At 67.4% G+C, this 111,290-nt stretch carries 115 protein-coding genes and 1 pseudogene; 64 read left to right on the top strand and 52 right to left on the bottom strand.

The genetic code is table 11. From position 1 onward, the window contains the following. Window positions 1–117 precede the first annotated feature (117 nt). From AC1DGE_RS00580 to AC1DGE_RS00540, 9 genes are read left to right on the top strand one after another with little or no spacing between them, the layout of a single operon-like run. Window positions 118–1,020 carry an FAD binding domain-containing protein gene (locus AC1DGE_RS00580; protein ID WP_441418657.1) on the top strand — a complete coding sequence of 301 codons (903 nt, stop codon included), beginning with the start codon at window positions 118–120 and terminating at the stop codon, window positions 1,018–1,020. A gap of 5 nt (window positions 1,021–1,025) precedes the next feature. After that, the gene (locus tag AC1DGE_RS00575; RefSeq protein WP_441418656.1) at window positions 1,026–1,589 is read left to right on the top strand and encodes a (2Fe-2S)-binding protein; all 564 of its coding nucleotides are present in this window, start codon (window positions 1,026–1,028) and stop codon (window positions 1,587–1,589) included. Continuing rightward, the gene (locus AC1DGE_RS00570; protein ID WP_476892603.1) at window positions 1,586–3,979 is read left to right on the top strand and encodes an aerobic carbon-monoxide dehydrogenase large subunit; all 2,394 of its coding nucleotides are present in this window, start codon (window positions 1,586–1,588) and stop codon (window positions 3,977–3,979) included. Before AC1DGE_RS00575 ends, AC1DGE_RS00570 begins: the two co-directional genes overlap by 4 nt. 1 nt (window position 3,980) lies before the next feature. Continuing rightward, window positions 3,981–4,919, top strand: a complete 939-nt coding sequence (locus AC1DGE_RS00565) for an XdhC family protein (protein ID WP_441418654.1) — start codon at window positions 3,981–3,983, stop codon at window positions 4,917–4,919. After that, on the top strand, window positions 4,903–5,532 hold the full coding sequence (locus AC1DGE_RS00560; protein ID WP_441418653.1) for a nucleotidyltransferase family protein: 630 nt from the start codon (window positions 4,903–4,905) through the stop codon (window positions 5,530–5,532). Before AC1DGE_RS00565 ends, AC1DGE_RS00560 begins: the two co-directional genes overlap by 17 nt. After that, window positions 5,529–6,452, top strand: coding sequence for an AAA family ATPase (locus tag AC1DGE_RS00555; RefSeq protein WP_441418652.1), 924 nt, complete (start codon window positions 5,529–5,531; stop codon window positions 6,450–6,452). Before AC1DGE_RS00560 ends, AC1DGE_RS00555 begins: the two co-directional genes overlap by 4 nt. Next, complete coding sequence (locus AC1DGE_RS00550) at window positions 6,445–7,767, top strand: vWA domain-containing protein (RefSeq protein ID WP_476916690.1); 1,323 nt, start codon at window positions 6,445–6,447, stop codon at window positions 7,765–7,767. Before AC1DGE_RS00555 ends, AC1DGE_RS00550 begins: the two co-directional genes overlap by 8 nt. Next, window positions 7,767–8,486 (top strand): SRPBCC family protein, encoded by a 720-nt coding sequence (locus AC1DGE_RS00545; RefSeq protein WP_476916689.1) that lies wholly within the window; start codon window positions 7,767–7,769, stop codon window positions 8,484–8,486. Before AC1DGE_RS00550 ends, AC1DGE_RS00545 begins: the two co-directional genes overlap by 1 nt. Window positions 8,487–8,496: 10 nt before the next feature. After that, a complete protein-coding gene (locus AC1DGE_RS00540) occupies window positions 8,497–9,642 on the top strand; it encodes an XdhC family protein (RefSeq protein ID WP_476892607.1) in 1,146 nt (381 codons plus the stop codon). 46 nt (window positions 9,643–9,688) lie between these two features. Here AC1DGE_RS00540 and AC1DGE_RS00535 read toward each other — a convergent pair whose 3' ends face one another. Continuing rightward, entirely contained in the window at window positions 9,689–10,234 is a 546-nt protein-coding gene (locus tag AC1DGE_RS00535) for an NAD(P)H-dependent oxidoreductase (RefSeq protein WP_476892608.1), read from the bottom strand. Next, window positions 10,231–11,100 carry an SDR family NAD(P)-dependent oxidoreductase gene (locus tag AC1DGE_RS00530; RefSeq protein WP_476892609.1) on the bottom strand — a complete coding sequence of 290 codons (870 nt, stop codon included), beginning with the start codon at window positions 11,098–11,100 and terminating at the stop codon, window positions 10,231–10,233. Before AC1DGE_RS00530 ends, AC1DGE_RS00535 begins: the two co-directional genes overlap by 4 nt. A 182-nt stretch (window positions 11,101–11,282) precedes the next feature. Here AC1DGE_RS00530 and AC1DGE_RS00525 point away from each other — a divergent pair, with 182 nt between their 5' ends. The 4 genes from AC1DGE_RS00525 (at window position 11,283) to AC1DGE_RS00510 (ending at window position 14,509) form a co-directional block, all read left to right on the top strand. Further along, entirely contained in the window at window positions 11,283–11,903 is a 621-nt protein-coding gene (locus AC1DGE_RS00525; protein ID WP_441418646.1) for an L-threonylcarbamoyladenylate synthase, read from the top strand. A 114-nt stretch (window positions 11,904–12,017) separates the two neighbouring features. Beyond that, window positions 12,018–12,644 carry a hypothetical protein gene (locus AC1DGE_RS00520; RefSeq protein WP_476916688.1) on the top strand — a complete coding sequence of 209 codons (627 nt, stop codon included), beginning with the start codon at window positions 12,018–12,020 and terminating at the stop codon, window positions 12,642–12,644. A 125-nt stretch (window positions 12,645–12,769) separates the two neighbouring features. Then, window positions 12,770–13,201, top strand: coding sequence for a LexA family protein (locus tag AC1DGE_RS00515; protein WP_441418644.1), 432 nt, complete (start codon window positions 12,770–12,772; stop codon window positions 13,199–13,201). An 18-nt stretch (window positions 13,202–13,219) separates the two neighbouring features. After that, window positions 13,220–14,509: a Y-family DNA polymerase gene (locus AC1DGE_RS00510; RefSeq protein WP_476916687.1), complete on the top strand. Its 1,290-nt coding sequence runs from the start codon at window positions 13,220–13,222 to the stop codon at window positions 14,507–14,509. Between the two features lie 106 nt (window positions 14,510–14,615). On the opposite strand, the gene AC1DGE_RS00505 is transcribed toward AC1DGE_RS00510, so the two are convergent. Further along, a complete protein-coding gene (locus AC1DGE_RS00505; protein ID WP_441418642.1) occupies window positions 14,616–15,473 on the bottom strand; it encodes an AfsR/SARP family transcriptional regulator in 858 nt (285 codons plus the stop codon). Window positions 15,474–15,968: 495 nt separating this feature from the next. Between AC1DGE_RS00505 and AC1DGE_RS00500 the strand changes: the two genes are divergently transcribed. The 4 genes from AC1DGE_RS00500 to AC1DGE_RS00485 are packed head-to-tail and all read left to right on the top strand — an operon-like array spanning window position 15,969 to window position 18,700. Further along, entirely contained in the window at window positions 15,969–16,394 is a 426-nt protein-coding gene (locus tag AC1DGE_RS00500) for a cupredoxin domain-containing protein (RefSeq protein ID WP_441418641.1), read from the top strand. Beyond that, window positions 16,391–16,867, top strand: coding sequence for a hypothetical protein (locus AC1DGE_RS00495; RefSeq protein WP_441418640.1), 477 nt, complete (start codon window positions 16,391–16,393; stop codon window positions 16,865–16,867). The genes AC1DGE_RS00500 and AC1DGE_RS00495 overlap by 4 nt, the downstream gene beginning before the upstream one ends. Window positions 16,868–16,901: 34 nt before the next feature. Continuing rightward, window positions 16,902–17,651, top strand: a complete 750-nt coding sequence (locus AC1DGE_RS00490; RefSeq protein ID WP_476909423.1) for a CDP-alcohol phosphatidyltransferase family protein — start codon at window positions 16,902–16,904, stop codon at window positions 17,649–17,651. A gap of 23 nt (window positions 17,652–17,674) precedes the next feature. Then, window positions 17,675–18,700, top strand: coding sequence for an isopenicillin N synthase family dioxygenase (locus AC1DGE_RS00485; protein WP_441418638.1), 1,026 nt, complete (start codon window positions 17,675–17,677; stop codon window positions 18,698–18,700). 12 nt (window positions 18,701–18,712) lie between these two features. On the opposite strand, the gene ligD is transcribed toward AC1DGE_RS00485, so the two are convergent. Genes ligD through AC1DGE_RS00470 form a run of 3 tightly spaced genes read right to left on the bottom strand, consistent with a single transcriptional unit; the run spans window position 18,713 to window position 23,614 of the window. After that, window positions 18,713–19,735, bottom strand: a complete 1,023-nt coding sequence (gene ligD / locus AC1DGE_RS00480; protein WP_441418637.1) for a non-homologous end-joining DNA ligase — start codon at window positions 19,733–19,735, stop codon at window positions 18,713–18,715. A 46-nt stretch (window positions 19,736–19,781) separates the two neighbouring features. Next, window positions 19,782–22,331 (bottom strand): cation-translocating P-type ATPase, encoded by a 2,550-nt coding sequence (locus tag AC1DGE_RS00475; RefSeq protein ID WP_476916686.1) that lies wholly within the window; start codon window positions 22,329–22,331, stop codon window positions 19,782–19,784. Continuing rightward, window positions 22,331–23,614, bottom strand: coding sequence for a class I SAM-dependent methyltransferase (locus tag AC1DGE_RS00470; RefSeq protein WP_476916685.1), 1,284 nt, complete (start codon window positions 23,612–23,614; stop codon window positions 22,331–22,333). The genes AC1DGE_RS00475 and AC1DGE_RS00470 overlap by 1 nt, the downstream gene beginning before the upstream one ends. Window positions 23,615–23,768: 154 nt before the next feature. On the opposite strand from AC1DGE_RS00470, the gene AC1DGE_RS00465 reads away from it, so the two are divergent. The 5 genes from AC1DGE_RS00465 to AC1DGE_RS00445 all read left to right on the top strand — a co-directional run bounded on the left by AC1DGE_RS00465 (window position 23,769) and on the right by AC1DGE_RS00445 (window position 26,283). Beyond that, window positions 23,769–24,119 carry a hypothetical protein gene (locus tag AC1DGE_RS00465; protein ID WP_441418634.1) on the top strand — a complete coding sequence of 117 codons (351 nt, stop codon included), beginning with the start codon at window positions 23,769–23,771 and terminating at the stop codon, window positions 24,117–24,119. Then, the gene (locus AC1DGE_RS00460; RefSeq protein ID WP_476892617.1) at window positions 24,106–24,798 is read left to right on the top strand and encodes an alpha/beta hydrolase family protein; all 693 of its coding nucleotides are present in this window, start codon (window positions 24,106–24,108) and stop codon (window positions 24,796–24,798) included. Before AC1DGE_RS00465 ends, AC1DGE_RS00460 begins: the two co-directional genes overlap by 14 nt. Window positions 24,799–24,809: 11 nt before the next feature. Continuing rightward, the gene (locus AC1DGE_RS00455) at window positions 24,810–25,730 is read left to right on the top strand and encodes an amidohydrolase family protein (protein WP_476916684.1); all 921 of its coding nucleotides are present in this window, start codon (window positions 24,810–24,812) and stop codon (window positions 25,728–25,730) included. A 65-nt stretch (window positions 25,731–25,795) separates the two neighbouring features. Then, window positions 25,796–26,017 carry a hypothetical protein gene (locus AC1DGE_RS00450; RefSeq protein ID WP_441418631.1) on the top strand — a complete coding sequence of 74 codons (222 nt, stop codon included), beginning with the start codon at window positions 25,796–25,798 and terminating at the stop codon, window positions 26,015–26,017. Window positions 26,018–26,058: 41 nt separating this feature from the next. Continuing rightward, complete coding sequence (locus AC1DGE_RS00445; protein WP_441418630.1) at window positions 26,059–26,283, top strand: VOC family protein; 225 nt, start codon at window positions 26,059–26,061, stop codon at window positions 26,281–26,283. Window positions 26,284–26,310: 27 nt separating this feature from the next. On the opposite strand, the gene AC1DGE_RS00440 is transcribed toward AC1DGE_RS00445, so the two are convergent. Next, window positions 26,311–28,995: an ATP-dependent RNA helicase gene (locus tag AC1DGE_RS00440; protein WP_476916683.1), complete on the bottom strand. Its 2,685-nt coding sequence runs from the start codon at window positions 28,993–28,995 to the stop codon at window positions 26,311–26,313. Window positions 28,996–29,149: 154 nt separating this feature from the next. Between AC1DGE_RS00440 and AC1DGE_RS00435 the strand changes: the two genes are divergently transcribed. The 6 genes from AC1DGE_RS00435 to AC1DGE_RS00410 all read left to right on the top strand — a co-directional run bounded on the left by AC1DGE_RS00435 (window position 29,150) and on the right by AC1DGE_RS00410 (window position 33,957). Further along, on the top strand, window positions 29,150–29,416 hold the full coding sequence (locus AC1DGE_RS00435; protein ID WP_441418628.1) for a hypothetical protein: 267 nt from the start codon (window positions 29,150–29,152) through the stop codon (window positions 29,414–29,416). Between the two features lie 329 nt (window positions 29,417–29,745). Next, window positions 29,746–30,789 (top strand): NAD(P)-dependent alcohol dehydrogenase, encoded by a 1,044-nt coding sequence (locus tag AC1DGE_RS00430; RefSeq protein ID WP_175322614.1) that lies wholly within the window; start codon window positions 29,746–29,748, stop codon window positions 30,787–30,789. Between the two features lie 230 nt (window positions 30,790–31,019). Beyond that, the gene (locus AC1DGE_RS00425) at window positions 31,020–32,192 is read left to right on the top strand and encodes a class I SAM-dependent methyltransferase (RefSeq protein ID WP_476916682.1); all 1,173 of its coding nucleotides are present in this window, start codon (window positions 31,020–31,022) and stop codon (window positions 32,190–32,192) included. A 27-nt stretch (window positions 32,193–32,219) separates the two neighbouring features. Continuing rightward, the gene (locus AC1DGE_RS00420; protein ID WP_441418626.1) at window positions 32,220–32,723 is read left to right on the top strand and encodes a GNAT family N-acetyltransferase; all 504 of its coding nucleotides are present in this window, start codon (window positions 32,220–32,222) and stop codon (window positions 32,721–32,723) included. A 53-nt stretch (window positions 32,724–32,776) separates the two neighbouring features. After that, a complete protein-coding gene (locus tag AC1DGE_RS00415) occupies window positions 32,777–33,712 on the top strand; it encodes a prenyltransferase/squalene oxidase repeat-containing protein (protein WP_476916681.1) in 936 nt (311 codons plus the stop codon). 68 nt (window positions 33,713–33,780) lie between these two features. Continuing rightward, window positions 33,781–33,957 (top strand): DUF7340 domain-containing protein, encoded by a 177-nt coding sequence (locus tag AC1DGE_RS00410; protein ID WP_476916680.1) that lies wholly within the window; start codon window positions 33,781–33,783, stop codon window positions 33,955–33,957. A gap of 18 nt (window positions 33,958–33,975) precedes the next feature. On the opposite strand, the gene AC1DGE_RS00405 is transcribed toward AC1DGE_RS00410, so the two are convergent. Then, window positions 33,976–34,347, bottom strand: a complete 372-nt coding sequence (locus AC1DGE_RS00405) for a winged helix-turn-helix transcriptional regulator (RefSeq protein WP_476909431.1) — start codon at window positions 34,345–34,347, stop codon at window positions 33,976–33,978. Window positions 34,348–34,448: 101 nt separating this feature from the next. On the opposite strand from AC1DGE_RS00405, the gene AC1DGE_RS00400 reads away from it, so the two are divergent. The 3 genes from AC1DGE_RS00400 (at window position 34,449) to ggt (ending at window position 37,852) form a co-directional block, all read left to right on the top strand. After that, window positions 34,449–35,312 carry an SDR family oxidoreductase gene (locus AC1DGE_RS00400; protein ID WP_476909432.1) on the top strand — a complete coding sequence of 288 codons (864 nt, stop codon included), beginning with the start codon at window positions 34,449–34,451 and terminating at the stop codon, window positions 35,310–35,312. Window positions 35,313–35,442: 130 nt separating this feature from the next. Next, window positions 35,443–35,916, top strand: coding sequence for an NUDIX hydrolase (locus AC1DGE_RS00395; protein WP_476909433.1), 474 nt, complete (start codon window positions 35,443–35,445; stop codon window positions 35,914–35,916). Window positions 35,917–36,025: 109 nt separating this feature from the next. After that, a complete protein-coding gene (gene ggt / locus AC1DGE_RS00390; RefSeq protein ID WP_441418620.1) occupies window positions 36,026–37,852 on the top strand; it encodes a gamma-glutamyltransferase in 1,827 nt (608 codons plus the stop codon). Here the strand turns inward: ggt and AC1DGE_RS00385 are convergent. The 12 genes from AC1DGE_RS00385 to AC1DGE_RS00330 form a co-directional block, all read right to left on the bottom strand. Then, entirely contained in the window at window positions 37,836–38,345 is a 510-nt protein-coding gene (locus AC1DGE_RS00385) for a mycothiol transferase (protein ID WP_476916679.1), read from the bottom strand. The two genes, ggt and AC1DGE_RS00385, sit on opposite strands and share 17 nt — an antisense overlap. A gap of 120 nt (window positions 38,346–38,465) precedes the next feature. Continuing rightward, complete coding sequence (locus tag AC1DGE_RS00380; protein ID WP_476916678.1) at window positions 38,466–39,986, bottom strand: aldehyde dehydrogenase family protein; 1,521 nt, start codon at window positions 39,984–39,986, stop codon at window positions 38,466–38,468. After that, a complete protein-coding gene (locus AC1DGE_RS00375) occupies window positions 39,983–40,741 on the bottom strand; it encodes an HD domain-containing protein (RefSeq protein ID WP_476916677.1) in 759 nt (252 codons plus the stop codon). Before AC1DGE_RS00375 ends, AC1DGE_RS00380 begins: the two co-directional genes overlap by 4 nt. 33 nt (window positions 40,742–40,774) lie before the next feature. Then, a complete protein-coding gene (locus AC1DGE_RS00370; RefSeq protein WP_441418748.1) occupies window positions 40,775–42,037 on the bottom strand; it encodes an NAD(P)/FAD-dependent oxidoreductase in 1,263 nt (420 codons plus the stop codon). Window positions 42,038–42,129: 92 nt separating this feature from the next. Continuing rightward, on the bottom strand, window positions 42,130–42,450 hold the full coding sequence (locus tag AC1DGE_RS00365; protein ID WP_476916676.1) for a 2Fe-2S iron-sulfur cluster-binding protein: 321 nt from the start codon (window positions 42,448–42,450) through the stop codon (window positions 42,130–42,132). A 46-nt stretch (window positions 42,451–42,496) separates the two neighbouring features. Further along, window positions 42,497–43,270 carry an SDR family NAD(P)-dependent oxidoreductase gene (locus AC1DGE_RS00360; RefSeq protein WP_476916675.1) on the bottom strand — a complete coding sequence of 258 codons (774 nt, stop codon included), beginning with the start codon at window positions 43,268–43,270 and terminating at the stop codon, window positions 42,497–42,499. A gap of 7 nt (window positions 43,271–43,277) precedes the next feature. Continuing rightward, a complete protein-coding gene (locus AC1DGE_RS00355; RefSeq protein WP_476916674.1) occupies window positions 43,278–45,146 on the bottom strand; it encodes a PEP-utilizing enzyme in 1,869 nt (622 codons plus the stop codon). Between the two features lie 70 nt (window positions 45,147–45,216). Then, entirely contained in the window at window positions 45,217–46,296 is a 1,080-nt protein-coding gene (locus tag AC1DGE_RS00350) for a PEP/pyruvate-binding domain-containing protein (RefSeq protein ID WP_441418613.1), read from the bottom strand. A gap of 5 nt (window positions 46,297–46,301) precedes the next feature. Continuing rightward, complete coding sequence (locus tag AC1DGE_RS00345) at window positions 46,302–47,579, bottom strand: cytochrome P450 (RefSeq protein WP_476916673.1); 1,278 nt, start codon at window positions 47,577–47,579, stop codon at window positions 46,302–46,304. Window positions 47,580–47,908: 329 nt separating this feature from the next. Then, window positions 47,909–48,703 carry an IclR family transcriptional regulator gene (locus AC1DGE_RS00340; RefSeq protein WP_441418611.1) on the bottom strand — a complete coding sequence of 265 codons (795 nt, stop codon included), beginning with the start codon at window positions 48,701–48,703 and terminating at the stop codon, window positions 47,909–47,911. Between the two features lie 216 nt (window positions 48,704–48,919). Further along, the gene (locus tag AC1DGE_RS00335) at window positions 48,920–50,176 is read right to left on the bottom strand and encodes an FAD-dependent oxidoreductase (protein ID WP_476916672.1); all 1,257 of its coding nucleotides are present in this window, start codon (window positions 50,174–50,176) and stop codon (window positions 48,920–48,922) included. Further along, window positions 50,169–51,503: an MFS transporter gene (locus AC1DGE_RS00330; protein ID WP_476916671.1), complete on the bottom strand. Its 1,335-nt coding sequence runs from the start codon at window positions 51,501–51,503 to the stop codon at window positions 50,169–50,171. Before AC1DGE_RS00330 ends, AC1DGE_RS00335 begins: the two co-directional genes overlap by 8 nt. A gap of 48 nt (window positions 51,504–51,551) precedes the next feature. Here AC1DGE_RS00330 and AC1DGE_RS00325 point away from each other — a divergent pair, with 48 nt between their 5' ends. The 9 genes from AC1DGE_RS00325 (at window position 51,552) to arsA (ending at window position 62,351) form a co-directional block, all read left to right on the top strand. Continuing rightward, window positions 51,552–52,373, top strand: coding sequence for an IclR family transcriptional regulator (locus tag AC1DGE_RS00325; protein ID WP_476916670.1), 822 nt, complete (start codon window positions 51,552–51,554; stop codon window positions 52,371–52,373). Window positions 52,374–52,501: 128 nt separating this feature from the next. Continuing rightward, entirely contained in the window at window positions 52,502–53,647 is a 1,146-nt protein-coding gene (locus tag AC1DGE_RS00320; RefSeq protein WP_476916669.1) for a cupin domain-containing protein, read from the top strand. Further along, window positions 53,644–54,477 (top strand): fumarylacetoacetate hydrolase family protein, encoded by an 834-nt coding sequence (locus AC1DGE_RS00315; RefSeq protein ID WP_476916668.1) that lies wholly within the window; start codon window positions 53,644–53,646, stop codon window positions 54,475–54,477. Before AC1DGE_RS00320 ends, AC1DGE_RS00315 begins: the two co-directional genes overlap by 4 nt. Continuing rightward, entirely contained in the window at window positions 54,477–55,226 is a 750-nt protein-coding gene (locus AC1DGE_RS00310; RefSeq protein ID WP_476916667.1) for a maleylpyruvate isomerase family mycothiol-dependent enzyme, read from the top strand. The genes AC1DGE_RS00315 and AC1DGE_RS00310 overlap by 1 nt, the downstream gene beginning before the upstream one ends. Window positions 55,227–55,480: 254 nt before the next feature. Continuing rightward, window positions 55,481–56,185, top strand: a complete 705-nt coding sequence (locus AC1DGE_RS00305) for a TetR/AcrR family transcriptional regulator (protein WP_441418610.1) — start codon at window positions 55,481–55,483, stop codon at window positions 56,183–56,185. Between the two features lie 130 nt (window positions 56,186–56,315). Next, window positions 56,316–57,572: an acyl-CoA dehydrogenase family protein gene (locus AC1DGE_RS00300; RefSeq protein WP_476916666.1), complete on the top strand. Its 1,257-nt coding sequence runs from the start codon at window positions 56,316–56,318 to the stop codon at window positions 57,570–57,572. Between the two features lie 29 nt (window positions 57,573–57,601). After that, window positions 57,602–58,798, top strand: coding sequence for an acetyl-CoA C-acetyltransferase (locus tag AC1DGE_RS00295; RefSeq protein ID WP_476909443.1), 1,197 nt, complete (start codon window positions 57,602–57,604; stop codon window positions 58,796–58,798). 23 nt (window positions 58,799–58,821) lie between these two features. After that, complete coding sequence (locus AC1DGE_RS00290) at window positions 58,822–60,384, top strand: long-chain-fatty-acid--CoA ligase (protein WP_476916665.1); 1,563 nt, start codon at window positions 58,822–58,824, stop codon at window positions 60,382–60,384. Window positions 60,385–60,587: 203 nt separating this feature from the next. Next, window positions 60,588–62,351 carry an arsenical pump-driving ATPase gene (gene arsA, locus AC1DGE_RS00285; RefSeq protein ID WP_476916664.1) on the top strand — a complete coding sequence of 588 codons (1,764 nt, stop codon included), beginning with the start codon at window positions 60,588–60,590 and terminating at the stop codon, window positions 62,349–62,351. Between the two features lie 34 nt (window positions 62,352–62,385). Here arsA and AC1DGE_RS00280 read toward each other — a convergent pair whose 3' ends face one another. From AC1DGE_RS00280 to AC1DGE_RS00270, 3 genes are all read right to left on the bottom strand, one after another. Further along, on the bottom strand, window positions 62,386–62,619 hold the full coding sequence (locus AC1DGE_RS00280) for a hypothetical protein (protein WP_441418605.1): 234 nt from the start codon (window positions 62,617–62,619) through the stop codon (window positions 62,386–62,388). 76 nt (window positions 62,620–62,695) lie between these two features. Next, a complete protein-coding gene (locus AC1DGE_RS00275) occupies window positions 62,696–63,220 on the bottom strand; it encodes an N-acetyltransferase family protein (protein ID WP_476916663.1) in 525 nt (174 codons plus the stop codon). After that, on the bottom strand, window positions 63,217–63,567 hold the full coding sequence (locus tag AC1DGE_RS00270; RefSeq protein ID WP_175322642.1) for an ArsR/SmtB family transcription factor: 351 nt from the start codon (window positions 63,565–63,567) through the stop codon (window positions 63,217–63,219). Before AC1DGE_RS00270 ends, AC1DGE_RS00275 begins: the two co-directional genes overlap by 4 nt. A gap of 167 nt (window positions 63,568–63,734) precedes the next feature. On the opposite strand from AC1DGE_RS00270, the gene arsB reads away from it, so the two are divergent. The 7 genes from arsB (at window position 63,735) to AC1DGE_RS00235 (ending at window position 70,404) form a co-directional block, all read left to right on the top strand. Beyond that, window positions 63,735–64,826, top strand: a complete 1,092-nt coding sequence (gene arsB, locus AC1DGE_RS00265) for an ACR3 family arsenite efflux transporter (protein ID WP_476916881.1) — start codon at window positions 63,735–63,737, stop codon at window positions 64,824–64,826. Between the two features lie 24 nt (window positions 64,827–64,850). Then, complete coding sequence (locus tag AC1DGE_RS00260; protein ID WP_441418603.1) at window positions 64,851–65,273, top strand: arsenate reductase ArsC; 423 nt, start codon at window positions 64,851–64,853, stop codon at window positions 65,271–65,273. 27 nt (window positions 65,274–65,300) lie between these two features. Continuing rightward, window positions 65,301–66,683: an FAD-dependent oxidoreductase gene (locus tag AC1DGE_RS00255; RefSeq protein WP_476916662.1), complete on the top strand. Its 1,383-nt coding sequence runs from the start codon at window positions 65,301–65,303 to the stop codon at window positions 66,681–66,683. 21 nt (window positions 66,684–66,704) lie between these two features. Beyond that, window positions 66,705–67,922: an MFS transporter gene (locus tag AC1DGE_RS00250; protein WP_476916661.1), complete on the top strand. Its 1,218-nt coding sequence runs from the start codon at window positions 66,705–66,707 to the stop codon at window positions 67,920–67,922. 129 nt (window positions 67,923–68,051) lie between these two features. Continuing rightward, window positions 68,052–68,594, top strand: a complete 543-nt coding sequence (locus tag AC1DGE_RS00245) for a DinB family protein (protein WP_476916660.1) — start codon at window positions 68,052–68,054, stop codon at window positions 68,592–68,594. 77 nt (window positions 68,595–68,671) lie between these two features. Then, window positions 68,672–69,097, top strand: a complete 426-nt coding sequence (gene arfB, locus AC1DGE_RS00240; RefSeq protein ID WP_476892626.1) for an alternative ribosome rescue aminoacyl-tRNA hydrolase ArfB — start codon at window positions 68,672–68,674, stop codon at window positions 69,095–69,097. 197 nt (window positions 69,098–69,294) lie between these two features. After that, complete coding sequence (locus tag AC1DGE_RS00235) at window positions 69,295–70,404, top strand: cytochrome P450 (protein WP_476916659.1); 1,110 nt, start codon at window positions 69,295–69,297, stop codon at window positions 70,402–70,404. Window positions 70,405–70,436: 32 nt separating this feature from the next. On the opposite strand, the gene AC1DGE_RS00230 is transcribed toward AC1DGE_RS00235, so the two are convergent. Further along, the gene (locus tag AC1DGE_RS00230) at window positions 70,437–70,643 is read right to left on the bottom strand and encodes a hypothetical protein (RefSeq protein ID WP_441418597.1); all 207 of its coding nucleotides are present in this window, start codon (window positions 70,641–70,643) and stop codon (window positions 70,437–70,439) included. A gap of 179 nt (window positions 70,644–70,822) precedes the next feature. On the opposite strand from AC1DGE_RS00230, the gene AC1DGE_RS00225 reads away from it, so the two are divergent. Beyond that, the gene (locus AC1DGE_RS00225; RefSeq protein ID WP_476892628.1) at window positions 70,823–71,224 is read left to right on the top strand and encodes a nuclear transport factor 2 family protein; all 402 of its coding nucleotides are present in this window, start codon (window positions 70,823–70,825) and stop codon (window positions 71,222–71,224) included. Between the two features lie 7 nt (window positions 71,225–71,231). Here the strand turns inward: AC1DGE_RS00225 and AC1DGE_RS00220 are convergent, their stop codons facing one another. Beyond that, window positions 71,232–72,035 (bottom strand): chitosanase, encoded by an 804-nt coding sequence (locus tag AC1DGE_RS00220; RefSeq protein ID WP_476892629.1) that lies wholly within the window; start codon window positions 72,033–72,035, stop codon window positions 71,232–71,234. Between the two features lie 215 nt (window positions 72,036–72,250). Here AC1DGE_RS00220 and AC1DGE_RS00215 point away from each other — a divergent pair, with 215 nt between their 5' ends. Further along, window positions 72,251–73,036, top strand: coding sequence for an isocitrate lyase/PEP mutase family protein (locus AC1DGE_RS00215; RefSeq protein ID WP_476892630.1), 786 nt, complete (start codon window positions 72,251–72,253; stop codon window positions 73,034–73,036). A gap of 29 nt (window positions 73,037–73,065) precedes the next feature. Here the strand turns inward: AC1DGE_RS00215 and AC1DGE_RS00210 are convergent, their stop codons facing one another. The 3 genes from AC1DGE_RS00210 to AC1DGE_RS00200 form a co-directional block, all read right to left on the bottom strand. Further along, window positions 73,066–73,968 (bottom strand): NAD(P)-dependent oxidoreductase, encoded by a 903-nt coding sequence (locus AC1DGE_RS00210; protein ID WP_476916658.1) that lies wholly within the window; start codon window positions 73,966–73,968, stop codon window positions 73,066–73,068. A 33-nt stretch (window positions 73,969–74,001) separates the two neighbouring features. Continuing rightward, window positions 74,002–74,253 (bottom strand): hypothetical protein, encoded by a 252-nt coding sequence (locus AC1DGE_RS00205; RefSeq protein ID WP_476892632.1) that lies wholly within the window; start codon window positions 74,251–74,253, stop codon window positions 74,002–74,004. 155 nt (window positions 74,254–74,408) lie between these two features. Beyond that, window positions 74,409–75,329 (bottom strand): LysR family transcriptional regulator, encoded by a 921-nt coding sequence (locus AC1DGE_RS00200; protein ID WP_476892633.1) that lies wholly within the window; start codon window positions 75,327–75,329, stop codon window positions 74,409–74,411. Window positions 75,330–75,449: 120 nt separating this feature from the next. Here AC1DGE_RS00200 and AC1DGE_RS00195 point away from each other — a divergent pair, with 120 nt between their 5' ends. Further along, entirely contained in the window at window positions 75,450–75,992 is a 543-nt protein-coding gene (locus tag AC1DGE_RS00195) for a PadR family transcriptional regulator (protein ID WP_476892634.1), read from the top strand. Between the two features lie 5 nt (window positions 75,993–75,997). Continuing rightward, window positions 75,998–77,719, top strand: a complete 1,722-nt coding sequence (locus AC1DGE_RS00190) for an ABC1 kinase family protein (protein ID WP_476916657.1) — start codon at window positions 75,998–76,000, stop codon at window positions 77,717–77,719. Window positions 77,720–77,830: 111 nt separating this feature from the next. Here AC1DGE_RS00190 and AC1DGE_RS00185 read toward each other — a convergent pair whose 3' ends face one another. Next, window positions 77,831–78,334: a hypothetical protein gene (locus tag AC1DGE_RS00185; protein ID WP_476916656.1), complete on the bottom strand. Its 504-nt coding sequence runs from the start codon at window positions 78,332–78,334 to the stop codon at window positions 77,831–77,833. Between the two features lie 464 nt (window positions 78,335–78,798). Between AC1DGE_RS00185 and AC1DGE_RS00180 the strand changes: the two genes are divergently transcribed. The 3 genes from AC1DGE_RS00180 to AC1DGE_RS00170 all read left to right on the top strand — a co-directional run bounded on the left by AC1DGE_RS00180 (window position 78,799) and on the right by AC1DGE_RS00170 (window position 80,790). Beyond that, entirely contained in the window at window positions 78,799–79,410 is a 612-nt protein-coding gene (locus tag AC1DGE_RS00180) for a GAF and ANTAR domain-containing protein (protein ID WP_476916655.1), read from the top strand. Between the two features lie 27 nt (window positions 79,411–79,437). Next, window positions 79,438–80,151 carry a GAF and ANTAR domain-containing protein gene (locus AC1DGE_RS00175; RefSeq protein ID WP_441418586.1) on the top strand — a complete coding sequence of 238 codons (714 nt, stop codon included), beginning with the start codon at window positions 79,438–79,440 and terminating at the stop codon, window positions 80,149–80,151. Window positions 80,152–80,262: 111 nt separating this feature from the next. Further along, complete coding sequence (locus AC1DGE_RS00170) at window positions 80,263–80,790, top strand: DUF427 domain-containing protein (RefSeq protein ID WP_441418585.1); 528 nt, start codon at window positions 80,263–80,265, stop codon at window positions 80,788–80,790. 87 nt (window positions 80,791–80,877) lie between these two features. Here AC1DGE_RS00170 and AC1DGE_RS00165 read toward each other — a convergent pair whose 3' ends face one another. From AC1DGE_RS00165 to AC1DGE_RS00125, 9 genes are all read right to left on the bottom strand, one after another. After that, on the bottom strand, window positions 80,878–81,537 hold the full coding sequence (locus AC1DGE_RS00165; protein WP_441418584.1) for a dihydrofolate reductase family protein: 660 nt from the start codon (window positions 81,535–81,537) through the stop codon (window positions 80,878–80,880). A gap of 58 nt (window positions 81,538–81,595) precedes the next feature. After that, a complete protein-coding gene (locus tag AC1DGE_RS00160; protein WP_476892639.1) occupies window positions 81,596–82,345 on the bottom strand; it encodes a lytic transglycosylase domain-containing protein in 750 nt (249 codons plus the stop codon). Between the two features lie 38 nt (window positions 82,346–82,383). Beyond that, complete coding sequence (locus tag AC1DGE_RS00155) at window positions 82,384–83,151, bottom strand: DUF2182 domain-containing protein (RefSeq protein WP_476916654.1); 768 nt, start codon at window positions 83,149–83,151, stop codon at window positions 82,384–82,386. Beyond that, the gene (locus AC1DGE_RS00150; RefSeq protein ID WP_476916653.1) at window positions 83,151–83,756 is read right to left on the bottom strand and encodes a DUF1326 domain-containing protein; all 606 of its coding nucleotides are present in this window, start codon (window positions 83,754–83,756) and stop codon (window positions 83,151–83,153) included. Before AC1DGE_RS00150 ends, AC1DGE_RS00155 begins: the two co-directional genes overlap by 1 nt. 164 nt (window positions 83,757–83,920) lie before the next feature. Further along, a complete protein-coding gene (locus AC1DGE_RS00145; RefSeq protein WP_476916652.1) occupies window positions 83,921–84,361 on the bottom strand; it encodes an SRPBCC family protein in 441 nt (146 codons plus the stop codon). 135 nt (window positions 84,362–84,496) lie between these two features. Further along, on the bottom strand, window positions 84,497–84,799 hold the full coding sequence (locus AC1DGE_RS00140) for a DUF4193 domain-containing protein (RefSeq protein WP_441418579.1): 303 nt from the start codon (window positions 84,797–84,799) through the stop codon (window positions 84,497–84,499). A 178-nt stretch (window positions 84,800–84,977) separates the two neighbouring features. Beyond that, entirely contained in the window at window positions 84,978–85,235 is a 258-nt protein-coding gene (locus AC1DGE_RS00135) for a hypothetical protein (RefSeq protein WP_476916651.1), read from the bottom strand. A 98-nt stretch (window positions 85,236–85,333) separates the two neighbouring features. After that, the gene (locus AC1DGE_RS00130; protein WP_476916650.1) at window positions 85,334–85,984 is read right to left on the bottom strand and encodes a PAS and ANTAR domain-containing protein; all 651 of its coding nucleotides are present in this window, start codon (window positions 85,982–85,984) and stop codon (window positions 85,334–85,336) included. 1,009 nt (window positions 85,985–86,993) lie between these two features. Further along, window positions 86,994–87,284: an ANTAR domain-containing protein gene (locus AC1DGE_RS00125; protein WP_476916649.1), complete on the bottom strand. Its 291-nt coding sequence runs from the start codon at window positions 87,282–87,284 to the stop codon at window positions 86,994–86,996. 653 nt (window positions 87,285–87,937) lie between these two features. On the opposite strand from AC1DGE_RS00125, the gene AC1DGE_RS00120 reads away from it, so the two are divergent. The 5 genes from AC1DGE_RS00120 to AC1DGE_RS00100 all read left to right on the top strand — a co-directional run bounded on the left by AC1DGE_RS00120 (window position 87,938) and on the right by AC1DGE_RS00100 (window position 94,365). Next, entirely contained in the window at window positions 87,938–90,457 is a 2,520-nt protein-coding gene (locus AC1DGE_RS00120) for a molybdopterin oxidoreductase family protein (RefSeq protein WP_476916648.1), read from the top strand. Further along, window positions 90,454–90,915 (top strand): hypothetical protein, encoded by a 462-nt coding sequence (locus AC1DGE_RS00115; RefSeq protein ID WP_441418760.1) that lies wholly within the window; start codon window positions 90,454–90,456, stop codon window positions 90,913–90,915. Before AC1DGE_RS00120 ends, AC1DGE_RS00115 begins: the two co-directional genes overlap by 4 nt. 558 nt (window positions 90,916–91,473) lie before the next feature. Beyond that, window positions 91,474–91,935, top strand: coding sequence for a helix-turn-helix domain-containing protein (locus tag AC1DGE_RS00110; RefSeq protein WP_476916647.1), 462 nt, complete (start codon window positions 91,474–91,476; stop codon window positions 91,933–91,935). After that, window positions 91,910–93,019, top strand: coding sequence for a hypothetical protein (locus tag AC1DGE_RS00105; protein WP_476916646.1), 1,110 nt, complete (start codon window positions 91,910–91,912; stop codon window positions 93,017–93,019). Before AC1DGE_RS00110 ends, AC1DGE_RS00105 begins: the two co-directional genes overlap by 26 nt. A gap of 299 nt (window positions 93,020–93,318) precedes the next feature. After that, window positions 93,319–94,365 (top strand): helix-turn-helix domain-containing protein, encoded by a 1,047-nt coding sequence (locus AC1DGE_RS00100; protein ID WP_476916645.1) that lies wholly within the window; start codon window positions 93,319–93,321, stop codon window positions 94,363–94,365. 164 nt (window positions 94,366–94,529) lie between these two features. Here AC1DGE_RS00100 and AC1DGE_RS00095 read toward each other — a convergent pair whose 3' ends face one another. The 3 genes from AC1DGE_RS00095 to AC1DGE_RS00085 all read right to left on the bottom strand — a co-directional run bounded on the left by AC1DGE_RS00095 (window position 94,530) and on the right by AC1DGE_RS00085 (window position 97,116). Next, window positions 94,530–95,018 carry a hypothetical protein gene (locus tag AC1DGE_RS00095; protein ID WP_476916644.1) on the bottom strand — a complete coding sequence of 163 codons (489 nt, stop codon included), beginning with the start codon at window positions 95,016–95,018 and terminating at the stop codon, window positions 94,530–94,532. Between the two features lie 390 nt (window positions 95,019–95,408). Next, a complete protein-coding gene (locus AC1DGE_RS00090; protein ID WP_476916643.1) occupies window positions 95,409–96,806 on the bottom strand; it encodes a sensor domain-containing phosphodiesterase in 1,398 nt (465 codons plus the stop codon). 91 nt (window positions 96,807–96,897) lie between these two features. Further along, entirely contained in the window at window positions 96,898–97,116 is a 219-nt protein-coding gene (locus AC1DGE_RS00085; RefSeq protein ID WP_476916642.1) for a hypothetical protein, read from the bottom strand. A 541-nt stretch (window positions 97,117–97,657) separates the two neighbouring features. Here AC1DGE_RS00085 and AC1DGE_RS00080 point away from each other — a divergent pair. Further along, on the top strand, window positions 97,658–98,821 hold the full coding sequence (locus tag AC1DGE_RS00080; RefSeq protein ID WP_476916641.1) for a low temperature requirement protein A: 1,164 nt from the start codon (window positions 97,658–97,660) through the stop codon (window positions 98,819–98,821). A gap of 304 nt (window positions 98,822–99,125) precedes the next feature. Here AC1DGE_RS00080 and AC1DGE_RS00075 read toward each other — a convergent pair whose 3' ends face one another. Together AC1DGE_RS00075 and AC1DGE_RS00070 are read right to left on the bottom strand one after the other, a co-directional pair. Beyond that, entirely contained in the window at window positions 99,126–99,281 is a 156-nt protein-coding gene (locus AC1DGE_RS00075; protein WP_476916640.1) for a YciI family protein, read from the bottom strand. Window positions 99,282–99,320: 39 nt separating this feature from the next. Then, window positions 99,321–99,449, bottom strand: a complete 129-nt coding sequence (locus AC1DGE_RS00070) for a hypothetical protein (RefSeq protein ID WP_476916639.1) — start codon at window positions 99,447–99,449, stop codon at window positions 99,321–99,323. Between the two features lie 53 nt (window positions 99,450–99,502). Here AC1DGE_RS00070 and AC1DGE_RS00065 point away from each other — a divergent pair, with 53 nt between their 5' ends. Beyond that, window positions 99,503–99,736, top strand: coding sequence for a hypothetical protein (locus AC1DGE_RS00065; protein WP_441418773.1), 234 nt, complete (start codon window positions 99,503–99,505; stop codon window positions 99,734–99,736). A gap of 286 nt (window positions 99,737–100,022) precedes the next feature. On the opposite strand, the gene AC1DGE_RS00060 is transcribed toward AC1DGE_RS00065, so the two are convergent. Next, the gene (locus AC1DGE_RS00060; protein ID WP_476916638.1) at window positions 100,023–100,979 is read right to left on the bottom strand and encodes an amidohydrolase family protein; all 957 of its coding nucleotides are present in this window, start codon (window positions 100,977–100,979) and stop codon (window positions 100,023–100,025) included. Window positions 100,980–101,031: 52 nt separating this feature from the next. Further along, window positions 101,032–102,495 (bottom strand): protein adenylyltransferase SelO, encoded by a 1,464-nt coding sequence (locus tag AC1DGE_RS00055; RefSeq protein ID WP_476916637.1) that lies wholly within the window; start codon window positions 102,493–102,495, stop codon window positions 101,032–101,034. A 450-nt stretch (window positions 102,496–102,945) separates the two neighbouring features. On the opposite strand from AC1DGE_RS00055, the gene AC1DGE_RS00050 reads away from it, so the two are divergent. From AC1DGE_RS00050 to AC1DGE_RS00040, 3 genes are all read left to right on the top strand, one after another. Beyond that, complete coding sequence (locus AC1DGE_RS00050; protein ID WP_476916636.1) at window positions 102,946–103,407, top strand: hypothetical protein; 462 nt, start codon at window positions 102,946–102,948, stop codon at window positions 103,405–103,407. A gap of 251 nt (window positions 103,408–103,658) precedes the next feature. After that, entirely contained in the window at window positions 103,659–104,861 is a 1,203-nt protein-coding gene (locus AC1DGE_RS00045) for a molybdopterin-dependent oxidoreductase (RefSeq protein WP_476909806.1), read from the top strand. Then, window positions 104,858–105,313, top strand: a complete 456-nt coding sequence (locus AC1DGE_RS00040) for a hypothetical protein (protein WP_476909807.1) — start codon at window positions 104,858–104,860, stop codon at window positions 105,311–105,313. The genes AC1DGE_RS00045 and AC1DGE_RS00040 overlap by 4 nt, the downstream gene beginning before the upstream one ends. 58 nt (window positions 105,314–105,371) lie before the next feature. Here the strand turns inward: AC1DGE_RS00040 and AC1DGE_RS00035 are convergent, their stop codons facing one another. The 7 genes and pseudogenes from AC1DGE_RS00035 to AC1DGE_RS00005 all read right to left on the bottom strand — a co-directional run. Further along, window positions 105,372–106,433, bottom strand: coding sequence for an NAD-dependent epimerase/dehydratase family protein (locus AC1DGE_RS00035; protein ID WP_476909808.1), 1,062 nt, complete (start codon window positions 106,431–106,433; stop codon window positions 105,372–105,374). Beyond that, the gene (locus AC1DGE_RS00030) at window positions 106,433–107,305 is read right to left on the bottom strand and encodes an MTAP family purine nucleoside phosphorylase (protein WP_476916635.1); all 873 of its coding nucleotides are present in this window, start codon (window positions 107,303–107,305) and stop codon (window positions 106,433–106,435) included. The genes AC1DGE_RS00035 and AC1DGE_RS00030 overlap by 1 nt, the downstream gene beginning before the upstream one ends. Window positions 107,306–107,367: 62 nt before the next feature. Continuing rightward, window positions 107,368–108,855: a glycosyltransferase family 87 protein gene (locus AC1DGE_RS00025; RefSeq protein ID WP_476916634.1), complete on the bottom strand. Its 1,488-nt coding sequence runs from the start codon at window positions 108,853–108,855 to the stop codon at window positions 107,368–107,370. Further along, complete coding sequence (locus tag AC1DGE_RS00020; protein ID WP_476893638.1) at window positions 108,852–109,544, bottom strand: class I SAM-dependent methyltransferase; 693 nt, start codon at window positions 109,542–109,544, stop codon at window positions 108,852–108,854. The genes AC1DGE_RS00025 and AC1DGE_RS00020 overlap by 4 nt, the downstream gene beginning before the upstream one ends. 11 nt (window positions 109,545–109,555) lie before the next feature. Further along, the gene (locus AC1DGE_RS00015) at window positions 109,556–110,242 is read right to left on the bottom strand and encodes a TIGR04282 family arsenosugar biosynthesis glycosyltransferase (protein WP_476916633.1); all 687 of its coding nucleotides are present in this window, start codon (window positions 110,240–110,242) and stop codon (window positions 109,556–109,558) included. Beyond that, window positions 110,239–110,949: a glycosyltransferase family 2 protein gene (locus AC1DGE_RS00010; protein WP_476916880.1), complete on the bottom strand. Its 711-nt coding sequence runs from the start codon at window positions 110,947–110,949 to the stop codon at window positions 110,239–110,241. The genes AC1DGE_RS00015 and AC1DGE_RS00010 overlap by 4 nt, the downstream gene beginning before the upstream one ends. Window positions 110,950–111,106: 157 nt before the next feature. Continuing rightward, window positions 111,107–111,290, bottom strand: a pseudogene (locus tag AC1DGE_RS00005) (hypothetical protein); the annotation flags it as partial.

The following is a 111,290-nucleotide window of genomic DNA, read 5'->3' as shown; positions in this document are numbered from 1 at the left end:
GACACGGCTTCATAACCTTTCGCTTATGACGATGTTGACACCCTCATCGGGGCGGGGCAAGACTTGCGTTAATCGGCGCCGGGCGGCGTTGCCCGCGCCTTGGAGTGAGGTGGGACTATGCAGATTCCGGCTCCATTCGACTACGTTCGGGCCACCACGGTGGAGGACGCACTCGAGCTTCTGGCACGCCACGGTCCCGAGTCGCGGGTCATCGCCGGCGGCCACAGCCTGCTCCCGATGATGAAGCTCCGGCTTTCCCGGCCTGAATGGCTGATCGACATCAACGACCTCTTCGAACTCGACTTCATCCTGCGCGACGGCGCGGAACTACGCATCGGCGCGCTGACCCGCCACACCACGCTGCTGGAATCGGACGAGATCGCCCGGCTCTTCCCGATCGTCCGGGACGCGGAGCTGGTGATCGCGGACCCGGTGGTCCGCAACCGGGGCACCATCGGCGGCTCACTGTGCCAAGCCGACCCCGCCGAGGATCTCTCCACGGTGTGCGACGTCCTCGGCGCCGTCGCCGTGGTCCGCGGCCCCGGCGGCGAGCGCAGCCTGGCCATGCAGGACTTCCACCGCGGCCCGTACCAGACCGCCGTCGGCCAGGACGAGCTGCTGTGCGAGGTCCGCATCCCCATCAAGGCCCGTTCCGGCAGCGCCTACGAGAAGGTGGAGCGGCGCGTGGGCGACTGGGCCGTCGGGGCCGCGGGAGCATCCGTGACCCTCGCGGAGGACGGCAGCATCGCCGATGCCGCCATCGGGCTGACCGCACTGGGCCTGGACCACACCATCGCCGACGCCGCCGGACTGCTGCGCGGCAAGCGCCCCTCGGAAGAGCTGTTCGCCGACGCCGGCGGGCTGGCCGCGGCGGCCTGCGACCCGGTGGCGGACCAGCGCGGACCGGTCGACTACAAACGGCACCTGGCCGACGAACTCACCCGGCGCGTCCTGCGGCAGGCCTGCGCCCGCGCCGGCCAGAACGCCGGCCAGACGGCCCCCAAGACACAGGAAGGCTGAAGCGCATGCAGATCAGCATGACCGTGAACGGCAACGAAGTTACCTCCGACATCGAACCCCGCGTGCTCCTGGTCCACTACATCCGCGAGGTGCTCGGACTGACCGGTACCCACTGGGGCTGCGACACGAGCAACTGCGGGACCTGCGTGGTCCTGATGGACGGCCAGCCGGTGAAGTCCTGCACCGTCCTCGCCGCGATGGCCGCCGGGCACGACATCCGCACCGTCGAGGGTCTCGCCGCCGGGACCACGCTCGACCCCGTGCAGCAGGGCTTCATGGAGGAACACGGGCTGCAGTGCGGCTTCTGCACCCCGGGCATGATGCTCACCGCGCGCGCCCTGCTGGATAAGAACCCGCACCCGGACGACGGCGAGATCCGGCAGGCCATCTCCGGTCAGATTTGCCGGTGCACCGGCTATGCGACGATCGTCCGCTCGGTGCAGTGGGCGGCGGCCCATCCGGCGCCCGCCGCCGGCGGCGGCGAAGGGGCCGACGAGGTCCTCGACGGGACCGACACCGTGGTGGCGGACGTCGCCACGGAAACCGAAGACTCAGAGGTGAAGGCATGACCGTCATCCATGAGCGGGAGACCAACCCCGCTGCCGGCGACGCGGACCGGCCAATCGGCTACGGCCGCATCCAGCGCAAGGAGGACCCCCGCTTCGTCCGCGGCAAGGGCCACTACATCGACGACCTCGTGCTGCCCGGAATGCTGCATGGCGCCATCCTGCGCGCCCCCGTGGCCCACGCACGGCTCGTGTCGATCGACACCACCAACGCCCTGGCCCACCCCAAGGTGCTCGCCGTCATCACCGGCAAGGACCTGGAGGGCCTCAAGCTCGCCTGGGCGCCGACCCTCTCCGCCGACGTCCAAGCCGTGCTGGTCACGGATAAGGTCCGGTTCCAGGGCCAGGAGGTCGCGTTCGTGGTGGCCGAAGACCGGTATGCCGCCCGCGACGCGCTGGAACTGATCGACGTCGAATACGATGTGCTGCCGCCCCTGGTCGACGCGCGCAAGGCCCTCGACGCCGACGCCCCGCTCATCCGGGACGAAATTGCCGGCCGGACGGACAACAAGATCTTCGACTGGGAGATGGGCAGCGCTGCCGAGACCGACGCCGTGTTCGCAAGCGCCGACGTCGTCGTGAGCCAGGAGATGGTGTACCCCCGCGTGCACCCGGCCCCGATGGAGACCTGCGGCGCCGTCGCCGACTTCGACCCCGTGGACGGCAAACTGACCCTCTACGAGACCACCCAGGCTCCGCACGCGCACCGCACGCTCTTCGCGATCGTGGCCGGCATCCCGGAGCACAAGATCCGGATCGTGTCCCCGGACATCGGCGGCGGCTTCGGCAACAAGGTCGGCATCTACCCGGGCTACATCCTCGCCGTCGTCGGGTCCATCGTCACCGGGCGGCCGGTGAAGTGGGTGGAGGACCGCTCCGAGAACCTGATGTCCACCTCCTTCGCCCGCGACTACATCATGACGGGCGAAATCGCCGCGACCAAGGACGGGAAGATCCTGGCCCTGCGCACCAACGTGCTGGCCGACCACGGCGCGTTCAACGCCACCGCCCAGCCCACCAAGAACCCGGCCGGCTTCTTCTCCATCTTTACCGGCAGCTACGACCTGCAGGCCGCCCACTGCAAGGTGACCGGCGTCTACACCAACAAGGCGCCAGGCGGGGTTGCCTACGCCTGCTCCTTCCGCGTCACCGAGGCCGTGTACCTCGTGGAGCGGATGGTCGACATCCTCGCCCGGAAGCTGGAGATGGACCCCGCGGAGCTGCGGCTGAAGAACTTCATCAAACCCGAGCAGTTCCCCTACGCGAACAAGACCGGTTGGGTCTACGACTCGGGCAACTACGAGGCGGCCATGCGGCTGTCCATGCAGCTGGCCGGCTACGAGGACCTTCGACGCGAACAACGTGAGAAGCGGGCCAGAGGCGAGCTGATGGGCATCGGACTCTCCTTCTTCACCGAAGTCGTTGGCGCCGGGCCGCGCAAGCACTTCGACATCGTCGGCCTGGGCATGGCCGACGGCGCCGAGCTGCGGGTGCACCCCACCGGCAAGGCCGTCGTGCGGCTGTCGGTGCAAAGCCAGGGCCAAGGCCACGAAACCACCTTTGCCCAGATCGTCGCGGAGGAACTCGGCATCCCGCCGGAGAACATCGACGTCGTCCACGGCGACACCGATCAGACGCCGTTCGGGCTGGGAACCTACGGGAGCCGCTCGACGCCGGTCAGCGGCGGCGCGGTGGCGCTCGTGGCGCGCAAGGTGCGCGAGAAGGCGAAGCTGATTGCCGCGGCCATGCTGGAGACCCGCCCGGAGGACCTCGAATGGGAAAAGGGCCGCTGGTTCGTGAAGGGCGATCCCACCGCCGGGAAGACCATCGAGGACATCGCGATGGCGGCCCACGGGACCATGACGCTGCCTGAAGGCGTCGACGGCAACCTCGACGCGGAAGTCACCTACGACCCGCCCAACCTGACCTTCCCCTTCGGCGCCTACATCTGCGTCGTCGACGTCGACCCGGGCACCGGGCGCGTCGTGGTGCGGCGCTTCATCGCGGTGGACGACTGCGGGACCCGGATCAACCCGATGATCATCGAAGGCCAGGTCCACGGCGGCCTGACCGACGGCGTCGGGATGGCCCTGATGGAGATCATCGAGTTCGACGCGGACGGCAACAACCTGGGCGGCTCCTTCATGGACTACCTGATCCCCACGGCCATGGAAGTGCCGGACTGGGAGACCGGGTTCACGGTCACGCCCTCCCCGCACCACCCCATCGGCGCGAAAGGCATCGGCGAGTCCGCCACGGTCGGCTCGCCGCCGGCGATCGTGAACGCGGTGGTCGACGCGTTGGCGCCATTCGGGGTCACCCACATGGACATGCCGTGCACACCGGCCAGGGTCTGGGCAGCCATGCAGGGCCGGGCAAGGCCGCCGATCTGAGATGACCACCGCCGCAGAATCCCTTGCCGCCCGGGCCGCCGAACTCACCGCCCGCCGGGAGCCGTTCGTGCACGCCACGGTGGTCCGCGCCCAGCATCCCACCAGCGCCCGCGCCGGGGACACCGCCCTGGTGCTGCCCGGCGGCGAGATCCAGGGCTTCGTCGGCGGGAACTGCGTAGAGTCCTCGGTCCGGGAGTACGGCCTGCAGGTGCTCTCCTCCGGGGAACCCCTGTTGCTGCGCGTCCTGCCCGGGGAGCTGTCCCGCCGGGCCGAGGAAGGCGCCGTCGAGGTGTCCAACCCGTGCCTGAGCGGCGGTGCGATCGAGATCTTCCTCCAGCCGCGCCTCCCTGCGCCCCGGGTTGTGGTGGTCGGGGCCGCGCCGGTGGCGCAGGCCTTGGCCGCGCTGGGGTCCCGGGTGGGTTTCGACGTTGAGCTCGCCGACGGCGGGGCGGCCGAACCCCGCCCGGACGACGCCGCCCTGATCGTCGCTTCGCACGGCAAGGCCGAGGAGGGTGCCCTCGAAGCCGCGCTGCGCGCCGGCGTGCCCTACGTCGCCCTGGTGGCGAGCGCATCACGCGGCGCCGCCGTGCTGGACTCGCTCGACGTGGACGATGCGCTGCGCTCCCGGGTGTACACCCCGGCCGGCCTTCAACTGGGCGCCCGCACCCCCGGCGAAATCGCCCTGTCCATCCTCGCCCAGCTGGTCCAGGAGCGGGCCGCGGCACGGGACGGCGCTCAGCACAGCGCGCAGGCCGGCGGGGTTCCGGCGCCGTCCACCCCGCAACCGGAAACCGCGGTCGACCCCGTCTGCGGCATGTCCGTGCCAGCCGTCGAATCGTCGCTGCAGCTCGAGCACAACGGCGCCACCGTGTACTTCTGTTCCCCCGGCTGCCGCGCGGCCTTCCGCAAGGATCCGGAGCGCTATGCCCTCAGCAGCTGAAGCACCCCGCATGGCCGGCACCGCGGCCGTCATCCTCGCGGCCGGGGCGTCGGCGCGCCTGGGCCGGCCCAAACAGCTGCTGCCCTACGGCGACGGCGTGCTGCTGGACGCCGTGCTTGCGACCGCCCGGCGCTGCGGGTTCGGCCAGACCGTGCTGGCACTGGGCGGAGCGGCCGAGCAGGTCCTCGGGGCCGTGGACACCACGGGCTGCGAGGTGGCGCTCAACCCGGACTACGGCCAGGGATGTTCGTCTTCGATTGCCGCGGCGATGGCCGTGCTGCGGCCTGGCACCGAGGCGGTGGTGCTGCTGCTCGGCGACCAGCCCGGCATCCGGGTGGAGAGCGTGCCCCCGTTGCTGCAGGCACTGGCCCGGCCCGACGGTCCCGGAGCGGCGGTGTGCCGCTACGACGACGGCGTCGGCCATCCCCTTGCCTTCGGCCGGCGGCTGCTGCCTGAGCTGGCGTCGCTGCATGGCGACAAGGCCGTGTGGAAGCTGCTGGAGCAGCGCGCGGACGTCGTCGTCGAGGTTCCCACGCCGGGCAGCATCCCGCTCGACGTCGACACCGAGGAGGACTACCGGCGGGTGCTGGCCGAGCTGCAGGGGGCCGGGTGAACACGGCGGCCCGGACCGGGGCGGAGGCGGAAGTTCAGCGGCGGATCCCCGACGTCGCCTCGCTGATGGCGGCCCTGGACAAGCACGACTACCTGGCCGACACCGGGCTCGCCACCGCACTGTTCCTCGCGGTGCGGCTCCCCCAACCCATCCTGCTCGAGGGAGAGGCCGGCGTGGGCAAGACGGAGGCCGCGAAGACGCTGGCGCTGCTGCTGGACACCCCGCTGTACCGGCTGCAGTGCTACGAGGGGATCGACGCGGGCGAGGCACTCTACGAGTGGAACCACCAGCGCCAGCTGCTGGGCATCCGGCTGGCCGAGGCGCGCGACGCCGAGGTCAGCGAAGCCGAGCTGTTCGGCCCCCAGTACCTGCTGCGCCGGCCGCTGCTGCAGGCCATCGAACACCCGGGGCCGCGGCCGGCCGTGCTGCTGCTGGATGAGATCGACCGCGCCGACGCCGAGTTCGAGGCGTTCACCTTTGAGCTGCTCGCGGAGGCCTCGGTCACCATCCCGGAGCTGGGCACCATCCGCGCCACGCATCCGCCCATCGTGGTGCTGACCTCCAACCGCACCCGGGACCTGCACGACGCGCTGACCCGCCGCTGTCTCTACCACTGGATCGACTACCCCGGACCGGCCCGGATTGCCGAGATTGTGCGCCGCCGGGTGCCCGCCAGCAGCGGCCCGCTGGCGCTGCAGGCCGCGGCGGTGATCACGCGGCTGCGGACCCTGGACCTGGCCAAGCCGCCCGGGATTTCCGAGGCCATCGACTGGGTCTCGGCGCTCGCGGTGCTGGGCATCGAACGGATCGACGCCGCGACGGCCGAACAGACCTGGGGTTCGATCGTGAAAAACCGCGACGACTTGGAGCTCGTCGGCTCCCGCGGCGCGGCCTGGCTGGTGGACGGCACCGATGGCTGAACCGAGGCAGCCCCTCCCGATGCGCACGACGCCGGCCGCCGGCCCGCCGTTCGTCGAGGCCGCCTCCCTGGCTGCGGCCTTCATCACGGCCCTGCGGGGCGCGGGCGTCACGTGCTCGCCGGACCGGGCGGCCCGGCTGGCGGTGGCACTCCGGCTGGTCCCGCCGACGAACCTGGAGCGGTTGTACTGGACGCTGCGGGTGGTGCTGGTCTCCAGCCGTGAGCAGTTGCCGGTGTTCGACGCCGTGTTTGGCGCCGTCTTCCGGGGCGGCTTCGATCCCGCCGCCGCGCTGGACCGCCACGCCGGGGAACCGGTCCCGGTCCCGGCAGCGCCGCCTCCCGCGGACGGTTCGCGCACCCGGGCCGCCGCCGACACCGGACGAGAGACCGAGCCCGGCCGCGCCGCCCGGCCGCCGCACCCCGCAGTAGCCGCGGGCCGGGACGACGCCGGAGACCGGCAGGGACCGGAGCGCGAGGCCGTCCTCGCGATGGCGTCCACGGAAGAACACCTGCACGGGATGAACTTTGCCGAACTCACCGAGGCGGAAGCTGCCGAGATCCGCCGGCTGGCCACCCGGATCCTGCTGGCAACACCCGTGCGCGTGAGCCGGCGCACGCGCAAGTCGCCGCACAGCAGCGCACGCCTGGACATCCGGGCCACCGTGCGGGCAGCCCGCCGCTCCGGCTACGACTCCCCCAGGCTCCTGTACGCCCGGCGCCGCGAACAGCGCCGCAAGCTGGTGCTGCTCTGCGATGTCTCCGGCTCGATGGAACCGTACTCCCGGATTTTCCTCTCGCTGCTGCAGGGCGCCGTCGCGAAGGCCGGGGCGGAGGCCTTCGTGTTCTCCACCAGGCTGACGCRCCTGACCCGGCAACTGGCCCAGCGCGACCCGGACCTGGCCCTTGCGCAGGCGGCCGCCACCGCGCCCGACTGGGCCAGCGGCACCAGGATCGCCGAGAGCCTCCGGAGATTCGTGGACGAGCACGGCCGCCGCGGCCTGGCCCGGGGTGCCGTGGTGGTGGTCTTCTCCGACGGCTGGGCGCAGGAGGACCCGGCGCAGGTCGGGGCCCAGATGGCCCGGCTGCGCAGGCTCGCGCACCGGGTGGTCTGGGTGAATCCGCGGAAGGCAGCACCGAACTATCAGCCGTTGGCCGGCGGGATCGCCGCCGCGCTGCCCTACTGCGACGCGTTCGTCAGTGGACACAGCTACACGGCCCTGGCGGAGTTGGCGGCGGCAATCCGGGGCGACGACCCGCCCGTGCCGGCAGGCCGCACAGGTGGAAGACAAGTGATCGCAAGTCAAGGGAGCAGCTAATGCAGATTGACAGCAGTTTCTCGGTGGTTGCACCGATCGGCAAGGTCTGGGACACGCTGATGGATTTCGAACGGGTGGCCGGTTGCCTCCCTGGCGCGCAGATCCTGAACAAGCTATCCGACGACGCCTACCAGGTGGGCATGACGGTGAAGCTGGGCCCGGTGAACATGCAGTACAGGGGCCTGCTCAACGTCCTGGAGCGGAACGCCGCCGAGCATCGGGCCGTACTCGGCGGCAAGGCGCAGGAAACCCGCGGCCAGGGCACCGCGGAAGCCAAGGTCACGCTGGCCCTGGCGGAAGAGGGGACCACGACGCGCGGGACGGTCAGTGCCGATCTGGCGCTTTCCGGCAAGGCCGCGGCGATGGGCAAGAGCGTGATCGGCAGCGTCACCGAGCAAATGATGGGGCTCTTCGCGGCCAACCTGCAGGCCATGCTCGCCGAACCGGCGGCGGCGGAGCCCCAGACCGCGCCGGTAGCACCCCCAGCCGCAACCGCTGCCGCAGGCCCCGGCACCGCAGCGCCGGCCACCGCAACACCAGGCGAGCCGTCGCCGTCGTCGGGCAGCCTTGACGCCTTCAGCCTCGCGAAGGGCATCGCTGCCGACCAGCTCTCCAGCCCCGGCAAGGTCCTCGGCCTGGTCGCCGCAGTGGCCTGCGTGGCTTACTGGGCCGGCCGGCGCTCGGCCTTCCGGATGCTCCGGCTCTGCGGAAGGCTCTAGGGAGAAGCCCATGCGGGACGTGCTGGAGGCCATCCTGCCGGACTGGCGGCAGGGCAGGACTGCCGGCCTGGCCACCGTCGTGAACACGTTCAAGTCCGCCCCGCGGCTTCCCGGCGCGTCGATGCTGGTCACCGCCGGCGGGGCCGCCGTGGGATCGGTTTCCGGCGGCTGCGTCGAGGGCGCCGTGTACGAGCTGGCCACCCAGGTCAAGGACGACGGCGTCCCGGTGCTGGTGCGGTACGGGATCAGCGACGACGACGCGTTCGCCGTCGGCCTCACCTGCGGCGGCATAATTGACATCTTCGTCGAGCCGGTCTCGCAGCAGCGCTTCGCCGAGCTCGACGGCGTACGGCAGGACATCGAGGACGAAAGGCGGGTGGGCGTTGCCACGGTGATCGAGCACCCGGACAGCAGCTGGCTGGGACGGCACCTGGTAGTGCGACCGGGCGGCTTCGAGGGGAACCTGGGCTCCGAGCGGGCCAACCTCGCCGTCGGCGACGACTGCCAGGGTTACCTGGCTGCGGGCCGTACCGGCATCCTGAGCTACGGTCCCGACGGAGAGCGGCTGGACAGCGGGATGCGGGTCTTCTTCACCAGCTACGCCCCGCCGCCGCGGATGCTCGTTTTCGGGGCCATTGACTTCGCCTCGGCACTCGCGCGGCTCGGGACCTTCCTGGGCTACCGGGTGACGGTTTGCGACGCCCGCGCCGTCTTCGCCACGCCGGCCAGGTTTCCCGAGGCCGCCGAGGTGGTCAACGAATGGCCGCACCGCTACCTCTCCGGCCAGCAGGAGCAGGGACTCGTGGATGAACGGACCGTCATCTGCGTGCTCACCCACGACCCGAAATTCGACATACCGCTCTTGGAGGTGGCCCTGCGCGGACGCCCGGTGGCCTTCGTCGGTGCCATGGGGTCGCGGCGTACCCACGAGGACCGAATGAGGCGCCTGCACGAGGCGGGGCTGGGCGGGGCGGAACTGGCCCGGCTGCACAGCCCCGTGGGCCTGGACCTCGGCGCACGGACCCCGGAAGAGACGGCGGTGTCCATCGCCGCGGAAATCATTGCCAAGCAGTGGAGCGGCAGCGGTGAACCGCTGCGGCAGCTGGACGAGCGGATCCACCACGAGGAACAGAACCGCGAGCAGCAGCAGGCCTAGCGCCGGCCCGGCTACAGGGCTGCCCGCAGCCCTGTAAGCTCACCGCTCAGCGCGCGGCGGCGGGGACGGCCGAGAGCAGCTCCCGGTAGCGCGCGGCGTGCGCGGTCAGTTCCTCCGCCGTCACCCTCGGGGCCGCATGCAGGACCAGAGGTTCTGCCATTTCCAGGCCGCAGAGGTGCGCGGTGGCCTCCAGGGGACGCAGCAGCTCGGCCATGGTGAAGCGGTTGTGCCCCGTCGGCGTATACGAGGATTCGGGGCCGCCGGTGGAGATGACCAGCTGCAGCCGCTTGCCGTGAAGGGCGTCGCCGCCGGCGCCGTAGGCGAAACCGTAGGTGAGCACCTGGTCCATCCACTCCTTCAGCACACCGGGAACGGAGTACCAGTGCCACGGGAACTGCAGGACGATGGTGTCATGCCCGCGCAGGAGTTCCTGCTCCCGGGCGGCGTCCACGCGCCGGTCCGGGTACGCGGAGGCGAGTTCCCTGACGGTCACGCCGTCGAGGTCCCTGATGGCGGCGGCGAGCTGCGCGGTGATCCGGGACGCCGCCAGGTCAGGGTGGGCGACGACGACGAGCGTGCGGTGTGCGGTCATGGAAGGTTTGTGCTTCTTTCAGAATCGGGTTCGAGGCCTACCAGCGCGCTGCTGAGCCGCCAGAGGAGGTCGGCATCGGCCTGGTTGTAACTGCGTTTTGATGATTTCTTGGCTGTGCTGTTGGCAAAGTACTGGCCCGTGACATTGTCAAGCTCGGGCGCCGAGGCGAGGTGTATGGAGGTCCGGGCGCCTTGCTCCGGAGTCTTCATCCAGCGCTGGATCAGCGGCGTCAGGAACGCCTGCACCCGGCCCGGATCTTCCGCGCCGAACGCTGTCGCCACCACCCCGGGGTGCAGCGCGTTTGCCGTCACCCTGGTGCCGGCGAGCTGGGCGGCAAGGCCGTAGGTGAACAGGACATTCGCAAGTTTCGATTGGTTGTACGCGCGCTGGCCCGAGTAGGAGTGTTCGCCCTGCAGATCCGCGAAGTCCATGCGGCCCATGGCCTGGGCCCCTGAGGAAACTGTCACGACCCGTGCCGGCCCGCTCTCCTGCAACCGCTCCAGGAGCAGGTTGGTGAGCAGGAAAGGCGCGAGGTGGTTGAGCGCGAAGGTGTGTTCGAGTCCGTCAACGGTGGTGCGGCGGCTGTTCCAGAATCCGCCCACATTGTTGACCAGGACATCGAGGCGGTCCAGGGCCTGCAGCACCTCGCCGGCCAGGCGGCGGACCTCCTGCTGGGACGACAAATCTGCGATGAACACCTCGACGGGGGCCGACGCTACCGTGCGGATCTCCTCCGCTGCCCGCGCCGCCCGGTCAGCGTCGCGTCCCGTGATGGCCACCCGGGCGCCCCGGGCCGCCAGACCCAGCGCTGTGGCCTTCCCGATTCCGCCGGTGCCACCGGTGATCAGGACCGTCTTGCCTGCCATGGATCGCATTCGGGGCTCGCTCTCGCTGCTGGTTCGCCGGTCCACGCTTCCGCCTGCGGACCTAGACAGGACTGTCTATGCCGAACGAAGCTACCAGACAGAATTGTCTGTGCACAAGCCGGGGCCGTCGACGGCCGGAGCTGCCGCGCCGCGCGGGCCAGCCGCGGGCGTAAGCTCGTGCCATGGCGAGATATTTCGATGTGCACCCCGACAACCCGCAGCCGCGATCCATCACGCAGGTGGTGGAGATGGTCAAGTCCGGCGGCCTGATCGCCTACCCGACCGACTCCTGCTACGCCCTCGGCGCACAGCTGGGAAACCGGGACGCGCTGGACAGGATCCGCGCCATCCGGCACCTGGACGATAAGCACCACTTCACTCTGGTCTGCAAGGACTTTGCCCAGCTCGGCCAGTTTGTCCAGATCGACAACGACGTGTTCCGCAGCATCAAGGCCGTGACGCCGGGCAGCTACACCTTCATCCTGCCCGCTACCAAGGAAGTGCCGAAGCGGCTGCTGCACCCCAAGAAAAAGACGGTCGGTGTGCGCATCCCGGACAACAAGGTGGTCCAGGCGCTGCTGGCCGAACTCGGCGAGCCATTGCTCTCCAGCACGCTGCTGCTCCCGGACGAGGAAGAGCCGCTGACCCAGGGCTGGGAAATCAAGGAGAGGCTGGACCATGTGGTGGACGCCGTCATTGACTCCGGGGACTGCGGAGCCGAGCCGACAACCGTCATTGATTTCTCCAGCGGCGTCGCCGAGGTCGTCCGCCACGGCATGGGCGATCCGTCGAGGTTCGAATAACGCCGGGAACAGCGACCGCCGGCTTGGCCCGGCGGGTACTTGCCGCGACGCCCCCGGCCCCCTAGTGTTCGGATCATGGCCGCGCCCGGGGGAAACGCACGCTGTCGACAACGCATGACGCCGACGCTGCTGTCCGTGGCGTGCCTCGTCATTGGGGCGGTGACGGCGGGCTGCGGTTCGGCTCCGCCGGCGGAGCCGGCCGGCGAGCCAGCACTGACCAAGCTGCCGGCAGCCTCGGCCGCGGCCGGGACGGGAGCCGGACTGTCGCCGGGCATGACCCTGGCGCCGGCGCCGCCCGTTCCGCCAGCCCCCGCCGGGCACGGTGCAGATGAATGCCTGCCGCAGCGTGCCGGGGTCGCCGCGGCCAACGGGCCCCTTGAGTGCCAGTACTTCACTTCAGGCTCGATGATGCCGGCCTCTGTGCCCCGGGGTCCGGGACTGAGTTCCGGCGACTACGCCGTAAGGTTCAGCAGCGTGGGTGGCCACGCACTGATGACAGTGCGGATCCGCTGCGCTTCGTACGTGGTCAGGGTCGGCATTGCCGGCGAAACAATCACACCGGACCCGCGGACACTGGAAAGCTTTGTGGGCACGTGCAACTTCCCGTGGGACCAGGAACAAGCACGGATGAAGCGATACCTTCAGGCGCCGCTTCAGTTTTCGCGCCGGGAAAGCGGCATTGTGCTGCACAACCCGGAATGGGGAGTCACGCTGTTCGGCACCCCGTACGAGGCCGCCTGATCCCCCAGACCCCTCCTCCCGGGCCCGTGCCCGCACCTCCGGCCGGAACCTTCAGCAGGGTCAGTCAAATGTCAGCCCCCGGGGCTACACTTTAATTCGAACATATATTCGAAAAAGGGTGTGTTGTGGGCGTAATCATCGGGCCCCGCGTGATAGATGCGGGCACTTCCCTGCTGTCGGTCCTGGTCTCGCCGGTGGCGGTCGCCGCCGGCTATCCGTCGCCGGCGCAGGACTATTTTGACGGCAGGATCGACCTCAACGAGCACCTGATCAAGGACATCACCAGCACCTACGTCGTGCGGGTGTCAGGGGACTCGATGGAGGGCGCCGGCATCAGCGACGGGGACGAGTTGATCGTCAACCGGGCGCTCGAGCCGCGCGACGGGTGCGTCGTCGTCGCCGTCCTCGACGGCGAACTCACCGTCAAGCGCCTCCGCGTCACCCCGTCAGGCGTGGTCCTGCAGGCGGACAACCCGCGCTACCCCGACATCCGGGTCCCCGCCCTCTCCGACCTGGTCATCTGGGGCGTCGCCACCCGGTGCCTGCACCATGTCTGAGACCAATGTCTGAGCCCCATGCCTGAGGCCCGGCCCGGCGGCAGTATTGCCCTCGTGGATGTGAACTGCTTCTATGCCAGCGCCGAACGCGCGTTTGATCCCTCACTGGAAGGCAGACCGGTGGTCGTGCTGTCCAACAACGATGGTTGCGCCGTCACCCGTTCGCCCGAGGCAAAGGCCCTCGGCATCCCGCTCGGGGAACCGTGGTTCAAACTCGCCCCGCGGGCCAAGGAGTGGGGGCTCGTGGCCAAGTCCAGCAATTACGAGCTCTATGGCGACATCAGCGCGCGGGTGATGGAACTCCTGGGCCGGTATTCGGCCTGGCTGGAGGTCTACAGCATTGACGAGGCCTTCCTGGGCGTGCGCGGAAACCCGGAGGAACTGCTGCTGCTGGGGCAGGCCATGAAGACGGCGGTCCGGCGGAACGTCGGTGTTCCGGTGTGCGTCGGCATTGCCGGGACCAAGACCCTGGCGAAACTGGCCAACAAGTGGGCCAAACACAACCCGGCGTTCGACGGCGTCTGCCACTGGGATTCCGTTCCCGCCGACCGGCAGGAACGTCTCATGGCCGGCCTGTCCGTGATCGAGCTCTGGGGCGTTTCCACGCGCCTGACCAAACGACTGAACGCGTTGGGGATCCATACCGTGCTTGACCTTGCCAGGGCGGACCCGGTCCGGATCAGGGACCGTTTCTCGGTGGTGCTCATGCGCACGGTCCTGGAACTGCGGGGGACGCCCTGCATCCCGCTCGAAGAGGAACGCATCGGCCGCGACCAGCTGATCTTCAGCAGGTCGTTCGCGACGCCGATCAGCACACCGGCCGGAATGCGCCAGGTCCTCGGGATCTACGCGCAACAGGCCAGCGCCCGGCTCGCCCGGCACGGCCTGCAGGCCAAAGTCCTGACTGCTTTTGCCGCCACATCCCACTACAACCCCCGGGACAGTTCGCATCCCTCGGTGTGTGTTTCGCTGCCGATGCCCACCGCGGACCCGGTGCTGCTGGCCAGGGCTGCCTACGCCCTGCTCCCCCGGATCGACGACGGCGTCAAGTATGCGCGGGCCGGCATCATGGTGACCGACCTGCGCCCGACAGCCAACCAGGCCCCGCTGGCCGTGTTCGAGAACCCGCATGAGGAGCGCGGCATCGGCCCGCTGCTGGAGGAGGTCAGCCGGAAGTACGGCCGGGGCTCCATTGGTCTGGGCCACGCCGGAATCCGCGGCGGCCCCGACTGGACGATGAAGCGCGACATGCTCTCCCCGCGCTACACAACCCACTGGGACGAACTCCCCTTGGTCAAGGCCGCCTGACGGCGCCGGCACGAAGGTAGGACCGGGGCACCGTGGCACTGTGGCACCGGGGCACCGCAGTGCGCCATGCCGCCCGGACTCCGGCGCGCAGCGCCGCCCTGATCGATCAGGCCGTGGTCCGGACCCGCTGCAGGAAGGAATCCAGGATCCGTCCGGCGTTCTCACCTAGCCGGTCATCGACCGCCGGACTCTGCGGTCCCGCCACGTGCAGCCGATCCCACAGCAACAGGAGGGCCGCCAGCACCTCGGAGAGCCCCGTATCCGCCTCCGCGCGCCGCCGCAGCAGCCGGAGGTGCGCCGCCTGCAGGGCCGGTCCCGGAGAGCAGGCCAGGTCGCGGCTGAAGAGGCGGCGGCAACGGTCATAGGCGGACAGGCCCTCGACCGGGAGGCCCGCGATTTCATACGCCGCCACCAGGGCCAGCCAGGCCCGTTCATTCAGCGGCTCCAGCCGGACGGCCGACTGCGCCCAGCGGATCCCGTCGTCGTGACGACCCAGGAGCGTTGCCGCCTCGGCGGCGGAGATCATGGCCGCCACGCGTTCGGCGGCGTGACGAGTACGGGCTTCGTCGGCCCAGTCGGCGACGAGTTCAAAACCGAGGAGAGGCTTGGCGGAGAGTTCCAGCGCTTCGACTAGGAACCGATAGGCCCTCGCCGGCGCGGCAAGGTCAGCTGCGCTGAGCAGGCAGCGGAAGCGCGAGAGGTCCAGGTCCACGAGGCCGGGATCGAGCACGTATCCGCTGTTCGCGGTCCGGAGTGGTCCCGTTTTGGTCTGTCCCGGCTGGATTGCCCGGCGGATGCCGCTGACATAGCTCTCCAGCGTGGCCACGGCCCCGTCGCTGGCACTTGGCCCCCAGAGGATTTCGATCAGCCGGGTCTTGGAGACAGGCGTGCCCAGGTTCAGCAGGAGAATTTCCAGGATGTGCCGCGGCTTGCAGCCGCCCAGATCCGCGGCCGTGAGTGCCACACCCTCACGGCGGACTTCCAGTGATCCAAAAAGCTGAACCGATATGGCTGGTGCTGTTGCCGGCAAGTTGTGCATGATGTTCTCCGATTTCCCGGGCCCCGTTGCAATCGCGTTGGTCAAAGACATGCCGCCTCCCGGAGCCACCGTGACACGGTGGCCCGGAGGCAGCAAGCGTAGGAAACTACCCGATTTTCGGGAGGCCAAAAGTCGGGTAGGGGCATCCGTGCGTTGAGTACGCACCCCCGAGGAAATACAGGTAGCCGGCAGCCTGGCCAAGTAGCTTCCGGGGGCAAGCAGGGCTCCTTCAAGTAGCCCTGCACCCTCACCCGGGTCTGTCGCGCCGGGCCGTCGTTCGCTCCACGCCCCCCTCGGAGCGCCCGGGAATTTCGGCTGAAGACCCCGCCGGCGCACCGGCGCCATGTGCCCGTAACGGGAGCAGAATTGAAGCAGGCAACTTCACGTCCACAGCCGCGTCAAGGTCTAAGAGGGTGCGCTATGAACACCGGGAATGTTCGCGTCACGCTGCTGCTCGCGGCGGTCCTGCTGGGTGCCGCGGGATGCGCACCGGGAGGCGGGAACACGGCTCCGGCGAGCGCATCCGCGAAAGAGGGCATGCAGATGGGCTCCGGAGCCTCCGGCGGCCCGCCCGGCAGTTCGTCCGCGGCGGCGTCGACGGCGGCGATCACCGTGCGCGACTTTGCGTACGGCACGCCGCTGGTCGTCGCCGCCGGGGCGCAGGTCACCGTGACGAACATGGACAGCGCCGAGCACACGGTCACCGCGGACGACGGCCCGGCGTTCGACGTCGACGTCAAGGGCAGCGGCGGCACCGCCACCTTCACCGCGCCGTCAAAGCCGGGAACGTACGCCTATCACTGCACCTTCCACCCCGGCATGCACGGAACGCTGACGGTCAAGTGAACGTCCCGATCCGCAGTGGGACGCGGGGACGGGACCTGGCCCTGCGGTCGCTGACGGCCGTGGCCCTGCTGATCGACGCCGGGGTCCACCTCCATCTCGCACCCGGCTACCAGGCCGGATCCCCGCAGGGTATCGGCCAGGGCACCCTCTTCCTGCTCGAATCCGCGGCGGCGGCGCTCGCCGCCCTGGCGGTCCTCCTGCGCGGCAGCAGGACCGCCTATGCGTTCGCCTTGCTCGTGGCGTTGAGCGCCTTCGCTGCCGTCGTGTTCTACCGCTACGTGGACCTGCCCGCATTCGGCCCGTTTCCGGCCATGTACGAGCCCGTCTGGTACCCGGAGAAGACGGTCAGCGCCATTGCGGAGGGTGCCGGAGTTGCGCTGGCGGGCATCGGCCTGGCTTGGACCCGGCACGCCGGCCAGCCCTCGCCGACCGGCCCGCCAGTCCGCCGCCGCCCTGACCGACCCCCGAGCTGAGAAGTGCGTTGTTAGCATTGGGGGCGAGGTGACCATGCCCCACAGATTCCCGCGCCGTGCGGCGGCCGACGTGACCGCCGCCGTGGCTGCCTACCTCGGCGCCGGCAGCTGGCTCGCATCCCTTGGCTCCCCCGGCGTTACAGCCGGTGTCCTGGCCGTCGGCGCCGGCGCCGCCGTGCTCGTCCGTACGGCCGGGTCCATCCTGCTGCGGGAGCCCCGCGTGTGCACGCCGGCCGACCGCGTCACCCTGGTCCGCGCCGTGCTGGTGGCGTGTTGCGCTGCCCTCACGGTCGCCGGCATCCTTGGCCGGCAACCGCCCGCCGCGGTCCTCGTCTTCCTGGGCGCCGCAGCCTTCGCGCTCGACGCCCTGGACGGTCCTGTGGCGAGGCGGACCGGGACCGCGTCCGCGGCGGGAGCGCGCCTGGACACCGAGACCGATGCGGCGCTCACCCTGGTGCTGTCCTGCGCCGCCGCGGTGTCCACCGGGGCGTGGGTCCTCCTGATCGGACTCATGTACTACGCGTTTGCCGTCGCGGGCAGGTTCCGTCCGGGCCTGCAGAAGACTCTTCCCCCGTCGCCCCTCCGCAAGGCCATCGGTGCACTTCAGCCCTTTGCCCTGCTGCTGGCCCTGACGCCGGGTGTCCCGTCCGCGGCGGGCACGACGGCGCTCCTCGTGGCGCTTGCGCTCCTACTCTTCTCGTTTGGCCGTGACACCGCCGCGCTGGAGCGGCTGCACCGCTCCGGCCCCGTTGCTGCCGCCACTCCGGGCACCTTCAATAGCTGAAGTACCGGTGCTACCTTGCAGTGATGGACACTCGAACCGAATCAATCCCGGTGTTGGACCTGGGTGCGGCGAGAAACGACGACGGTTCATTCAACCCCGCCTTTGTTGCCGACCTCCGCGACGCCAGCCACCGGGTGGGCTTCTTCCAGTTGATCGGCTATGGCGCCACCGGCGCGCAAGTCGATGAGCTCTTCGACGTCACGCGCCGGTTTTTCAATCTTCCGGAAGCGGACCGGCTGGCGCTGGACAACCGCAAGTCGCCGCATTTCCGCGGCTACACGCGGCTCGGCCACGAAGTGACGCAGGGACGGCCGGACGCACGGGAACAGCTGGACTTCGGTCCCGAGCGCCCCGCCCTGCGCGACTACCCGGCCGAGCAGCCGTACTGGCTGATCCAGGGGCCCAACCTCTGGCCGGATAAGGCCCTCCCGGAGCTACGCACCGTCGCCATGGCCTGGGCCGACCGAATGTGCGTGGTGGGCGCGGAACTGCTGCGCGCGATCGCGGTCTCGCTGGAACTTCCGGAAGACCACTTCGCCGCCGCCTTCGAGGGGACACCCGCGTGGATGGCCAAGCTCACGCACTACGTCGGCGGCGTGGTCCCGGCGGCCGGAACCCAGGGCGTCGGTGCGCACGCCGACTACGGCTTCGTCACCCTCCTGCTGCAGGACCGGGTGGGCGGCCTGGAGGTGCGGCCGCACGGCAGCGACGACTGGATTCCGGTGGCGCCGCTCGAAGGGGCTCTGGTGGTGAACCTGGGCGAAATGCTGGAGGTTGCGACCCAGGGGTACCTCTCGGCGACGATCCACCGGGTGCAGGCGCCGCCGCCCGGCGTCGACCGCTATACGGTTCCGTTCTTCTGGTCGCCGCGGCTGGACGCCGTCATCGATCCGGTCCCGCTGCCGCCGGCCCTGGCGGCGCAGTCCCGCGGGCTTTCGGACGATCCGGACAACCCGATGCTCGCCTCCTACGGGGCGAACGTGCTCAAGGGCTGGCTCCGCGCCCACCCCGAGGTCGCCAGGCTGCACCACCCCGAACTGGTCCAGTAAGAGGGTCCGTTTCTAGTCCTTGCTCCGGGCCCGGCTGGGCTGCACCCGCGGCGGCTCGCCGGGCATTTTCGGGAAGTCGGGCGGGAAGGGAAGCTCGCCGAGACCCGCGGCCACGTCCCGTTCCCACCACCCGAGCAGGGCCTCGATGGAGCCTGGGCTGGCATGCATGTCCGCCCACGGATCCCCGGTGGCCTTGAGCCGGGCGGGAACGGTGGCGACGGTGAAGTCCTTGGGGTCCGCGCCGTCCAGCTCGTCCCACTCCAGCGGGCAGGATACGGTGGCGTCGGGCAGCGCCCGCGGGCTGTAGGCCCCGGCCATGGTGCGGTCACGGTTGGCCTGGTTGAAGTCGATGAACACCCGCGTGCCGCGTTCCTCCTTCCACCACGCTGTGGTGACCTTCTCCGGCATCCGGCGCTCGAGTTCGCGCGCGGCGGCGATGACAGCGTGCCGCACCTCGAGGAACTCATGCGCGGGCTCGATCGGTGCGAAGACGTGGAGCCCGCGGTTGCCGGAGGTCTTGATGAAGGCCGTCAGCCCCGCTTCGGCCAGCACCTTGCGCAGTTCCTGGGCCGCCGGCACGGCGTCCCTGAAGCTGGTGCCCGGCTGCGGGTCAAGGTCGATCCGCAGCTGGTCCGGGTTGTCCGGGTTCGCAGCCCGCGACGCCCACGGGTGGAAGACCACAGTGTTCATCTGCACCGCCCACACCGCGGCGGCTATCTCATCGATCACCAGCTGGGGATGCGACCGGCGGCTCGGATAGACCACGTCCACGGCCCGCACGAAGTCCGGGGCCCCCTTGGGCGGGTTCTTCGAGAAGAACTGCTCGCCGTCGACGTCGCCGGAGAACCGCTGCAACGTGATGGGGCGGCCGCCATTAGCGGCCAGGAATGCGTCCCCGACGGCGACCATGTAGTGGGCCAGGTCCAGCTTGCTCAGGCCCGCTTCGGGCCACAGCAGCCTGCTGGGACTGGAGATCCTGACTTCCCTGCTGCCGTCTGGTCCCGCAACGGAGACCGTCGTTTCTTCCCGCGCCATGAGGATCRAGCTACCCCGGGGCGCTGTCCAAGGAAAGGAGGCAGCGTCAGGGCCGGCGGACGGTCTTGTAGATTTCGAACCAGACCACCCCGGCGGCCCCGGCCACGAGCGCCAGCAGCCAGTCCCCCGGCCCCAGCGGCCCCAGGTCGAAGGCGCCGCGCAGCCCCGGGACGCTCAGCAGCACCACCAGGAACAGCGCCGCACCGCCGACCACCCACTTCAACGTCCGGTTCCGGCGCTCGCGGAACGTCCGCCAGACCGGCAACCGCCAGGACCGGTTCACCAGGATCAGCGACAGGTTGCCGATGACCAGGGTGGCGAAGGAGACCGAACGGACGACGTCGTCCGCCTTCCCGCTGCCGATGCTCCAGAGGTAGACGCCGACGACGGCCGCCAGCACGGCGAGCCCCTGGCAGGCGGCGATGACCAGGACCCGGCGGCCGAAGATGCCCTGGCCGGCCTTGCGCGGCGGCTGGTCCATGATCGCCGGGTCGATCTCCTCGGCTTCGAAGACCACGGAGCACGCCGGGTCGATGATGAGTTCCAGGAACGCGATCTGGACCGGCAGCAGCACCAGCGGCCACTCGCTGACGAAAACCGGCAGCAGGGACATGCCGACGATCGGGACGTGGACGGCGATGGTGTACGCCAGCGCCTTGCGCAGGTTGTCGAAGATCCCGCGGCCCTGGCGGATGCCGCCCGCGATGGAACTGAAATCGTCGTCGGTGATGACCAGGTCCGCGGATTCGCGGGCCACATCGGTGCCGCGCGCGCCCATCGCGATGCCAATGTCCGCCGCGCGCAGGGCCGGGGCGTCGTTGACGCCGTCGCCGGTCATGCCGACCACCTCGCCGTTGACCTTGAGGGCACGGATCAGCCGGAGTTTCTGCTCCGGCACCATCCTTGCGAACACACTGACGGTCCGGATGCGCCGGGCCAGTTCATCATCCGCCATGGCCCCGAGCTCGGGGCCTGTGATGACGCCCGCGCCGTGGTCCAGGCCGATCTCGCGGGCGATCGCCAAAGCCGTTCCGGGATAGTCCCCGGTGATCATCACGGTCCGGACCCCCGCCCGCGCGCAGGCCGCGACGGCGTCGGCCGCGCCGGGCCGCAACGGGTCGTTCAGGCCCACGAGGCCGAGGTACTCAAAGTCGAAATCACGCTGGAATTCCGGCAGGCTCCCGGCCCGGTCGAACACGGCGCGCGCCACGGCAAGGACCCGTTGGCCGCCGGCGGTGGCCGTCTCGACTTCGGCGGTCAGGACCGCAAGCTGGGCCGGGTTCACGCGGCACAGCCTGGCAATCGCCTCCGGGGCACCCTTGGCGGCCACGACGTAGCGGTTTCCGTCGGCGGCGCGCCAGACGTGCGAGAGGGCCAGCAGGCCTTCGGAGAGCGGGTACTCCCGCACCAGTTCCCAGTCGGCGTGCAGGTGTTCGCTGTCGCCGAGGTACTTCGCGCCCACCGCCTTGAAGGCCTTGTCCATCGGATCGAAAGGATCCACCGGGGAGGCGAGCACACCAAACTCCGCGATCGCGTGGAAGGCCTCCGGCAGCGGCCGGTCGTCGACGGTGAAGCTCTGTCCCCCGACCACCAGCTGGCGCACGGTCATGCTGTTCAGGGTCAGGGTGCCGGTCTTGTCCACGCAGATGACGGTCGCCGCACCCAGGGCCTCGATCACCGGCGAGCGCCGGGTCAGCACATGCTTTTGCGACATCCGCCACGCACCGAGGGCCAGGAACACGGTCAGCACCACCGGGAACTCCTCGGGCAGCATCGCCATCGCGGTCGCGATGCCGGCCAGCAGTCCTTCCAGCCAGTTCCCCCGGGTCAGCCCGTACACCACCACGACGACGACGGCGGCCGCCAGGCCGAACACGGCCACGTACCGGACCAGCCGGTCGATTTCCCGTTGCAGCGGAGTGGGTTCCTGTTCGATGGAGCGCAGGGCCGAGCCGATCCGGCCCAGTTCGGTGCCCGCTCCCGTCGCCTTGACCAGCGCCAGGCCGTGGCCCTTCACCACCAGGGTGCCGGAGAAGATCCAGGGCGTCGCGTCCCCGCCTGGCCGGCCCAGCGCCTCCGCCGCGGCAAGGGCCGCGTCCGGTACCTTGCGGACCGGGACCGACTCCCCGGTCAGGGCGGATTCGTCCGCCGCGAAGTTGCGGGCCTCCAGCAGCACCGCGTCAGCCGGCACCCGGTCCCCTTCGGCGAGCACGGCGAGGTCCCCGCGCACCACCTCGCGCCCGGGGATGCGTATCTGCTCCCCGTCGCGGACCACGAGCGCGCGCGGGGAGGACAGGTCCCGGAGGGCTGCGAGGGCGTTCTCGGTCTTGCGCTCCTGGTAGATGGAAATACCGATCACCACCACGACGAAGGACATCAGCAGCACGCCGTCGAGCAGTTCGGCCAGCAGGAAGTTCACGGTCCCGGCGACCAGCAGCAGGAGCAACATGGGCTGGCGGATCACGGCCCAGCTCTGCTGCAGGAGATTGCGCGGCTTCGCCGTCGGAAGCTCGTTCGGCCCCTCGGCCGCCAGCCGCCGGGCTGCCTCCGCTGCGGAGAGCCCCTCCGCGACGGCGGCGGCCGGTCCGGGTGTCATCAGAGCCAGGCGGTCCGGCGCAGCGGGGGTTCGGCGCCGCCGGCGCGCTGCACCAAGACCTGGTTCACTCCCGTGGTTCCGGCCTCGAATCCCAGCGCACTGGCGGCCATGTAGAGCCGCCAGACCCGGGCCCGGCCCGGACTGCTGGCACGCACGGCCTCGTCCCAGTGGCGTTCCAGGTTCTGCACCCACGCCCGCAGGGTCAGCGCGTAGTGCGGGCGCAACGCCTCGACGTCGAGCACTTCCAGGCCGCCGGCCTCCAGGGCGCCGATCATCTCGGTGAGGCTGAGCATCTCGCCGTCCGGGAAGACGTAACGCGGGATGAAGGAATTCGGATCGGGGTCGGTCGGTCCTGCGTTCCAGGAGATGGCGTGGTTCAGCAGCCGGCCGCCGGGGCGGAGCAACCCGCGCAGCCGCGAGGCGTAGTGGCCGATCTGTTCGCGGCCCACATGCTCGGACATGCCGATGGAGCTGATCGCATCGAACGGTCCGTCCGACACGTCGCGGTAGTCCTGGATCCGGATCTCGACCCGGTCCGTCAGCCCTGCTTCCGCCACCCGTTTCCGTGCCAGTTCGGCCTGCTCGGCGGACAGGGTGACGCCAACGACGTCGGCCCCGTAGCGTTCGGCGGCGTGGATGGCGAAGCTGCCCCAGCCGCAGCCAACGTCCAGCACCCGCATGCCTGGCCGGAGTCCGAGCTTGCGGCAGACCAGATCAAGTTTTGCTTCCTGCGCCGCGTCCAGGCCCGTCCCGGGAGTGTCCCAGACCGCGCAGGAGTAAACCAGGGACGGGCCGAGCACGAGGGCGTAGAAGCTGTTCCCGACGTCGTAGTGGTGCGAGATGGCGGCGGCGTCGCGCCTGCGGGAATGCCGCCGGCCCTTGCGCGCCACGCGGGCCTCCTCGGGGGGCGGGGCCGGGTTCGGTCCCAGCGCGCCGAGCCGCACCGCGGCCGCGGCCAGGGTCCCCAGTTCCCGGACGGTGGGGCGCCGGAACGGCCCGGGCTCGGCGAACTTCCCCGCCGAGCTGAGGGCGGCGAAACTGGCAAAGATGTCGCCGGGCGCCTCAATCTCGCCGGCGACGTAGGCCCGGCTCAGGCCCAGCTGACCGGGCGAGAAGAGGATCCGCCGCAGCGCCCGGCGTGAGTGGAACACCAGCAGCGGGGCGCCCTCCGGTCCGGCTTCCGAACCGTCCCAGGCGCGCAGCCGGAGCGGAATGTCCGTGGTACCGAGCACGATGGCCAGTGCAGCGGCCAGCCGCGACGCGGCTCCAGCAGTAGTCGACATGGTTCTTTCCTCTCAGCCGGTGGCTTGCCCCAGCCCCAATCTATTGGCAACCGGGACACCCGAACAGGGGCCGGACGTCCCGGAATCGCGCGCTTCGGCAACGGGCCGCGGGCCGCTCTGGTGCTCGCCGCGGCCGGTGATTAGGGTGGCAGACATGGCTGAGGCATTTTCGTCCCTCGTGGACGCGTTCAAGAACGTGGGGGTGTCCCGGGCGTACGGCGCTCCCGTGCAGCTCGACGGCGAGGAACTGATCCCCGTGGCGCTGGTGTCGTTCGGGTTCGGCGGCGGGAGCGCCCCGGCCTCCGAGGACGCTCCCGCGGGGTCCGGCGGCGGGGGCGGCGGCTTCGTCCTGCCGCTTGGCGTTTACGCCCGCAGCCGGGGCGGCCGCGTCGTGTTCCGGCCCAACCCGGTCGCGGTGTTGCTCGGCCTGGCACCGGTGGTCTGCGCTGTTGGTTTGATGCTGCGGGCTGTGTCACTGCGGGGACTCCTGCATGGCCGCCGCTGAACTCGCGCTGACCATCGACGTCGACGGCACGGCAGTATCCGGGATCTACGCCAGGCCGCCGAGACCCGCCGCGACTCTTGTCGTCGCCCACGGCGCAGGCGCCGGGATGGAGCACCCGTTCCTTCGGGGTTTCACCGCGGCCTTGAACGACGACGGCGTCGCAACGCTGCGGTTCAACTTCCCGTACCGCGAGGCGGGCCGGAAGTTCCCGGACCGGCCGCCGGTGGCCATCGCGGCCTGGCGGGCGGCGATGGCCGCGGCCGCTGCCCGTTCCGAGGGCGAACCGCTCTGGGCCGCCGGGAAGTCCTTCGGCGGCCGGATGGCGTCGATGGCGGTCGCGGAGGGCATGCCCGCGGCCGGTCTGGTGTACCTCGGCTATCCGCTGCATCCGCCGGGCAAACCGGAGAAACTGCGTGACGGACACCTCTACGGGCTCACCGTGCCGATGCTGTTCCTCCAGGGCACCAGGGACACCTTCGCCACCCGCGGGCTGCTGGAGTCCGTGGTGGAGCGCATCGGCCCGGCCGCGACGCTGCAGTGGCGTGAGGGCGGGGACCATTCCTTCGCCGTGGCCGGGGCGAAGCGGTCGCCGGAAGAGATCGGGGCGGGCCTTGCGGCCGCAGTGGCGGATTTCATCCGGCTGCACAGCGCCGACCGGACCGCCGAGGGCGCCCGGTGAAAGGGACGGAGGTGCCGGGCACCCGCACCGGCCGGCCGGGATCACTGGGCGACGGCGACGTCCCCGCGTGGTGGCAGCGGCTGGGGTTGCCGGGGCTGATCGACATCCACACACATTTCCTCCCCGAGCGGATGCTGCGGCGGGTCTGGGCGCATTTCGATGAGGCCGGACCCCTGGTGGGCCGGCCCTGGCCGATCACCTACCGCACGGACCAAGACAGCAGGTTGGCCCGGCTCCGGCAACTGGGGGTCCGACGCTTCACCGCCCTTACCTACGCGCACCGGCCCGGGATGGCGGCGGACCTCACGGACTTTGCCCTGGACCTCGCCTCGGCTGAGCCGGACTGCGTGCCCAGCGCCACGTTCTACCCGGAGGACGGCGTGCTGGGGCAGGTCGAGTCTGCCCTCCACCGCGGCGCGCGCGTCTTCAAGATCCACGCCCAGGTGGGCGGTTTCGACCTGCGCGAGCCGGTCCTGGACCCGGTCTGGGGACTCCTCGCGGACGCGGCCGTTCCCGTGGTGGTGCATGTGGGCAGCGGCCCGGTGCCGAGGGCCGGGTTCACCGGCCCGGACAAGCTTGAGGGCGTGCTGCGCCGGCATCCCGGGCTCACCGCCGTCGTCGCGCATCTGGGCACGCCGGAATACGGGGAATTCCTTGCCCTGGCCGAAAAGTTCCCGCGCGTCCACCTCGACACCACGATGGCGTTTACCGACTTTTTTGAAGAGGTGGCCCCGTTCCCGGCCAGGCTGCTGCCGAGGCTCGCGGAATTTGCGGACCGGATCGTGCTCGGCAGCGACTTCCCGAACATCCCGTACCCCTACGCGCACCAGCTTGAGGCACTCGAACGGCTCCGCGACAAGGAGCCACGGCTCGACGACGACTGGCTGCGGGCGGTGTGCTGGTTCAACGGCGAACGGCTGATCGGCAGCTGATCCCCAGTTGTTCCGGTTGCGGGCAATGGTTCCCATAACGGCTCCGAGGCTGAATGATGGTGCCCATGAGCAAACCATATGAAGCGTCCCGGCGCGTCGAATCCAGCAATCCCGAGGCAGTGGCAACAGCGGTCCGGGAGGCCACCCACGAACTCCGCGACGAACTTCAGCGCGACGGGATCGAGGTCAGCTTCCAGGACCTGGCCCTGCTGGGCCATTCGGAATCCTGGGACGGCGAAGGCCAGCGCTGGGTCCACGTTGCCTGGGAGGGCGCCGAGGCCGGGTAGCAAGGGTACCCACCGGCGGGCCCCGGGACTAGCATCCGCTCATGATGACGAAGCTTTTCGCCTACCTCAGCTACCAGGATGCCCCTGCCGCGCTGGACTGGATGGAGCGGGTCGGGTTTGAGGTCGTCCGCCGCGAGGACGGGGCCGGGGGCCGGGTCGTCCATGCGGAAGTCCGCCTCGGCGGTGCAGTGCTGGCACGGGTGCTGGACCCGCAAGGACAGGAGTGGAACGCCGGGACGTATGAACCCGGTCTTTCCGGGGCTTGACGGAGCTGCGGGGGTCGGCCCCGGCCGTCACATCCTGCTCTTGACCCTGGCCGTCGCGGGTGCCGTCCAGGGATCCTCAGGCCAGGGATGCTTCGGGTAGCGGCCGCGCATCTCCGCCCGGACCTGCGCGTAGGGCCCGGACCAGAAGGATGCCAGATCGTCGGTCACCGCGAGCGGCCGTCTGGCAGGCGAGAGCAAGTGGAACAACACCGGCACGCGGCCATCCACCAGCCGCGGCGTCTGATCCCAGCCGAAGCACTCCTGCAGCTTGACCGCGACCACCGGCCGGCCGCCGTCGTCATCCGCCTCGGGGTAATCGATCCGCACCCGCGAGCCGCTGGGTACCTCCAGCGCCTCCGGAGCCAACTCCCCCAGCCGTCCCGCTTCGGGCCAGGGCAGCAGCCGCCGCAACGGTTCGGCCAGGCCGATGCCGCTCGTTGCGGCACCGGCGGCCAGGGCCTCGAGCTCCGGCGCCAGCCACTCGTCCAGGCGGGCCAGCAGGGCGGGCTCTGACATGTCCGGCCAGGGTTCGCCCAGTTCGCGGTGCAGCAGGGCCAGGCGCCGGCGCAAGGCGTCCGCCGCCGCCGACCAGCCGATCGTCTGCAGCCCTGCCTGCGCCAGGGCGCGGGCCACCGCGGCGCGGCCTTCCGCCGCGGACGGACGCACCGGCGTCGAGGAGAGCATGATCGCGCCCAGGCGGCGTTCCCGGCGGGCGGTGACCCGGCCCTGGCCGAATCCTGCCTCCACGGTGTCGCTGAGCAAATGCCGCGCGGCGGCCTCCGCGGCCTCCGCCGTCAGCGGCGCGGCGGACCGGATGACCGCGCCGGTTCCGGCCGCGTCTTTCCCGTCGGCGCGCGAAACCTCGGCAACGGCGAGCCACTCGTGGCCGGCCAGGCGGCTGCCGCCCGGGAGCCCGGCACGGGTTCCGGAGGACAGCAAGTAGCGCTCGTCCGGTCCCGGGACCCGGCGCGCCACCCGGTCCGGGAACGCGAGGGCGACGACGAATCCGGTGCCGTCCGTGCCGGCTGCGGGCGCCGTCGGCAGCGACGCCACGCTGCCGGACTGCGGCTGGCGGGCAATGGCCTCCATCCGCCGGACGTCGTMCGCCCAGCGACGGGACCCCGGGTCGTTGCCGGAGCGCAGGGCGCTCAGTAGTCCGGGCAGGTCGGCGCCGGGGGCGCGTTGTCCGCCGGCGACGACGGCGACGGCCTCCGCCGCGGTGCGGTGCCCCACGGCGGCGGCGCCGTCCAGCAGGGCGCGGGCGAGCCGCGGATCCGCCGGAATCCGGGCCAGCGTCTTGCCGAGCTCCGTGGCCAGGCCCGCGGGTCCCACCGCGCCGAGTTCGCGCAGCACTTCGACGGCCTCGTCCATCGCGGCCCTGGGCGGGGCGTCCGGGAGTGCCAGCCCGCTGCCGCCCGGCGAGCCCCAGCAGGCCAGCACCAGGGCTGCGCCCGTCAGGTCGGCGACGGCAATCTCCGGGGTCTGATGGGCAGGGGCGGCTCCGTAGCTCTTCTGGTCATAGCAGCGGACCACGCGTCCGGGGCCCAGCCGGGCGGCCCGTCCGGCGCGCTGTTCGGCGGAGGCCCGGGAACAGGACACGGTCACCAGGCCCGTCATGCCGCGCCCCGCGTCCCGCCGCGGTTCGCGGGAGAGGCCGGAATCGACCACCAGGCGTACGCCCGGCACCGTCAGGGAGGACTCGGCGAGCGCGGTGGAGACGATGATCCGAGCGGGTTCGCCGGGGCTGCGGCCGGATACGGCCCGGTCCTGAGTGGCCGGGCCCACCTGGCCGTGCAGCTCCAGCACCTCTGCCGTCACCCGGCCGCGCAGCCGGGCGGCGACGTGGGAGACCTCCCGCGCACCCGGGACGAAGACCAGGGCATCGATGTCCTCTCCGGCGGCGAGCGCCGCGGCGTGGGCGTCAGCGGCCGTATCCGCCACATGGTCCAGGAACGCGCGCGTCACTCCCCGGGCGTCCAGGCGGGCGGCCGGGGCGGGCGTCCACTGGACCTCGAGCGGGTACAGCGCGGAAGGACAGCCCACAACGGGAGCCGCGCCGCCGCCGTCGTGCCCGCCGGCCCCTGCGCCGCGCCCCTCCGGCAAGGTGTCCGACGGCGGCGTCGTGTCCCCCAGCAGGGCGGCGAAGCGCGGCGCGTCCAGGGTGGCTGACATGGCGACGAGCGTGAGGTCCCCGCGCAGCTGCCGGACCTCGGCGAGCATGCCGAGCAGCAGGTCGGTCTCCAGTCCCCGTTCGTGGACCTCGTCGAGCACCACCGCATCGGTGCCCTCCAGCCCGGGATCGGCGAGGAGGCGGCGCAGCAGGATGCCGGGAGTGACGAACTCGATCCAGGTGCCGGGGCCGGCCTGGCGGTCGCCGCGGACCGTGTAGCCGACGCGCCCGCCCAGCGGGCTGCCGTCCAAAGCGGCGAGGCGCCGGGCCGCGGAACGCGCGGCGACGCGGCGCGGCTGGGTCACCACGATGCGCGGGGCGCGCACACCGGCGCCGTGGGCAAGGTTGGCCAGCAGCGGCGGGACCAGGGTGGTCTTGCCCGTACCCGGGGGCGCCTCGACCACCGCCGTGCCCGCCGGGGATCCCGCCTGCAAGGCCTCCGCGAGCTTGCCCAGGGAAGCGGCAAAGACCAGACCGGTTCCAATGGAGCCGAGATCGAAGGGCTTGTCCGCCGGGTTGGGAGCAGTGGGCGTTGGAGTCACTCCTCCATTGTCCCCCGCCGCGCCTGGCGGCAGTTCTGCGGGCCCATCCTGCCTGCCCGGCCCGCCCTGTATCGCTTCAACGCCTAGGCTGCGGCGCGGCGGGAGGGGAAACTACGGAAGACTGGGACTTCTCAATCACAAAGGTGGCACCCCATTGATTAATCTCCAGCAGGACGCCGAGGGCTTCATCCGGATGAACCGGCACTTCCCCGCCAGCACGCCCATCACCATCACCTTCGCCGACGGCTCCACCGAAGAAGTCGCCGGCCGGCAGCTGAACGCGGCCTACGACGACGCACTCGCCGAGTACCGCGCGCAGAACCACTTGGACGCCAAGGGCTTTTCCCGTGCGCCCAAGAAGAGAGTCGATCCGGGCAACAAGATCGAATTCGTCCGCGTGCACCCCGGCATGGCCGGCTAGCAGCGCCGGGGAGGGAGGCCCTGCCAGTACCTGTACCAGCAGGGACTCCCCCGCCGCCGCGGCAGGCAGTTGAATGGAACCGTGAGCCAGCGCCTCGCCGCTGGAGCAGTCCCTTTCCGGAGCTGCGACAAAAGCTGGACCAGAAAAAGTGTCCCGCTTCGGAACAATCCACCCCGGCAGGGTGTTGGCTCATACTGTGGCCCCGGACGGCATGCCGTCCGGCCACAGCGCCATCGTGGGCCGGCAGGTTCAGAGGCGCCCCCCAAGCCCCTGGACCTACTCCTCTCCCCCACGACCGCGACTTTCGAACCGACTCTTACTGGAGAAGAATGCTTACTGTAAACGCTTACGCCGCCCCGTCCGCCACGGAGGACCTCGTCCCCACCACCATCGAGCGCCGCGACGTCGGCCCGCACGACGTCCTGATCGAGATCAAGTTCGCCGGGATCTGCCACTCGGACATCCACACGGTCCGCGGCGACTGGGGACCGCAGTCCTACCCGCTCGCTCCCGGCCATGAGATCGCCGGCATCGTGACCGAGGTCGGCTCGGCCGTCACCAAGCACGCCGTCGGTGACCGCGTCGGCGTCGGCTGCATGGTGAACTCCTGCGGCGAGTGCGCCAACTGCCAGGCCGGCGAGGAACAGTACTGCCTCAAGGGCAACACCGGCACCTACGGCGCCGTGGACCGCGACGGCACGATCACCCAGGGCGGCTATTCCACCCACGTCGTCGTGACCGAAGACTTCGTGGTGAGGATCCCMGAGGGCATCGAGCTCGACGTCGCCGCTCCCCTGCTGTGCGCCGGCATAACCACCTACTCGCCGCTGCGCCACTGGAACGCCGGCCCCGGCAAGAAGGTCGCCGTCGTCGGGCTCGGCGGGCTTGGACACATGGCTGTCAAGATCGCCCACGCCATGGGCGCCGAGGTCACGGTCCTCTCGCAGTCCCTCAAGAAGCAGGAAGACGGCTTGCGCCTCGGCGCGGACCACTACTTCGCCACGAGCGACGAGAATACCTTCACCGAGCTCGCCGGCACCTTTGACCTGATCATCAACACCGTGAGCGCCTCGATCGACATCAGCTCCTACCTGCAGTTGCTGCGCCTCGACGGCACCATGGTCAACGTGGGCGCCCCGGCCGAGCCGCTGCCGGTCAACGCGTTCGCCCTGATCGGCGGCCGTCGCTCCTTCGCCGGCTCGATGATCGGCGGCATCCGCCAGACCCAGGAAATGCTGGACTTCTGCGCCGAACACCACCTCGGCGCCGAGATCGAGGTCATCCCGGCCGAGAAGATCAACGAGGCCTACGAGCGCGTGCTGGCTTCCGACGTGCGCTACCGCTTCGTGATCGACACCGCGACCCTGGTCTAGTTCCGGGGAGCTTTTCCGCGCTGCGGTTCCGGACGTACGACGCGCAAACGGTCCGGCGCTATGGGGATTCCCGTGGCGCCGGACCGTTTCCGTATCACCAGGCGGTTTCCGCCGCGGAAACCCGCCCCGGCAGCGGTTCAGCCATCACCCGCTGCACGCCCCGGAACCGCCACCCCTTGCCGGTTACGGCCCGTGGGAGGAAGATGTCGGGCACATCAGGGAGGCCCGCCATGATCCAGCTTGGCAAGTTTGAGACACTCCGCGACACCCTCGGCCGGCACCTACGTCTGAGGGTCCGGCAGGGAGCGCCCAACGGCCCGCACCCGGCCCCGCCTCGGCGACCGGCACAGGGACCTGCGGCGGCGGCCCTGTTCCGGGTGATCCAGCTGGCGCTGTTCCCGGCGGGGACAGCGGGCTACCTCTGGGCACTGCCCAAGCTGCTGGTCTACAGCCGGCGGACCGGAGTCTCGGCCACCCTCCTGGCCTCTCTCCACACGCGGTTCATGCAGCACCGGCTGGGCACCAGGGATGATGAGCCGGCCGAGCGGCTCATGATGGTCATGCCCAACGTTTCCCGGACGGGTTTCAGCCTGGTCGCGGCCCCAACGATCGCCGCCCACGGTGCGACCGGCTACGTTCCCAGGGTCTACCGCTACCCCTACGAGGGCGAGGCGCCGTTGAGGCACCAGGATTCGGCACGGACGAGCTTTTTTGATGCTGCCCTCCAGCGCCATCTTCCCGGCGTGGGCCAGCTGGTCATCCTCGGGGCGGGCTTCGACACCCGCGCCTTCCGGTTCTCCGGAGCCGACCACGTGCGCTGCTTCGAGGTGGACAAGCCCCTGACCCAGGCCTTCAAGCTCGGCATGCTGAAGCGTGCCGGACTGTCCACACAGCTGGCGAGCTACGTCGCCGCCGACCTCCGGACGCAGGATTGGTGGAGCAAGCTCCTGGCCGCCGGTTTCGACCCCGACCGGCCGGCGTTCTTCCTCTGGGAGCCTGTGACCATGTACCTGGACCGCGCTTCCGTCGAGGCGACGCTCCGCCGGATCGGCGGTGGAGCCGCCGGCAGTGTGGTCAGTTTCGACTATTTCGCCCCTTTGCCGGCGAGCCCCTCGACTTCGGAATCGACAACACTCCCCCGGCACGGGATCGTGCCGTGGAGTTCCTCCGGCCCTTCGGCCTGGCCGTGGAGGAACACCGAAATTTCGGCAAAGAGACCCGACGGCGGGGCGCGCCGGCCGGCTTCGTCACCGCCGTCGTCGGCCGAGCAGGGTAACCCGGCCGGAAAGGAACTGTTCACCTTCCGACGGCCTTCCTGTCGTCCGGATATCACCATCCGGAAACGCCGCCGCAATAAAGCGGGTGCAAGCTGGAGGGGACTCCCAAAGGGTGTCTCGTTATAAGAGGTTGCTAGAGAGAGCAGGGCTGCCGTGAATCCCCTAATCATCCTGACCGCGGCCACCGGCCCACGCGAGGGCGCCCGCCCGGGCACCGCGATACGGCCCATCCAGGCAGCCGACCTCCCTGAGCTGTCCGTAATGTACCGGGACTCCTATGCGGACGGCCTGCCGCAGCCCGAGGACCGCGCCGTCGGCTGGATCGACGCCCTGCTCGGTGGAGCCCACGGCCGGCACGTTCCGGAGGCATCCGCGGTCAAAGCAGCCCCCGACGGACAACTTGCGGCCGCCATCATCGTCACCGAGCCGGCCCCGGGCAGCGAGGGCGACTGGGACAGCGAGATCGCCGAACTCTTTACCCACCCCGACCATCGCCGGCAGGGTCTGGCGGAGGAACTGCTTGGCCACTGCCTGCACACCCTGCATGCCTTGGGCCGCACCCGGGTGGCGGTCACGGTGGACAGCGGAAATTCGGCGGCGCTGGCGCTCTACCTGTCCAGGGATTTCCGCCGGCTGTCCAACGACGACGGAGACTGAGGGCCCCGCCGGGTTCCTTCCCCGCCGGATGAAGGTGGTGCTAGCTTGTCCGGATGGACGTCCTCGACTGGCTGCTCGATTCCGACCCCGCCATCCGCTGGCAGGTCCTGCGCGACCTGACGGACGCGGGCGCGGACGAACTGTCCGCCGAGCGGGCCCCCGTCGCTGCGCAGGGGTGGGGCGCCCGCCTGCTCGGGCTGCAGGGCGGCGACGGGCAGTGGGACGGCGGCACGTACTTCCCGGCGCCGTTCGATGAATCCGAGCCAGGCCAGCCCTGGACCGCGACTACCTACAGCCTGCTGCTGCTCCGCGAGTTCGGGCTCGACCCCGGCAGCGAAGCAGCGCGCAACGCCGTCGCGCGTGTCCGGCAGAACAGCCGCTGGGAGGAAGCCGGCCAGCCGTTCTTCGAGGGCGAAGTAGAGCCCTGCATCAATGGGATGACCGTCGCGCTCGGCGCCTACTTCGGCGAGGACGTCGATGGCGTCGTGACGCGGCTGCTGGGGGAACAGCTCGACGACGGCGGCTGGAACTGTGAGGCGGAACGCGGGTCCACGCGATCCTCCTTCGACACCACCATCAACGTCCTGGAAGGGCTGCTGGAGTACGGGCATGCAACCGGCGGCACTCCCGAGGTCACCGCGGCGCGGCGGCGCGGCGAGGAATACCTGCTCGAACGCGGCCTCCTCCGCCGCAAGAGCACCGGCGGGTTGATCGACCCGGCGTGGCTGCAGTTCTCCCACCCGGTCCGTTGGCACTACGACGTGCTCCGCAGCCTGGACTACTTCCGGGCCGCCGGGGCTGCCGTGGATGAGCGGACGGCCGAGGCAGTGGGCGTGGTGCGGTCCAAGCGGCAGCCCGACGGGACCTGGCACCTGGAGAACAGCCATCCGGGGCGGATCCACTTCCCGCTGGACGAGGGTGACGGCCGCCCGAGCCGCTGGAACACCCTGCGGGCCATGCGGGTCCTGGACTGGGCCGAACGCTCCTAAGGTGTTTGTAACTTCGATGGAATTATGGCTAAATTTGGGTGTAGGCATCGGAGTTTTTTGGGGGAAGCATGAACAAGGCGCAACGACGCGCTCATATGGAGCCGCCCTGCCCGGCGTGCGGTTCACGGGTGGTTCCGATCTGGAAAGACGTACGTCCCGTGGCGGCGCGCCAGCCGGACTGGCAGGTCAGCGCGAGGCAGTGCAGCAGCCAGGGCTGCAGCATGAACGATCCACAGAACTGGTAGCAGGGCGCCAGGGCCCCACTACTGGCCGATGATTTCCTCGGCGTTCTCCTGCACCCAGCCAAAGAGCGGCAGCAGGTGGTCGGTGAGTTCACGGCCCCGCGGCGTCAGGCTGTAGTCCACCCGCGGAGGAATGGTCGGCCGGGCCTCGCGGTACACCAGGCCGTCGCGCTCCAGCGTCTTCAGCGTCTGCGCCAGCATCTTTTCGCTGATGCCCTCGGCCCGGCGGCGCAATTCGCTCCAGCGCTGCTGCCCGTCGGCCAGTGCGATCAGAATCAGCACCCCCCACTTGCTCGTCACGTGGTCGAGCAGGGTCCGGCTTGCGCAACCGGCCGGAAATACGGGGCTCTCCGAACGCTGCGGGGACCGGGATGATTCATAACTAACCGTCACGTATGTACCTTACCTGAAAGTGCGTACTCTCTTCCGGGAAGTTTTGCCGCTGCGGGCCGGTTGTCCACCCCGGAAGAGCAAACACGTGAAAGGAATTTCCCATGAGCATCGTCGTCACCGGCGCCACCGGACAACTTGGCCGCCTTGTAATCGAATCCCTGCTGCAGCGCGGCGTCTCCGCAGGGCAGATCGTCGCCACCGGACGTGCCGTCGAACGGCTGGCGGAGTTCGCCGGCCGGGGCCTCCAGGTTAGGGCCATGGACTACGACGACGCCGCCACGGTCACCGACGCCCTTAAGGGCGCCACGAAGGTGCTGCTGATTTCCGGGAGTGAAGTCGGCCGGCGGGTGAGACAGCACCGCGCTGTGATCGATGCCGCCGTCGCCGAGAGCGTCGGACTGATCGCCTACACCAGCATCGCCAATGCGGACAGCACGGGCATGAAGCTGGCCGCCGAGCACCAGGCGACGGAGGCCCTGCTCGCGCAATCCGGACTCCCCTACGTGCTCCTGCGCAACGGCTGGTACCTGGAGAACTACACCGAGCAGCTTCAGGGGACGCTCGCACAGGGCGTGTTCGCCGGAAGCGCCGGCGACGGCAAGGTTAGCGCCGCGGCGCGCGCCGACTATGCCGAGGCAGCGGCTGCGGCCCTGCTGGCCGAGGACCAGGCCGGGAAAGTCTACGAACTCGGCGGCGACGAGGCCTTCTCTATGGCGGAACTGGCCGGCGAGATCGCCGAGGCCAGCGGGCAGCCGATCGCATATCAGGACCTGCCCGCGGCCGACTACGCCGCCATGCTGGCAGGATTCGGCGTGCCGTTGGACTTCGCCGATATCCTTGCGGACTCCGACCTGGGGATCGCTCGAGGAGACCTTCACGTCACTACGACTCAGCTACGCACGTTGATCGGCCGGCCCACAACACCCATGTCCGAGGCGGTCCGGTCGGCGGTATCCGCGCTTTAGGGGGCTCCAACCTCCCCTGGCAACCGGGCCGCGGCAGCCATGCCTCCACGGTTCCGGGCCCGACCGCGCTTGCCTTCGCACCGCGCGCGTCCGAAGATAGTCCGGAACCCGCCCGTGGACTGGAGGCCGCATGAGCGTTCTGAGTGCCGGCCTGCTGCTGTACCGGCGGGGTCCGCAGTCGCGGCTGGAAGTCTGGATCGGACACATGGGCGGGCCGTTCTGGGCGCGGAAGGATGCCGCGGCCTGGTCCATCCCCAAGGGCGAATACACCGAAGACGAAGACGCACTGGCGGCCGCGCGCCGCGAGTTCGCGGAGGAAATCGGCACCGCCCCGCCCGACGTCGATTACTTCCCGCTGGGCAGCTTCCGGCAGGCTTCGGGCAAGTTTGTCACCGTCTTCGCCGCCGAATGTGACTTCCGGCCGGAAAGGATCGTGAGCAACACCTTTTCGCTGGAGTGGCCAAGGGGATCGGGCATCGTCCGCAGCTACCCGGAGATCGACGACGCCGCGTGGTTCAGCGAGTCCGAGGCCCGCACGAAGCTGGTGCGCGGCCAGCTTCCGGTCCTGGACGCGCTCCTGGCGCACCTGCGGGAGGCAGGCTAGCCGCGGCCGCCAGCCACCGGTGTGACAGGATGCTGCATTGAATGTCACAACGGGCGCGGGTAGTGTGACAGAAACTGTCAGTTCACACGACGCTAGCCCGGGAGCAGCCATGCAACATGTAGGACGTCGACTGTCCGCCGTCACCGCGGCACTGGCCCTGAGCGTGGCGGGCGGCGCCGTCGCCGGCCCCGCCTCCGCGGCACCGCGCGAGACTGAAAAGACCGCGACGGCCATCGGCTACGGCGGCGCGGTGAGCACGGTGGACCCGGAGGCCTCGGCCGCCGCGATCGAGGTGCTCCGCAAGGGCGGCAACGCGGCAGACGCCGCCGTCGCCGCAGCCGCGACCCTGGGCGTGACCGAGCCGTACAGCGCCGGCATCGGCGGCGGCGGCTACTTCGTCTACTACGACGCAAAGACCGGCAAGGTCGGCACAGTCGACGGACGCGAGACTGCTCCGGCCGGGATGCCGCACGATGCGTTCATTGACCCGGCGACGGGCCAGCCCTACCGCTTCACCCCCGAGCTCGTCACCAGCGGCGTCGCCGTCGGCGTCCCTGGCACCCCCGCGACCTGGGAACGGGCACTCGAGCGCTGGGGCAGCCTGGGCCTTGGCGAGGCCCTCAAACCGGCCATCAAGGTGGCCACCCGAGGCTTCGTCGTGGACGGAACGTTCCGGCAGCAGACCCTCGACAACAAGGCCCGCTTCGCCGCATTCCCCGCGACCAGCAGCCTCTACCTGCCCGGCGGGGACGCTCCCGCCGTCGGCAGCATTTTCCAAAACCACGACCTGGCCGCGACTTACCGGCTCCTCGCGAAGCACGGCACGCGCGGCTTCTACAGCGGGCCGCTCGCTGCGGAAATCGCGGCCACCGTCCAGGCTCCAGCGAAGGCCGCCGGCACCAAGCTGCCCGTCCCGGCCGGATTCATGACAACGGCGGATCTCGCCGCCTACCGTGCGCTGGACCAGGATCCCACCCACGTGGACTACCGCGGCCTGGACGTCTACGGCATGGCGCCCTCCAGCAGCGGCGGCACCACGGTCGGCGAGGCGCTGAACATCCTGGACCCGTCCAATCTCTCCGGGATGTCCCGGGCCGGCGCCCTGCACCACTACCTGGAAGCCAGTGCCCTGGCGTTCGCCGACCGCGGCAAGTACGTCGGCGATCCGGCGCAGGTCGACGTGCCAACGGCCGCTCTCACCGACCCGCTCTTCGGCAAGGAACGCGCCTGCCGGATCGACCCGCAGCATGCCGCGGCCAAGCCGGTCGCACCGGGAAATGTGTCAGCGTACGACGGCGTGTGCCCGGCCGCCGCAGTGGCACCCGCCGACGAGAAGGACACCGAGAACATCTCGACGACGAATCTGACGGTCGCGGACAAGTGGGGCAACGTGGCGGAGTACACCCTCACGATCGAGCAGACCGGCGGATCCGGCATGGTGGTGCCCGGCCGCGGGTTCCTGCTCAACAACGAAATGACCGACTTCTCCACCGTGTACGACCCCAAGGATCCGAACCGGATCGAGCCGGGGAAGCGTCCGCGCTCCTCGATGGCGCCGACCATCATCCTGAAGGACGGGGCGCCGTTCCTCGCGCTCGGCTCCCCCGGCGGATCGACCATCATTACGACAGTGCTGCAGACCATCCTGAACCGGGTGGATCTGGGCATGACGATCTCCGAGGCGATTGCGGCACCGCGTGCGTCACAGCGGAACACGGCCAAGGTCACGGCCGAGCCGTCGTTCATCGCCGCGTACGGCACCGGGCTCGCGCCGTACGGCCATCAGTTCACACCGTCCGGGGATGCGTTCACCTCGGCGGCGGAGATCGGCGCGGCAACCGCGATCGAGTTCGGTCCGGGCGGGCGCCTGGTCGCGGCCGCCGAGCCGGTCCGGCGCGGCGGCGGTTCGGCGATGGTGCTCAACCGGTCTCGGTAACGGCGCCTTTCACGTACGCGGCCTGTCCCGCGTGCTGGAGGCAATCGGCGAGAATACTGACCAGCCGCACCCCGAGCGTGACCGGCGGCTTCCAGCGGGTGTCCACGACGCGGTCGAGCTCCTCGTCGCTGAGGGATTCCAGGAACCCGACACTCTGCCGGTGGACGGCGTCGTAATAGTCCCGCAGCAACTCAGGCGGGGCCTGAACCGCGTCGACCTGCTCGGACGTGTGCCCGTAGCCGGTGTCCTGGACGGGCAGTGACAGGCCAAACCGTCCGGCGAAGCCCTGCGACGTCCACACCTGCTCCAAGCCGGCGGCGGGGGCGATTTGGGAATCCTCCCCACGGCTGAGGTGCCAGACCAGCCACGCAATCGGGTTTGCCTGGTCCGCCACCCGCCGGACCAGCAGCTCCGGGTCTATGTCTTCGAGGGTGGCGGCCACGATCTCGTGGATCCTGCCAAACCCGTCAAGCAGCAGTTCGTTGGCCTTCATTGCAGTCCCCTCCCGGCGCGCTTTCGCTGAGCCCCCATGCTGGCACGGCCGGAACCGGTTGCGCTATCACTTTTGGTTGTTCCGGGTGCGGCAGAGGGACCATAAGGGAAAGAGCATCCCCTACACCTTCCGGTGGATCGACTTGTAGCTGAGGTAGGCGTTGAGGCCCTCGACGCCATATTCGGTGCCGAGGCCGGAATCGTGCCGGCCGCCAAAGGGCGCCGCATGGTTGGAGGCGAAGAAGTTGATGCCCACCGAACCGGTGTCCATCCGTTCCGCCACCGCCATCGCCGTCCCGGGGTCGGAGCCGAACACCAGCCCGCCCAGGCCGAACTCGGTGTTGTTGGCCAACGCGACCGCTGCATCGGCGCTGCCTCCCGCGTCGTCGTACTTCAGGATGCAGATGACCGGTCCAAAGATCTCCTCGCGCGAGATCCGCATGGCGGGGGTGACGTCGGCGAACACGGTCGGCTCGACAAAGTAGCCGCCTTCGAGCCCGCCGCCCAGCGACGCGGCGCGGCCGCCGGTCGTGGCACGGGCGCCTTCGGCCAGGCCGGACTCCACGTATTCCAGAACGGTCCGGTACTGGGACTCCGTGGCGCACGGGCCAAACACGGTGTCAGGCTCCAGCGGGTCGCCCTGCTTGGCTGCCGCGATCGTGGCGGTGACCATGTCCACCACCTCCTCGTACCTGCTGGCGGGTGCCAGGATCCGGGTCGAGATGTAGCAGGTCTGCCCGGTGTTGCGCAGGCAGGAGCGGATCAGCACCTTGGACATGGCGTCCAGGTCCGCGTCCGGCAGCACAATCGCACTGGATTTTCCGCCGAGTTCGAGGGTGACAGGGCGCAACAGTTCGCCGCATGCCGCCGCGATCTTTCGGCCCACCGGCGTGGAACCCGTGAACGCCACCTTGTCCACGCCGGGGTGCTTCACCAGCTGATCCCCCAGCCGGCCGGACCCGGTGACAAGGTTGACGACGCCGGCCGGGACGCCGGCCGCGGCCACCGCGTCAATGACCACCCGGAGGGACAACGGGGTGGGAGACGCCGGCTTGATCACCACGGTGCAGCCGGCCAACAGCGCCGGGGCCAGCTTGATGACCACGAGGTTGATCGGAAAGTTCCACGGTGCGATCAGGGCGCACACGCCCACCGGATCGCGCCGGACAACAGATTCCCCGCCGCCCTTCGGGAAGGCCCGTACGTCCTCACGCTCCAGGTACTCGGCCAGGGTGGCGAAGTAGCGGAGGATCCCCGCGGCGTTGGCGGCGGCCCCGGCGGATTCGGATACCGGCGAGCCGTTCTCGCGGGTGTTCGTCAGGGACAGCTCCCCGGCCCGCTTCTCCACTTCCTCGGCGATGCGCAGCAGGTACGCGGCGCGGACCGACGGCGCCAGCCGCGGCCACTCGCCGGCGTCGAAAGCCCGGCGTGCGGAGACGACGGCGGCGTCGACGTCTTCGGCGGTGCCGTCCGGCACGGAGCCCCAGGCTTCGCCGGTGGCGGGGTCCGTGACCGGGTTGCGGCCGGTACCGCGTGCCGGGATCCAGGCGCCGTCGATGAAGAGGTCGTCGACGTGGGTGTAGGGCAGTTTGAGCGCGGCGCGGGCGGCCACGGCGGGGGCCTCGTGCGTGGCGGCGGTCATCGGATGACCGCCGTCTTGAGCAGGGCGGTGGAGCGGTCCAGGTCCGCGATGGCCATGTCGAACGCGGCCTGGGTGATGAGCTCGGGCACGATTTCCGAGGTCAGCCGMTCGGTGTAGGTCGCGGGGTCCATCTTGAACCAGGAGGAGGCCAGGGCGATCCCAGCCTGGTCGAAGCGCCACAGCCGGTCGGCGTCGCGCATCAGTGCGTCCTCCAGCGAATAGGCCACGGGGCGGGTGTCATGCCCGTCAATGATCGCGCAGACGCGCTCGATGAATTCGGCGTCGTAGCCCAGGTCCGGGAGCACCCGGCGGGCGACGTCGCAGCCTTGCTTTTCGTGTTCATACCGGATGGCGGCCTTGCGCCAGTCCCCGGCGAAGCCCTCGGAGATGATCCGGGATTCGTCCACGTGGGCCCAGCCGGTGTCGTGCAGCACGGTGGCCACCCGGACCAATTCGGCGTCGGCATCCGGATAGGCCCGGCAGAGCCGCTCCGCGTAGGCGAGCGAGATCGGCAGGTGAATGTCGTTGCCTCGGGTGCGGGTCTCGTGCACTACTGCCCGCCAGAGCCCGTCCAGTTCTCCTAGGGCCGCGGGGGTAGTGGCGATCGGGGCCGTGTCCACCGGTCCCGGCGCCGGAATCGGCCGGACCGGATAAGCAGCGGCGAAGTCCGCGGCCGCGGGGTGGGCAGGGGCGACAGCAGTAGTCCCGGCTGTGGCAGTGCCGGCGTCGGCAACCGGCGTCTTGGGGGTGGTCATAGTGCTCCTTCGGGTGGGGCTGGCCGGAGGCGGCTAGCTGTCCGTGGTGATCGTCTTGAGGGGTGTAGCCGGGTCCGCGGCGGCGTCGGCGGGGATGTTCTGGCCTTTGGCGAGGGCGTTCTTGACCGCCATGAAGTCCAGCGGCGCGTTGACGCAGTCCGCGGCGATGATGCGGCCCTGCCGGTAGTAGAGGACGCTGAACTTGCCCCGTTCCTGGTCCTGCCGCAGCACCGTCTGGTCGTAGCCGCTGCAGAGTCCGGCGATCTGGAGCTTGAGGTCGGCCTGGTTGGACCAGAACCACGGGATGCCGGCATATTCCTCGCGCCGCCCGGTGAGCGAATAGGCGGCCACCTTGGCGTGCTCGATCGCGTTGTTGACACTCTCGAGCCGGATCCGCTCCCCCGGTTCCGAGCCGGGGACCGGGTTGGGCATGTTGGCACAGTCGCCGATGGCCACCGTGGTCCCGTCCGAGGCCAGCGCGAAGCGGTCCACGACGATCCCGTTGTCCACGGCCAGGCCAAGCTGTTCGGCCAGCTGGGTGTTCGGGATGACGCCGATGCCGACCAGCACGATCTGCGCGGGCAGCACCGTGCCGTCCTGGAGTTCGACGCCGGCGACCCTGCGGCCGTCGCCCGGGGCGTTGTCACCGGCGCCGGCTGCGGTGAAGCGCTTGGCGCTCGTGTTCAGCCGGATGTCCAAGCCCCGGGCACGGTGGGCCTGCAGGAAGTACTCGGCGGTTTCCTCGCCGACGGCGCGGCCCACCAGCCGCGGACCGAATTCGAGCACGGTGACGTTCTTGCCCATCTTTTGCAGGCTGGACGCGGCTTCGAGGCCGATGAATCCGCCGCCGATCACCACCACGTCGGTGGCATCCTCCACCCGGGCCTTGAGCGCCAGGGCGTCGTCGGCGTTGCGCAGGTAGAGGACGCCGTCGAGGTCCCCGCCCTCAATCTCCAGTTTTCGGGCGCGGGCGCCCACGGTGAGGGCGAGCCGCGTGAAGGGGAACTGCCGCCCGGAGGAGGAATGCGCCACCCCGGACCCGTCGGCTTCCTTCTCGATCCGGACGATGTATTCGCCCTTGACCAGCTCCACGTTGTGCTCGGCCCAGTACTCGTTGGAGCGGAAGATCAGGGATTCGCTCTCCACCGTGCCCTGCAGGAACTCCTTGGACAGGGCCGGGCGCTGGTAGGGCCGGTGGTCCTCGTCGCCAAGCAGGGTGATGTGCTCGTCGAAGCCGAGCGCCCGCAGCGACACCGCGAGCTGGACGCCGGACTGGCTGGCGCCGATGATCAGCAGGCCGGTGCGGGTGGGGCTTGCAGTTTCGGGACCGGCTGCGCCGGCCGTTTCGGCGGACGTCTGCTGCGCCGCGGCAACGTGGGTTTCCACGGCTACACCTGGGTTTCCGGGGTGGTGACGAACAGTTCGACCTCGTCCGTCAGGCGCAGCTGGCAGGACAGCCGCGAGTTGTCCTCGCGGTCCACGGCCGTGCCGTAGAGCATCTCGTCCTCCATGTCCTCCATCGGTGGAAGCTCCGCGAGGCAGTCCTCGCGGACAAAGACGTGGCAGGTGGCGCAGGACAGCGAGCCGCCGCATTCGGCCACGATGCCGGGGACGCCGTTGCGCACCGCGGTCTCCATGACGGAATCCCCGGGGTTGCCCTGCACGTCGCGGACGGCGCCATCGGCGTCGGTGAAATGAACCGTTGGCATTGGTCCTCCTTGGGTAGAAAGTCGCTTGGAAAGTTGGAGCCGGCGCTCAGATGAACTGGCGGCCGCCGTCGACCACCATGGTCTGGCCGGTGTAGTAGGAACTGTCCGGGCCGGCCAGGAAAAGCGCCGCACCCACGATGTCCTCCGGCTGGCTGGCCCGCTTGATGGCACCCCGGTCCACGCCGTAGTTCTCGGCGTTCTCCATGAGCCCATAGCTGGCTTCGGTGAGGGTGAAGCCGGGGGCGATCGCGTTGACGGTAATCCCCCGCCGGCCCAGTTCCTTGGCCAGCACCCGGGTCAGGGCCACCACACCGCCTTTCGAGGCGACGTAGTGCAGCCACTGCTCCGAGCCGCTGAAGATCGTGGCGCTGGAGAGGTTGATGACGCGCCCGCCCTCGGGCAGGTACGGGCTCGCCGCCCGGGTGACGAGCCAGGGGCCCTTGAGGTTGACGTTCATCACCAGGTCCCATTCGGCCGGGTCAATGTCCTCGAACGGGCTGCGGGTCACCCCGGCGTACACCGCCGCGTTGTTGAGCAGCACGTCGATGCTTCCGCTACCGAAGTCCGCGCAGTCTTTTGCGAGGGCCTCGGTGGAGTCGACGCTGGTGACGTCGACGTAGAAGGCGGCCGCCTCGGCCCCGGTATCCAGGACCAGTTTGGCTGTTTCCTCAGCGCCCGCCAGGTTCACGTCCGCGACCGCCACGCGGTAGCCGCGGCGGGCGAAGCCGAGCGCGAACGCCCGGCCCAGCCCGCCGGCGGCACCGGTGATCAGGACGGTGCGGGCCGGCTGGTCCGTGCGCCCGTCTTCTGCGGGGTTCATCGTCGCATCAGACATGGCTGTGGCTGTGCGCCCCGGGTCCGGTGACCGCCAGATCGTCTTCGGCGTCGAGGATCTGCACGGTCCCCTCGGTGCCGTCCACCCGCAGCCGCTGTCCGGTCTTGATCGTGGTGGACGCGGAGCCGGTCCCGGTCACGGCCGGGAGCCCGTATTCCCGGCAGACGATCGCCGCGTGGCTCATCATGCCGCCGATGTCCGTGACCGTTGCCTTGATCTTGCCGAAGATCGGGCCCCAGGACGGTGCCGTGACGGTCGCAACCAGGATTTCGCCCTGCTGCACTTCGGAGAGCTGGTCGGCGTCGGTGACGACGCGGGCCAGGCCCTCGACGACGCCGGGTGAGGCCGCCATGCCGCGCAGGCCGCCGCCCTCCACCGCTTCGCCGGCACCCAGCCACTGCTGGACCTGCTCGGTGGTGATGCCCCAGAGCATCCGGGTGAACGGTTCGGTGATGATTTCCGGCGGGGTGTTCAGCGCGGGCGCCGGCCGCGCCGTCTTCAGTGCGTCCACGATCCCGCGGCGGCGTTCGATCTCCTCCGGCCAGTAGTCCGGGCCGATCGGCTTCGCGCCGACGCCCCAGCCGGTGACGAGGTCGAAGAGCGCGTCGCGGACCTCGTTGCGGCCCAGGTAGAGCAGGTCGTCCGGCTCGGTCCAGAAGCCTTCGCCCTGCATCATGCGGCTGAGCTCGCGGATTTTGCGCCAGAAGACGCCCATGGTCCAGTGCTCGATGTAGAAGTTGTGGTTCTCCACGTACGGGTAGGCGGTCGCGGCGAGCCCGCGCTTGGCGTCGAACAGTGCCTGGTTTTCGCCTTCCAGCAGCTCCCGGTATTCCTCGATGATGCGGTCGCGTTCGAGGATCAGGGCCTCGACCGGGCGCATGATTTCCTGGCCCTCGTCCACGCGGCGGATGTAGTCCGCGATGTAGCCGAGCGGGATTTCCTGGTGTTCGTTCCAGTACTTGTCGTGGCCGTAGAAGCCATTGCCCACGGTGAAGTTGAACCACGGGTCCTTGGCGGCCTCATACTGGGCAATCCAGCGGTCCCCGCCGGGGGCGGCCGCGATCGCAGCGAGGGTGGCCTCGACGTCGTCGGGGTTGCCGAAGCGGGATTGCAGCCCGAGTTCGACGGCGAGCTTGGCGAGCTGCTTGAGCTCGTCATCCGGACGGAACAGCTCCATGTCCACGCCCTGCACCATGGTGGCGATCGACTGGTCCGGGATGTTGGGGAAGACCTGCTTGCAGAAGTTGAAGAAGTCCAGGTAGGCGATGTAGCCGAGGTTGAGGAACTCGAAGTGGTATTGCCAGTTCTGGTAGGCCAGCTGGATGAGCCGGTCGTAGCTTTCCAGCAGCTTCTCGGAGCCGTCCTTGCCCTTGCCGGAGAGGATATCCTCCATCGGGACCACGTCCGGGAGCTTGGGGAAGGAGATCGTTTCCATCTCGTCGATGGTGCCCTTGACCTTGACATGCCACTGCTTGAGGAGCTGGTCCCAGTTCTGGAAGTAGTGGCCCACGCGCTGCTCGAACAGGGGGACCCGCGCGGCGATCTGGTCCTCGGGGACCGGGATGGGCGACATGTACAGGTAGCCCAGGTGCACCCTGAATTCGATGCCGTTGGCGTTCGGGATCATCAGATGCCGGGCGTTGTACTGGCCCAGGCACTTGACCGCGAATTCGCCGCCGATGGTCTCGAAGGGCTTGAAGACTGTGGGCCAGTGCTGGCTGTCGCAGAACCAGAACTTGGCGTCCTCCTGCTCTTTGAGCTTGTCTTGGAAGACCAGGTAATACGGGTAGATCTTTTCCCAGCCCTCGGCGCCGGCGGGGACCGCGAGCTCGGAGGGTTTGGGGAAGGACTTCAGGGACATGGCGGTCCTTTCAAGGCGGGCTCATCGTTGAGCCGTGGTGGGAGGGCGGAACGGGGGGCAACAGCGGGTACTAGGCGGACGCCTTGGGCGTCCCGGCGCTGAATCCGCTGAAGAAGCCTCCAGCGACCACCGGTTGCGGGGCCGTGACGACGGCGGGCTTGGAGGAGTGGACGGTTTCCGGGCGGGACTGCAGCAGGAGCAGGTTCGCGCCGTCCGGCAGGTCCGTGTCAAGGGCCCACTCGATGTCCTGCGGGCACTTGTAGTGTTTCTCCGCGCGCTTGGCCATCAGCGCCACGGCGCTGAGTTCAGCGTCGCTGAGGCTGCGCCGGCCGCGGCGTTCGGCGTCGACTTCCCGCTCCACCAGGCGGCCGGCAACGGCGTCCGGGACGAGTTCGGCGTGCTTGTCGCCGAGGTGTTCGGAGATGACGGCCAGGGTGACTTTGTCCAGCATGATGTTGTCCGGGGTGACCTGGCCTGAGACCACCATCTCGCCGACGCCGTAAGAGGAGTCGATGGTGATCTTGGAGCGGTCGCCGTTGGTGGGGTCCATGGTGATCGCGACGCCGGAGACGCGGGCGTTGACCATCTTCTGCACCACGACGGCCATCGAGAGGCCCTCGTTGGGGATGCTGTTCTTCAGCCGGTAAATGATGGCGCGGGAGGTGAACAGCGATGCCCAGCACTGCCGGATGTGATCGGTGACGGCCTTGACGCCGTGCAGCCAGAGATAGGTGTCCTGCTGGCCGGCGAAGGAGGCGTCCGGGAGGTCCTCGGCGGTGGCGCTGGAGCGCACGGCCACCGGCACGGGCGCCTCGAAGCGTGACATCAGGGCCTCGTAGGCGCCGACGGTGAGCTCGCGCAGCGCTTGCGGCACCGGGCGGGAGCAGATGTCCTCGCGGATGGCGGCCGAGACCTTATCCACCTGGCCCATGTCCTCGGGGTCGAGATCGGCCAGGAGCTGGTGAATATGCCGGGTGATGCCGGCTTCCTGCATAAAGGCGTCAAACTGCGCGGTGGTGACCACGAAGCCTGGCGGGACGGGCATGCCGGCGGAAGTCATGGTGACCAGGGACGCGCCCTTGCCGCCAAGGTTGTCGAGCTTCGGTTCGATGCCGCCGTCGAAGAACTGGATGTACTCGTTGCTTTGCATTTTCCTTAGGCCTTCCAGCTGACGGGGACGGTCTCGGGGACGCGGAAGGACAGGTTTTCGCGGAAGGTGATGGCTTCCGGGTTCTCCAGCTGCAGTTCCGGGGCGAGCCGGGCCACTTCCTCAAGGGCAATCTTGGCCTGGAGCTTGGCGAGCATGTTGCCCAGGCAGTAGTGGATGCCGAACCCGAAGGAGAGGTGCTCGCGGGCGTTGGGACGGCTGATGTCGAAGTCCTCGCCGGCGTCGAACTTGTTCTCGTCACGGTTGGCAGAGCCCATCAGGAGCAGCAGCTGCGCGCCTTCCTTGATGGGGACGCCGCCGACTTCGGTGTCTGTGAGCGCCTTGCGCCGCCAGCCGACGATCGAGCCGGCGTAGCGGAGCACCTCGTCGATTGCGGCGGGGATCTTCTTGGGGTCCTCGACCAGCTGCTTCCACTGGCCGGGGCGGGCCAGGAGCTCGCGGAGGGCGTTGGAGATCAGCGTGGTGGTGGTCTCGTGGCCGGCGAAAAGCAGGCTGTATAGGACCGAGGCGATCTCATGGTCGGAGATCTCGGCACCCTCCTGCTGCGCCTTTACCAGGTCCGCGGTGAGGTTGTCGCCGCCCTCCTCATGGGCCACCTTGACCAGGCGGAGGCATTCCTGCCAGTACTCCACCAGGTTGTGGGCGTGCGGGATCTGTTCCTCGTCGCTGAGGTCGCCCCAGGTCATCGCCGCGCGGGAATCGCTCCAGCGCTTGAAGGTGTCCACCTGGGAGACATCCGCGCCGATCAGGGTGAGGATGGTGATGGTGGGCACGTCGTAGGCGAGATCCTTGACCATGTCGCCGCGGTGTTCCGGGTGGGCCAGCATCTTCTCCAGCAGGTCGACGACGTTCTGCCGGATGAACGGTTCCAGCGCCTTATAGCGGCGCGGCGTGAAGGCTTTCTGGACCACGGCGCGGATGCGGGTGTGCTCCGGCGGGCGCCGCGCCGACAGGCCCGAGTAGGCGGTGAACCCGCCCTCTTCCATGATCTTCTTCGCAGCAGCGCCGCGCTCGCGGACCGGGGCCTGGGCATTTTCGCTGGAGAAGGTCTCCCAGTCCTCAAAGACGGCCTTGATGTCGTCATAGCGGGAGACGACGTAGAGGCCCACCCGCTCGTCGAACATCACGGGCTGCTCGGCCCGGAGTTCAGCATAGGCGGGAAACGGATCCTTCATCTGGAACGGCTCATAGCCGTGGTGCCCTGCGGGGGCTTCGGCGCCGTGTCCAAAGGGACAGCGGCCGGCCGTTTCCGTCGAGGGTGACATCTAAGCTCCTAGGTTTTCGGTCCCGCCGGCAGCGCCAGTGCATGCCGGGGTTCTTATCTCCCAGTGTGGCCCCGGTCACTCCCCGCGGATAGCGTGTGCTTCCACTGGGTGGAAAGGACTTGTTCTAGGGCCGGGCCCGGCCGATCCCCCCTGGACAGCGTCAGGCCGGGGGTGCGGGGTGCGGCCCGCGGTGCGGGGGTACTTCGACGCGGCCACGCCTCCGACACAGCGGCCGACGTCGAAGATTGCCGTCAAAGTGCTTGCCGTCAAAGTGCCCCCGGACGGACCCTCCGGCGCCGGGAGCAGACAGCACTCGGGGTGTGCCCGGCTCAGTCCGTGCCGGCGACGTGGCTGCCCAGCAGCGTCTCCAGCGGGATCCTCGCGGTGGCACGCTCAATCTGGGCTGCGATGCCCCGCAGGACGGGCAGGTGCCGGGTCATTGTGGCGGCCTGGCTGGTGGGAAGCACCAGGCCGATGGAGGCGCCGATCCTGCCGGTATGGAAGACCGGGACCGCGATCGAACAGGAGCCCAGCCGCACCTCCTCCAGCGTGGTGGCGTACCCCTGCTCCCGGATCTGGACCAGTTCCGCGGCCAGCTTTTTGGGGTCCACATGGGTGTGGGCGGTGTGCCGCTCCAGCTGCCGGTTCAGGTACGCGTCCCGGACCCAGTCCTGCTCGTAAGCCAGGATCACCTTGCCGACGGCGGTCGCGTGCATGGGCAGCCGGCCGCCGACCCGGGAGGCCCGCGGCACCCGTTTTGAACCGTAAACGCGGTCGATGTAGAGCACCTCGTGGCCGGCCCGGACCGCAAGGTGCGCGGTTTCCCCCGTGAGCGAGAACAAATCCTGCACGTAGGGCCTGGCCGCGTCACGCAGCTGCCTCCCCGTGTTCTGCGCCAGCTCCCACAGCCGGATGCCCAGCTGGTAGCGCCCGTTCGGTTCCCGGGACAGGAATCCCCACGCGGTGAGTTCGGTGACCAGCCGGTGGGCAGTACTCAGCGGCAGCCCGGATTTCTCGGCGATCCCGGTCAGGCTGAGGGCACCACGGGATGTTTCGAAGGCTTCCAGGATGGCGAGGACCTTCGAGGTAACGGTCCTGCCGGGTTCGCTGCTGCCTCCAGCCATCCTGACCTCCTTGTCGAGGGCTCATCCCGCCCTGGTCCGGCCGCCGTCCGGCCGGACGGCTGGCGGTGGGCCGTGGACAGGTCGGCGGTGCATCAAAATGAAGCGAGTCTAGTCCGGACCGGGTTGGTCCGGGGCTCCGAACACGCAACGCGGGGTCACGTGGCGTCCACCCGGGGCTCCGGAATGGGCGCCAGGTGACCCCGCGTCGGGGTTTGCCTAGGCGGAGATACGGTCCGTCAGGCGGGAGAGAGGCTCGCGGACCGCGGGCACGCCGTCGCCGTCCTGGCCGTACAGCCAGTCGTTGTACTGGAAATCATTGTCCTTCCGGCTCTTGAAGAGCAGGTTGCGCAGCGTCCGGGCCAGTCCGGAGACGTGCCAGGATTCGCCCCAGACGCGGGCGGTGCGCTGGACCCGGGCGGTGCGGCCGGCGCGGGTGTCGTTGAACTCCTTGATCGCGCCGTCCCAGGCTTCCGGCTTCACGCCGTGGCCGGTGAAGACCGTGCCCGCGGTGGCGTCCTGCAGCGCGGCAGCGTCCTCCAGCGCTTGGCAGGCACCCTGGGCGAGATACTGAAGCATCGGGTGCGCGGCGTCGCCCATCAGCACCATCCGGCCGGCGACCCAGTTTTCGATCGGGTCGCGGTCGTACATGGGCCAGCGGATGCCGGTGGCCAGGTTCTTCAGCGCTTCCTGGACGGCCGGGACGCAGTCCTTGTACGCAGCCTCGAGCTCGTCCACTCCCCCGTACTGCTCTTCGCCGCGCTCGAAGGAGGGGGACTTGAAGACGGCCACGGTGTTCAGCAGCTCGCCCTTGCGCAGCGGGTATTGCACCAGGTGGCAGTCCGGTCCGAGGTAGACGATGACGTCCTCGAGGTCGGCCTTGGGGGTTTTTTCGGTGATCGGGACGGTGCCGCGGTAGGCCACGTAGGCCGAGGAGACCGGCTCGTCGTCGGTCACGAGCGGGCGCAGGGTGGACCGGAGTCCGTCGGCGCCGATCACGACGTCGGCCTCGTAGTCCACTCCGGCGGCGGTGTGGGCCACGCCGCGGCCGTTGACGGTTTCTACGCTCTCGACCATGACGTCGTTGACGAGCTTGACGCCGGCGGCCTCGCAGCCTTCGAGCAGGACCCGGTGCAGGTCGCTGCGGTGGATCACGACGTAGGGTGCGCCGTAGCGCTCCGCAAATTCCCCGCCGAGGGTCTGTCGGGTGAGCTCCTCGCCGGTAACGGCGTCGCGGAACACTAGGTGTTTGGGCTGGACACCGATTTCCAGGGCCTTTTCCAGCAGGCCCCAGCGCTTCAGGACGCGGGAGGCGTTGGGGGCCATCTGCAGCCCGGCGCCGACCTCGCCGAATTCGGGGGCCCGCTCCACGAGGGTGACGTTGGCGCCATTTTCACGCAGCGCGAGGGCTCCGGCCAGTCCGGCCATTCCCCCTCCGATGACCAGGACGTCAGTGGACGTGGCGTGCTCAGACATTGCTTGCTCCTTGCGGGATCGAGATTTTGGATTTGAGTTTGAGTCCGACGACGACCAGCAGGACCGCGGCAATGGCGGCTGCGCCGGCGAAGGCCAGGAAATTGGAGTTGACGCCCAGCCCGGCGGCCAGCAGGAGGCCGCCGACCTGGGGTGCGGCGACGGCGCCGATCCGGCCCGTTCCCAGCGCCCAGCCCAGCGCGGTGCCGCGCAGGTGTCCGGGGTAGTGGCTCGCGACGGCGGCGATGATCAGGCACTGCGTGCCGTGGGTTCCGACGCCGGCGAGGACGAGCATGAGGTAGACGACGGTGACGGACGGCCCGGTTACCAGGACCACGAGGGCGCCGGCGGCGACGGCTGCCGCGGCAATCGCCGTCGGGATCGGACCGAAGCGGGTCCCGGCCCAGGCCGTGAGCACCGAGCCGGCCACCGCCCCGAGGTTCAGGGCCAGGGCGAAGGTCAGGGCGGAGCCCAGGTTGTAGCCGGCCAACTGCATGAGGTTCGGCAGCCAGGTGCCCAACCCGTACCAGGCGAAAAGGGTGGCGATCGTGGCCAGGGCGAACAGCATGCTGATCCCCAGGTACGGGGCGCGGAGCAGGGACGAGAAGCCGGCCGGTTCCTTGAGCGTGCCGCCCTTCCGGGACGGCTTCGCTGCCTCCCCGCCGCTGGCGGCCGGGGCGAGCGTTTCCGGCAGGTACTTCAGCCCCAGCGGCACGACGACCAGCAGGGCCAGCACGGCCACCAGGAACATGGATTCCCAGCCGAAGACCGGGATCAGCTGGATCCCGACGAGGGCTGCAATGGACCCGCCGATCGGGACGCCGGACATCATCAGGGTAGCGATGGTGGACCGCCACTTGGTGGGGACCAGCTCGGCCACGAGGGCGTTGGCCGAGGGCACCAGCCCGCCGAGGCCAATGCCGGCCAGGAGCCGAAGGACGCCGAAAACGGGGGCGCTGGGGGCAAAGGCGCAAAGGATGGTGAAAACCGAGAAGACGATGGCGCAGCCGAGGATGGTGCGGCGGCGCCCCCAGGAATCGGCCATCCGGCCGGCGAAGATCGCACCGATCATCATGCCGACGAAGGCCATCGAACCGATGGTGCCCGCGGTGGCCTTGCTCAGGCCCCAACCGGTCTCGGAGATCAGGGAGGACTGGACGGTGCCGTAGACGATCAGGTCGTAGCCGTCGAAGACGACGAGGAGCCAGCAGACGAGCACAGCCGCCGCCGAGGCTTTGGAGAACCGGGAGGCTGGACCGCCAGCGGCGGTGGGGCCGGGAGTCGCCGGCGCGGACCGTTGCGGCGCTGCAACAGAAGATGTGTGATTCATGCCACTACTGTCCTAGCCGCCGCGGATGAACCACAATACAATTCTGATGTGCAGAACAAGCCATCATCTCCCTCCGCCCGCAAGCCCGTGCAGAAACGGCCCACCTATTCCATCGAGGCTGTCGACAACGCACTGCAGCTCCTGCAGCTGCTCCGCGACGGCGGGCCGCTGCGGCTCAAGGACGCCGCCGCGGAGCTCGGCGTCGCCCCTTCCACCGCCCATCGCCTGCTGGCAATGCTGGTTTACCGGGGGTTCGCCGTGCAGGATGAGACCCGCCGCTACGTCCCGGGCCCGGCGATGGGCGTCGGGCCGGCCGGGCTGGCCTGGACCAGGCTGCTCCGGACGCTCGCGCAGCCGCACATGGAACTGCTCTCCGCCCAGCTCAACGAGACCGTCAACCTGATGGTGCGGGTGGGCACGAAGGTCCGCTTTCTGGCCACGGTGGAGGGGAACAATGTCCTGCGGGTGGGCGACCGGCAGGGGACGGTCATGCCGGCCAACAAGACGTCCGGAGGCAAGGCCATGCTTGCCGAACTGGAGCCGCCCATGATCGACCAGCTCTTCCGCAGCAACAATGCCGAGATTGGCGGGGACACCATCGCGGACGCGGAGTACCCGGCATTCCTGCGCGAACTGGAGTCCATCCGCAGCAACGGCTTCGCCGCGAATTTCGAAGGCACCGAGGAAGGGGTCAGCGCCCTCGGGATGGCCCTGCACAACCGGCACGGCCAAGTCGTCGGCGCGCTCAGCGTCGCAACTCCCGCAACCCGCTTCCGGCGGGTGTTCGACGCCGGCCTGGTCGCCGCCCTGCGGGAAACCTGCCGGCAGCTGGAGATCGATATCGCCGCGAATCCCGCCGAACCGGACTAAACACCCGGCAGGGCACCCGGCGGGTCCGTCCGGCAATTCTGGCTGGCAGAATATGTTGGAGGTCACACTGGGTGCTCCGTATGGTCGAACTACGCCAAAAACTGTTCTGACCTACCGAGGAGGCCCACGTGTCCATCAGCGCCGAGAACACGACCCATGAATCAGTGGCCGCGGGGCACACTGCTCCGGAGCCCACGCCCGAAGAGGCCGCCCAGCTGCAGGAGCTGTACCGCGACTTTGACCGCGAGAACCTGATTCCGCTCTGGACCGAGATCGCGGACCTGATGCCGATGGTCCCGAGCCCGAAGGCGGTCCCCCACGTCTGGCGGTGGAGCGATCTGTACCCGCTGGCCGCCCGTGCCGGCGACCTCGTCCCGGTGGGCCGCGGCGGTGAACGGCGCGCCATCGCGCTGGCGAACCCCGGCCTGGGCAACACCCCGTACGCCACGCCCACGCTGTGGGCGGCCATCCAGTACCTCGGTGCCCGCGAGACGGCCCCGGAGCACCGCCACTCGCAGAACGCCTTCCGCTTCGTGGTCGAGGGCGAAGGTGTCTGGACGGTCGTGAACGGCGACCCGGTGCGGATGTCCCGCGGCGACTTCCTGCTGACCCCGGGCTGGAACTTCCACGGCCACCACAACGACACCGACGAGCCGATGGCCTGGATCGACGGCTTGGACATCCCGTTCGTGCACTACGCCGACGCCGGCTTCTTCGAGTTCGGCACCGAGCGCGTCACCGACGAAGCCACCCCGGACATCTCCCGGTCCGAGCGGCTCTGGGCCCACCCGGGCCTGCGCCCGCTCTCCGGACTGGACGACACCACCAGCTCCCCCATCGCGGCCTACCGCTGGGAATACACGGACCGTGCCCTGCGCGAGCAGCTGTTGCTGGAGGACGAGGGCCACCCCGCCACCGTGTCCCAGGGCCACGCTGCCGTCCGCTACACCAACCCGACCACCGGCGGCGACGTCATGCCGACCATCCGGGCCGAGTTCCACCGGCTGCGCGCCGGCGCCACCACCGAAGCCCTGCACGAGGTGGGCTCCAGCGTTTGGCAGGTCTTCGAGGGATCCGGCTCCGTGGTCCTCAACGGCGAAACCCGGACCCTGGCGAAGGGCGACCTCTTCGTGGTCCCGTCCTGGACTGAATGGTCCTTGCAGGGGGACCTGCAGGCCGAGACTGAGTTTGACCTCTTCCGGTTCAGCGACGCCCCCATTTTCGAACGACTGAACTTCAGCCGCACCTACACCGAAGGACGCAAGAACGCATGAGACTCCTCACCCTCCGCACCGGCAACGCCACCGGCACTTCCACCGTGGCAGTCCGCCAGGACGGCGACACCCTGACTGAGATTGACGGCTTCGCCGACGTCGGAGCGCTGCTCCGCTCCGCTGACTGGGAAGCGATTGCGCGGAACGCGGCTGGCGCCACCCACCCGCTCGAGGGCGCGGACCTCGACGCCGTCGTCCCCTCCCCCGGCAAGATCATCTGCGTGGGCCACAACTACCGCAACCACATCAAGGAGATGGGCCGGGAAGTCCCCGAGTTCCCCACCCTGTTCGCTAAATACGCCGAATCCCTGATCGGACCCAACGATGACCTGGCCCTCCCGCAGGAATCCGACACCGTCGACTGGGAGTCCGAACTCGCCGTCGTGATCGGCAAGACGGGCCGCCGGATCTCCGAAGCCGACGCGAAAGACCACATCGCCGGGTACGCCGTGCTCAACGACGTGTCCATGCGGGACTACCAGTTCCGCACCATCCAGTGGCTGCAGGGCAAGACCTGGGAGAAGTCCACTCCGTTCGGTCCTGCCCTGGTCACCAAGGACGAGTTCAGCGGCGGCCTCATGACCACCGAGGTCGACGGCGAGATCCAGCAGCAGACGCCCACCACCGACGTCGTCTTCACCCCGGAGTTCCTGGTCTCCTACATCTCCACCATCATCACGCTGAACCCCGGCGACGTCATTGCCACCGGCACCCCCGGCGGCGTGGGCCACGCCCAGGACCCGAAGCGGTACCTGCAGGAGGGCCAGCTCCTGGTCACCACAATCGAGGGCCTGGGCCAGCTGAAAAACCGAGTGGTCAAGGAAGCCTGATGGTTGCCCGCCATGACCAGACTACGGACCCGGAGCTGCTGGCGGCTTTGCTGCAGGCGCGCCGCGGCACGGCGTTCTTCGCCCGCAAGCTCAACGAGCTCTCCGACGCGGACCTCGACGGCGACTCCCTGCTGCCGGGCTGGAGCCGCCGCCACATCACGGCGCACATCGGCTACAACGCCCGGGCCATCGCCCGGCTCATCGAGTGGGCGGCCACCGGGGTGGAGACCCCAATGTACGCCTCCACCGAGGTCCGCGACCATGAGATCGACTTCGGCGCCACGCTGACCCCGATTGCGCTGCGGCACCTGTTCGACCACTCCGCCGTGCACCTGAACGTCGAATGGCGGGACCTCCCGGAGGACGCCTGGCACCACAAAGTGCGCACCATCCAGGGCCGGGAAGTCCCGGCCACGGAAACGGTCTGGATGCGGAGCCGGGAAGTCTGGATGCACGCCGTGGACCTGGGCAACGGGGCCGCCTTCCGGGACATCCCCGTTCCCGTCCTGGAGCGGCTGCTCGCGGACATCACCGGAGCCTGGAAGACCCGCGGCACCGACGCCGGACTGAGGCTCGAGGTCACGGACCGCGGCCTCACGCTCGGGGACACGACGGCGGCGACCCCCACGGTGGTCTCCGGACCGCTGCCCGCCGTCGTCGAATGGGCCGCCGGCCGCGGCCAAGGCGGCGTCACCGCTTCGGGGCCCGCCACGCACGGCACGATTCCCGCCGCGCCGAAGTGGATCTGAGGCCAGCTCAACGGGCGGAGCGGGAGGCTCCCTCGCCTGAACAGTTCAGGCGAGGGAGCCTCCCGCCTTCGTGTTTGGTTGCATCCGGCCTGGGGTACTCCCGGCGCGCTCCAGCCCGGTTTTCGGCTGAAACAACGACGCCGGTCCGGAGACACGCCGGAGTGTTCCGCGCGTCGGAGCTAACAACCGGGCAGGAGCGCGGCCCCGGCTCCCGGCCCGGATCGGATAGCCGCGGTTGTGCTAGATTTCGGCCCATGACCTCGCACCCGCCAAGCCACCATGCCGACGCGCCCGCCGCCGCCGCTATCGGGCTGTTGGCGAGGCAGGGCTATGACGCAACGTCCGTAGAAGACCTTGCGGACGCCGCGGGCATGAGCCGCAGCACCTTCTTTCGGAAGTTCGGCTCCAAGGAGGATGTCGTCTTCGCGGACCACGAGCGGATCCTGCGGCAGGTGACGGACAGCCTGGCGGAAACGATGCAGGAACCACTGGCAGCGATCGGGGACGCGGCGCTGCTGGTTTTCAACCACCACTTGCGGAACGGGGAAACGTCCCGGGCGCGCTATGAACTGATGCAGGCAGTCCCCGCGCTGCGGGACCGGGAGCTGGTCACCTCGCACCGGTACGAGAGGGCGTTCCTCCAGCACCTGCTGGACAAGCTGCCCGACGCCGAGCACCGCGAGTACAAGGCCGTCTCCTTCGCCGCGGCCGTCGTCGCGGTCCACAACGCCTTCCTCCGGCGCTGGCTTCGCAGCGGGGCGGCCCAGGAAACCGAGTCGGCCGCCCGGGACAGGGCAACGGCGCTCGCGAACGAGCTTCAGGCCCTCTCCGAGATCTTCCGGCCAGTCTTACTGGGCTCCGGACCGGCGCACCCGGCCCCCGCCGTCGTGGTGACTGTCCTCGCGGCGGGCGCAGACAAGGACGCGATAGTGCAGGCCGTCCGCGATGCCCTGCCCTAGGCTCGACACGCCACTTCTGGCACTGAGTTTCTTGACGTGAGACTCCGTTTCAATGCATCCTTAGTCGGTGTGGCCTGAACCACACTACGCGGGGCGGAGAAACCCCGCGCCCCAGACAGAGGACTTACCCATGACTACGACGTCGCCCGGTTCCGGGCTCACCGCCACAGCGGCCACGGACGAATTTCCGCTCGGCACGGTCGAACCCGACTACGTGCTCACCGAAGCCCTGGGCACGGATCCCGCCTCCGTCTTCGCCATGATCGGCGACGAGGACCGCGGCTACTGGGAACGTGCCCGCAACTTCGTCCAGGCCGAGGTACTTCCAGTCATAGACAGTTACTGGGAGCGCGCCGAGTATCCGCTGCACCTCCTACGCCGCCTCGGCGAGCTGGACCTGCTGCGCGACGGCGTCCCCGTGGAAGGGTTCCCCGCGATGACCAGCATGGCCGCCGGCCTGGTGAACATGGAGATCAGCCGAGGCGACGGCTCCGTGGCGACCATGATCGCGGTCCAGGGCGGGCTCGCCCTGCGGTCCGTAGCGGAGTGCGGGTCTGCCGAGCAGAAGGAACGCTGGCTGCCGGCGATCGCCGCCGGCACGGAATACGCCGCGTTTGCGCTGACGGAACCGACCCACGGCTCGGATTCGGTGGCCCTTGAATCCACGGCCACCAGCACGGAGGGCGGCTTCCTTCTCAACGGCGAAAAGAAGTGGATCGGCAACGGCTCCGTCGGCGGCGTCAGCGTGGTGTGGGCCAGGGGTGAGGACGGCCAGGTTCACGGCTATCTGGTACCGCAGGACTCCCCCGGCTACTCCGCTACAAGGATCGAAGGCAAGCTGGCCTTGCGTGCCATCTGGCAGGCCCACATACGGCTCGAAAACGTCTTCGTCCCGCAGGAGAACGTGCTGCCGGGGGCGCGGACCTTCAAGGACACGGCCCGCGTCCTGCTGGCGACCCGGCTCGGCGTCGCCTGGTCCGCCGTCGGACATGCCACCGCCTGCTACGAAACCGCCGTTCAGTACGCCAAGCAGCGCGTGCAGTTCGGCCGTCCGCTGGCGGCTTCCCAGATCGTGCAGGAAAGACTGGCCCGGATGCTCAGCGAACTGGCCACCATGCAGCTGATGGTCGTCCAGATGACCCGCCTCGACGAAGAAGGGTCGCTCACCCCCGAGCAAGCCTCACTGGCCAAATACACCTGCACCCGCACAGCCCGCGGCATTGCCTCCAATGCCCGGGATCTCCTCGGCGGCAACGGCATCCTGCTGGCCAACCGCGTCGCCCGGCATTTGGCCGACATCGAAGCCATCCACACCTACGAGGGCACCGAGACCATGCAGGCGCTCATCATCGGCCGCGGAATCACCGGCACCTCAGCCTTCGCCTGACCAACGTTGTTCCTCCGAAAGGACTTCCCATGAACCAGAATGCCAACATCCCCGTCATCCTCGGCGGCGCCCGGACACCTTTCGGCCGCTTCCGCGGCGGCCTGACACCCTTCTCGTCCAGCGAGCTGGGCGCCCACGCCATCCGTGCCGCGCTGGAGCGCACCGGTGTCTCCCCGGAACAGGTCGGCGCGGTCATCGTCGGACAGGTCATCCAGGCCGGAGCAGGCCAGGGCCCAGCGCGCCAGGCCAGCCTGGCCGCCGGCATCGGCTGGGACGTGCCCACCGTGACGATTAACAAGCTCTGCCTCTCCGGGCTCACGGCCGTCATCGACGCCGCCAGGATGATCCGGGCCGGGGAGGCCGACTTCATCGTCGCCGCAGGCCAGGAATCCATGACCAACGCCCCGCACCTGGTCCCGGGGCTGCGCGCAGGTGTCGTCATCGGTGACGCACCCATGCTCGACTCCCTGAACCACGACGGCCTGCAGGACCCGGTCAGTGGCAAGCTGATGGGCGAAGCCACCGACGCAGGAAACGCCGAGCGGGGCATCAGCCGGGCCGAGCAGGACGCCGTCGCGGCCCGCTCCCACCAGCGCGCCGAGGCGGCACGCGCCGCCGGGGTGCTTGCGGAGGAAATTGCGCCCATCCAGGTGCCGCAGCGCAAGGGGCCCGCCCTGACGCTGGAACACGACGAGGGAATCCGGCCGGAGACCACCGCCGAATCCCTGGCCCAGCTCCGGCCCGCCTTCTCGAAAGACGAAGCGGCAACCATTACCGCCGGTTCGGCCTCGCCGCTTTCCGATGGCGCCGCCGCGCTGGTGATTGCCAGCAAGGCCGCGGCCATCGCCGCCGGCCTGGACTGGATCGCCGAAATCGGCGCCCACGGCCAGACCGCGGGACCGGACGGATCCCTGCACTCCCAGCCGGCCCGTGCCATTGAACGCGCCTTGTCTCAGGAGGGGCTCACCGCCGGGGACCTCGACCTGGTCGAAATCAACGAAGCCTTCGCCTCGGTCCTCATCCAGTCAGCCAACGACCTCGGCATCGAGACCGACGTCGTCAACGCCGACGGCGGTGCAATCGCCCTCGGCCACCCGGTGGGGGCTTCGGGCGCCCGCCTGGTCCTGCACCAGGCGCTGGCGCTGAAGCGCCGCGGCGGAGGCACCGGCGTCGTCGCCCTCTGCGGCGGCGGCGGCCAGGGCGATGCCCTGATCCTCAAAGCTTAATCAACCCTACGAAGAAGCAGGCCATGACCAACACCACCACCGGCGACGGCTTCGCCACCATTTCCGTTGCGGCGATCCTGGCGGAATCCGCCAAGCGGACGCCGGACAGCGTCGCCCTCATCGTCGGTGACGACGAAACCAGCTACGGAGATCTGTGGCGTGAGACGCGCGCCCACGCCGGGGCGCTCCGGGCGCGCGGCGTCGGCCCGGGAGACGCCGTCGCCGTCCTGATCCCCAACGTCCCGGATTTCGCCCGCGTCTATTACGCCGTCCTGTCGCTGGGAGCCATTGTGGTTCCGGTGCACGCCCTGCTCAAGGCACGCGAAATCGAATACGTCCTCCAGGACAGCGGCGCCAGAATGTTGATCTGCGCCGCCGCGCTGCTCAAGGAAGGTGCCGCCGGCGCCGCCAGCACCGGCGTCGATGTCCTGACGGTCATGGCGCCCGACGACGACGGACTGCCGCGGCTCGAGGCCGAGGCCGCCGCGGCCGAGCCCATCCGCAGCTACGTCCCGTGCCGTCCCTCGGACACCGCCACCATCCTCTATACCTCCGGCACCACCGGCAAACCGAAGGGCGCCCTGGGCACGCACTTCGCCCTGGTGGAACAGACGTCCGTGATCCTGACCAGCGTCATGGACTTCAAGCGGGGCGACGTTCTCTTCGGCGGCCTGCCGCTCTTCCACACCTTCGGCCAGACGGTTGTCCTCAACGCCGGTCTCCGCGCGGGTGCCACGATCGTGATGATGCCACGCTTCAGCGGCGAGGGCGCCCTGGCGCTGCTGGACCGGCACAAGGTCAATATCTTTGTCGGGGTACCGACGATGTACGTGGCGCTCCTGGAAGCGGCCAAGACGACGGCGGCCCGCCCGGCCGCTCTCCGTTACGGCATCTCCGGCGGGGCGTCGTTGCCGCTTGCGGTGATGGACAAGTTCCGCGACGTCTTTGGGGTGGAGATCCACGAAGGGTACGGCCTGACCGAAACGTCCCCCGTCGCCGCGTTCAACCACGTAGGCACGGCACCGAGGCCCGGCACCATCGGGATCCCGATCTGGGGCGTCGACATTGAAATCGCGCGCGCCGAAACTGTCGAAAGCATCGAACTGCTGCCGACCGGCGAACTCGGCGAGCTCGTCGTCCGCGGCCACCTGCTGATGAAGGGGTACTTGAACCGACCCGAGGCCACCGCCGAGGCCGTCGTGGACGGCTGGTTCCGGACCGGGGATCTTGGCACCAAGGACGAGGATGGCTACCTCACCATCGTGGACCGCAAGAAGGACATGATCATCCGGAACGGCTACAACGTCTACCCCCGTGAGGTCGAGGAAATTCTCCTCTCCCACCCCCAGGTTGTCAGCGCCGCCGTCTATGGAATCCCGCACGATGTCCACGGCCAGGAAATTGCGGCCGCGATCGTGCTCGATGCGGGGGCCGCCACCACCGAGACCGAGCTGATCGACTTCGCAAGCGCCCAGCTGGCTGCATACAAGTATCCGCGCGTCATCAGGCTGCTCACGGAACTCCCGCTCGGCCCCAGCGGGAAGATCCTCAAGCGAAGCCTGGCCGCCGAGTCCCCCGGGGCCTGAGGCCGGTTGCGGCGACGGCGGGCAGGCCGGGTGGCATTGACGCTTATCGATATACTGACGGTAAGTGTCTTACTCAAGTCGGCGCGTCCCCGCCGGGGACCGTGCCGGCGTGAGCCAGCCAAGGAGAACTTCATGTCTGCTGCCCGAAGCCTTGAGCCGGCCGGACGCTGCGGCGGCTCGACAAGCTGCTGTGAGGTTCCGGCGTGAAATTTCTCGAGAATGCTCCGCGGTTCGTCTTCTTCACCGGCAAGGGTGGCGTAGGGAAAACGTCCATAGCATGCGCAACAGCGCTAAGCCTCGCGAGGACCGGCCAGAGGGTCTTGTTGGTCAGCACCGACCCGGCCTCCAACGTCGGGCAGGTCTTCGGCCTGAGCATCGGGAACACTGTCACCCCCATCCCGGGCGCGCCGGGTCTCTCTGCCTTGGAAATTGACCCGGAGCAGGCCGTCGCGGCCTACCGGGAACGGATCCTCGCGCCCGTCCGGGGGCTCCTGCCCGAGTCGGAACTGGCCGGCATCGCCGAGAGCCTCTCAGGTTCGTGCACCACGGAGATCGCCTCCTTCGACGAGTTCACCAACCTACTCGCCGACGACAGCTCCTACGGGGAATATGACCACATCATCTTCGATACCGCCCCGACGGGCCACACGCTCCGCCTGCTGCAACTGCCCGGCTCGTGGACCGATTTCCTGGCGGCCGGCAAGGGCGACCCGTCCTGCCTGGGCCCGCTGTCAGGACTCGAGAAGCACAAACAGGTGTACGCCACGGCAGTCCGGGCCCTCACCGATCCGGCGAGGACCCGGCTTGTCCTGGTCACGCGTGCGCAGACTTCGTCCCTGAGCGAGATCGAGCGGACATATCTCGAACTCAACCAGATCGGAATCGGGGGCGGTTACGTCGTCGTCAACGGCCTCCTGCCGGAAGCCGCAGGCGAGGAGGAACTGGCGCGGGCCCTGAGGGCCCGCGAGTCCGCAGCCCTGGCCGCCATACCGGACGCGGTCGCCGGGCTGCCCCGCGATGTCCTGGAGCTGAAGCCGGGCAACATGGTCGGCATTCCGGCACTTGAGTCCCTGTTCGTGGCCACTTCCGACGCCGGAATCACGGCGGATGCGGTCCGGGTGACGGAAGTCCACGACGCCCCGCTGGCCGTCCTCGTGAACGAGTTGGAATCCGACGGCCACGGCCTCGTGCTGTGCATGGGCAAGGGCGGAGTCGGGAAGACCACCGTCGCTGCCGCCATCGCCGTCGCGCTGGCCAAAAGGGGCCATGCGGTCCACCTCACCACGACTGACCCCGCAGCCCATCTGACCGAAACACTCCACGGTTCCGTGAAGGGCCTGACGGTCTCGCGCATCGATCCGGAGGCGGCCATCCAGGAGTACCGCAGCCACGTCATGGCGACCAAAGGCCGGACCCTGGACGAGGAAGGACGTGCGGCGCTGGCCGAGGACCTGCTGTCCCCGTGCACCGACGAGGTGGCCGTGTTCCGCCAGTTCTCCCGGGTGGTGCAGGAATCCCGCAGGCACTTTGTTGTCATCGACACCGCGCCCACCGGCCACACCCTGCTGCTCCTGGACGCCACGGGCTCCTACCACCGCGAAATTGCCCGCCAGGTCGGCGACACCATGGGGTTTGTAACGCCGCTCATGCGCTTACAGGACCCGGCACAGACCAAGGTTGTTCTCGTCACCCTGGCCGAACCGACGCCGGTGCTCGAAGCAGAGGAACTGCAGGCTGACCTGGAAAGGGCAGGGATTCATCCCTGGGCCTGGGTGGTCAACAACTCGATCGCCGCCGCGCACCCGGAAACGCCGTTCCTGCAGGCCCGCGCCGCGAGCGAAGTCGAACAGATTTCCAGGGTGCGGACCCTGACGGGCCGGGTAGCCCTCATTCCGTTGCTGCCCGACGAGCCCATCGGCGAAGACAAACTATCGGCCCTGACCGCCCTCAGCTCCCTGCCCGCCTGAGCTGGATCCGGGCCCGGCCTTCGCCGCAGCCCGGCTAGCCCTCCGGGCCGCGGTCCAGCAGCGCCTCGAGGTCCCGGGCCGTGGCATCCAGCCTGGCGATCGTGTCCCGCTGGATCGACCGCAGGTACTCGGCATCGGACTCGCCGTCCTGTACCCAGTCCTCATCTCCCGGTGCATCCATGGCCCGGCGCGTGTTGGCGGTCGCGATCCTGACGTTGTCCAGCATGGCGCGCAAGCGGTCCTCAGTGCTGGGGGTCTCGGTCTTCATGTGTCCTCCTTGCCTTTGGTCCTGTTGCCAGGTCCCAGGGACTACCTTCCCCGTCGGCGCGTCGGCAGCACAAGAACTAAAAGACCCGTGTGCGCCGTTCAATCAGGACGGTGTCCTGCCACTGACCCGCGGCAGGACCATAAGCCATCCGGGCAATCTTTTCCCGCCGGCCGACCACCCTGAATCCGTGGGCAAGGTGCAGGTTCAGGCTCTGCTCGTTTTCAGGGAAGACGCTCGCCTGGATGGTCCAGATGCCGTCCCGTTCCGTCGAAGCGATCAAGGACCGGAGGAGGACGGATCCAATCCGCCTGCCGCGTGCCGCCTCGGATACGTAAATGGAATGTTCCACCACGCCGGAGTAAACCGGGCGGCCGGATACGGCGGAGACGGCCGCCCAGCCGAGGATTCCGGCGTCGGGCGCCTCCGCCACCAGGCGGTGGGACGCAAGCCGCGAACCGTCAAAACGGGACCAGTCCGGCGCCTCGGCCTCGAACGTCGCCTGCCCGGTCGCGATTCCCTCGCTGTAGATCCGCCGGACGTCGGGCCAGTCCGATTCCCGCATCGGCCGGACAGTGACGTCGGGCGCGGCGGCCGCGCTCACAGGGAAGCCAGCAGGCCGGCCGTCTGCTCAAGGGCCCCGGGAACCAGCGAGTAATAAGCCCAGGTGCCGCGCTTCTCACGGTGCAGCAGGCCGGCGTCGACCAGAATCTTAAGGTGGTGCGACACGGTGGGCTGGCCCAGGTCAAGCGGTTCGGTGAGATCGCAGACGCACGCTTCCCCGTCGCCGGTGCCCTTGACGATGGAGAGCAGCCGGAGCCTGTTGGGGTCCGACAGGGCCTTGAAGACGAGGGCCTTTCGCTGGGCATCCTCTGCACTGAGGACCGGCTGGCCGGACGGTGCACAGCAGGCCTCGTCAAGGGCCGGTTCAAGGGTTTGCAGAGAGTTCATGCCTCTATTATGCACATTGATTGACATTCATCGATATAGTTGGCGATACTTCATATCGACAAGCATCAATTTATCGTAGCGCTGCACAGACAGCCCTGCACCAAAACGGCCGCGCCAGCGGAGCCACAAGCAGAACCGCGCCAGCGCAGCATAGGAGTTCCGTGAGCATCCAGACCGACCAGTCGCCCGCCCCTGAAGGTGAGGCTGCCGTCGCCGGCAAACTCTCCACCGTGGACCGTTTCCTCCCGGTGTGGATCATTGCCGCCATGGTCCTCGGACTGCTTCTGGGCAGCTTCATCCCGGGCCTGAACACCGCGCTGGAGGCGGTCAAGGTAGGCGAAGTATCGCTGCCGATCGCCGTCGGCCTGCTGGTGATGATGTACCCGGTGCTCGCGAAGGTCCGCTACGACCAGACGCACCGCGTCATCGGCGACCGCAAACTGATGATTACCTCACTGGTCCTGAACTGGGTGCTGGCCCCGGCGTTCATGTTCGCCCTGGCCTGGCTCTTCATCCCGGACCTGCCCGAGTACCGCACCGGGCTGATCATTGTCGGCCTGGCCCGCTGCATCGCGATGGTCATGATCTGGAACGACCTTGCCTGCGGCGACCGGGAAGCCGCCGCCGTGCTGGTAGCCATCAACTCCGTCTTCCAGGTCATCGCCTTCGGTGCGCTGGGCTGGTTCTACCTTCAGCTCCTGCCGTCCTTGCTTGGGCTGCCGACCACCAGCGCGGACTTCTCCTTCTGGTCCATCACCGCCTCCGTGCTGGTGTTCCTGGGGGTCCCGTTGCTGGCAGGCTTCCTGACCCGCACCATCGGCGAGAAAGCCAAGGGCCGCGACTGGTATGAAGGCACCTTGCTCCCCCGGCTCGGCCCGTGGGCGCTGTACGGTCTGCTTTTCACCATCACCTTGCTCTTCGCCCTGCAGGGCGGGACCATCACGTCCCGGCCCGTGGACGTCGCCCGGATCGCCTTGCCGCTGCTGGTCTACTTCCTGGTCGTGTTCGGCGCCGGGATGCTGGTCGGCAAGCGGCTGGACCTCGGCTACGCGAAGACCACCACGTTGGCGTTCACGGCTGCCGGCAACAACTTCGAACTCGCCATCGCCGTGGCGATCGGTACCTTCGGCGTCACCTCGGGTCAAGCCCTGGCCGGCGTCGTCGGGCCCTTGATCGAAGTCCCCGTCCTCGTTGCACTGGTTTACGTGGCCCTCTGGGCCCGCAAGCGCTACTTTGGCCCCCACCCCCTTTCCGCCTAACCCCACAAACTTCAGGAGAACACCATGAGCACCGACACCGCCAAGAAGCCCTCAGTCCTTTTCGTTTGCGTCCACAATGCCGGCCGCTCCCAGATGGCCGCCGCCTTCCTCACCACCCTCGGCGAAGGCCGGATCGAGGTCCGCTCCGCCGGCTCGCAGCCCGCGGAGAAGGTGAACCCCGCCGCCGTCGAAGCCATGGCCGAACTCGGCATCGACATGTCCGCCGAGATCCCCAAGGTCCTCACCACCGAGGCCGTGAAAGAGTCCGACGTCGTCATCACCATGGGCTGCGGCGACACCTGCCCGATCTTCCCCGGCAAGCGCTACGAGGACTGGGAACTCGAGGATCCGGCGGGCCAGGGCGTCGACGCCGTCCGGCCCATCCGCGACGAAATCAAGTCCCGCATCGAGGGCCTCATCGCTTCCCTCACCCCCGCCGCCAAGTAGCCCCAACCGGAAGAAACAGAGGACACCATGGCTGTAGCCACAACCCTTCCCGTAGCTGTCATCGGAGCCGGGCCGATCGGCCTCGCCGCGGCAGCCCACCTGCTCGAGCGAGGCCTCGATCCGCTCATTCTTGAGGCCGGCCCGACCCCGGCAGCCGCCATCGAGCAGTGGCGCCACATCCGGCTGTTCTCGCCGTGGCAGTACAACACCGACGCCGCCGCCGTCCGCCTGCTCGCCGCTACCGGCTGGGAAGCTCCTGAGCCGACGGCGCTGCCCACCGGCGGCGACCTCATCGACCGGTACCTCACCCCGCTGGCTTCACTCCCGGCGATCGCGTCACGCCTGCACACCGGCGCCCACGTCGTCGCGGTAACCCGTCTGGGAATGGACAAGACCCACAGCCGGAACCGTGACACCACCCCCTTCGTGGTCCGGGTTGAACACGCCGACGGCGAAGTCCGCGACTACCGGGCCGCCGCTGTCGTTGACGCCTCCGGCACCTGGTCCACCCGCAACCCGCTCGGAACCTCGGGATTGCCCGCCGTCGGCGAAGCCGCCGCTGCCGGCCACATCTCCTCTCCCCTGCCGGACGTGCTGGCACGCCACCGTGGGGCCTTTGCCGGCCGCACCGCCGTCGTGGTCGGCGCGGGACACTCCGCCGCCAACACCCTGATCAACCTCTCCGAGCTCGCAAGCGAGGAGCCCGGGACGAAGATCGTCTGGGCGATCCGCGGCGCTTCGGCAGCCAAGGTCTACGGCGGCGGCGACGCCGACGGTCTCGCCGCCCGCGGCCAGCTCGGCAGCCGGCTCCGCGCCCTGGTGGAGGACGGCACCGTTGAGCTGCACACCGGCTTTGGTATCGCGGGCCTCGCCGCGGACGACGCCGCCGTCACCCTGACCGCCGCCGACGGCCGCACCCTCGTCGCCGACGTCGTCGTTCCGGCCACCGGGTTCCGCCCGAACCTCGACATGCTCCGGGAACTCCGGCTGGAGCTGGACCCCGGCGTCGAGGCACCGCGGGAACTCGGCCCGCTGATCGACCCCGAGTTCCACTCCTGCGGCACCGTGGAACCGCACGGCGCCAAGATGCTGGCCCACCCGGAGCAGGATTTCTACATCGTGGGCATGAAGTCCTACGGCCGGGCGCCGACCTTCCTGCTGGCCACCGGCTACGAACAGGTCCGCTCCGTCGCGGCCGCCCTGGCCGGGGACCGTGAAGCCGCCGACACCGTCCAGCTCGAACTGCCGGAGACCGGGGTCTGCTCCTCGGACATCGGCACCAGTTGCGACGTCCCGGCCGCGGCAACGGGTTTCGTGGCGGAAACCTCCGGCGGCTGCTGCGGGGCGCCCGAGCCCGTACTCGTCGGGTTCCCCACCGGCCTGGCGCACGGCCGCTCCGGCGATAACTGACCACCCGACCGGGACCTCCCGTTGCCAACGCACGCTCCCACCCGGACCCTCGTCGCGGAGGGCGCACCGCGTGGCGGCCTCGCCGCACTGTGCATCACCCAGACGACCGGGTGGGGCGTGCTCTATTACGCGCTAATCGCCGCGGTCCGGCCCATCAGCGGGGACACCGGCTGGGATCCCGCCGCGGTCACGGGAGCCTTTTCCGCAGGACTGCTGGTCTCCGCGGTGGCCGGCATCTTTGTGGGCAGGATCCTTGACCGAACCGGACCGCGCGCGTTGATGGTTGGCGGGTCGCTGATTGGCACAGTGGCTATGCTTCTCGTGGCTGCGGCGCCGAGCCTGCCGGTGTTTCTTGCCGCGTGGCTGCTTGCCGGTACCGCGCAAGCCGCAGTGCTGTATCAGCCGGCATTCACAGTGATCAGCCGCTGGTACGGACCCGCACGCATCAGGCCCCTGACCGTCCTGACCCTCGTGGCCGGATTCGCGTCCACGATCTTCGCCCCTGCCACCGCCGCCCTGACCGCCCTATTCGGCTGGCGGGCCGCCTTTGTCATCCTCGCCGGGAGCATGGCGATCATCACGGTTCCGCTGCATGCCCGATTCCTCAACCACAGCTGGTCCCCGGCGGCCGCCAACACGAACGCCGGGGACCGCCGTGCGCTGGCGCGGGATGTCCGGCGAAGCCCGGAATTCCTCGGCCTGCAGGCCCTCATGGCCCTCCTGTGCCTCGGGCTCTACACCGTGACCCTGAACATCATCCCGCTGTTGCTGGAAAAGGGCGCCGACTACGCCACGGCCGCTCTGGGGCTTGGCCTGGTGGGCGGCGGGCAGRTGGCTGGCCGGCTGTTGTTCGCCGCCATCCCGGCCGGCGCCCGGCTGCCCGGCATCACCGGCACGGCGGCGGGTGCCATCCTCCTCCTGGCGGCGCTGCCCGGCCCGGTGCCGGTACTGATCGCGGCCGGGATGGTCGCCGGCGCGGTCCGAGGGTGCCAGACCCTGCTGCAGGCCACGATCGTGGGGGACCGCTGGGGCACCCGGAGCCTGGGCACGCTGCAGGGGATCTTCTCGGCCCCGCTGACAGCAGTTACCGCCATCGCTCCGGCGGCGGGACCCATGCTGGCGGCCGGACTGGGCACGTACACGGGCATGACGTACGCCATGGCCGGTGCGGCCGGCACGGCAGCCGTCCTCGCCGCCGTCGTGAGCCAGCGCAAAGTCCGGCCGCACGCAATCAGCTGAGAAGCGTCGGGGTCCGGTCCCGCCTTCAGGCGCCATACTGAGGCCATGGGCCCGGAATCCCTCCGTACCGCGATCCGGGACCGCGGGCCCCTCGGAGGGCCGGGGAACTGAGGCAAGGGAGCGCAGACCATGGATCCGACGAAAGACGGGATCACAACCGGGTACCGCCACGCCATCCACGACCTCGCCGCCTGGCTGGGGAGCGCCACGCCCGCGGAACTTCGCCGGAAGAGCGCCGGCACCCGGTGGACCAACGAGGAACTCCTGTTCCACATGGTGTTCGGCTACATGGTCGTCCGTGCCCTGCTTCCCCTCGTCCGGGTGGTCAGCCGGCTCCCCAGGCCGGCAGCCACTGCCTTCGCCACAGCGCTGAACGCCGCCACGGGACCCTTCGATGTGGTGAACTACTGGGGCTCGCGCGCCGCCGCCCTCGTCTACAACAGGCGCCGGATGGCCAGGAAACTTGAAAGAACTGTCACCGCGCTGATACGGCAACTGGAACGTGAGAACTCTGCCTCGCTCGCCAGGACCATGCCGTTTCCGGACCGGTGGGACCCGTTCTTCAAGCCGGTCATGACCCTCAACGACGTCTACGCCTACCCCACCCTTCACTTCGATTTCCACGCCAGGCAACTGAGCCTCCGCCCGCCGGACAGAGCAGGGAAGCGCTGACGGCGTGGGCCGACCCAACCCGGCCCGGCCCGAGGCGTGAGGCCACGATCCCCCGCATCGTGTGCGACGCTGGTTGCATGGACCTCGAGGTGTCGCCCGCGCTCACGATTCCCTCGTCCGAACTCCGCTGGCGGTTCTCGCGTTCCTCCGGGCCGGGAGGCCAGCACGTCAACACTTCGGACAGCCGCGTTGAACTCTCCTGGAACATCGCCGCCTCGGCAGCGCTCACGGACGACCAACGCGTGCTGCTGCTCGAACGGCTCGGACGACGGCGCCTCATCGGCGGGGTGGTGACCGTGACCGCATCGGAGCAACGGTCCCAGTTGCGCAATCGCGAGATCGCGCTGGCGAAGCTGTCCGAGCTCGTGGCTGCCGGCCTTGCCCCGGAAGCTGCTCCCCGCCGGCCGACCAAACCCACGCGGGGCTCGAACCGCCGCCGCCTCGCCGCAAAGGAACAACGGGCAGCGACAAAACGCCAGCGAAGGCGGCCTTCGGCGGAGTAGCGCGGCAGGCCGTCCGCAGCCGGCGCCCCCTGTCGCCGCAGGCGGGCATTGGCTAAAATCAGGGTCCCCGGTCAATCGACCCGGGACCCCGGCGGTTCGGCCCGGCCGAAAGCCCGCCGGGCTGAGCAGAGAGGCCAGCCATGGACTTCGCCCCGGCCAATGAGCATCCTCTGGATCCCTTCCCTTATTACCAACGCATGCGGGAAGCAGCGCCCGTCTTTCACGACGAGCAGTCGGGCAGCTGGCATGTCTTCCGGTACGACGACGTGCAGCGGGTGCTCTCCGAACACGCCACGTTTTCCTCGCGGATGCGTGGCGACGATCCTTCCGAGGCAGGACACCTGTTCGAGTCCAGCCTCATCACCACCGACCCTCCCCGGCACCGGCAGTTGCGCTCCCTGGTGACGCAGGCGTTCACGCCGAAAGCCGTGGACGCGCTTGCACCCCGCATCACGCAGCTCACCACCGAACTCCTCGACGGGATCGCTTCACTCGGGACGGCGGACCTGATCCAGGCACTGGCGGTTCCGCTGCCGGTGATCGTGATCTCGGAACTGATGGGCGTGCCCGCCGAAGACCGTGACCGGTTCAAGCAGTGGTCCGACGTTATTGTCAGCCAAACGCGGACCGGCGCGATGAATGAGGACCACCGGGCCACCAATCTTGAGATGACGGCGTACTTCCTGGACCTGATCGAACAGCGTCGCAGCCGGCCCGGCAATGATTTGATCAGCAACCTGCTCTCCGCCGAGATCGACGGGCAGAAACTTAGCGTGGTCGAACTGCTGGGTTTCTGCAGTCTGCTGCTGGTCGCCGGCAATGAAACAACCACCAACCTGATCGGCAACGCCGTGCTCTGCTTCACTGAAGCGCCCGGCACCATCGATCGGCTGCTGCAGGAACCGGCGCTGCTCCCCCAGGCCATAGAAGAGGTACTCCGCTTTCGGTCGCCGGTGCAGTCCATGTACCGGATTGCTGTCGCCGACACCACCCTCGGCGAAGTTCAGATTCCGGCCGGCGCCCCGCTCGTGGCCTGGATCGGTTCCGCGAACCGCGACGAGCGGCAATTCCAGCGGGCGGCCGAATTCGACGTCGACCGGGGCCAGCTCCGGCATCTGGCGTTCGGCCACGGCGTTCACTTTTGTCTCGGCGCCCCGCTGGCCAGGTTGGAGGCAAGGATCGCGCTGGAGGGCATCCTGTCCCGGCTGCCCGGGCTGACGCTGGCCCCGGGAGCGAGCCTTGAACGGATGGACAGCAGCATCGTCTATGGGCTGAAGGCGCTGCCGGCCAGCTGGCAGTCAGCCTGAACGCAGGGGCGTGCAGTTCCGGGGTGCAAGGCCTAGCCTTTATCCCGGCTTTCGAACTCCTCGTCCATCTCGAAACCCCGGAACTCTGTCTCCGGGTTCGGCTCGCCCTCAGCCACCACCTCGTGGTCCAGTTGACGCTGGATTTGGCTGTCCAGTATCTGCAGTTCCTGGTCGGACACCTTGTCCAAGTGCTCCGGAAATGGTTCTTCCGGGGTCAAGTGAAGATCTTCTGCTGCCATGCCCACTCCACTTCTACGTCGAAATCCGGACCCGCTCCCTGGTAGGGGCGGCGGCGGATAGGGACAAGTATAGACGCGACCCGGCTCCGCTTGTCGCTCATGAGTACACCCCATCCACGCACTCGACATCTGCGCCGACCCCTGATGCGCACCCTGCTGGGCCGGAGCATACTGGGGGCATGAGTGAGCGTGACGACTTCCTTGCCTGGGTCAAGACCGCGCTGTACCAAGCGGAACTGGCGCTCCACAATGGCGACTCTGCTCCCCGCCGGGCGCTCTGGTCCCGCAACGAGCCTGTGAGCGTCCTAGGGGCATGGCGCAACGCGTTCGGGCAGCATCAACTGGATGAGCTGTTCGCGGGGCTCGCGGAGAGCTTTTCCGACTGCACGTCCTACGCCTTCGAACTTCAGGCGTATGACGTGGTGGGCGACATGGCCTACACCGCCGGTTTGGAACACACCTCTGCCTCCGTCGACGGTGAGCCGCGGACCTACACCCTGCGGGCCACCCAGGTGTACCGACGCGAAGATGGCGAGTGGAAAGTCGCGCATCGGCACGGCGACAACGTGAGCGGGGACTAACCCCGCCCTATCTAACCTGGGGATACGATCCCAGCTCGTACGGGTCGTCGTAGACGGACCAGCGGATCGGTGGCCTGAGATCGAGGTTGCCGGCCTCCAAAAGCCCGTTGTGAATGTCCTGGCGCCCGTGCTTCTGATAATCGCCCCAGGCTTTCAGGATCTTTACCCGGTCCTTGACCACGGCTGCGAGGTACATGGACTCGTCCCCGCCCTGGGCCGGAGGGCGTTCGGCCTTACGGGCTGCGGCCAGGATGCCGCCGAAAGACTCGTCGTCGTCCCCGGGACCATGGTTGACCGAGACGTCGTAGTAGATCGCAAGCCCCAGCGGCCCGACGCCGTCCCGGACGGCCTCTTCAAAGGCCGGCTGCCAGTACACCCGGTCCCGTTCCGCCTGCTGGGCCAACTGGAAGGCCGGGTCACTCGCGGCCCTCTTCCAGTCGGCCGTGAAGCCAGGATCAAGTAGTCGATGACTCAAGGCAGGGCGTTCCTTGTAGGGCGCTTCCATGATCTGCTCCAACTGCGGCAGGTAGCGCGCCAGCGGATTCCCCGGGGCGGCATTTTCGTAGGCACGGACCAGCTCGAGCATATCGCCGGTGCCACTGCACCAGCCCACCAGCCCACCGGTGTAGCCACGTCCGTCGTCGATGTCCTCGATGTATCCGAAGGAAGTGGTCCAGTCAGGAGTGGAGTTCTCGGCGGTGGAGGTGAGCTGGAGCGCTATCTCCTTGTACACCGGGTTGGCGATATCGGCCCGGGAATGGGTCTCGGTATTTCCCTGCTGGTCTTTTCGTCCCCAAAGTCGCTCAAACATCAGACCTCCCGAAGTTGTCTTGGCGCCGAGCCTAGCAGCCGGCCAGCCGGCGTAACAGGGCCTGTCCGGCCCTGTGCAACGTGGCCAAGACCCGCCTTTGCTGTTCCATTCGGGCGGCACGTGTTTTGGGTATCGTCCACGCCTTGCGGCGGTCCGCCGCGTTTGTAGACTGAACCGGGATCCACCTATTCGGTTGGCAGGGTACGGGAGTGAACATGGCTACTTTTCGGGAACTTCACCACGGCGCGGCGCCGCTCTTGCTGCCCAATGCGTGGGACGTCGGATCCGCGTTGGCCTTTGCGACAGCGGGATTCCCGGCCATCGGCACCACCAGCTTTGGCATTGCGGCAAGTGCCGGCCTCCCGGACGGAGGCGGGTCCAGCAAGGCGGCAACCTCCGCCCTGGCTGCCCAACTGTGCCGCCTGCCGGTCCACATCACGGCGGACATCGAGGACGGTTACTCCGACGACCCCGCCGAGGTTGCCGAATTCGTGGCTCAACTGGCGGCCCATGGCGTGGCCGGGGTCAACTTGGAGGACAGCACGGCCGGACACCTTGTCGATCCAGCAGCCTTTGCCGAGAAGGTTGCCGCCGTCAAACAACGCAGCCCGGCCGTGTTCATCAACGCCCGGGTAGACAACATCTGGTTCGGCGAAGAAGCCACAGTGGATGCCGTGCTGCTCCGTGCCGGTCTTTACGCCGACGCCGGGGCGGACGGGATCTTCGTGCCCGGGCTGGCGGTCCCGGAGGACATCCGGGCCGTCACCGCCGGCATTGCGCTGCCGGTCAACGTGCTGGCACATCCCTCGCTGACTGTTGCCGAGCTCGGTGAGCTGGGGGTCCGGCGGGTGAGTTCCGGCTCCCTGCCCTACCGCGCAGCGGTCGACGCGGCGGTCAACGTGGCCAGCGCCCTGCGCGATGGCAAGAAGCTCCCACCCGCTACCCCGTATTGGGAGATGCAATCGCGCCTGGTGTCATTTAGCCAACGCCTCACGGATTGAGGGCGAGGGGCAGCTGATTGCCGCCGTGGTTATCGCTCGGCGCGCGATCCGGGCTTCTGTCCGGTACCGGCGTAGTAAGCAGCAGCCATGTCCTGCTTGGAGCGGCCCTGGGACGCGACCCGTTCGAGGCGCGCGGCGGACGCCTCGACACCGTCGAGCCGAAGACCCTGTTCGCGGGCGGCGTCGATGATGAGGCGGGCGTCTTTCAGCGACGTATCGACCGCAAAAGACGCCGGTTCCAGCCGATCATCGCGAATGAGTCCGGCCTTGGTGCGCAGGAAGGGCAGATCGAGGCCGCCGCCGTCGATCAAGTTGAAGAATTGCTGCGGGTCCACCCCGAGCGCCTCGGCCAGGGCAAGGATCTCACCGGCGGCATTCGAGGCGGCGATGACCCAGCTGTTCACGACGAGCTTCAGCCGCGTTGCCGAGCCCGCGGCCGGGTCCTGACCAGTCCAGACCGTGCGCGCCCCGATGGCGTCCACTACGGGTGCCACGCGCTCGCGCACAGCTTCCGGTCCCGCCGCGATCACCAGGAGCTGGCCGGCCTCGGCAGGCTCGCGGGTGCCGGAAACGGGCGCTTCGACCAAGTCGAGACCGGCCTCGTTGGCCAGGTCCGCAAGGGCTGCGACGTCGTGCACACCGACAGTCGTGGACTGCACCCAGGCGGTGCCCCGCCGGACTCCCGCGGCTGCCTGTCGGATCACGTCGGTCACGGCTGCAGCGTCAAAGAGCATGGTCACCACAACGTCCGCGCCGGCAACAGCCTGCGCCGGGGACACGGCGACCTGGGCTCCGGCGTCGGCGAGCGGGGCGGTCTTGGCCTGGTCGCGGTTCCACACGTGGACCTCGTGCCCGGCCCGCAGCAGGTTGCGGGCCATCGCTGCCCCCATGATGCCCGTGCCCAGCACCGCCACCGTGCGTTTCGTGTCCATCCTGTGGTCCTCTCGATCGTTGTACAAGCGGCCTTAGCGATCCGCGTCGGTGTAACGCCCCTGGCCGCCCCAAGCAGACATCCTACCGATCACGGTGTGGACGTCGGCGTAGCTGCCCGGGCGTCCCGCGGGCGCGGTCTTCCCTTTGGTCAGGACATCGACGTCGGTGTAACTGCCGGGCAACGGCTTGTTCGCCGACTCAGGGCGCTGAAGCGTGTTGGTGTCGGTGTAAGCGGCCTTCCTGGCCTGATCACGCAGGGGCTGGGGAACAGTTAAAGTACTCAAGAAAATCTCCTTTAGTTAGGCGGGCGTCCAAAGAAGCCACGCTCGATGACTGCCGCCTCCGGGCTTGACCGGAGCTCCGCGGCTAACACCCACTCTTCGCCGCCTCGCGATAGGTTTCAAAGAGGGATAGTGCATCGTCTAATAGGGGATGTTTATTACAGCTGGTCAGCAGGCTGATTCTCCAGGAATGTGAGATCGGCCGCACGGGCCACCGCGGTCAGCGCCCGGGCAAGGACGGTTTCCGGCTCGCGGGAGAGGGTGACAAGGCCTACTTCCGCCTGCCGCTCCGGCCCCACCAAACGGAGGGCGCGCACGCCACGCGGGAGTTCAAACACGTGCAACCACGCCGCCGGGACAATCGTTGACCACTGCCCGGCCTTCATCTGGGCCAGCAGCAAAGCGACCGAGTCCGTTTCAAGCCGCGGCGCGGCAGTCAGGCCCACGTCCCGGAGAGCATCATCCACCTGCCGGCGTCCCTGCATCGACCGGTCCAACAGGCACAGGGGCAGTCCTGCCGCGTCGGACCAGCCGACCGTGCTGCCCCCGAAGGCTCCCCGCTCGTCCGCTGTGAGCAGCACGTGCTTTTCGAAGTACAACCTGGTCACCCGGAAGCCATCCGGTACCGGGCCGCCTACGTAGGCGATCCCGGCGTCGATCTCAAAATCTGCCAGCAGCCGCAGGACGTCCTCGGACCTGAGATCGGACGCGACATGCACATTGGCCAAAGGATGCGCCGCGCAGAAGGCGGCGGTCAGCACGGACACGGCTGGTGACGCGGTCGGAATCGCGCCAATCCGCAGCTGCCCGGTCACGCCGGACCGCATGGCACTGATCTGTTCGGTCAGAGCCTTACGGTCCGCCAGAATGCGTCGCGCCCACACCACGATCTGTTCACCCTCGGCCGTCAGCCCCTCGAACCTATTGCCCCGACGGATCAGCGGAACGTCCAACTCAACTTCAAGTTTCCTAATCCCCTCCGACAAGGCCGGTTGGGAAACCGAGCAACTCTCGGCCGCCCGTGCGAAATGCCGCTCCCGGGCCAAGGCGACCATGTACTCAAGTTGGCTGAAGATCATAGCCTCCGGTCTACCGCACGAAGACACCGAATTCACCACCCCGGCTTCTGGAACCTCTGGTTTTCGCGTATATCGGAATGTATCGTTGAGTATCGTTCGCGATCCACTAAGGAGACCAGCATGCGTAATTCATACCCGGCCGGCGGATTTGGCACGCCAAACATCGACGGCATGTGGCAGGCGGTTGAGGAACTGCGTTCAAGGTTTGAGAAGCGCTCGGGCACCCGCGCGGGACGCGGCGAGGTCCGGTCCGCGGTGCTGGCCCTGCTCGCCGAACGGCCGATGCACGGCTATCAGATCATCCGCGAAATCGAGGAGCGCAGCAGCGGCAGCTGGAAGCCGAGTGCCGGCTCCGTCTACCCCACGCTGCAGCTGCTGTCCGACGAGGGGCTCATCCGCGCCGAGGAGTCCAACGGCCGCAAGATCTACTCGCTGACCGAGGCAGGCCGGGAGGTCGTAGCGGGTGCGGATCCGTCGGAGCCCTGGGAGTCGTCGGGGCCGGCCGCCGGCCCCGGATTCGCGGCACTGCCCAAGGCCGGCGTCGAGCTGGCGCAGGCCGCAGCCCAGGTCGGTCGCACCGGTTCCCCGGAGCAAGTGAAGCAGGCGGTTTCGGTGCTCGACGAGGCACGTCGCCGACTGTATTCGATCCTCGCCCAGGACTGACGCGGGTGACGTCGGTTCGTCGGACCCGGGCAGATCCGGCACCCGGCTTCGGGGACACCCGCGCCCGCTACCGTCGCATCCTGCGCTTCGCGGCGTGGCAGCTCGCGGTGACCTGGTGGTTTGAGTTGTTTCTCCCCCGCCTCGGGCTGGGCAGAATTGCCGAGCGCACCAGGGCGAGGAGGATGCGGCGCTTCGCGCAGCACTTCCACGTGCTCGCGGTGGAGCTGGGCGGCCTGATGATCAAGGTCGGTCAGTTCCTCTCCTCCAGGCTCGACGTGCTTCCGCCGGAGATCACCCGGGAACTCGAGGGACTTCAGGATGAGGTGCCTCCCGTGCCGTTCTCCGCAATCCGTATACTGGCCGAGGCGGAGCTGGGCGCGCCGCTGGAACAGGTTTTCGCCTCAGTCGAGGAGACGCCGATTGCCGCGGCGTCCCTCGGGCAGGCGCACCGTGCACAACTCCTTCCCTCCCATGGCGCCGACGCCGGTCTCAAAACCGTCGTGTTGAAGGTGCAGCGCCCGGGTATCGATGCGATTGTCGACGTCGACCTGGCGGCATTGCGCAAAGTGGGCGGCTGGCTCAGCCGCGTGCGACTCGTGTCCGATCGTGCGGACATGCCGGCCCTGGTCGAGGAGTTTGCGCAGATTAGTCTCGAGGAAATCGACTACCTGCACGAGGCAGCGAATGCAGAGCGCTTTGCGGCTGATTTCGCCGACGACGACCGCGTAGGGGTGCCCGATGTTGCGTGGGAGTGGAGCACCCGCCGCGTGCTCGTGCTGGAAGATGTCGCGGCGATCAAGATCACTGACGCGGACGCACTTTTGGCGGCGGGCATCGATCCGGCGCAGGTTGCCCCGATTTTTGCCTCGGTCATGTTCGACCAGCTGTTCACCCGCGGGTTCTTCCATGCCGATCCGCACCCCGGCAACATCTTTGTCACCCCGGTTGCCGATTCAGCTGCTCCCTCTGCAGGGCGCCCGTGGAAGCTGACGTTCATCGACTTCGGCATGATGGGCGAGGTTCCGCCCAGCACTCGGAGCGGCCTGCGGAAGCTTCTGATCGCGGCCGCCTCGCGTGACGGCAAGGGCCTGGTGGGCGCGATCAGCGACGTGGGTGTGTTGGTGCCTTCGGCCGACAAGGCCGAGCTCGAACGGGCGATGACGCACCTCTTCGCCCGGTTTGGCGGGATGGGCTTCGCCGAGCTTCGCGAGGTTGACCAGCGGGTGTTCCTTGATTTTGCGGTGGAATTCCGCGATCTGGTTCGCTCGCTGCCGTTCCAGTTGCCGGAGAATTTCCTGCTCATCATCCGGGCGATGTCACTGACCTCGGGCGTGTGCAGCTCGCTGGACGCCCGGTTCAATCTCTGGGACGCGGTCGAGCCCTATGCGGCGCAGCTGCTCCGCGACGAGCGGGGCAACATCGTCCAGGATGTGGCCCAGCAGGCGCTCGACGCCGCCGGGGTCGCCCTGCGTCTGCCGAAACGCCTCGACGGGCTCATCAGCCTAATCGAGGACGGTTCGCTATCGGTGGCCAATCCGCGCCTCGAACGGCAGCTGGCCCGGCTGGACCGCACGGCGCAGCGAGCTGCATCGGCGCTGATCTTCGGTGCCCTGCTCATTGCAGGTGCCGTGGTCCGGGCGGACGACGCGGTGCTCGGCAACGTTTTGATGATTGCGTCGGCAGTTCCGCTGCTCCACGGGTTGTGGACGGGGCGCCGCGGCCTCTAAGTACAGTGCCACGGGCAATGATCGCCCTTTCTCGGGCACACCCGTCCGCATCAGCCGGGCCAGGCGGGCCCTGTTCCCGCACTCGGCACCGTCAGCCGTTGCCCTTGGAGGTCACTCCGCGGCGGCTTGTTCCTGGCCGCCCAGATCGCTAATCGAACTCCGCTCCCCTGCCGAAGCCGAACGGAGGAACAGCTCACGGGAGGCGACTTCAATGCCCAAGGCAGTCGCGGCAATATCCTCCAGGGCATCCTGAATCCACATCACGGCCGTCTCGTTAGCCCTTTCCCCGACTTCGGCGTGGGGTTGGTTCGCCCGAAGCGCGGAGTATCGGGCTACTTTCACCTTGAGCACCCGGGTGAGGTCTTCGATCTCAGCCAGCAGTTGTTCCCGCGAAGTCAGTGGATCACTGGCCCAGGGGCCTCCACTCGCGGACGACGTCAGCGCGTTAAGGCCCGCTTCCCGCTCCTCCCACAAAGAACTGGCACGCTCAACGGCCGTCAGCTTCTGAGGAGTCGGGGCCGGCGGCTCCCAGACTTCTTCTACGTCGATCCCTAGGGCGAGCTGTTGATCGTCGTCTTCCGGGCCCCCGGGGTACAGACCTTCTGTGATGGTCAAGGAACGGTGGAATGGATGTACTGATCCAGGCCTATAGTTGGGGTTGCCTGACATGAGGGGGACTCCTCCGAATTAGCATGCCGAATGATGGCGCTACCGGGGTCCGGGGCAACAGCACTACTTTATCGGAATTTCAGTCCAGCCGGTAGGGTGCCCACGCAAGGATCACGTAGCTGTGACAACAGACGGCCGGGCCGCGCCGCCCACCGGCACTCGGTCCCGCGGGCATAAACTAAAACAAACAACTACGGGGTTCTTCCGCAATTGATGGCACTAAGACCGGACCGAGGAGGCGCGACCCATGTGCACTAATTTTGGCTCGGCAATGGCGCCGCTGCTGCCTCCTCCGGCCGAAAGCTTTGCCGTTGGGGACACGACAGATCCGGTCGTCCGGCATGGGTGACGGACCTGATCCCATGGCAGCGGGACTTGACGCCGGCTTGTGCAGGGGGTTCCTCACGTCATTGCCCATTTCCGGGGCCGCGGTCTCAGTGTTCGCCGGACTGGCACCGGAAACCATGGTGTGCGCCAGCAACGCAGTCTCCGCGAGGGTCGAAGAGCTGCAGTTCGACCTTGGGGAAGGCCCGCGCTGGGAAGCCCTGCGGACCCGCAACCCCGTGCTTGTGCCGGACGTGCGCAGGGGCCCGCATACCGCCTGGCCTGTCTTTGCAAAGTCCCTGTTGGAACTGGATGTTGCGGCCCTGTTCGTTTTCCCCCTCGCACTCGGCGCCATGGACATCGGCGTTGTGGAGCTTTACAGTTCAGAGCCGGGCCCGCTGAGCCCGGCAGGGCATTCCACGGCTCTGCAACTCGCCGACGCCGCAACGTGGCGGCTACTGCGCCAGCTCCTGACCCTTGCGCCAGAAAGCGGCGCCGATGACCCGCCGGATGGCTCTCCCCTCTCCCGCCGCGAGGTCCATCAGGCCACGGGGATGATTCTGGCGCAGGCGGGGACGACAGCACGGGACGCCCTCCTCCTGATGCGGGCGCATGCCTTCGCCAATGGGCGTACGGTGCGGGAGGTTGCCCGGGACGTGGTCAACAGGACCCTGGACTTCACGCCGGAGGGCACCTGACATGGGCGCATACAGTAGAATTCCGATATGGCGATGATGAGCCGCGCTGGCCGCGTAAGTGCCGCTTTCGTCAAGATTGCGGACACACTTGTGGCGGACTACGACGTCTTCGATCTGCTCCACACCCTCGTTGATGAGTCGGTCGGCATCCTCGACGCCGCCGCTGCGGGGTTGGTGCTGGTCGATCCAGCCGGCGATCTCCAGGTCATGGCTTCGACGAGCGAGGAAAGCCAACTCGTGGAAGTCCTGCAGCTTGAGGCAGGTACTGGCCCGTGCGTTGACTGCTACCGGACCGGAGCCGTCGTAGCAATCGACGATATCGCGACGCAGGGTGACCGCTGGCCGCTGTTCCAGTCCTCCGCTTTGTCCCAGGGGTTCCGGTCCCTGCATGCCGTCCCGATGCGGCTGCGCAACCGTACTATCGGCGCCCTGAACCTCTTCGGCCACGAGGCCGGTCCGCTTCCCGCCGACGACGCCGCCATTGCCCAAGCCTTCGCTGACGTGGCAACCATCACCCTGCTGCAGGAACGTGCCGCGAGGGAAACCACCCTGATCAACGAACAGTTGCAGCGCGCGCTGAACAGCCGCATCCTGATCGAGCAAGCCAAGGGCGTCATCGCCCACACCTCAAATGTCGATATGAACGCGGCGTTCGCACTCTTGCGCGGGTATGCCCGTGCCCACAACCAGACGCTCTACGAAACTGCGGACAAGATCATCAATCGAAAAGTCACCCTCTAAGCACCGGCATCTTTGGGCCCAGGGCCCCGGTAGCTGATCCAGCCGCCATACGGGCCAACCGGGAGCTCCGCCGCGTACGGCGTCCCAGGGTGAAGGTGGCACCATGGAACCATGACTCCCGTTCACGGTTTTTCCGGCTTCTTCCGGCGTCCCCAGCCCATCAAACCCCAGGACGGCGAGGAATCGGTGTGGGATTACCCGCGGCCGCCACGGGTCGAGCCGCGATCGGAACGGGTCATCGTTCGTCTTGGGGGCCAGGTCATTGCCGATACCACCGATGCAGTGCGCGTCCTGGAGACGAGTCATCCGCCTGTCTACTACTTGCCATTGAACTCCTTCCCTGCCGGGGTACTCGTCCCGGTAGAAGGCACCAGCTTTTGCGAGTTCAAGGGCGAAGCGCACTACTTCGATGTCGTCGCCGGCGGCGTCGTCGTTCGCCGTGGCGGGTGGACCTATCCGGAACCCACCCCGGGGTTCGAGGCGCTCGCCACCCGGGTGGCCCTCTACCCGGCTCAGATGGACTCCTGCGAGGTCGACGGCGAACAGGTGACCTCCCAGGACGGCGACTTCTACGGAGGGTGGATCACCAAGCAGATCGTTGGCCCGTTCAAGGGTGGCCCGGGCACCGCCGGATGGTGAGGACACCGCCGTCGGGCTGACAGGACGGCAGGCCTTCGCTGCCCGGGACTTCCGGGGCCACCTCCCCGCGCCGGAGGCCGCCCGGAATTACCGGGCCGCGCGGCGCGTGAAGATCATGTGGACAACTCCGGCTGGAGAAGGGGTCGCTTCGATGTCGAAGCGTTGCTCAAGGTCTTCGAGTCCGTCCCAGAGCCGCTCGCCACGTCCCAGCACGATCGGCACGAGGACGATGTGCATGTGGTCGATCAGATCGGCCTCGAGGAACTGTCGGACCGTGCTGACGCCGCCACCGATCCGGACGTCGAGGTCGCCGGCCAAGGCGCGGGCCTGCTTGAGCGCGGAGACGGGGTCGGCGTCGACGAAATGGAAGGTTGTCCCGCCTTCCATCTCGAGTACCGGCCGGGGATGGTGTGTTAGTACAACGACGGGGGTGTGGAAGACAGGGTTATCACCCCACCACCCCTTCCATTCCTCATCCTGCCAGGGACCCCGTTGCGGGCCGAACTTGTTGCGCCCCATGATCTCCGCGCCGATCCCGGGCTTCCACGCGCTGGCGAACGCCTCGTCCACGCCGAACGACCCCTCCGATTCCCCGTGGAAGCCCATCTCACGGAACGTGCGCGTCTCGAAGGCCCACTCCATCAGCCGTGAGCCAGCGTGACCGAAAGGAGCGTCGAGTCGCTGCCCCTCGCCGGTGCCGAAGCCGTCGAGTGAGACCGAGAAGTTATGCACGCGGACTAGGGACATGTCATCTCCTGAGGTGCTTGTCGTTTGCAGTCACCTTATGGTGATCGAACCCAACGACTCAAGAGGTGCCCGTCTTCGCGGCATAGGCGGTGGCTTCGGCCCGCACCTGGCGCAGGTAGGGATCGGACTGGTTGTAGGAGTAGATGGCGTCGGTCCACCCCTGCGCGGTTGAGAGGTCACGGCCGTGGGCGCACAGATAGCTCGCCGCGCTGAGGGCGGCGTCGTCGATATTGAACGGGTCCGCTGTTCCGTCCCCGTTCCCGTCCCGCCCAACCAGCTCCCAGGTTGAGGGAATGAACTGCATGGGTCCGACGGCGTGGTCCCAGCGGGAGTCACCGTCCAGTTCACCGGCGTCGGTGTCAGCGATGGCGGCGAATCCGGATCCGTTGAGGCTCGGGCCCACAATTGGGCCGCTCGCCTCCCCTGCGGAGTTAAGGCTGCCGCCGCCGTAGGTTCCGTGCGCGGATTCGACGAAGCCTACGGCGGCTACGGTGTTCCAGCCGATCCCGCACGCCGGAGCGGCAGCGTTGGCCGTGGTTGCCGCAGCGACGTAGGCCCGCAGAGCGCGGGCAGGGATCCCGGTCTGCGCGGCGGCCCGGAGGAGCCACTGTGCATCCGGGTTCCTGGTTACGTTCACAGCGGTGGTGATGCCGGCGGGGAACGGATCGAGCTTCGCAACCGCCCGCGGCGGCGGAGCAAGGAGCCCACGGGCGTCGACGCCGGGCTGCCGGACTGCCCAGAACGAGAATGCGGCGATGGCGCACACCGCGAGCAGGCTGAAAACCAAAAGGCGTTTTAGACGGAGCACGGACTAATCAAACCATCCAGCTCCGTGATTGCCTTCCTTCACATGGCCGCATTCATGTGGAGCCCGGGCAGCAGCTCCGGGTGGGCCGGGACGAAGAGCGCGAACACGATCAGTGAGACTCCAATGATCCGGCTGAGGGCGGGGCCGTATTTCCACGTCTTCTCTAGGAAGATAACGACCGTGAGCACCGCCATCCATGCCAGGTTCATCACGCCAACAGCAATCAGCACCACCATGAGGCCCCAGCAGCAGCCCACGCAATAGACCCCGTGGTACATGCCGACGCGGACGTCACGCAACCGGCCCCGATACCCGGAGACGTGCAATAGGAATGCTATGGGCGACCGGCAGTGCCTGAGACAGAAATCCTTCAGCGGGGTCAGCTGGTAGGCGCCGGCCGCCGCGAGCACTCCAGCCCCCACCCAGGGTGCGACGTCCGCGGCGTTCTCAGCCAGCAGCGCGGAGAGCTCCGCGGCCCCGTAGGCAACGATTCCGAATCCGATCCACGTCAAGAGATAACCGCCAATCAGGGCAGTTGTCCGGACGGCCCGGACCCCGCGGCTGCGGACGGCACGGATGGACCTGAGGTACGTCGAAGTGAGGGGCGCCAACGCCGGCAACATCATGGCAGCCATCATCAGTGTCCACACGCCCAGGAAACCCCAGAGCCCCAGTCCCATGGTCCCCGGGCCTGCGGACATGTCGGCCAGGCCTGAGACCGTGACGTACCACGCCAGCCCGGCGCCCCCGATCAAGGCCAACTCTGCGGCATGGTGCGTGGCAGCCAGGCCGCTCCTGCCCGGCACTACGCGGACCAGGCGAAGGGGGCGGAGTAGGAGTTCTTGCCGGCGTTATCCCAGGTCATCCCAAACACGTCAACGCGGGCGGTGCTCGACCTACCGACTGCCAGGGTATCGGCCGGGAATCCGACCCCGCTGATTTTGACTCCCAGGCCTGAGGGATCCAAGGGAGACACGAAGTCCTCGACCACCATGTCAACGGCACGGCCAATCCCGACGCGGTGGATACGCCCGTCGTCGGCGTAGGCCATGGTGCGGGACTCCATGCCCGCCATTTCACCGATCAAGGGGGCGAGGCCCGCCATCGGTCCCCCGAGCTGGCCGCCGAAGACTGCGCCGAGCGCTTCGGCCTGCTCGGTCGAGGCGGCGGCATCCATCAGGACTCCGAGTTTCCAGCCGCCGTCACTCATCAGGGCGGGAGTATCGGCTACGACGCAGACGGTCAGGCCGCCGACGTCGACGCCGTTCACGTCGCCCGTTTCGATGTGGAAGGCCAGTGCCACGTTGCAGCGTTCGTTGTCCGCCGGTGCGGTCAGCCCCGAAGTGGTGCAGGGGCAGGCCATATCGCAGTTGCAATTCTCAAAATACGTGCCCTCGACATGCCACGGCATTTGGGGCTCCTTTCGAAGAGGCACCCCCCACAAGAAAGTCTCCTCGAGGCCCGGACCGGTGTCAACGGAACGCGGCGACTCCTGCAGCGCGGCCCATCCGGGCCCCATTGGAAGGCTGCCGTCGGGGCTGCCGCCATCCCTGACCGGGTCGGGATTTCGTCGACCTAGGCGCGCTCCGCCAGCCGTTTGATCGAGCCGATCGCCTCCGACCACATGCCCCGCATGTCGTCGGCCCACTCGTCGGGCACCTCGAGTTCGACGAAGAGAGTTGTCACCCCGCCCGTCTCGCTGAACGAGTAGCTCTCGTGCAGCCCGACAGCGGGGCCTTCGTGGCTTTCGACGTCGTTCTGGACATCGCCGATATAGCGGATCGACACGAACTCGTGTGGCCGATTCTCCACGATGGTACCGATGAGACCGCTCGCCGTGCCGTCGTCGTTCGGGCCGACGAAGCGGATCTCGTCGCCCTCGTTCCAGCCGCCCTCATAGGTCGATCCGTCGTGAAAGGCTCCCGTCCATTCGCGGTAGGTGTCGAGGTCGAGCATGACGTTCCAGACGTGCTGCGCGGGAGCGGCGACCTCGACGCTGAATCGAAGATTCTCCATGCGCGATTGTAGAACCGAAGCGCCCTGGCAGCGCAACCACCTGCAGCGTCGGTCCCCGCGGCCGCGGGGCGCACCGGGCGAAGCACGGTCACCCCGCGATACCAACCACGAAGGACCGTGCTGATCCTGGCTGTCCTACCCTTCACACTCGACGCAGTACGAGTGGCCGTTCTTCTCGCGCGCAAGCTGGGAGCGATGCCGCACCAGGAAACAGGAGTAACAGGTGAACTCGTCCTCAGCCTGGGGGATGACTTCGACGATGAGTTCCTCGGCGACGAACTCCCCGCCGGGGGTGATGGCATCATCCAGAGCGTCTGACTCATCCAACTCCCGGACGACACTGCGGGCATCCTGGGCATTGGCGGACTTCAGCGCTTCCAAGGAGCGGTCCTGGGATTCCTTGACGTCGGAACGTACTTCGTCGTAATCGGTTGCCACTTTGTCTATTCTCTTTTCTCGCGCGCTGGTCTGACGCATGTGCAACGTACACCATGCCCGCGGAATTCCCCGCCTTGAGGTACGCCGACGTCGTTGCCGTTGACTCACGCGCCCACGGCGGAGTCGCGGGGCTGATGCGACTCGTGTGAGCCACGACTTTGCCGACCGGGGCCCGGGATCAACCGGACTCCGTGTCCGAGTATGAAAACGGCGCCCGGGGTTGCCCCGGAGGTTCCACAGTGAGGTCGTTCACGGCGCAGGAAAGCATGTCGCGTTCCCTGGACGGCAGAGTTCCGCTCCCCTCGATATAGGCGAGCACGGGGTCCAGCGCGTCGTTGCCTCCAACGCCCAGATAGTGCACCCAGAGCCGGACGGGGTCAATCGCCAGTTCATGGATAACCTTGGCTGTCAGCTCCTGCTGTGCATGTTCATGCATGACCGTCCCTCGAAACCCCGGGTTGCTCCTTGTTCAGGAGGGATTCGCAGCCGGGAACGGGATCGGATGGGTCAGGGCACGTGCCTATTGGTGTGCTGTCACTCCCGGGACGGGCGGCCGTTGAGAATCTCGTGGATGTAGCTGTCCAGTGCCGGATCATCGGCTTTGTCATCGCCCAGTTCCAGCAGTCGGTCTGCCACTCCGGCCAGTTTGACGTTTCTGTTGTTGCTGTAAGTCATCAGGAGTTTGAATGCCTCATCGGAACTGATGCGGAGGCGGCCCATGAGGATACCGGCCGCGGTCGCTATGGTCGTTCGGGTTGCCATTGCGCCTTGGACTGCTTCACGCGCGGCCAGCGCCGTCTCGGCTTGTATGGTCGAGGTGAGATCCAGCATTACTCCCGATACGGACGCGAGCTTCCCTGCGTCGTCAAGTCGGGCTTCGCCCGCAGTAAGCACACGGTGTTCGCGTAAGCGAGCGTCGATAACTCGGTGGTAGATGGCCACGTGCCCGCCGTGGGCGAAGAGTTCGGCGTTCACCGCCTGGATCCGAGGCAGATCGTCCGGGTGTTTGTGAGCCAAGGTCAAGGCAAGCGTCGGTGCCACTTCCCCGCGGCGGTAGCCGTGGATGGTGTACATCTCGTCCGACCACGTCATGTTGCCGGTCGGCCCGTCCAGGACAAACGTCCCCGCCAGGATATTTGCCGGTCCCGGGACGCTGGCATACGCTGGCCCCAAATCTTCCACCATCAGACCCCCGTACTGCAGTGCACGCAGCCCTCATGACCTCATGAGATAGTACCGCGGCCGGCGGGTGCGCACTATTGCCGGTGGTAGAACAAGCGGTGACGCAAACGGCTTGCGCCGTCGGGGTGAGAAGCCTCAGCGGGACGGACTGAGCGGTGACGACATGTAGTCGACCCGGACCGGACTCGGCCGATTTCCCTCGAATCTTCAGCATGAGTCGCCGTTGGCCGCTCATTCCTTCAACGGATCTCCGCAAGCTCCAGGCGTCGCTTACCGCATGTGTGCACCTGGCCGACTCGTCGGCAGGGCAGAACTGCTCGACTTGGTAGGCCGCAGAATCCAACGAAACCGGGCCCGGCCAGCGAAGAACATGCCCGGCCAAGGTCTAGAGAGCAGCCCCCGCGAGGTAGGCGGTAGACCGCTCTGCGATCCGAAGGGCGCCAAGGGACCAACGCGGCGGGTTATTGACATGCCGTAGTCCGCTAAATAGCCTGTTGTGGAGCGCCCCGATGAATCCCCCAATATCATCGGGGCGCTCTTGTGTCCTGACCCATGCGCAGGCTTACCGGCGCAGGCTCGTAGACGCCTTTTCGCTAAACCGTGACAAAGGACCGAACGGGCCGCGCCCTGGCGAGTCTCAGCCGGCCCGCCCCCAATGCGCGCTATCGCTGCAGGCCGGATACTGCTAGGCGAGGCCCGTTCGGAGTTCTTGGGGCTAAGTCATAGCTACCGCGCCCGCCTTGTCGAAGGCCGCAACTCCGGTCCCGTACTGGCCGCAGAGTTCACCATGGCGACTGCGTCACGATGCAATCACTCGGTTTCGCGCACCGAAATAGGTTGCCCGTTATAGCAGAGCTCGCACTAGAAAGGAAGAAGTGGTTTCGGGGCAAAGGCGTAGTCCTTGAACGATTCCTTACGGCCTCTGCCTGACCATGTCCAGATTAACCATATATCAGATGATTTGGGAAGCCCCTGGGTCGGGCTTCTGCTCGGGTATTGAAACCCGACCCCTCTAATCGTCGAAGTGGGTAGTGACCCGCTGTTCGCCGGAAATGGAGTCGATGACCTGAGCCGCCAAGTCCTTGAGCTTGATATTGCGCGAATTCGAGGCCCGGACCAAGATCTTGAAAGCCTCCGCCTTCGTGCGGCGGTTTTGCGCCATGACCGCGCCGATGGCGATGTCGATCGTTGTCCTTGAACGCATCGCGGCTGTCAGGTCCTCCTTGGACTCCCGCAGTTGCGCCACGACCAGGGCAAGCCGCAGGGACCGGGACGCTAGCGCAACGAAGGCATGGACTGTCAACGTCGCCAGCGCTGAATCCCACGCGCCGGCTTGCGTAAAGGTTCAGACCTCAAGAACAGCTTATTCCGGATACTGGCATCAGCCGCATAATCTGCCCGAAGCGAAGCTAACACCCAACTATGGCTGAACGAACGCAGCCGCCCGTCTTCGGACAATCCTCCAGGGCTGAAGAGGGCCGCCGGAATACCACGTAGGGGCGAACTCTTTAACACGTTTACCGGTACTCGCCCAGCCGCGCGGGCTGAATAGCCGGGGGGAATTGCATGACTTCAACGCTATTCCCTAGGGCGAAATCTGATGGCATCGCCGAATTTGATTCCGCCGGCTGGTCTGTATTTCGGGCAGATTCTCGTCTACGTTCAAAACCAGTCGAAGTTGATACATCTGTTCTGCGCAGGTTCGCGCCCGGTGCCGCACCCTTGCTGCTTGGGATTCGCTGCCAGAGAGCGCACCTATGGACGGGAGTCGGCCTTGGTGCTAAATCTGATGTTTGCTGCTGGAAGTCCCCTTGCGTTTGAGCGGTCTCTCTCATTCCCGGCCTGACTGCAATGCCGGGAGGGACAATCCATCATCAATCGGGAGCCAGGCGAGGATTGGCCTGGTTCTATCGCGGCCAGCACTTTCTGGCGGCCCGAACGTTCAGGAGGACCACAATGGTTGACCGGATTGCCGAAATTTGGGGCGCGAGGACGCCTTACCCCAGGGATGGGCTCTGGCCTGTCAGGGTGGACCAGGCGCTGGGCGAGGGTGTCACCGAGGACGACGTCGACCGCTGGGTCCAGTCCGCCTGCGTGCTCTGCAGCAACGGCTGCGCGTGCGACATCGCCGTGAAGGACGGTGCCATGGTCGGTATCCGCGGCCGCGCTGGAGACCTGGTCAACCACGGCCGGCTGGGGCCGAAGGGCTTGTTCGCCAGCTGGCAGGGCGTCTCCCACCGCGACCGCCTAAAGCGGCCCTTGATCCGCGAAAACGGCCGACTGGTCGAATGCGATTGGGACACGGCGATGAACCGCATCACCGAGCGGAGCCAGCAGCTGCTGCAGGAACGCGGACCGCTCAGCCACGGTTTCTATACCAGTGGCCAGCTGTTCCTTGAGGAGTATTACGCCCTGGCCATGATCGGGAAGGCCGGTATCGGAACCCCGCATATGGACGGCAACACCCGGCTGTGCACCGCGACCGCGGCGGCGGCCTTGAAGGAGTCCTTCGGAGCCGACGGACAGCCCGGGACCTACACCGACATCGACAGCTGCGACGCGATCTTCCTTTACGGACACAACATGGCCGAGACGCAGACCGTCCTGTGGTCACGCGTGCTGGACCGCATCGCCGGACCGGACCGGCCCAAGGTCGTCTGCGTTGATCCGCGCGAAACGGAGGTCGCCCGCCACGCGGACGTGCACCTCGCCGTCCGGCCCGGCACCAACCTCGCCCTCATGAACGCCCTTGTCCACGAGATCCTTGCCCACGGCTGGCTCGATAACGAGTTCGTAAACGAGCACACAGTCGGGCTGGAGGAACTGAAGGCCACCGTCGAACCTTGGACGGCAGAAGCGGCGGCAGCGGTATGTGACGTGAGCGCCGCGGACATCAGGGAGGCCGCCCACATCTTCGGCACTTCGGCCCGCGTGCTTTCCACCGTCCTGCAGGGCTTCTACCAGTCCGCGCAAGCCACCGCCGCCTCCTGCCAGGTCAACAACCTCCACCTGCTCCGCGGGCTGCTGGGGCGGCCCGGCTGCGGGATCCTGCAGATGAACGGCCAGCCCACCGCGCAGAACAACCGCGAATGCGGCGCCGACGGGGACCTCCCCGGCTTCCGGAACTGGGAAAACCCCGAGCACATCCGGGAACTGGCCGAGCTCTGGGACGTGGACCCCTTGGTCATCCCGCACTGGGCACCACCGACCCATGCGATGCAGATCTTCCGCTACGCCGAGCAGGGCTCAATCGAGTTCCTCTGGATTTCGGCGACCAACCCGGCGGTCTCCATGCCGGACCTGCCCCGGATCCGCGGCATCCTGGCCAAACCCGAGCTGTTCGTGGTGGTGCAGGACCTGTACCTGACCGAAACGGCGCAGGCCGCCGACGTCGTCCTGCCCGCCGCGGCTTGGGGCGAAAAGACGGGGACCTTCACGAACGTCAACCGCATCGTCCACCTCTCGGACAAGGCCGTCGAACCGCCCGGTGAAGCGCGCAGCGACCTGGACATCTTCCTGGACTACTCCCGCCGGATGGGGTTCACCACCCTGCAGCGCGAACCGCTGCTTCCGTGGGCCGGCCCGGAGGACGGCTTCGAGGCGTGGAAGGAATGCTCCCGTGGCCGGCCCTGCGACTACACCGGCATCAGCTACGACCGGCTTCGCGGCGGCAGCGGCATCCCTTGGCCGTGCAATGACGAGAACCCGGACGGCCGGGAGCGGCTCTACGCGGACGGCGTCTTCCCCACGGACCCGGACTACTGCGAAAGCTACGGGCATGACCTCTTGACCGGCGCCACCGTGGGCGCCGAGTCGTTCCGCGCCAGCGTCCCGCGCGGCCGGGCCATCCTGAAAACCGCCGACTACTCCCCTCCGCACGAGGAACCGGACGGGCAGTACCCGCTGCGCTACACCACGGGCCGCACCGCCTACCACTTCCACACCCGGACCAAGACCGGACGGTCCCGTCCGCTTACCCAAGCCGCCCCCAGCGCCTGGGTGGAACTGGGCCCGGACGACGCCGAGCGGCTGGGGATCCGGGAAGGCGATCTCGTCCGGGTGACGTCGCGGCGTGGCCGGATCGAAGTCCCGGCCCGGGTCAGCGACATCCGACGAGGCACCGTCTTCGCACCGTTCCACTACGGATACTGGGACGGGGACGGCTMCCCCGGGGAACACCCCACAGCCGCAAACGAACTCACCCTCACCGAGTGGGATCCGGTCTCGAAGCAGCCGGTCTTCAAGAACGCAGCCGTGAAGGTGGAAAAGATCGGTGACGGTACCGGCCCAGCACCGGCGCCGACCACGACGGCGTCCCGTCCCGCTTCGGCGTCGGGACAGCGGGCGCCCCGGCCCACGGCCGGCGGCACGGACGCCGAAGCCACGGAGCTGCTCGGCGCCGCGACGCCGCCACGTTTCCCGGAGGCGATCAACCCGGGCGCTGGCGTCCGCAGCGGAAAGGACGAACAACCATGAACCTGAACATCTACCTGGGCCTGCTTCGCCAGGCCGAAGCTACGCTGGCCGAGTCCTTCCGCCAGGTGGCGGCGGGCCATGGTGCGGAACCGGACGTCCATTTCCTCTGCCATACCTTGGCCCAGCAGTGCGAGGAGCACAGCCGCCTACTGCTCCCTGCGGTGCAGCGGTACGGCGAGGTCCTACACGAGGACGAACCGGAGCGCCTCCATGCCGAGGGGCTTTCCACAACACGCAAGGGACCGGTGGGCCTGCTCCGCGACCTTCAGGACCTTTACCTGCTGGCCAGCCTCGTCGACGTCACCTGGACCATGGTGAAACAAGCGGGCTCCGCCCTCCGCGACCGCGAACTCCTCGACGTCGTCGCCCGGTGCGACAGCGAGACTTCCGTGCAGCTGCGCTGGCTGCAGACCCGCATGAAACAAGCGGCACCGCAGGCCCTGGTGGTAGCGCGCTAGTCGTTTCGAAGCGAGCGAAAGGTGAAATGGACCCCATGAGACAGCCACTGCTGAAGCTGCTTGCATCCCGCCGGAGCACATGGAGACGGCCATCGACGCCGCGGTGTTTTCTCTCATCGTTCTGGCTTTGACCGGAGCAGTCGGAGCAGGTCTTCACCTTCCCTGGCTGTTTCCCGGCCTCGGACCGAGGGTAATGCTGTTCTTCGAATCACCCGAGCGGCCCGCCGCCCGGCCCGACTGGGCGTCAAGGACGATGTCCCGGTCGTGGAAACGGGGACTGTGACACCGTAGATTCCGATGCCCGCGGCAGCCGGGGCTGCGTCTTCGGCACCCCCGTGTGCGTCACCGGCATCCGGACCAGGTACGGCATTGGGCATCCTGCCCCGAGCTTTCAGTTTCACGACGGCGTGCCGCGGGATCCGAAAATTGCTGACCTTAGATCGGTGATGGGACAAACCCGCTATGCCGAGTCCCGATCACCGGGGTCATCGGATTCGGTTCGCCAGGGTTGTATCCCCTGCAAGATCCCCTATGCTGTGGACAGAGACGAGGATCACAATGATCGATCGACGTGTGGCAGAGGAAATCCTCAACAAGGCCGCGCAGGCGGTGTCGGAGACGTCGTTTGGTGAGTTCAATGCCCGTTACCTAGCGGTGAATCTGGAGCTGACCCCCGTCCTCGAACTCGCAACGTTAACTCAGGATCAGGAAGTCCGCCGTCTCAATGGCAGGGCCTCGGTTCTTCCATGCGCGGGGCCGAGTTGGCGATATGCGTTGGTGCAGACCCCGGCCCAGTGCCTGGACCACGGCGACAACTATGACAGAACGGCCGAAGGCCTGACGATCAATCGAAGCACTCTGCGGCACCGCTTGAATTCCATCCGGCAGATCACCTGTTTCGACCTTACCGACCCCCTAGACCCGGCTGGCCCTGCACGCGTGCACGCCGAGAGTGACGTCCTTTTTCTGGACCCTGAACCATTGGAGGCCGGGCGTGCCGGAACATTCGGACGACATTAACCCCAACAGTGCCCGTACGCTGGGCGTTCTCGCCGAACCGGAGGTCACCGCTGAGTTCGCCGAGCGCAACGGCCGCGAAGTGCGCCAGCTTCTCAATCTTGCCGATGAGCGCCACGAGTGGTCGGTGGTGATCGAGTACCGGGACTTTACGGCCGGCGATGGGTTGGCGCCGATGCTGGGCTCTTTGGCGAAGTACCGGGCCCTCAGCGCATGGGATGTCATGGTCTGCCTCACCGATCTTCCGATTCGTTTCGAGGGCCGGACCGTAGTAGCGGAAGTTGCGCTTGGAGAGCCGATTTCGCTGGTTTCCTTGCCCGCGCTCGGCGCCTTCAACATCGACCGCCGGGTCCGCACCGCTGTCGCCGATCTGGGCTGGGCGATGCACCGCCACTTCGATCCCGAGGACGCCCCCGTAGAATTTGGGCCGCCTTCGCTGCACCAATCCAGGCATATTGAAACTGCTGTTCCTGACGAGGGGCCGATTGGGTTCCGCTATGTCTCGGCAACCCGGCTCGGCCGCGGACGGTTGCTGGCGGGCATGCTGCGGGCGAACCGACCTTGGCGCTTGGTCTTCGGACTCAGAAGCGCCATGGCCGCCGCGATCGCCACGGGTGCCTTCGCCCTTGTCACGAACACCATCTGGCAACTCGCAGACCTGCTGGGGGCGCCGAGGCTGACGTTGTTGATGGCCCTTTCGATCAGCTCTATGGTGTTCTGGATTATCACCCAACACGATCTCTGGGAAAGCCCCCGGCGCGACGGCACCCTCGAACGGTACAAGGCTTCGTTGTACAACACTTCTACAGTGTGGTCGTTGATGATCGGGGTCGTGATCAGCTACGTCCTGCTGTTCGTGGCCGTGCTGCTGGCCGCGGCCTTCACTATCGACGACTCCCTGTTGGCACAGACCCTGCAACATCCGGTGACTGTTTGGGACTTCGTGGAAGTCGCCTGGATGACGACGTCGGCGGCGCTCATCGGTGGAGCGTTGGGCTCAGGCTTCGAGTCAAAGGACGACATTCTTCGGGCCGCGTACGGCCAACGCGAACGTCATCGCCGCCAGGCGGTCGACGAAGACGAATAGTGCGGACCCTCAAGGCGGATTTCCGGCATTGCCGGATCTAGGACCGGATACACGCTGATGTGGCCCAGCGATCCGGAGTCTCCTACCAAACGGCTCTCGGGTCTTGAATAACGTTGCGGAGGTCAGCGCTGCAACGCGCGTGCGGGTACGCAAATCAGCAAGGACTTGGGTACCGCCGCAACTGGGCGGCCACCGCGGTAGAATTTACCGGCGATCGACCACCCGTACAATACGAGCATTCTTGCTGTAGCAGCGACGTGGCACATTGAATCTCTGTTCGGCTGGAAGGTTCCAAGCCCATGGAAAACATATCTCGCGGCAACGTCGTTGCCGGCGGTCCGGACGCGTCACCGCACGGCCAGATCAGACGCTACAGTGTTCCCCCCGGGCTGAAGCCCGAGGAAAAATTCGAACATTGGCGGAGCTGGTACGGCAGCGCCATTGATGCTCCTGTTCGGCTGGAAAAAACCGAAAGGCTCGTGCGTCCAGGTTTCAATCCAACCGCCATGAGCCTCGATTGCCCCGGGTTCAGCCTTGTTGACGTCACGAATGAACCCGCTAGTTGCTATTGGAACGGGGAGACACGGCCGAGCGACTGGCTCGTGTATTTCAGGACTTCGTGCGACAAGTTCAGCTTCTCGGGACGCTCCGAGGCCGTCTCTCCCGGTACGGTCAGGTTCTTTGATCTTTCCTTGCCGGGCAACTTCCATGCGCCGGCTGGCTTAAGCGCGGTGCGGGTCCATTTCGATCGAGGCCTGCTGGGCGTGGACGACAGGTCAGTGAAACGGCTGCAGGGACTGGGCGATATCAGGGCAAACCCCCTGATACGTGGGCTGATTCTTCCAGCCCTGTCCGGCTGGCAGCGGACAGCCATAGCGCAGGAGATGCAGCGTCTCCAACCGGTCGTGCGGTCGATGATGACGGCTCTGGTCAGCTCCTTGCTCGAAACCACGGCCGATCCCGGCGATCTAAGACTGGCCCGCATCGCAACGATCAAGAAGTTCATGCGCAAGAACTTCAGAAACCGTGCCCTCACCGTTGACGAGGTCGTGGCCTACTCATTTCTTTCACGCCGGGCCCTTTACTATCTCTTCGAAAACGAAACGCTCCAGGTCAGCGGACACATCCGGGCCCTGAGGACCTTGGAAGCCCTCGAGCTCCTCGCCGAAGAAACCGCCTGGAAACGCTCTCTGACGGACATCGCGGGCGCCAGCGGGTTCGCAAGCCTGCAAGCCATGAGGCGGGCCGTCAGGGAACTTACAGGGGTCTCGCTCAGCGACGTGCAGGAGAACCCGGAACTCCTGCGCACACGAGCCGCCGAACTAAAGAAACTGACCGGACCGTGAACCGGCAGGACCGGATCTCGAAGGCATACCGTCCGTGCCAGCCCTTCGTCGTAGTCGGTTGACCGGTAGGTGGTCCCTTTCAGCCGGGCTTATCTACCGGGACGCAACCACGGGCCCGCACCGGCCCGTCCCGCGGCGCAAACGGCAGGTCGCAGAGCCAGCGCTTAGTCGGAGGTGACAGCTGTGGTCATGGACTTCGGGGACAAAGGGGCCGAACTGTGCCCCGCCGAGGAGGGGACGAAGCGGGCTCGCTCCTTCTTTTCTTCCCTGTAAGTCTTGATGATGCCGTGGCCTTCTCCGTGGCCGAGCCGCGAAATGACGATCGGGCCTGAGGGCAGGGCGACCCGGATGATTTCCCCGGTGCTTCTCTTACCCAGCGAAAGTGCTTCGATGGATCCGTGCGGAGCATCGAGGAGTGTTCGGCAACCGAGGCCGGACGCTTCGATGACGAGGAGGCGCCTGGTCGTGAGGACGACGTATCCGGCAGCCTCATTCAGGTTCCCCCTCCCGATAGCCCGGACGGTTTCGTCTCGCGCCAGCACACGGACCACGGCGCGAAACTCAGCCCGCCCGCCCAGGGAGAGACCTGCCCGCAACACGGCGTCCTCAAGCCCGTGGTAGTCCATGACCCCCTCGGGCAGCGTTTCCTCCATACTGGCCAAATGCTCATGGTTCAGCGGCCCCTGATGTGGTGTCCAGACCACGTCTGCACCACGCGCGGACGGTCGTACGGTAGCAGTAAACCGCACGGCTCGACGTCGCTTGCGGAGGGAAAACGGTACCTCGATATTGATACTGTCCTCATCGCAGGGCTTAGCCCTAAAACCTGATTCGACTGCGGCGCCGCGGATGTGGTCCCGGGCGGCGTCCACACCTATGAGCATCGTCCAAAGGACGGTTTTGGGACCTGATGTCATCTGAATACTTTCCGCATAGACGTGGCGTGGGTGCTCCTGGCCCGGCAAAGCGCGCAAACCCGCGCCAGTCAGAAGCATTGGCCGGAGGCTGACCGGCTCCGAAGCAGTGACCGTTCAAGTGTCATTTCATTCGGCATCTTCATTCGGTGACGACCGGTTCCGCTGCCTCCAATGGGACCAGTCCGCCGACAAAACAGATGGCCGACCCAAGAGGTAGCCCTGCCCGGCGTTCACTCCCATCTCGGTAACGGCCGCCAGTTCTGCATGGGTTTCGATTCCCTCGGCGACCAGGCATGCCTCGATTTGTGACGAGAAACTGACCATCGCCGCGCATAGGGCCCTCTGCTTCGGGTCGTTGTCGATTCCCGCAACGATTGTCCGGTCGAGTTTGATGAGCTCTGGGTCGAGCTTGAGTATGTGGCGCATCGACGAGAACCCGGCGCCGACGTCGTCGATAGCAATGCGTAAGCCAGCGCTTCTCAGCGGAGCCAATGCTGCCGCGAGGCGTGCATAATCAGCGACGGCTGAGTGCTCGGTCAGCTCTACGACGATACGCTCGGGCTTCACACCTGATTTCCCCACAATGTCACTTAGCCTCGGGTCAAGGCATGCCGATGGGGAGAGATTGACGGCGATATAGAGGTGGTCAGGAAGATCCGCAGCGGCGAGCAAGGCTGTTTCCAAAGCGAGGAATTCGAGTTCGGCGCCCCGCCCGATTGAATCGGCGTCGGCAAACCATTGATCCGGGGACCTTACAGGAGAGCTGACGAAGCGAGTGAGCGCTTCGGCGCCGATAATCTCGCCGGTTCCCAGATGACAGATCGGCTGAAACGCTGTGATCAGTGTCCGAGTGGCGATCAGGCGATCGAGGCGCGCCGCGATCGCCTGATTTGCCGGGCGCTGCACCGCGCAGTCTGCCGGCGGCCGCGCGATTCCCTCAAATCCTGCTCCCCAGCCTTCCACGTCCGACCGACGCCATCCGACGACCTCGATGCTCCGTCGCCGCCCATCCCGGTGACGGGCGGACAGCAAAAGCCCTACTCGGCCGGCACTTGGGTCTGGTTCCTGTGCGGTCTTGAGGTCGGAAAGGTCGATGATGAGACTGCACGGTCGTCCCACAAGGTCGGAGGGCTCGTAGCCGAGCAGCTCCCGGCTTGCCACGCTGGAGAAGGTGAACCGGCCATCTGCTCCTACAGCCCAGAGCCAAACTTTGGTTGCGCCCAGGACCGCGTCCATCAGTCTGGCGGTCGTCGACGCCTCGATCTGATCGCGGCGCTGTTGCCGGACAAGGCTCCAGGCCGCATGAAGGAGAACCGGAAGGAGCAGTATCGAGGCGAAGACGGACAATTCGCGGGGGACCCCGCGACCGTTCCAAGGCTGAAGACCAACCAGGAGAGGCAGCAGTATCGACAGCGCGGATAGCACCCACAGTGACAGAACGGCCAGCAACCATCGTCCGCATGCTGATGTTCGAGTTTGGCCGGTGACGGTGGGGGCTGGGGACATGCGAGCCTTCTTGCTCATTTCGGATATTGGATCATTTGGGTTCAGCATCGGCGATATCCCTCCAGGTATGCGGTGACGCGGGAGGGTATGTTGCCGGCACGGTCCCGTTCTAGGCGAGGTCGCATTCCTGAGTGGTTCCATAGGGAACGTCCTGGCTCAGGTTTACTGTGAACGAGTTCGGTCCATGTCGGGTCACGAGAATTCCGTGATTACCTTCCATCAGCGTCCGGGCCCGGGCCATTTCCTCAGCGGCATCGAGGCGTTCGGCTAACAAGTGGGGCTCGTCTGCTGTGACGTAGTAAGTCATTCCGATGGCGGCGGTGGTCATAGGTCGTTCCTGTTCTGATAGCACTCAAAGGCAGTTCGCTCCCGCGGTCGGCATCCCTGAGCGGAGCCACTCGTGTGGCTCTGCAACCTCGCCGGAAGCTGCGTGCCCGCCTTCAAAAAATCCTACGATCGGTGGCCGTGCAAAAACCGGGGTGTTGTTCCAAAGCGTGCATTCTTTGATCCCGGACCAATCAATTCGTGCAGGAGCCGCTCAGTGCTGGGCGAAGGATGGGCTGTTTCGTGAGGTGAAAAAGGAATTACGCTGACTAAATAAGCTGCCACGGAGCTCTCGGACCGCGTTCCCGAGCTGAGCGGCGGCTCTTCTGGCTCATTGTGAGGACAGGCCGTTGGCCTGGACCGAGGTCGCAGGGATCCGGAGTCCCCGGAAGGGTTCGCCCGCGCACGCCGATACCATCACGCCGACGGAGGGTGCGCCGTAACACCTCTCCGGCAATTTCCCCCTTGACTTCTCTACTGACCGTCGTCAGTCTTTCGACAATAGGACGGGCGTCCGTCCGCTCCTGGCTCAGTGGAGGATGCTAATGTTCCGTGCCACGTCGCTGATGCGTTCCGCAACCTCCGGAAGCCGGGTTACGCGGCTTGAGCTATTCTTCGATCTGGTCTTTGTGTTCGCGCTGTCGCAGCTTTCCCATCACTTGCTGGAGCATCCTTCATGGGTGGCGGCCGGTGAGACGTTTGTGCTTCTTCTCGCGGTCTATAAGGTGTGGGTGTACACGACCTGGGCGGCCACGTTGCTGGACACTTCGCGGTTTGAGGTGCAGTGGATGCTACTGATCGTCATGCTGATCACACTATTCATGAACGCCTCAATCGGCTCAGCGTTTGGCGCCTTCGGCTGGCTCTTTGCCGCGAGCTATCTACTGGTCCAGCTGGGCCGGGGTGCATGGTTACTGACTGTGGGACTTGACGGCACCACCCACAACCATTTCGTGCGCACGCTGATCTGGGGATGTATGAGCGCTCCGTTTTGGATTGCCGGCGTCTTTTTCGGTCCGGGGCCCCGTCTGATGTTCTGGGGTGTCGCTGCCGCGATCGATCTGGGCGGCCATATGCTGGCTCACCGGTTGCCTGGACAGAAGACCGAAGGAAGCCGGGTCCCACTCCCGGGAGAAAGGATCTTTGAGCGGTTCGGGTTGTTCTACCTGATCGCGCTTGGCGAGACGATCCTCTCAACCGGTCTGGCGATTGCCGGCAACCTGGAGGACCCTTTGATATTTGTGACCGGAACAGTAAGTTTGGCCGGAAGCGTCGCGATCTGGTGGTGCTACTTCTATAGCCTCGAACAGGAAATTCTGAAAAAGCTTGCTTCTGTTGATGATCAGTTCCGACCCGGCATCTTGGCGGGCAACACCTTGGTCGTGCTACTGGCAGGCTTGATCTTGGTGGCGGTGGGTGATCAGCTCACCATCAGTGATCCGGCTGCCCGCCCCGATCTTGCCACAGTTCTGTTCCTCTTTGGCGGCCCGGCTCTCTTCCTAGCCGGCCGTGGATTTTTTATCCGGCGGGTACTGGGCCACCGCCAACCATCTGATCTCGCCGGCATCGGAGCCCTGGCGGTGCTGGCAAATCTGAGCTTTCTCCTCCCGGCCTTCGTTGCCGCCATGGGCGCCGCGCTCCCCCTCATAGGTGTAGCGGTTGCAGATGCCGTGAACCGTCGCCGCCGAACGGAACGAGGGCCCCGCTGAGGCGGAGCGCCGGATCCGCCAACAGAGCAAGAACGACGCAGTGCCGTTCATCTTGTGAACTTCAGAACGCGGGCTACGGGAGAGATGTTACGAAGCACGCCACAAATTCTTGGAGGCTTGTCCACCTCCCACGCCCGTAAGGCCTCTGACCTGCGGAAACACTGCGCTCACAGCAGAGACCACACGAAGCAGGGAGGGGCTGCGGACGGAGTACACGAGGACCGACTCGGACGCCACGATGATGGGGGAGGCCGCTGGTCATCTGACCAAGGACGGTTCTGTGGAAGGTGTAGCCGGTAGCGGCCTACTCGAAGTGGACGGCGTCCCATTCCAGAATGCGCGGCTCCACCAGTCCTTCGACCCTGAACGGGTCTTCGCCGATGAAGCGCTCGGCATCCTCGCGGAACGTGAAGATGCCCATCGAACCCGCTGCGGGATCCGTCGTCTGGAACGGGCCCAAGGTTACAAGTTCGCCGCCTGCCTCGCGGAAGTCCTCGTATTAGGCCTTGTGGCGGGGAAACGGTTCGAGGATGCGTGACCGGTCAGCGCCCTCGCGCAGCGTGTACAGCACCACAAATTCCATGTGCCAGAAGCTACCTATCGCAGCGGCCGCGGTGTGCCGCTTCATACACAGGAGAGTCTTGCGGCCATAACTCAGTACACTGATCCGACAATAGACGAATGTACGGCTCAAAGATTGGCGAAGAGATGACGGACAAGCTGCGGCTGACCCCGGACGACGCGTTCCCGGAAGATCTGGAAGTGATGACGGACAACGACCTGCAGGTACTGGACAGCCAGGTCCAGCGCCAGCTCGACCATGAGGTCGTCGTTGCGGGTGAATCGGATCGCGAAACGGAATTCCGCCACTACGAACTGGATCACGAGTTCACGCAGCGCGACGACACCCGCTGAGGCGCCTCCGCGTCGGGTTTTCCAGGACGCCGCCTCCCCCGTTTTTATCCGGTCCTCCGGCGCCCCGCCTGACGAGTCTACGAAGGCCGCTTGATGTCCGGGCTTGCCGTCTCCACGGTCCTGGTCATAGTGTGCTGTCTCGGTTGGGGAATCGGAGGTACCGGCGGGAGGATCGGTGGGCTTCGTCCTGAGTCGCCCGATACAGCTGCGGTCTCAAGCAGCGATGCTCCCACTCCGAGACGGTCCGGCCATTCTCCGACTTTAGCCAAACAACGGCTAATTCCGGTCAAAGGCGGAGACGGGGAAACAGCGCCTCGGCGTTGCCGCGGTCAATCGCCGCGCGCAGTACGGGATCCAGCGGATACTTCTCATACTGCATGTTCAGGAAATCGATGGCCGCGGAGGGGGCGAACGGGAAGTCAGTGCCGTACGTGATGCGACCCGGGTCAGCTACCTCAAGCAGGCTGGGCAACGCCGCCGGGCTGGCGGACAGGGCGACGTCGTAGTAAAAACGTCGCAGGACGGACTGCTTCTTGTCTCCCAACGCCGCCAGCGCGTTGAGAGCCAGGTCCCTGTCGAGGAGCATGGTCAGCAGGATCCGGTAGGCGATGAAGGGCACGAATCCGCCTGCGTGCGCCAGGACGAACTTAATGCCGGGGAACTTCTCCATCGCACCGGACAGGACAAGGCTGATAGCGGTGCGGGTGGTGTCGAGCATGAAATCCGCGGCAAAGGCGGGTATGCCCGGCACCGGCGGTGCGGGCAGCTCACCGGGGTGGATGAAGACCACGGCCCGGCGGTGGTGCAGGAACTCCAGCAAGGGTTCAAATCCCGGGTCTCCGAGGTAGCGGCCGTCGTTGTTGGCCGGCAACACGATCCCGTCCGCCAGGAGGGTGTCCAGGGCGTACCGGGCCTCCGCGAGGGCGCCTTCCACGTCCGGCAGGGTGAGCGCCGCAAAGAACCCGAACCGGTCCGGCCGCGCGGCCACCACCTCCGCACAGAACTCGTTCACCTCGCGCGCCCTCAGCCGCGCCTCCATCACGTCCCCGAAATAGACGCCGGGCGTGGACAGGGAAAGAATGCCGGTTTGCACCTCGTGCCTGTCCATGAACTTCAACGCGGAGCGCTCGGACCACGGCGGCAGACCGATCCCACCGGGGTCTATCCCCTTGTCACGCATCCACCGCGCATACCCCGGCGGAACGATGTGCTGGTGGGTGTCGATACGGTACGGCGGGCCCATCCGAATCCCCTGCCAACAGGTTCAGTTCAGTCTGCTTGAGCGGGTCAACGGCTCAGGTTCCGCAGAACGTGCGGTACGCGCCGAAGTCATCGGGCGCGCCCATGGCGTATCGCTCGAGACCGGGGCGTTCGTTATACGGGTCGGTGACCGCATCCATCAGCCGGAACAGCGGCTCCAGGTCGCCGCCGGTGGCAGCGGCCAAGGCTTCCTCCACCAGGTGGTTGCGGGGAATGTACGCCGGATTAACCCGGTCCATCGCGTCGGCGTCCGGGTTCAAGGCACGCCAGCGCCCAGCCCAGTCATCAAAAGCCGTCCTATCCGGTATGAGCTGCCGGGCTGGCTCAGGGCGGCCGCGGGCCGCTTTGCCTAGGCTGCGGAAGATCGAGGCGTAGTCCACGTGTCCCTGCCGCAGGAGGGTCAACAACTCCTCGACGAGGGGGGATGTCACCTCATCCCCGAGCCCTGGACGGAAGCCAAGCTTCCTGTTCATTCCGGCCGCCCAGGCAGCACTGTACTGCTGGCGGAAATCGTCCAGTGATTCCACTGCAAGCTGGATGGCTGTCTCCTGGTCCTCGTGCAGCAGCGGCAGCAGCGACTCGGCGAGACGGGCGAGGTTCCATTCCGCCACGACTGGCTGGTTCCGATAGGCGTAGCGCCCTGTTTCGTCGATCGAACTGTAGACGGCGGCAGGGTCGAACGCGTCCATGAAAGCACACGGGCCGTAATCGATGGTCTCGCCTGAGATCGTCATGTTGTCGGTGTTCATTACCCCGTGGACGAATCCCACCAGCATCCAGCGGGCCACCAGCGACGCCTGCGCACCAACCACCGAGCGGAAGAGGGCTAGGTAGGGGTTTTCGGCCCGCTCCGTCGCCGGATAGTGCCGGGTGATCGCATAGTCGGCGAGGCGGCGAACGAGGCCGACGTCGCCCCTGGCCGCGGCGTACTGGAAACTGCCGACGCGCACATGACTCGTAGCGACGCGGGTGAGCACGGCTCCGGGCAACACAGTGTCACGCTGCACGGGACGCCCCGTGGCCACCACGGCCAGGGACCGTGTGGTGGCAACGCCTAACGCGTGCATGCCTTCACTGATGAGATATTCGCGGAGCATCGGCCCGACGACGGCCAGACCGTCTCCCCCGCGGGCGAACGGTGTACGTCCGGAACCCTTGAGATGCACGTCCCGCGGCATGCCGTCGGCGTGCGTGATCTCGCCGAGCAAGAGGGCGCGCCCGTCGCCGAGCCGGTGGGCGTACCAGCCGAACTGGTGTCCCGCGTAAGCCTGCGCGACCGGCGTGGCATCGACCGGGAGCCGATGCCCGGTCAACAGGCCCATCCCTTCGGCACTTCGTAAGAAGTCAGCGTCCAGGCCCAGTTCGGTTGCCAGCGGCTCATTGAGCACCAGTAAACGAGGGTCAGGCATGTCCTCTGCCCGCCAAGCAATGGCCATCTCCGGAAAGTCCCGGGCGAAGTGGCCGCTCAACGTGACGGCTGGTAGGGACACGGCATCCATGCATCCAGAATAGCCCCGCGGAACCACTGTGCCCGAGGTGGGACTCGAACCGGGTTCCAGACTCTGAAAAGCCGCCACACCCCCGAAAACCTCCGCAATCCGGCCAACTTCAGCGCCCCAGCCGGCCTTTCTTTTTGGCCGTTTGAGCGCGCCCGCCATCCCCCAAGACGGCATCGCGAATCCCCGGAATCCATCGGATGGCACGATCAAATCCCGCACGAAGGTTGGTTTACAGAACCTCAGGCCCCAGCTGGAACCCGCATAACTGAGCCGAGGACACCCCCATTGCGTTGGTAACGGATTGGTGTCGGTTCGGTGTGGACCCATCCGGGAGGGCGGGTGTTGCCGAAGTACTCCTGACAGACCAAGCCGGACCCGCAGGAAAAAGTCAGCCCCTACCAGGGCGGCGGGGACGGGACACCCATTGAGCCATTTCCAAGGAGCACTCCCATGCGTACATCCATCAAGACTTTCCTCGGCGTTGCCGCTGCCGGTTCGCTCATGTTTTCCCTGGCTGCCTGCAGCCCGGCGAACAACGCTTCCTCCGCTCCGGCCACCTCGGCGTCTTCCTCGGCTGCGGCTGAAAAGCCCGAGCCGCTCGCCTCGATCCCGGCACTGACCGGCGTCTCCACCGCGGTGAAGCTCGATGCTTCCTTCGCGAAAGCCCTGGAAACCCTCAAGCTCACCCCGGGCACCGTCGGTACCGCCAAACTGACCGACGGCTCGCTGGTCTTCCCCATCACCGGCGGCAAGGTCGACTACTACGACCCGGCCAAGGACTACCGCCCCTACGTCCAGGGCCTGATCAGCCACGCCGGCTCCGGGTTCTCCCTCACCGCCGGTGACACCAAGGTCGAACTGACCATTCAACCTCGACGGCTCCACCCTCAAGCCCCTCCAGGCATCCGGTGACACCGCCGTCCTCGAAGGCACCCGCGTCCTGATCTCCGACACCGCCGCCGGCCTGCTGAACAAAACCTTCAAGACCGACGCCGTGAAGGCCGACATGCTCGTTGGCATCGCCAAGATCACCGTCAACACCAAGTAACACCCCACCAGGAATGGTTGAGAACGCCACGGACCTTGGGGGTCCGTGGCGTTCTCGGCTCTAGGATTAGACTGGCCCCGGGGCCACAGAACGGTGGAGTGATAACGACATGCAAATGCCCAACCCGCAGAAGCTCACTCAAGCTTTGGCCGCAAAGTTCGCATCGCCGACCCGCAGTTCACGCCTGACGGTAGTGGTGGGCCGCTGGCTCGGGGTCAGCTTCACAATATGTTTCCTGACCGGCCTCTTCAGTCATGGACTCCAGAATCCGCCGTCCTGGATGTTCTTTCCGACCAGACCGGTCTGGATCTACCAACTGACGCAGGGACTCCACGTAACTGCCGGCATCGCCTCGATTCCTCTGCTTCTGGCAAAGCTGTGGTCCGTGTACCCCGAACTGCTCAAGTGGCCGCCCGTGAAGTCTCTGCTGCATGGCCTCGAGCGGGCCTCGATAGCCTTATTCCTCGGTGCATCTCTAGTGCAGCTGACCACCGGGCTGATCAACACCTACAAATGGTATCCGTGGCCCTTTCCGTTTCGTGAGACGCATTATTGGTTGGCCTGGGTGATCTGGGGATCGCTGCTGTTGCACATCGCGGTCAAGCTACCCGTCATCGCCACCAACTGGCGTGCCCGTTCCGCGGGAGGGCAGGCCGGCAAGCCCTCCGACGGCGGGATGGACTCGCACGGGCGGGCGTCCGTCGCCGGCAGTCCGGGCCGCGGACGATGGTCCCGGCGGGCATTCCTGATGGGTGTGGCAACGGCGACCGGATCGGTTGTGCTGACGACCGCCGGACAATCCTTCGCCGTGCTTGCACCGCTAAACCTTTTCGCTCCGCGCAAGATGGGCACCGGGCCGCAGGGGGTGCCGGTCAACAGAACGGCTGTAGCTGCCAGCGTCACAGAGGCGGCCAATGACGCCAACTGGACCCTTCTGGTACGCAACGGTGACTCCCGCCGGACCTTCAGCCTTGCCCAGCTCAAGGCAATGCCCCAGCACACCCACGAACTTCCCATCGCATGCGTCGAGGGCTGGAGCCAGACTGCGCAGTGGCGCGGGGTCCTGGTCAGGGACTTGATGGACGCCGTGGGGGCTCCGGCCGGGTCCACCCTTCGTGTCACCAGCTTGGAACCGGAGGGCGCCTACCGGTTGATGACCATGGCCCCGGAATACGCCCGGGACGAAAAAACGCTGGTGGCCCTGGAGCTGAACGGCTCCGTACTCGATCTCGATCATGGCTATCCGGCCCGCATCATCGCCCCCGGCCGGCCCGGAGTCCTCCAGACCAAATGGCTGCAAAGTATCGAGGTCCTGTGAAAACGCCGAACTCCGTCAAAGCCGCACGTGCGGCCCTCGGCGCCGCCGGTATCGCCATGCTGGGATACGGACTGCTGGGCCTGCCCACCCAGTTAGGGCCGGAGCAGTTGATCGGACTGCTGACGTGGATGGCCGTTGCCGTCCTTATTCACGACGGCGTCATTGTGCCGCTCTCCACTCTTGCGGGCGCAGGCCTGACGAGGGCCGGGTCGAAGCTCCAGCCGCTCTCGGCCGCAGTGCTCCGCGGCGCGCTGCTAAGTGGTGCGGTAATCACCTTGATTGCTGCAATTCTGGTGAAGGCCCAGTCCGTCGCGCAGAGCACCACCGTGCTGGAAGCCAACTACGCCGCCTCCCTCACATGGTTCTGGGCGTTCCTTGCGGGCGGCTCTGCCGTGACCATCTTTGCCCTGGAACGAAGAGCCCGCGGGACCGGGCGGGTCCGCCGCCGCTGACCCGGCAGATCCTTTCGGCAACAGTCCCGGGGCCGGAAAGCCTGCCGGCGCCGGTGGCTTACACCCGGTCGCCGCGCAGGGGAGAGGTAGCAAATTCCCGCATGCCGTCGTCGAATCCGACGTTCGGAGCCCAGCCGAGTTCGGCCTTGATCCGCTCCGAGGAGGCCGTGACGTGGCGGACGTCGCCGAGCCGATACTCGCCGGTGACTACGGGCGCCGGACCGGCGCTGAAGGCACTCAACGCGGCCGCCACGTCACCGATGGTGTGGACCTCGTCCGCACCGACGTTGTAGGCGCGAAAGGCCGGGGCGCCGTCGTCGGACAGCGACTCGGCGGCGGCGATATTTGCTGCCGCAACATCCCGTACGTGGATGAAACTTCGGCGCTGGGCTCCGTCCTCAAAGACACGCGGAGCTTCACCGCGGGCCAGGGCCGACCGGAAGAGGGAAGCGACCCCGGCATACGGCGTGTCTTTGGGCATCCTGGGTCCGTAGACATTGTGGTAACGCAAGGCAATCGCCGAACCCCCGGTGCTCCGGGCCCACGAGGAGGCGAGGTGCTCCTGGCTCAGCTTCGATGCTGCGTAGACGTTCCTCGGATCCATGACGGCATCCTCGGTGACCATCGCGGGGACCAGAACGGCGCCGGTTTCCGGGTTGCGTGGATCGTAGATGCCGGCGCGAAGGTCCTCCTCCGAGCGGGGACCGGGCCTGACCGGCCGGCCGGTTCCCGGATCGACGTAGGCGCCCTCGCCGTACACCACCATCGAGGAGGCGAGAATCAGGCGGGTGATGCCGTGGCACTCCATCCCGGCGAGCAGGATGGCCGTGCCGTAATCGTTGTTGCGGATGTAGTCAGGTGCGTCGGCGAAGCTGACCCCAAGGCCGACTTTTGCGCTCTGATGGCAAACGGTATCGATTCCCTGCAACGCCGACTCCACGGCAGCCGGGTCCGTCACATCTCCCGTGACGAGGTCCACGCGCCGGTCAAAAGCCGGTTTGTGCGGGTGCAGGGAAGCGTCCAAGGAGTCGAGGACCCGAACACTCCACCCCTTGGCGAGAGCAGCTTCGACGATGTGGGATCCGATGAAGCCGGCGCCGCCGGTCACGAGGAGTCTCATCAGAGACCCGCTGACGGGCCGACCGGAGCGAGCGCCATGATTCGGCGCACGGCTTCCGGGTCCATGAGCGGCCTGGCGGCATAGTCGGCGCCGACGGCGGCGAGGGCTGTCTCAAGGATGGCAAGGACGTTGACCTGGGCATGTTTCAGCCGCGCGAAGACGGCTTCAGCCGTGACCGGTTCGGAACCGTCGTGGCCGGTGTCGGAGTCTGTGACGAACGCCAGATTGGCGAAGCCCATGTTCAGCTCCGCGGCCAGGACGGGTTCGGGATATTGGGTCATGCTGATAATGTCAGCCCCGCCGGAGACGTACCACTGCGACTCGGCCCTGGTGGAAAATCGCGGTCCGTTGATGACCACCACTGTCCCTTGGGGGGCGCTGGGCAGCTGGAGCTGATCAAGGGCAACGTGCAGATACGATCGAAGTGTCGGGCAAAACGGGTCCGACGCCGGCAAGTGCTGGACGCCGGCCGGCGCGGCGCCGTCGGCGGTGGTTCCGTCGAAGAACGTGTCGGCCCGGCCCCAGGTGCGGTCAATCAGTTGGTCCGTGACCACGAATGTCCCGGGCCCGAAGCCTTCCCGCAACCCGCCCACGGCGGAGGATGAGAAGACCGCCTCGACCCCGACGCTCTTGAGTGCCCAAAGGTTGGCACGGTAGTTGATCTTCTGCGGCGGAAGCGAGTGCTCCCCGCCGTGCCGGGGGAGGAAGGCCACTGTCTGTCCGGCCACCTCGGCAAATGTCAGCGGCCCCGAAGGCCGCCCAAAGGGTGTGTCGACGTCGACGACGGCCTGCACCGTTGCGCCGGGGAGAGTATAAGTACCGGAACCTCCGATGACGCCGACGCGGGGGATGCGGGGAAATTGGTTATGCATAACGCGATCCTGCCAATTGTTGGAACTTGCTTGAAATCGTCTCTGTGGGTCGGTCACCGGGGTCATTGGGGTGCGGCCGCGAGGTGACTTGCCTCGGCCTGCAGCCGCTGATGGGCAGCCGTTGCAATTCCACGGCGGCGTCGAAGCCACGCTCCGGTCGCGACGGTGGAGGCGGCCAAGAGGAGGACGCCCTGGTTAAGAGGCTCACTGTATGGGGCGGCCGAGGGAACCATGTAGATCACGCCCAGAGCCAGAATGACGCTGATGTATTCCCAGCGGCGGCTCAAGACGATGAACGGCATGAGCATCAGTGCGTACCACGGGTAGTTCGGGCTCACGATCAGCAGGGTCAGCCCGATCATGACCGTCTGCTGTTCCCAGAGATTCGCCGCCGTGGTCCGTCTAAGCACACCGAGAGCGACGATAGCCAGGGCGGCCGCACTCAGTACGGGGATCCAAGGCCCGGCCGCGACGATCTGGGCCAGGCCGAATCGGATCCCGCCGCTTTGGCTGTAGCCCTCCTCTTTGAGGTAACCGGGGAGGAATCCGAGGACTCCCGCTCCCGCGAACGCCAGATAAGGCACGTAGAGCAGCGTGAACGTCGCCACGGCGGCGGCGATGAAACGTGCCGGGCGCTTGAACAGTAATCCCGGGGCCGCGATGGCCGGAATGAGTTTCGTTGCCACTGCGGCTCCGAATGCAACGCCAGAGCGGAGCGGCTTTCCTGCTGTCAGAAGGATTCCTGCAGCGAGAATGAGGGCGCCGCCCAAGAGATCAACGTGGGCGTTGTTGATTGCCTCGAGCTGCACGAAAGGGCTCCACCCCCACACTGCGGCCAGATGGAGGGGCATCCCGCGGGCGGCGAGAATGCGGAGCAGCATCACTCCAACGGCCACACTGATTAGCAGCCCGCCGAGCTGGAAAGGAAGGTACCCCACCGAATCCGGAACGGCCGCCCGCACTCCGAGGAAGTAAATCTCAGCGGTTGGCGGATAGATGGTGTGCACGTGCGGGCGGTTAATGGCCGAGCACAAGGGTGTCCCCGACGGATACCCCAGGGCAGCGACGGATTCAGTGCCGAATAGCTCCTTGGCACAAACTGGTCGGCCGTCGCTGTCTAAGGAGCCCGGCGCGAACAGCCAGCCCGGGCGCAGGCCGGCAAGTGTCTCATCCAGCGGTACATGCGAGTACGGGGAGATTCCCGCCTTTTGAACGATTCCGTCCCAGGCGTATCGTGCAGAATCGTTACTGGTCCGTGGCGGTGCGCTTACGGCAACCGCGCCAAGCAAAACCGTGCCCGCTATGATCACCGCCCCAATGCGGTACCGTGGCACCCGCCTGAGCAGGAAGACCGCCGCCATCAGCAATATCCACGAGATGCAGGTGCCGACGATGGGAGCCGACTCGAAGGGATTCCGCGGCAATACCATCCACCAAAGAACTGTCGCGGCCAGGATGAGCACGGCGGCCAGAGCGGCGTAGGTTCCCGCCCGGCGCCCGGAAGCGCGTGCCGCGCCGGGCGTGCTTTCAGTTTGCGGCCGGACTCTCATGCTGTGAATCCGTCCGGACCTATGGCTGGCGAGAGTCGACAAAAGACGCGGCCCTGCCTGTGGTGGACGGACTTTATGGTCCATCCTCCGCGGAGTGCGCGGGATTCGAGACCGGCGGCGCCGGTTCTGGCCCACCGAAAAGGCTCGCTTTGGTTACCTTGGGCGTCTTCCAGGACCGCCGCGTAGACGGTGTCCAGTTCGGCATCGGTTTCCACTTCCACCAGGAGAGTCCCCTGGGGGGCGATGAGTTGCAGGCACCGGCGCAGCAGGGTCGTGATGCTGCCGCCGATACCGATGTTTCCGTCCAGCAGGACCAGGGATTGCCATTGCCCGGCGTGGGGAACCGGGGCGAATATGGACTGTTCGAGGGCGCGGGCGCCGCGGCCACGGGCCCGGTGGACAGCCTCGGCACTCGTGTCGATGCCCAGGGCCGTCAGGCCCATGTCCTGCGCTGCGGCCAGCAGCCGGCCGGGACCGCATCCGACGTCGAGCACGGGCCCCTGCAGGTTCCTCAACAGCGAAATCTCCAGTGAGCTTGCCTCGTCGCACCAGTTGCTGACGTCGAAAGTAACGGGGGGCGCAGCATCTTGTTCGGTGTCCGGCCGCAGTGTCAGAGTGCCGAAGCCGTTCGCAAGGGCCCGGGCGTAGGGTTCCCGTCGGCCCTGGCCGAAAAGCGCAAGCGGCGTCATGCCGACGGCCGTCATCCCCCGGCCCCGGCGATCGGTGCCTGGTCCTGCAGGACGGGCGCGGCTTGTGCGACGGCCGACGAGAATTCGGTGCCGGGCATCCCGGCAGCGATCTCCATTGCATCGCTGAAGTAGTCCATATCCCGCAACTCGGGCAGCATACCGGTTGTGAGGCCGGCGGCACGGAGCCTGGCGTACTGGTGGGCTCCGGTGGTGTCGGTGGACATTGGCACCCCCCGGATGAGGGTGCCTGTTGGCCTGCGAAGCGCGAGAGCCCAAAATCCGCCGTCGGAGGCGGGCCCGAGCCAGGCGTCGTGGACGACCGTTCCGGTGCCCCAATCATTGAGCAACGGGGCGACATGGTGCAGCGAGAATTGTGGTGTGTCCATGCCGATGATCAGTAGCGGACCGGAAGCGGCATCGCAGATGGCGGCGAGTTTTTCGTCGAGTCCTCCGGAAACCTGAGGCACCACAACGAAACCTTCTGCGTCTTCCGCGGTCGGGGCCCCGTCCATAACCAGAAGTCGGTCTCGCGCAGGAAGTTGCCTGACGGTTTCCAGGGTGCTGCTGAGGCTGAGTTGCGCCAGATGGGCCGCATCCTCGGGAGATAACGGCGGACTAAGCCGGGACTTCACCCGTCCGGGCAGACACTCTTTGGCGATGACGGCCACCGTCAGATCATTCAGGTTGCGCATGCTCATGATTCGTCGCCGGTGCGCTCGAGGACCGGTCCTGAACCCGCGGCGGCCGCGGCCGCCCTGAGCTGAACCGACATATCCCGCACCGCGGTAATTGTTCCGAGGAGGGTGCCGGTGACTTTCGATTTGCCAGTCCGGGGGGCGTACGGAACGGGTAGTTCCAGGATTCTCCAGCCGCGAAGGCTCGCCTTCAGAAACATCTCAAGCGGGTAGCCGCTGCGACGGTCCTCCAATGCCAGCGAAAGCAGCTGGACCCGGCGGCCCGCCCGCATTGGGCCAAGGTCCGTCACCCGTTCCCCGGTCAGCCTACGGAGCCGCCAAGCCAGGACGACGTTCGCGACACGGGCATGGGCTGGCCAGGAACCGCGCTGCGGCTGGCGGCTGCCGAGCACCAGATCCGCACTGCCGTCGATGACCGGGGCGAACAGCGCCGGTAACTGTGCCGGGTCCAGCGAACCGTCGCAGTCGCAGAAAGCCACGTATTCGGCCGTGGAGGCGAGCAGGCCCGCGTGGGCCGCAGCGCCGAAACCGCGGCGTTCCTCGCGAATGACCATGGCACCAAGTTGGGTGGCGAGTTCAGCGGAACCGTCCGTAGAGCCGTTGTCGACCACGATTGCCCGGTACCCCTCCGGCAGGCGCGCGAGTACCCAGGGCAGTGCGCCCTTCTCGTTCAGACAGGGTAGAACCACATCAACCAAAACTTCGGTCATTTCAGTCACCTTTCAAGGCTACGGCGGGGAAGGCCCACGTCGGCCGGGACGCACCACGGTCCAGGCAAGGAAAAGTGCCACGGTGCCGGCAGAAGCGGAACCGTGGCACTTCCCACCGGTGCAGACCATGCATCCGGCGAGTTTTCCTGGTGGGGTGTTACTTGGTGTTGACGGTGATCTTGGCGATGCCGACGAGCATGTCGGCCTTCACGGCGTCGGTCTTGAAGGTTTTGTTCAGCAGGCCGGCGGCGGTGTCGGAGATCAGGACGCGGGTGCCTTCGAGGACGGCGGTGTCACCGGATGCCTGGAGGGGCTTGAGGGTGGAGCCGTCGAGGTTGAAA

The sequence above is a fragment of the Arthrobacter sp. 05N425 genome, from assembly GCF_056397125.1.
This window is presented reverse-complemented; position numbering and strand designations above follow the sequence as displayed.

Bases quoted from the DNA above. Each gene is read 5' to 3' on its own strand.
- AC1DGE_RS00580 (WP_441418657.1), top strand. From the start codon at position 118: ATGCAGATTCCGGCTCCATTCGACTACGTTCGGGCCACCACGGTGGAG.
- AC1DGE_RS00575 (WP_441418656.1), top strand. From the start codon at position 1,026: ATGCAGATCAGCATGACCGTGAACGGCAACGAAGTTACCTCCGACATC.
- AC1DGE_RS00570 (WP_476892603.1), top strand. From the start codon at position 1,586: ATGACCGTCATCCATGAGCGGGAGACCAACCCCGCTGCCGGCGACGCG.
- AC1DGE_RS00565 (WP_441418654.1), top strand. From the start codon at position 3,981: ATGACCACCGCCGCAGAATCCCTTGCCGCCCGGGCCGCCGAACTCACC.
- AC1DGE_RS00560 (WP_441418653.1), top strand. From the start codon at position 4,903: ATGCCCTCAGCAGCTGAAGCACCCCGCATGGCCGGCACCGCGGCCGTC.
- AC1DGE_RS00545 (WP_476916689.1), top strand. From the start codon at position 7,767: ATGCAGATTGACAGCAGTTTCTCGGTGGTTGCACCGATCGGCAAGGTC.
- AC1DGE_RS00540 (WP_476892607.1), top strand. From the start codon at position 8,497: ATGCGGGACGTGCTGGAGGCCATCCTGCCGGACTGGCGGCAGGGCAGG.
- AC1DGE_RS00535 (WP_476892608.1), bottom strand. From the start codon at position 10,234: ATGACCGCACACCGCACGCTCGTCGTCGTCGCCCACCCTGACCTGGCG.
- AC1DGE_RS00530 (WP_476892609.1), bottom strand. From the start codon at position 11,100: ATGGCAGGCAAGACGGTCCTGATCACCGGTGGCACCGGCGGAATCGGG.
- AC1DGE_RS00525 (WP_441418646.1), top strand. From the start codon at position 11,283: ATGGCGAGATATTTCGATGTGCACCCCGACAACCCGCAGCCGCGATCC.
- AC1DGE_RS00520 (WP_476916688.1), top strand. From the start codon at position 12,018: ATGACGCCGACGCTGCTGTCCGTGGCGTGCCTCGTCATTGGGGCGGTG.
- AC1DGE_RS00510 (WP_476916687.1), top strand. From the start codon at position 13,220: ATGCCTGAGGCCCGGCCCGGCGGCAGTATTGCCCTCGTGGATGTGAAC.
- AC1DGE_RS00500 (WP_441418641.1), top strand. From the start codon at position 15,969: ATGAACACCGGGAATGTTCGCGTCACGCTGCTGCTCGCGGCGGTCCTG.
- AC1DGE_RS00490 (WP_476909423.1), top strand. From the start codon at position 16,902: ATGCCCCACAGATTCCCGCGCCGTGCGGCGGCCGACGTGACCGCCGCC.
- AC1DGE_RS00485 (WP_441418638.1), top strand. From the start codon at position 17,675: ATGGACACTCGAACCGAATCAATCCCGGTGTTGGACCTGGGTGCGGCG.
- ligD (WP_441418637.1), bottom strand. From the start codon at position 19,735: ATGGCGCGGGAAGAAACGACGGTCTCCGTTGCGGGACCAGACGGCAGC.
- AC1DGE_RS00475 (WP_476916686.1), bottom strand. From the start codon at position 22,331: ATGACACCCGGACCGGCCGCCGCCGTCGCGGAGGGGCTCTCCGCAGCG.
- AC1DGE_RS00470 (WP_476916685.1), bottom strand. From the start codon at position 23,614: ATGTCGACTACTGCTGGAGCCGCGTCGCGGCTGGCCGCTGCACTGGCC.
- AC1DGE_RS00465 (WP_441418634.1), top strand. From the start codon at position 23,769: ATGGCTGAGGCATTTTCGTCCCTCGTGGACGCGTTCAAGAACGTGGGG.
- AC1DGE_RS00460 (WP_476892617.1), top strand. From the start codon at position 24,106: ATGGCCGCCGCTGAACTCGCGCTGACCATCGACGTCGACGGCACGGCA.
- AC1DGE_RS00450 (WP_441418631.1), top strand. From the start codon at position 25,796: ATGAGCAAACCATATGAAGCGTCCCGGCGCGTCGAATCCAGCAATCCC.
- AC1DGE_RS00445 (WP_441418630.1), top strand. From the start codon at position 26,059: ATGATGACGAAGCTTTTCGCCTACCTCAGCTACCAGGATGCCCCTGCC.
- AC1DGE_RS00425 (WP_476916682.1), top strand. From the start codon at position 31,020: ATGATCCAGCTTGGCAAGTTTGAGACACTCCGCGACACCCTCGGCCGG.
- AC1DGE_RS00415 (WP_476916681.1), top strand. From the start codon at position 32,777: ATGGACGTCCTCGACTGGCTGCTCGATTCCGACCCCGCCATCCGCTGG.
- AC1DGE_RS00410 (WP_476916680.1), top strand. From the start codon at position 33,781: ATGAACAAGGCGCAACGACGCGCTCATATGGAGCCGCCCTGCCCGGCG.
- AC1DGE_RS00400 (WP_476909432.1), top strand. From the start codon at position 34,449: ATGAGCATCGTCGTCACCGGCGCCACCGGACAACTTGGCCGCCTTGTA.
- AC1DGE_RS00395 (WP_476909433.1), top strand. From the start codon at position 35,443: ATGAGCGTTCTGAGTGCCGGCCTGCTGCTGTACCGGCGGGGTCCGCAG.
- ggt (WP_441418620.1), top strand. From the start codon at position 36,026: ATGCAACATGTAGGACGTCGACTGTCCGCCGTCACCGCGGCACTGGCC.
- AC1DGE_RS00385 (WP_476916679.1), bottom strand. From the start codon at position 38,345: ATGAAGGCCAACGAACTGCTGCTTGACGGGTTTGGCAGGATCCACGAG.
- AC1DGE_RS00380 (WP_476916678.1), bottom strand. From the start codon at position 39,986: ATGACCGCCGCCACGCACGAGGCCCCCGCCGTGGCCGCCCGCGCCGCG.
- AC1DGE_RS00365 (WP_476916676.1), bottom strand. From the start codon at position 42,450: ATGCCAACGGTTCATTTCACCGACGCCGATGGCGCCGTCCGCGACGTG.
- AC1DGE_RS00360 (WP_476916675.1), bottom strand. From the start codon at position 43,270: ATGAACCCCGCAGAAGACGGGCGCACGGACCAGCCGGCCCGCACCGTC.
- AC1DGE_RS00355 (WP_476916674.1), bottom strand. From the start codon at position 45,146: ATGTCCCTGAAGTCCTTCCCCAAACCCTCCGAGCTCGCGGTCCCCGCC.
- AC1DGE_RS00350 (WP_441418613.1), bottom strand. From the start codon at position 46,296: ATGCAAAGCAACGAGTACATCCAGTTCTTCGACGGCGGCATCGAACCG.
- AC1DGE_RS00345 (WP_476916673.1), bottom strand. From the start codon at position 47,579: ATGTCACCCTCGACGGAAACGGCCGGCCGCTGTCCCTTTGGACACGGC.
- AC1DGE_RS00340 (WP_441418611.1), bottom strand. From the start codon at position 48,703: ATGGCTGGAGGCAGCAGCGAACCCGGCAGGACCGTTACCTCGAAGGTC.
- AC1DGE_RS00335 (WP_476916672.1), bottom strand. From the start codon at position 50,176: ATGTCTGAGCACGCCACGTCCACTGACGTCCTGGTCATCGGAGGGGGA.
- AC1DGE_RS00330 (WP_476916671.1), bottom strand. From the start codon at position 51,503: ATGAATCACACATCTTCTGTTGCAGCGCCGCAACGGTCCGCGCCGGCG.
- AC1DGE_RS00315 (WP_476916668.1), top strand. From the start codon at position 53,644: ATGAGACTCCTCACCCTCCGCACCGGCAACGCCACCGGCACTTCCACC.
- AC1DGE_RS00310 (WP_476916667.1), top strand. From the start codon at position 54,477: ATGGTTGCCCGCCATGACCAGACTACGGACCCGGAGCTGCTGGCGGCT.
- AC1DGE_RS00305 (WP_441418610.1), top strand. From the start codon at position 55,481: ATGACCTCGCACCCGCCAAGCCACCATGCCGACGCGCCCGCCGCCGCC.
- AC1DGE_RS00300 (WP_476916666.1), top strand. From the start codon at position 56,316: ATGACTACGACGTCGCCCGGTTCCGGGCTCACCGCCACAGCGGCCACG.
- AC1DGE_RS00295 (WP_476909443.1), top strand. From the start codon at position 57,602: ATGAACCAGAATGCCAACATCCCCGTCATCCTCGGCGGCGCCCGGACA.
- AC1DGE_RS00290 (WP_476916665.1), top strand. From the start codon at position 58,822: ATGACCAACACCACCACCGGCGACGGCTTCGCCACCATTTCCGTTGCG.
- AC1DGE_RS00280 (WP_441418605.1), bottom strand. From the start codon at position 62,619: ATGAAGACCGAGACCCCCAGCACTGAGGACCGCTTGCGCGCCATGCTG.
- AC1DGE_RS00270 (WP_175322642.1), bottom strand. From the start codon at position 63,567: ATGAACTCTCTGCAAACCCTTGAACCGGCCCTTGACGAGGCCTGCTGT.
- AC1DGE_RS00260 (WP_441418603.1), top strand. From the start codon at position 64,851: ATGAGCACCGACACCGCCAAGAAGCCCTCAGTCCTTTTCGTTTGCGTC.
- AC1DGE_RS00255 (WP_476916662.1), top strand. From the start codon at position 65,301: ATGGCTGTAGCCACAACCCTTCCCGTAGCTGTCATCGGAGCCGGGCCG.
- AC1DGE_RS00245 (WP_476916660.1), top strand. From the start codon at position 68,052: ATGGATCCGACGAAAGACGGGATCACAACCGGGTACCGCCACGCCATC.
- arfB (WP_476892626.1), top strand. From the start codon at position 68,672: ATGGACCTCGAGGTGTCGCCCGCGCTCACGATTCCCTCGTCCGAACTC.
- AC1DGE_RS00235 (WP_476916659.1), top strand. From the start codon at position 69,295: ATGCGGGAAGCAGCGCCCGTCTTTCACGACGAGCAGTCGGGCAGCTGG.
- AC1DGE_RS00230 (WP_441418597.1), bottom strand. From the start codon at position 70,643: ATGGCAGCAGAAGATCTTCACTTGACCCCGGAAGAACCATTTCCGGAG.
- AC1DGE_RS00225 (WP_476892628.1), top strand. From the start codon at position 70,823: ATGAGTGAGCGTGACGACTTCCTTGCCTGGGTCAAGACCGCGCTGTAC.
- AC1DGE_RS00220 (WP_476892629.1), bottom strand. From the start codon at position 72,035: ATGTTTGAGCGACTTTGGGGACGAAAAGACCAGCAGGGAAATACCGAG.
- AC1DGE_RS00215 (WP_476892630.1), top strand. From the start codon at position 72,251: ATGGCTACTTTTCGGGAACTTCACCACGGCGCGGCGCCGCTCTTGCTG.
- AC1DGE_RS00210 (WP_476916658.1), bottom strand. From the start codon at position 73,968: ATGGACACGAAACGCACGGTGGCGGTGCTGGGCACGGGCATCATGGGG.
- AC1DGE_RS00200 (WP_476892633.1), bottom strand. From the start codon at position 75,329: ATGATCTTCAGCCAACTTGAGTACATGGTCGCCTTGGCCCGGGAGCGG.
- AC1DGE_RS00195 (WP_476892634.1), top strand. From the start codon at position 75,450: ATGCGTAATTCATACCCGGCCGGCGGATTTGGCACGCCAAACATCGAC.
- AC1DGE_RS00175 (WP_441418586.1), top strand. From the start codon at position 79,438: ATGGCGATGATGAGCCGCGCTGGCCGCGTAAGTGCCGCTTTCGTCAAG.
- AC1DGE_RS00170 (WP_441418585.1), top strand. From the start codon at position 80,263: ATGACTCCCGTTCACGGTTTTTCCGGCTTCTTCCGGCGTCCCCAGCCC.
- AC1DGE_RS00165 (WP_441418584.1), bottom strand. From the start codon at position 81,537: ATGTCCCTAGTCCGCGTGCATAACTTCTCGGTCTCACTCGACGGCTTC.
- AC1DGE_RS00150 (WP_476916653.1), bottom strand. From the start codon at position 83,756: ATGCCGTGGCATGTCGAGGGCACGTATTTTGAGAATTGCAACTGCGAT.
- AC1DGE_RS00145 (WP_476916652.1), bottom strand. From the start codon at position 84,361: ATGGAGAATCTTCGATTCAGCGTCGAGGTCGCCGCTCCCGCGCAGCAC.
- AC1DGE_RS00135 (WP_476916651.1), bottom strand. From the start codon at position 85,235: ATGCATGAACATGCACAGCAGGAGCTGACAGCCAAGGTTATCCATGAA.
- AC1DGE_RS00130 (WP_476916650.1), bottom strand. From the start codon at position 85,984: ATGGTGGAAGATTTGGGGCCAGCGTATGCCAGCGTCCCGGGACCGGCA.
- AC1DGE_RS00115 (WP_441418760.1), top strand. From the start codon at position 90,454: ATGAACCTGAACATCTACCTGGGCCTGCTTCGCCAGGCCGAAGCTACG.
- AC1DGE_RS00110 (WP_476916647.1), top strand. From the start codon at position 91,474: ATGATCGATCGACGTGTGGCAGAGGAAATCCTCAACAAGGCCGCGCAG.
- AC1DGE_RS00100 (WP_476916645.1), top strand. From the start codon at position 93,319: ATGGAAAACATATCTCGCGGCAACGTCGTTGCCGGCGGTCCGGACGCG.
- AC1DGE_RS00095 (WP_476916644.1), bottom strand. From the start codon at position 95,018: ATGGAGGAAACGCTGCCCGAGGGGGTCATGGACTACCACGGGCTTGAG.
- AC1DGE_RS00090 (WP_476916643.1), bottom strand. From the start codon at position 96,806: ATGAGCAAGAAGGCTCGCATGTCCCCAGCCCCCACCGTCACCGGCCAA.
- AC1DGE_RS00085 (WP_476916642.1), bottom strand. From the start codon at position 97,116: ATGACCACCGCCGCCATCGGAATGACTTACTACGTCACAGCAGACGAG.
- AC1DGE_RS00080 (WP_476916641.1), top strand. From the start codon at position 97,658: ATGTTCCGTGCCACGTCGCTGATGCGTTCCGCAACCTCCGGAAGCCGG.
- AC1DGE_RS00070 (WP_476916639.1), bottom strand. From the start codon at position 99,449: ATGAAGCGGCACACCGCGGCCGCTGCGATAGGTAGCTTCTGGCACATG.
- AC1DGE_RS00065 (WP_441418773.1), top strand. From the start codon at position 99,503: ATGTACGGCTCAAAGATTGGCGAAGAGATGACGGACAAGCTGCGGCTG.
- AC1DGE_RS00060 (WP_476916638.1), bottom strand. From the start codon at position 100,979: ATGGGCCCGCCGTACCGTATCGACACCCACCAGCACATCGTTCCGCCG.
- AC1DGE_RS00055 (WP_476916637.1), bottom strand. From the start codon at position 102,495: ATGGATGCCGTGTCCCTACCAGCCGTCACGTTGAGCGGCCACTTCGCC.
- AC1DGE_RS00050 (WP_476916636.1), top strand. From the start codon at position 102,946: ATGCGTACATCCATCAAGACTTTCCTCGGCGTTGCCGCTGCCGGTTCG.
- AC1DGE_RS00045 (WP_476909806.1), top strand. From the start codon at position 103,659: ATGCCCAACCCGCAGAAGCTCACTCAAGCTTTGGCCGCAAAGTTCGCA.
- AC1DGE_RS00035 (WP_476909808.1), bottom strand. From the start codon at position 106,433: ATGAGACTCCTCGTGACCGGCGGCGCCGGCTTCATCGGATCCCACATC.
- AC1DGE_RS00030 (WP_476916635.1), bottom strand. From the start codon at position 107,305: ATGCATAACCAATTTCCCCGCATCCCCCGCGTCGGCGTCATCGGAGGT.
- AC1DGE_RS00025 (WP_476916634.1), bottom strand. From the start codon at position 108,855: ATGAGAGTCCGGCCGCAAACTGAAAGCACGCCCGGCGCGGCACGCGCT.
- AC1DGE_RS00020 (WP_476893638.1), bottom strand. From the start codon at position 109,544: ATGACGCCGCTTGCGCTTTTCGGCCAGGGCCGACGGGAACCCTACGCC.
- AC1DGE_RS00015 (WP_476916633.1), bottom strand. From the start codon at position 110,242: ATGAGCATGCGCAACCTGAATGATCTGACGGTGGCCGTCATCGCCAAA.
- AC1DGE_RS00010 (WP_476916880.1), bottom strand. From the start codon at position 110,949: ATGACCGAAGTTTTGGTTGATGTGGTTCTACCCTGTCTGAACGAGAAG.